This is a genomic window from Thalassoroseus pseudoceratinae (assembly GCF_011634775.1).
Classification (GTDB): Bacteria; Planctomycetota; Planctomycetia; order Planctomycetales; family Planctomycetaceae; genus Thalassoroseus; species Thalassoroseus pseudoceratinae.
Genome location: NZ_JAALXT010000003.1, coordinates 576,716 through 692,058, shown reverse-complemented (window position 1 = coordinate 692,058; position 115,343 = coordinate 576,716). Strand labels below are relative to the sequence as shown.

Here is a 115,343-nt window from a genome sequence, read left to right as displayed (position 1 = left end):
AAGGCTCAATGCAAATGCTCCCATGACGAAGGTCACTGATGGGCAGTTGCTGAGAGGGCGTGCATTGCCAATCGCTTCGGCCAAACTAAAAATCGGGGACACATCAAAAGCGGCATCGCCACAATCCAACGGAGAATCAGTCGAATTCAACGTGGATTTGGAAGCTGGACCGACGACAATGCAAACATGGTTTCTCGATGAGGAAGGCAACGAAATCGTTGGTGCCTATTATGTCTACGTAGAACGAGTCACCCCCGCTGAGAAGCAATAGCCCAACCACCGCAGCCGCGACCCACAAACAAATGAGGAACTCCTGATGAAATACAGCCGACTCGTTATAGCAATTCTCTCATTAATTTCTGGTGTCCATGTTCATGCAGATGACGTTTTTCACGCGCAGGGAGAATTCGCGGGAGAACCAACAGCAACGAGCGTGCTGCTACAATCTCGACTCACAGCAATCCCAGGGCCAAAACTGGATCCATCCGGTGACGTTCCGGGGGCAAACGGTGTGGCATTTTTTGAATGGAGCGACTCGCGGAACTTCAAGAAAACGAATCGGACCGATTGGCTGAAGGCGACACCAGACGATGACTATATTGTCCGCGCAGAATTAACTGATCTCGATCCCGGAACTCGGTATTTCTATCGGCTCCACTTCGGAAGTGACAAGTCAAATACCAAGAGCGGCCCCATCCGTGAGTTCAAAACACTGCCGGCAGAAACGTCGGACCAAAAGGCCTCGTTCATTATGGGTAGCTGCCAGAACTATGCTTTCTTTATGTATGGAAAGAACAGCAAGAGCAAACTGGCGTCTGAGAAAGACCGAAAACTTGGGTATCCCGCCTATTCTGCAATGCTCAAACTTCGGCCAGACTTTTTCATTGGCACGGGTGACATTGTCTACTATGACCACCCGGCGAAGACTGCCGCAAAAACTCGACCAGAGCTTCGGGAAAAGTGGCATGAGCAATTTCGGTTGCCCCGTCTGGTCGAGTTCTACGGTCAGACCGCTGCCTATTGGCTGAAGGACGATCATGACTATCGATTCAACGACTCCGATCTCAAGTCTGATCGCAAGCCATCACCTGACACGGGCATTGCGATGTTTCGCGAACAAATGCCGATTCTGCCAGCGGGAGATCTTGCGTCACCGACCTATCGCACGCATCGCGTCCACAAGCATCTGCAACTCTGGTTCTTAGAGGGGCGTGACTATCGATCACCGAATCGAATGGAAGATGGTCCTCAGAAATCGCTATGGGGTCCCGTACAAAAGCAATGGTTGCAGACAACTCTAAAGAAGAGCGACGCCACTTGGAAAGTCTTGATCTCGCCGACTCCAATGGTCGGACCAGACTCCAAAAACAAGAAAGATAATCACGCCAATCTCGGTGGCTTCCGCCATGAGGCGGATGCGTTCTTTCGATGGTTACAGGACAATGAACTCGAAAATGTGATGGTGTTTTGCGGTGATCGTCATTGGCAGTATCACAGTATCCATCCCCTTGGAATCGAAGAGTTTTCCTGTGGCGCGTTGAATGACGAAAATGCAATCATCGGGTCCTATCCTGGGGCGAAGAATAGTACCGACCCTGAAGGAAAGGTCAGGCAGCCATTTCACTATGCCAAACCTTCTGGTGGTTTTCTCTTTGTCACGGTTGACTCAATGCCCAACCTGACAATTGATTTTCGCAATGACGAAGGCACATCGCTCTACAAAGTCAGCAAGTCAGCCGACGTCGAAAACTAGTTGAAGTCTTTCGAGTGTCTACAACTCTTCAAGATAGTACCGCCGCTGGCGATCTCCGGGGACGAATTTACCTTGTAACGTGCTTGGTTGAGCGACTGTAGCTTCATTCTGCTACAATTGTGGTATGTCAAAAGCACCTTATGGATATCACGGTCGCTATCTGCGTATCGATCTAACCGACCAATCGACAGAATCCGTCGCGATCCCTCCGAGCATCCTTCGACGTTATCTTGGTGGTGTCGGTCTGGGCACCTGGTTGTTGTTACGGGAATCGCGAGTTGGACAGTCGCCGCTCGAACCTGCCGCTCCATTGATCTTTGTGTTCAGCCCGCTTGTTGGCAGTCCTCTGACAACGTCGGCGAAGTTCGCAGTTCTGGCTCAATCCCCCCTGACCCACAGGATCAACGATTCCCTTTCTTCATCGCACTTCGCGATTGCAGCTAAGAAGACCGGTTACGATGCATTCGTTCTTGTCGGACAAGCCGAGTCACTCACAACGGTTTTAATTGAGTCTGATGACATACGGTTTGAACCGGTACCCGAGTTTCTTCAGCAGACTCTGCCCCAGACCCAGAAGTCGCTGATTGACAGATTCGGTTCTAGTTGGCGGTTCGCAGCCATTGGCCCGGCTGGTGAGAATCTTGTGCGATACGCGACCATTTCGAACGAGGGTCGTCATGCGGGACGTGGCGGTCTCGGTGCGGTCATGGGTTCAAAACTGGTGAAGGCAATTGGTGTACGGGGGAATCTGACGACGAACTACGCCGACCCCGACGAGTTGATTCGTTTGAGTCGTGATCTGTCCCGACGATCGTTCGGCCCCGCAACCGCAAAGTATCGGGAATTGGGCACTGTTGCGAATCTGTTGACCTTCAATCGGTTGGGAACCCTGCCAACACGGAATTTTCAAGCGGGTTCGTTTGCAGAATCCGATCGCTTGGCTCCCGAGACCATCAACGAGTCGCGGCGAAAAACTCAGTCGAGTTGTGCCGCCTGCACAATTGGCTGTGAACACATTTATCACAATCCCGGTGAGGATGACGACGCGGCGGGAGTTCGTCTAGAGTACGAAAACTTGTTCGCCCTAGGGCCCCTCTGCGGGATCTCTGATCCGGACACGGTATTGCAAGCATCGCGGCTTTGTGATGACTTCGGTCTCGATACGATCAGCACCGGAGGAACGATCGCCTTTGCGATGGAATGTGCGGAGCGAGGTCTTTGGGACGTTCCTGACCTACGTTTCGGAAATGGAAATGCTCTTCTATCCGCGATCCGCGCAATTGGTCGAGGCGAGGGAATCGGTCCCCAACTGGCGTTGGGAACGCGGGCGTTGGCTGAAATGATCGGACCGGAGTCGGCCGAATTTGCTCCGCATGTCAAAGGATTAGAGATTCCCGGATACGAACCGCGAGCGCTCCAAACCATGGCACTCGGTTTTGCTGTGGGAACCCGGGGGGCTGACCACAACCGATCGGGGGCGTACCAAGTCGATTTCTCAACACAAGTCGATCGACTTGAACTCAGTCCCGATGCTGTGGAACCGGCAATCCGTACGGAGAACGAAGCCGCCGTCTTGGACTCTCTGATCCTCTGCAAATTCCTGCGAGGTGTGTTCGAAAATCAGTTCGAGGAGTTGAGCAAGCTGCTACGCCCCGTCACCGGTTGGGGAATGTCTGCTGACGAACTTAAACAGACCGCGTGTCGGATCGTCACGGCGAAAAAACTCTTCAATATCCGACAGGGGTGGACGCCCGCCGAAGACACGCTCCCGCCCAGATTTCTCAAGGACGAATTGCCAGATGGAGCAAGCGCCGGTGCACGGCTCTCAAGTACGCACCTACAGCATTTGATCACCAATTATAACAAACACCGCGGTTGGACGGACGACGGTTGGCTGCCTCCTTCGTTAGTTGCTTCGATTGAAAACGATCTCTGACTTCAACAGAGACTTTCATAACTGACGTCGCACTTGAGCCAAAAACCGCCTTTCCGGAAAAATTTTCAAAGTTGCCGTTAAACCTTCATTCGCTGGCGTCCGCACCAAACACTCCCGATGAAACGCAAACCACATAACCTATTTTGACAAAACCACTTACACCCAAAACCATACCGACGACCTGCCAGGCTTCGGTGTCGAAACCGGTTCTAAAGATCGGGGATTCGCTGATCACGGCATGATGACGGATCAACTTGGGCTTTTGCAAAACCTGCAAAATCGCATATGCTTATACTAGATCGGTCTTAACTCTCAATACTCGAATGATTCGACTGGGGAGGCGATATGGCAAAACTGAATCGAGGGAGCGTTCATGCCATTCTTGGGATGCTCGGTCTTGTCTGTGCGTTTTTTTCTGTCCAGACACGGTGCATGGGTTGCACGATTGCCGTGGTTTCTGGCCGCGTCACTCCGGATCAACGTCCGCTGTTATGGAAGAATCGTGACACGAGCACCCGTGAGAACGATGTCCGTTATTTCGATGACGGTGAACTGCAATGCGTCGCGGTTGTGGATCAGCATGATTCCGACCGAATTTGGATGGGAATGAACGAGGCCGGTTTTTGCATCGAGAACTCGCTTTCCAAGGACCTGCCTCGTGGTAGTTCACGGGGCTACGGGAACGGCCGGTTTATGAAACAGGCGTTGCAGACCTGTCGCACGGCGGCCGATTTTGAGACGCTTCTTGATCGAACCAACCAATCTGGTCGGCGAACACGAGCCAACTTTGCCGTGATCGATGCCGAAGGCGCGGCAGTTCTCTACGAAGCTGGTCACCGAAGTTTCGCCAAATTTGATGCGAACGATCCCCAGACTGCTCCTGAGGGTTTCATCGTCCGTTCGAATTTTTCCATGACCGCCTCAAAACCGAAGGCGCTCAAGCTGGGTGGTTTTGAAAAGGTCTACTCAGGCAATCGTTACCTGCGAGCTGAGCGATTGCTACGTCAGGAGCTCGAGCAGACCGGAACGATCGATTACCGATTTTTCCTTGAGACTTGCAGCCGTGATCTTTCGGATGGCATTAATGTCGTCACGCCGAATCGAAAGCTGATGCCGGTGGTCGATACCCGTTCGACAATCAACCGGTTCAACACGGTTTCTGCGGCCGTTTTTCAAGGTGTGCGGGATGGTGAGAGCAGCGATCTGACAACAATGTGGACGATGTTGGGAGAACCAGTGTTCTCTGTCGCTGTCCCGTTCTGGGTCAATACGGCACGTTCCAAGCGACTGGCAGAACGAAAAATCAAGATGGACCACCTGTGTGCGGCGGTCTACGAGATCCGCCAGGCCAACTACGCGTCAGACAATGAACAGATTCTGCAGACTCGTCATCTGAATCAGATTTGGAGTCGCACAATTCGGGCGGAAAAGGAAATCGTCGATCGGACAACCGTTCAATTGTCGCAGTGGCGAAAGACAACCCCGCCAGCCCACACGCTGTTAAAGTTCCAGGAAGCGATGGCCGCCATTGCATTGCAGGCCCTGCTGGATGTGCCCGTGGGTGACGCTACGGTTGAGCCTGCGATTGCTGAAAATTAGTCGAGTTGGGGCTCACAATTTGTTCGTGGAATGCCGGTGAGACCGAAGGCGGTCTCACCGGCATTTTCTGTTGTCCTCACTACAGACTGCGAACGTTCACCACACGCCGAAACTGTTCAAAATCCGCGAGATCACGGTTCGATTCAACCGACCAGCGTCTTGCATATGCATTGCATTTTCCGGTTCTACGGAGAATGCGGATTATGCAGGGAAAAAATTTCAAAACGCTGGGAATGCTTCGTTAGGAATCGCGAACATGTAACAATTTCCATGCTAGTGTTCCCTGTGCCTTTCATGCTCAAACCAGTTGAGTTTGATGATTCGGCAATGTGATTGGGGGGAAAATGCTAGTCTGTCATGCGATCGCGGTGAATCTATCCGGCATTCTTGAACGAATGCTCGATGGTGGTTTCGTTGTCGTTTTAGCATTGATTTGTCTGATCCAGTACATACTTCACCTCCACTACGTTGCCCAGACTAACCGCGAATACCGAACCAACAGCGAAGAACTCAAGACCCTGCGAGACGAACAGCGTGACATCCAAGCCGAGCATGAGCTGACGCGAATGGAGAATCGGTTGCTCTGCGAGTTTGTTTCACAATCGACGATCCGATCTGGGCTCGATTTGATTCTCAAGCGGTTTGCGAGCGACGATGTCCGAGACTTTGCAGCGTTGGTTCGAATCGACGAGCCAGAGCGACACGTTTGCCGACATCATCAACTGTCGAGCGAATCTGTGAATCGTCTGGTCTTTGACGAAAGCCTAATCGAACGGCTCTTCCCCGGTTGTGTATTGCACCTGACGGGCGATGAACTGGAAGCCACTCGACTTTTTCAAGGACTTGCAACTCGCGACCAAACGAAGGTCAAGCATCTCTATCTCATCGGGCTCGGCCAGAAATCGGAACTGACCGGGATTCTGCTGACAACGAATCTGTATCCAGCCGATGCCGCCAAAGAACAACAGATTGAACTGGCAAGCCGATTGGCGGCTAACATCGCTGGCAATGTCGAACGTTTCTATGCGTTCGAACAGAAAGAAGATCAGTATCGCTTAACTCGGGAGATGCTCGAACTCCGTAACGTGACAGATCGGCAATATGATTCGCCAATTGAAATGGTCGGAGCATTCCTGGCGAAACTGTGTGGAATGGTGCGTGCCGACGCTGGAACGGTTTATGTTGAACAAGCTAACCGCGAGGCGGGTGGTTCGAGTGAACAAGAACCGATGGTGCGTGTTTGGGGGGATGTCCCGCAAGAACTGCGAACCACGTATCAGCAAGTCGAATGGGAATTGATTACATCGTATCATGGGCGTCGCGAGGTTCTTCTTGTCAACCGAAACGACGCCGGTGAAAACTCCACCATCGGCAATGCCGTGCTTGCCCCGCTGATTCAAAAGAATCGTTGGGTGGGGGCGTTCTGTCTTTCGCACCTTGGGAAATCTTCCAAATCGTTCAATCGACATGACCGGGAACTCATCTCCTGGTCAGCGAACCATCTCGGAGAGACTTTGGTTCGGGTGCAGACCATCGTGGAAATGGCACGTCATGCGAACCGAGACAGCTTGACCGATCTGGCGAATCGCCGATTCTTTGATCAAGCGATTCGGGAGATGATTGAATCGGCACAAGAGGAAGGCAACGAGTTTTCGCTGCTACTCTGCGACTTGGATCATTTCAAGACCGTCAACGACACGTACGGACATCAAGCCGGAGACGAAGTTTTACGGGCTGTCTCTCGGATTCTTTCCGATCAGACCTCGCGGATGAGAGCAGGCGAAAACGCTTTCATCGCTCGCTATGGCGGCGAAGAAATGGCGATCATCTTGGATGGGGTCGGATGTTCCGGAGCGAAGCGGATCGCCGAACAAATTCGCGAAGCGATCTCTCGTGAAACCATTTGGTACCGACGAACCCCCATCCGCATTACCATGAGCATCGGCATCGCTTCGTTCCCAACCGATGCGGTTTGCGAGGAAAGTCTGGTTGCGGCAGCAGACTCAGGACTCTACCAAGCGAAAGAATCTGGACGTAACCTCGTCCGACCACCCGCCGACCAATGGGATCAGCCTCCAAGTGTTTCGCCACCGCGACCAACCGTCCGGAAACTACCAATTCATGACTGACACCGAGTCAGAATCTACGAAGACCAAACATCGTCGCTCCACGTGATCGTCAGACTTCGCCAAATCTCCTTCCGGCGATTACCGAACGGATTCCATCAATCACGCGTGAGATCGATGACGCGAGCCTTGGGACCACGTCCGACGGTTACGGTGTTCCAGTTGACCTGAAAAGCAACGTTTTCTACCGAGAATTCTCGGATGTATCGACTCCGCAAGGTTGCGGGCGTATTCGGGGGTGGCAAACGTGTGGCTCGATCGATCTCTTCCGTCTGGAGAATGGATCGCGTAAGCCCTGTCGTCGTGAGCTGTTGGAAATATCCATCGGTGGAAAGTTCGTGGTAACGAATGTCGATTTTTTTCTGAACGTCAGGATCGGAGTCCGGTTCCGATTGACTGAGTAGGTAACGCTTCGTGACCCAATCTAGTCGGCCGATGAGTTGTTCCTGATCGGATAACAACAGGTCCAAGACTTCTTCCCACCGCTTGAGCACCGCTTTCGCCTCGGGAGGGGGATTCACAGCACTGTCCACATAGTCTTGGCAGACGCGAAGGTATTCCCGTTGAATCTCGATGGCGGTCAGTGGCCGACCGCCGGCAAAGCGATATTTCTTCTGAAACTCTAAGTCACCGCAAATCTGTCGCAACGTGTGAATCGGCCGACTGAGCCGAAAGTTCGCAGGAACAGCGCCGGCCTCCAATGCATCGAGGACAAGCATCGTGGTGGCAATACGGAGGTACTCGGCCTCCTCAGCCATGTTGGAATCACCAATGCAGATTTGCAGCCGTTGCCTGGGCTCAAAGAGCCGAAGATATTCTCGCGGCGACGACCAATTGCTGAACACAACGGGTTTGAAGAGATGGCCGATGCTGAAAATCGGACGATCGAAGATCATTCCGTTGTATCCGAGTTGACAATTCATCGCGTCGGCTTTGTCGGAGAGTCGGAATTCTCCATCGCTCACCAATCCTGCTCCGCCAAATAACGGTCGCGTAATTAGGAATGGAGTCAACCGCTGACGAACCGATCGGCCGGCGGTCCAGTGCACCAAGAGATACAGACCGGTGGCAAACGGAGCTGTCACCACACGAATCACATTGGGAACGACGACTTCAAGCCACGTGGGAACCGGGCAGGCGTAAGCGGAAACATCTTTCTTGGTGAACTCTTCCCCCAACATCACCCGCAACACTGGCTCACGCCAATGCCCAGGAAGAAAGAATTGGAGAAAGAAGTAACCTAACCCAGCCAGGATCACGTAAAGAAAGATCCCGATCCAAATGAGTCCGTAGCCGACCCACCCCAGGAGCAAAAACGGAAAGAGGAGCGTTAAACCAATACGCCAAGCGAGTAGAGTCCGAGGGGACCCAATTGAAATCTCGTAGTTCTCTTGAGCACCGTAGACATTTCCCTGGCTGTCGCGATCATTCTTGATGAGCGTTAAAGCGCCGGGAACGTCTGCATCTCGGCAAGCGGTTGCCAGCAGTTCATCCTGGCCACGTTGGTATTGCAGCAGTTCACGCGGGCCGCGACATTCGGGGGTACTACCTTCGACTAACCCGAAGCCACCGGTAAACCGCACCCGCTCAAACCAAACCGCACCACCCGTGCCTAAGAAAACGCCCTCTTTCAACTCACCGGCACTTACTGTGAGAACTTGGTTCCGCAAAGCGGCGATCACAGCTTCATATAGCCGGTAGTCAACGGGGCGTTGGACGGATGGGACGTCCGGATCAAAACGAATTGCGTACTCCGTTTCCAATCCGGCCAGTCGATCCAGCATAGAATTCTCGGCGGAGATCCCAACAAGGAGAACTCAGTTGATACAACTCATGACCGCCGTAGACGCGGTCGAGTTGATTGGGATTCACTCACCACCATGCGGAACGTGGACTTGGCTCAAGTAGTTGGCCGCCGATTTCTTGCTGTCACGGACGATCGAAGCCAACACAGACGTCAACGGAACCGTTTCAACCGGTACCGCAATCGGTGTTGCGTTTTGCGATTGTTCGGTTTGCGAGTTGTATGTCGGGCTTTGTTGCTCAGCCATGGGGTTTCCTCATGGATCACGAGTTTGAATGAAATTTTCACCCATTGTACCGGCGCCGATGACGACAGGCAACAGGCTGGTTTTTAAAAATCACCGACCGCAATCGAACTCCCGAATCAGCGGACTCAACGCTTGACTTGTGCATCGAGAAGGGCACGAGCGTCTGCAGTCGCATCATCCCATTGACCGGCTTGCGCCAGCTTCACAATCTGTCCGAGAACCTTGCCCTCATTGGCACTCACTTTACCGTCGGCTTGAGCCTGTTCGAATTGCTCGGTAAACGACTGAAGTCGCTGTGCATCGCGGGAATTGCAAACCGAGTACAAGGCCATCGCGTACTCGTAGGTTTCCGGGCCGACCTCCCCGTAGCCACAACCGCTTGCCGACAGGAGAAGCAGAACCCCAACCACCAACGCCCTCAAATTTCGGCATTCTTTCCATACAAACATGGTACAAACCTTTCCGACATACTCACAAGCATCTCGACCACAGAACGGCCCCAAACGTGAAAACAGTAAGGACACTGAGCAGTTAGAATTCGCCGATCACTTCTCCTTCTCCGATGCTTGAAAGTTCCGCGAAGGTCAGCAGGCTGATGTTCTCAGAGATGAACCGCACGGATCCGTCACCGAAGGTTACGTGCCCTCCACCGGGGTGTTCTGAGAACATCTGGCCGACGTGGTAGGTCGGAAAATTGATCGGGTGGATGATCGGAAAACCGGTGATGTCGAGTTCTCCCCCTGATGGACCGGCATGAACGAGAGTCAGGGTGGCAGCAGCGTCTGGCCCGTTCTCGGGAGAGGAGAATTGCGGATGAGTAAACGCCCCCGGCACAACACCGGCCCATGATTTGTCACTCAACCGCGAGGTGTGCTCTCCCAGGAAAATCGAGTTCGAAGTCCCATCGGTCACATCTTGGAAACGCGTTCTTGAATTTCGGTAGAATGGTCCGTCTGCGACACGCGAAACGTCGCCATTGATGGTCACTGTGGTCGTTTGGCTGGTGTAGATGTCGGTGAAGACTTCCCCCGACAAACTTGCACCGCATTCGCCCCAACACGACTCCTGACCGTGACTCGCAACATAGTGGGACCGCCCCAACCGAATCGGATTTCCATTGATGGTCAGTGCTTGACCGCTAGCATCCAGGACGGCAAATGCTTCGTCTCCCCCAGACGACGACGGACACAACAACATCGGCAACTTAGTTTCGATCAACCCCGCGTAAGGACCGTGCCAAATCGGGAATTCGGGTGCGAGTTGATCTGCAAGATTGTTCTGCTCGAAGTACGGCAGCAACATCGCCGTCCATCCCCACCCGGGACCAGCATCCCAAGTGTTCGGATCAAGATTGGCACTCGCTGGTGCTGAGCCATCGGAAGTGGCGTAACTGGCGTAACCCGCCGGAAACGACCGGTGAGCATCGTGATAGTTGTGCAACGCGATTCCCAATTGCTTCAGTTGATTCCGGCATTGGGTGCGTCTTGCGGCTTCGCGAGCCTGTTGCACCGCCGGGAGTAACAACGCGATCAAAATCGCAATGATCGCGATGACCACAAGAAGCTCAATCAGTGTGAAACCCTGCATCCGACGACGAGCCATGACGTTCCCTTCGATTCAAGGAGCAAAAATTTAGCTAACACTAAAACTTTTAGCGGATGCTAAACTATTGACTGCAAAGTGGGAAGTCAAGGGGACAAAAAACAAAAAAACTGGCGAGTCGGAACTCACCAGTTTGGTTTCTTTCGCTTCGACTGGTTTATGATCGGCTATGTCTGCGGTGTACATCGAGCAACGTGTCTTCAGGCGCCCCTGAGACCGCCCCCGCGACAACGGAAGGAACTGCTTCAGCTCCGACGAGAGCTCTGGAAGTGCTCATTTTGCACCGGCACCAAAACCTCTAGAACACTTCGAAGAACTTCCGCGGGCGATCGCATCGCGTCCACTGAGGTCACAATTTCCGGGGGATATTCGCCAATCACCGGCATGCTATCACGGCGATAAACTTCAAAGCGACGCCGGATGACGTCCTCGTTCGCATCGTCCAAGCGGTGCTCGCGAATGGCCCGTCGTTTGATGCGGTGAATCATCTTCTCTTCGTCCGAACAGACCAATTCAACAATACGATGCACATCGCAATAGGCGCTCAACAGGGAGACTTGCGGCACGCTGCGAGGGATCCCGTCGAGAACCAAAAGGTCTTCATACGGTTTGTACAAACTCGTGGCGATTTGGCCATTGAGACCGTTGAGCCAGATTTTCATCGTGAGTTCATCGGGAGCGAGTTCCCCACGTGAGATAAACGGTAACGCTGCTTGGGCTTCGGGTGAGTTGATATCGAGGGAACGAAACACGTCACCACTGGAGAGGTGAAAAAATCCCGGAATCACCCCCAGGATCTTCCCTTGCGTTCCCTTGCCCACACCGGGAGGACCGAAGAGAAGAACCGCGGGATGTTTCTTTTGAGGTTCACTTTCTGCCATAAATCACCTTACACCGCAGACCATCGGCCGTTCGATGGACATCTTATTGAATGAAAAGAGCGTTGCGAAGCATGCCATGCTACCCCCACGCGCGCTCCCACTCAACCAAAACTGCGGATTTGTGATCCGAAATCGCATTCATTCAAGGTGTCTACCCGTCATTTCCCGACCTGTCTGCCTAAAGCCAGCGTGACGCGGCAGTTTCGGACTGCTTGCAGGTAATGCACGTCAGTACGCCTCAACGGAATTCTCTACCCCAAACTGGCGCGGCAACTCATTCTGCAAACTGGATGGAGCTACTTGTCATTGCGTCTCTGACATCGGTCACGGTGAGAATCCAAACCGTTGCATCGGCTGGAATAGACGCCTCGACTCTGTCACCGTCAACCGTTGCCGGTCGGTGCTGCCATTTTCGAGACTTGAGCAATCCGCTGTCACTCGTGAAGACGAGTTCGACTTTCCGGATTTCGGTTTCGGACTTGATCTTCGCAGATACCTTTTGGCCATCGGTCTGCAGATCAGTCAGCTGGGGGAGCGGTTGAGCATTCCGAAGATGCTGATCGATAAACAGTCCAATTTCGGCGGGCGTCCAACCATGAATGTGACTATGCCGCATCCCCGCTTCGATTCGAATCTGTTTTGGGCCGGGAACGACGTCATAACTCCGCTGGTAACTATTCAGAGGATAGTGGATGTCGTTCGTCCCGTTAACGAACAGGATAGGGACTTCACACTTCGATAGCACAGTCGAAGGATCATAGTTTTGAATCCAGAACTTCTTGGTTTCGTCATCTAGCCGATCAATCTGTGGTTTCTGCACGGATTCCCCCTCGAAAAGAAATCCACAGCCATAGACCGGGACCGCGGCTTTGAACCGATCATCGAGTGAGGCCACGAGACACGTCATGTACCCTCCCCAACTAATGCCCGTGACGGCAGTCCGTTCAGCGTCGGTTTCCGGAAAACTCCGAATCAAAGAATGGGCTCGCATGACCGCCGCGACGGCATGCGGTTGCCAATCATCTGTGAGATCGCCACCAGCATTCTGAAACTTGGCAACATGGTTCGCCTCCGGCCCGCCGTTCTCGAGACGCGAACGCGACACACGGTGCCCCGATGTCAATTCACCGGTCGATTCATCAAAAGTAGGAGCCTCAGGACGCCGCCCCGAAAGATCCATGGCGATTGCCGCATAACCTCGGTTCGCCCATAGCCACGCCCACTCCGCGAACGCGGTTCCACCACCTCCGTGGATCAAAACGACCGCCGGCAGATTTTTGTCCTGTGACGGATCACCTGAGATCGTGCCAGGCGTCGCGTAGAATGCGAAGACATCTGTCTGGTTCCCTTGGAACGGTTCATTGCGATAGGTCAGCGACCGAATCGGAGACGTGCGGTCCAACCAGGTCACTTCCGGAACATTCTTCCAAGCGTCAATGTTCCATGGGGTACTTGCCTGAGTATCATTTGGCAAATACTGCGTGATGAAATTCGCAACCTGCGTCCCAGCCAACTCTTTCCCCGGCTCAGTCAAGTGCACACCGTCTGCGACTATCATCGAGTCGACTCCTGTCTGAGCTTCATCAATCGCGGCGTGCAGATCGTTCACGGGAACATCGAGTTTCTTCATTGCCGTTCGCGCGATCTTGTTGTATTGCTCGACACTAGCATTCAACAGCTCGTAATCTCGATCACGACGAGCCTTAGCCGCACGATCGTCAATGATGGGCGTTGTGGTTGCAAACAAGATCGTTGCGTCGGTCTTTTCGCGAATTCGCTTGATGATTTTCGTCAAGTTCGACTGATATTGCTCGGGCGAAACCTGAAAATGTCCATCGTTTTTGAACTTCTTCGTGTCATGGATTCCACAATTGAAATGCACGATGTCTGGCTGTTCTGCAATCACCCATCGATCAAGGTTCCGAAGAACATTGGCACTATCTTGCCCATTTGCCTTCGGACTAACTACGGTTGCTTTGTTATCTAATAGCCGACGAACATTTGCCGTATAACTCAGTCGAATCGAATCGCCAATGAGTACAACTTTCGGTAGCGAATCACTCTTCTTGGTCTCCGCGAGTGTCACCACAGGCAACAACATCAATAGCAATAGGCTCATTAAAAGATTTCGCATGCCGTTTTCCTGAAACAATACTAGTAGAACCGTGAGATTGAAACTGAGAATTCCTCGCGGACTACGATGCAGACTCAGCCTTTGGAATTGCAGTCGCTAGCCTTTGGTTCGTTTTGATCGTTTTTTGTATGGCTAGTTGGAGAGTCTACGTTCGAGAACATCAAACATAGTCGCGACGCTTGCTAGGCTTCGTCAAAATGCTCATCGTGGGGATCGAATTTGGGCACGACAATATTGAGAATTGTCATTCGTCCAATTGCACGATGGCGAACGCCCGGAGGAATCAGAATGGCCATTCGCGGACGGATTGGGATGCAGTCGCCGTCGAGTTCGATCTTGGCATCCGGTTCGCATTCCAAAATGAAATATGTCTCAGTTTGCGATTGATGGTAATGCGTTTTGGCGTCTTCGGAAATTTCTGTGAGATGAATCGTTCCGGGTGAGTGCTCACTTTCGGCGAACGCTCGTTTGGCGGTGCCACACGGGCATGGCGTACCAGTGATATCCGCAAAGTCAACAATTTGCCACTTGGGTGCAGTGCTCATGCTTGATCCTCAACGGACATATTTGGCTGGTCTTGCGGACGCGTTCGGGGTCGGGGAGCGGTCCGTGCACAATATGGGCATTGATCGGTATAGATAATTCGACCGCAGTCGAGACACTCGTGGGCACCAAACAGAATCGGTGGTGTCGAGACGCGTTGCCAAATGATGACCGCGAACACCATCACTACGCAAATCATCATGAACCAAGCTTTGGAACCGTAACCCTCAAAGATGGCATACAGAATCGCAGCACAGCATGCCGAGTAGATGCTGATATCAAGCAAATTCCGCCGACGCGCTTCCGAGCGTTGATAGACAGCGCGGACTTGCTGATCGAACTCCGCACGGAAAACACGCAACTTAATGTCTGCGACGTCCTCAGCCTCTTTTGCCCCGATCGAATTCAGCAAGCGTTCGACACTATCGAGTACTCGGTAGGTATCGTCGAAATCAAAATCGGTCTGATGAGCCCAAAGGTTCCGGAACTCACGGAGTTCGCTGACGAGGCTTCGATCTGTCTGAGCCAAATCATGACGAAATAGACTATTCCACTGATCCCACATCACTGTCAATGTGGCATGTGCATCCCAGTCGATGGTATCTCCATCGTCGCCCGATTTCCCTCGTCCAGAACGAAAACTTTCACGGGCGACCTTGACCCAACGATCCTTATAAATCGTCTTCAATTTGGATTCGATATACGGACCAAGGCCGTCGGATAATTGGTCCAATGCCTGTGTGACTTGCTCGCGATAGACACGCACTACTACTCCAGATTGAAAATCTCGATTCAAATTGAGCTAGCATTACCGAACGCCATACTATGAATCGCCTCACGATATTTCTACGGGGCAGGCCAATTGAGGACAGCCAATGCGAGTACCGACCACAAAAAAACTCTCGCGGCCCATTAAAAATGAGCGACGAGAGCTATTGTATCATGTGGCTAATCAGAATATTCGGTCGCAACCCGGCTCTTTCCGATGAAATGCACGGTTGTCACGACGAGAATTTCTTAGTAGCGGTTACCGCCACCGCCGTATCCACCGCGACGTCCGCCGCCACCACCGCCACCACGACGATCTTCGCGTGGGCGGGCTTCGTTAACGGTCAACGTCCGACCGTCCAATTCAAAGCCATTCATTTCTTCGATGGCTTCATCCCCACCTTCGGCCATTTCGACAAAACCGAAACCACGGCTACGGCCGGTCTCACGGTCCGTAATGATTTGAGCATTGGTCACGGCACCGAATTGTTCAAATGCCTGCCGAAGTCCATCATTGGTGGTGTTGAAGGAGAGGTTGCCAACGTACAAGTTCTTACTCATTAGTCATTCCTAGACCATCTCACGGTCTGCTGTGTCTGCGGTGATCTGAAAACACGGTGTTTTCGCCTCGCCGCGAGACGGCACCCGCCTTCGTGAAACACAGTCCACACGAGCGGGCCAATCCAAGCTTCGCAAAATCAAAAACTGCCGATACGTCTCGGCATCAAACGCTAGTGTTGTGAGTTCATAGTTTCTTTTCCGGCTTGCTCGGAAATGAAACAATTTCACTCAACGAAAATCAGGCGAACCATCTCGGCCGACCAGACAATCATTCTTGGTGTCGATTGCGGGTCTTGACCGGCTTGTCAGTCTTGGGGCCGAGGGCACGAAGCACAGAGCAAATGACCAAGGGAAGAAAAGCTTGCATATAGAGAGGGTGTCGTCGATTCAACGAGTCCACGTAGACCCGACCTTATGAGTCCGATTGTATCCTTCAGTTTTAAAAAAGGTATGCTCGTTATTGCCTTTTCCACGAAATCGAAAAAATTGTGGAATGCCGCAAGCAGAGTTTTGTTGTCCCTGGACGGCGGAATGGCGATCCGTTATTTCATTCGCGGCCGACTTTGGCATTTGATCAATGGTTCTTGCACCGTCTTTGGGGAAACACGCCAATGCCTGTTATGGACGACGCCTGGGACATCGATGACGCGGCCGAATTGTACGAGGTTTCGCGATGGGGACAGGGTTATTTTTCCGTTGGGAAGAACGGTCACCTGCGTGTGCACCCCGAACGAGACCCTGAACGATCAATCGACTTTCCGGAACTGATCGAGCAGTTGCAGCTTCGCGGTTTGGAACTGCCTTTGATCGTGCGTTTCAGCGGTATCCTCAAAGATCGCTTACGGGAAATTTACGATGCGTTTCAGCATGCGATCAAAGAGTATCGGTACGAGGGCGGCTACAACTGCGTCTACCCCATCAAGGTGAACCAACACCGCCAGGTTGTGGAAGAAGTCCTGGAATACGGCGCGGGTCTTGGCTTCGGGCTGGAGGCGGGCAGCAAGCCGGAGTTGTTGGCCGTCATCGCCGTCACCAGCAATGAAACGCCGATTGTCTGCAACGGCTTCAAAGATGTGGAGTTCATCGAAACCGCGTTGTCGGCTCAGAAGATCGGCCGAAACATCACAATCGTGGTCGAGAAACCGAAGGAGTTGGACCTCATTTTGTCGGTGGCCGCACGATTGGGCGTGCGTCCTCAGATCGGAATGCGGGTGAAGCTTTCTTCGCGCGGTTCCGGACGTTGGCAGGGGTCTGGCGGGTATCGATCCAAGTTCGGTCTGACGGCCAGCGAAATCCTGCACGGTTTGGACCGACTCAAATCCGAAGGGATGGAAGATTGCCTCAACTTACTGCACTTCCATTTGGGCAGTCAGATCACGAACATTCGCTTCGTGAAATCGGCGTTGGTGGAGGCGGCTCGCATCTACGCGGATTTGGTGCGAAAGGGCGCCGGTTTGAAGTCGCTGGATGTCGGCGGTGGCTTGGGCGTTGATTACGATGGCTCGCGGACGGACTTCGACTCCAGCATGAATTACACGCTGCAGGAGTACGCGAACGATGTGATTTATCAGATCAAATCCGTCTGCGATGACGCCAAGGTTCCGCATCCGAATATTGTCTCGGAAAGTGGTCGTGCGATCTCCGCTTACCATAGCGTGCTGCTGTTCAGCGTGATGGGTGCCGTCACCCGCGGCGAAGCCAAATTCCCCCGAGAAATTCCCGAAGACACCCCGCAACCGCTTCGAGATTTGTTCTACACGCGGAAAAAAATCACACTGCGAAACGCGCACGAAAGTTATCACGATGCGTTGCAACTTCGCGAAATGGTGATGAGCCGATTTCTCTCGGGCGTGCTGAGCTTGGAAGATTGCAGCTTTGCCGACGATCTGTTCTGGGGGATCTGCCGACGCATTAACAAGCTGACGCAAGAAATGGAATTCGTCCCGGAAGAGCTTCAAAAGTTGGGGGCGATGCTCTCCGACACCTACTTCTGCAATTTCTCCGTGTTCCAATCGATGCCGGATAGTTGGGCGATTCAACAACTATTCCCTGTCATGCCGCTTCACCGGCTTGAACAACCGCCATCACGGCGTGCAGTCTTGGGAGACATCACCTGTGATTCGGATGGCAAGCTAGACCGATTCATCGATCGACGGGATGTCAAACGGGCCCTGCCATTGCACGCCTTTGACGGGCAACCGTACCACCTCGGTGCGTTTTTGGTAGGGGCATATCAGGAAGTGCTTGGCGATCTCCACAATCTGTTCGGCAACCCGCATGTGGTGCACGTTGACATCAACGAGGGTGGGGAAGTCGTGATCAAGACCGTCGTTCGTGGTGAACGAGTTGATGAAGTTCTTGCCTATGTGGAATTCGATAGCGAAGAACTGCTTGATCAATTGCAGCGATCCGTCGAGGAAGCGGTTCTCAAAAAACGCGTGACGCACCAGGAAGCCGGGCAATTCTTGAGGTCGTATGAATCGAGTCTGCGGAACTACACGTACCTCGAACGCTTCACCGATGCGTCCTGAGCCGTGAACCGTTACGGCTCGCTGGGAAGCCGAAGGAAGTGAAATGTCGCATGTGGTAGACGAATCTCTGACGACTCGATGAGTTGCCGATCCATGGCTCCGACGAGATCGGCTCGACTCAGCGTAAGCAGGTTTTCGCGATTTGCTTCCACGAGTCGTTCTTTGAACTCCGCCAACGACCACTCGGAACCGTCTGACTGCTTCCGAAACGCATCCCAAACGTGCTGGATGAAAACTTTGGATTCGCCGTAGCGGGGTTGGTCGACGCTTTGGGCTGCGTGCTGTACTTGAAGGGAAAATTGGTTCAGATCGAATTGAGATTCAGCTGGTGTTTCGGCTTCAACGCCGTTCAACTTCCGAACCCAGTTTTGCAGCACTGCGAGTCGCAACGATTCCGGAGATTCATCGACCGCCCGTACCAGCAACATGGGCAGTACCCGCTCGGGTTTGCCAGGCAGGCCTTTCATCAGACGCGTCGACAACACCTGCTCTCGTGCAAATACCGCGTCGAAATCGGGGACCGTATTTGTTGATTCTGCAAGCTCTTGACGGGCTAACTCGTCGAGACATTCGGACATGCGAACGAACGGGCTGATCGGGAGTTGATACCCCTGTACCATGATCGCAACCCGCAGACCATCTGCGGTTCCGAGCCGCTTGCGTTCCTCGTCATCTGCCGGCGGTAGCCCCAGTGCTTTTGCGATGAGCAAGCGATTACGCAATCCCGTCCACCGTTCACTCGTGGGGATAGAAGGAAGGTCGAAAGATTCGCACAGCGATTCCTGCCCAAGTTTCGTGACCTGGTTGGAAGCAAACGAGATTAATCGTTCATGTTTCATCGTCGCGAGAACGGCGTCCAGGGTGGCATTCCAGTCATCTTCACAGAGATTCAGGGAATCAATAAAAAGCGGACCGAGCGAATCCGCGAGCTGGTCTGGAGTCACGGGCTTCCCGACAGCAAATAGACGCAACAGGACACAGCACTCAAGTCCCTTGGGGATCGTTCGTTGCGAAGATTCTATCATGGAGTAGGCCATCGGTCCCGAGTACGCGAATTCGACGAGTACGTTAGCGATTCCAAGGTGAATTCGGCAACTGCTGTCTCGGAATAAGCTAACGACCGGAACGTACGATACCGGTCACAACGCAAGACAAAATAACAGGTACTCTCGTATTGCCGATCGCCTCGAACGCCCAAGGCAGCCTAAAGCTTCACCCCGAGGTCGGCCGATTCTGTTTCATGTTGCTTTCGTCATAATCGTTCATTTCCACCATGGCTAGGGCATTCGGGCTTTGAAAACCGCAAACGTAACCTGCTTTGTGCGTTCCAGATCCCAAACTTGGCACGGACGGGGCCCGTTCTCCCACTAAGCCGGTTCACAGTTCGCCCACGTTGGTTCTCTCTCGGCAAGATGCAGCACGAGCATTCTTTGCGACCAATGCGTGGCACGGACGACCGTGACCCGATCTGGCCGCGTGTCTCACCGAAGGTTCCTCCGCGCCCCTGGATCGACCCATGACGACAAACGAAACATCAACATTGCGAAAACTTGACAACGTCAACGATGGTTCGCACGTTCCACAGGGACAGGCTTGTCTGGTCCAGATTTATCCTCTGGAGTTGAATGCCGGTCTGCTGAAGATTTCCGAGAACCCATTCATCATTGGCCGTGGCCGTCAATGTGGCCTGACGCTCGAAGGTGATTCGGTTTCACGGAAACACTGTGCGATTCACTTCCGGGATGATGCCTACTTCATTCGCGACCTGCAAAGCACGAATGGAACTTTCGTCAACGACCAAGCCAACGACGAAGTTCGCTTGAGAGCCGGCGACCGCATTCGCATCGGCAATCAGATTTTCAAGTTTCTCTCCGCCGATCACATCGAAGCCGAATACCACGAGACCACCTATGCGATGATGACTCGCGATGGGCTCACCGGGGCGTTCACACGGCGGTATTTCGAAGAAGCTCTGCGACGGGACTTGGCCCGGTCCAAACGCTCTGGTCAACCGCTGTCGTTGATGATGTTCGACGTCGATCAGTTCAAGACCATCAACGACCAATTCGGCCATTTGGCAGCCGACCGCGCGTTGATTGACCTCACCCGCCGTATTCTGACGATTCTCTCCACCGACCACATCATGGCGAGGTTCGGTGGCGATGAGTTCATCGTCCTGCTCAGCGATACTAACTACCGCGAGGCCCAGGAAATTGCGGAAATCTGCCGAGCCGTAGCGGAATTGGATACCTTTGGCGGTGTCTGCCGAGAGTTTTCGGTCACGATCAGCGTGGGCGTTGCAGCCGCGTTTTTATCGGAGGACGGAAATCTAGTCCTCGACTCACCGCATCCATCGCTCGACAATGCCCCAATGTTCAATCAGTCCGACGTGAGTTTCGAAACGTTGCTCGCCTGTGTCGACGCCTGGATGTACGAAGCAAAAAGCGACGGTCGCAACCGAGTTCGCTGAGTCAAACCGGTCAATCTTCTCCAAAGACGTCTTCCAAAGCTTTCCGCATGACGGATGGATCGGGATCCACGCCCGTCCACAAGCGGAAACCGATCACGCCTTGGTTGACCAGCATTCCCAACCCGTCCAAAGTTGTGCAGCCCCGTTCGGCGGCCTCGCTGAGGAACCGAGTTTTCGGTGGGTTGGGGATGACATCGGCGACCACCATATTGCTTTTCAGCGTGTCCGCCTGCACCGCGACTCGTTCCTCGACATTCGGGAACAATCCGATTGACGTGGAGTTGATAACCACATCGGTCCCGTCAGGAATTGCGAATTCGCCGGTCCATGGAACAAACTCCGCTTGGGCTTCCGTTCGTTCGTTGACGAGGTTGGTCAACTGTTGGCCACGCTCCGGGGACCGATTGACGATTGTGAAATGCGTGGCCCCGGCAAGTGCTGTTTCGACTGCGATCGCCCGGGCCGCACCGCCGGCTCCAAATAGCACGATCCGCTTTCCTTTGGGATCGGTCACTTCCGAAAGAGATTCGACAAAGCCTTTGCCGTCCGTATTCTCACCGGTCAAACGGTCGTCGTGCCAAACCATGCAGTTCACGGCGCCAATTCGATCCGCAGCATCGCTGAGCCCGTCGAGATGGTCAATCACGGCGACCTTGTGCGGAATCGTGAGGTTCCCGCCACGAAACCCCATCGCCCGCAACCCTCGCACTGCATCCCCAAGGTTAGCTGGAGGCACTTCGATTGTGAGATACCTCCAAGCCAAATCGTGATGCGCAAAAGCGGCCTCGATCATGGCTTGTGTCGGATTTTCGGCCACTGGTTGACCGAAGACGCAAACAAGTTCTTGCTGAAATGAACGCGGGGTCGACATAGCTTCGCTCGAATTTTCGATGGAATCAATAAGAAAGTGGTGGCGTTAGTTGGTGGAGGTCATCCAGGTTGCCAGCGGCAGAAGTCGCCACAGAAGATAAGCAACGGGACCAGCATACAGCACGCTATCGATGAGATCGAGGATCCCCCCGAAACCGGGTAACAGCGTTGAGGAGTCCTTCTTGTTGCAGTCCCGTTTGAGTAGGGACTCACACAGGTCGCCGATGAGGCCAATGAGCCCCAGAATGACGCCGTATAGCACACACCAATACCAAACTGGCGGTTGCCATTCAGGGTTGAACAACGGAGTCGCCCACGTGAGCCACGCCCATGCACCGAGACCGGAACCAACAAACGCTCCGACAGCTCCCATGCGAGTCTTTCCCGGACTCAACCGAGGGATCAGCTTCCGTTTGCCGAAGAATCGCCCGAGGAAATACGCTCCGATATCCCCACATTTCGTGGCGATCAACAACGATCCCAGGACCAGATACCCAGCTTCCGGCTCGGCCACCCAACGCAACTGGGCCGTCACCGCCAGAAGCATGCCGATGTAAATCGTCGCCAGGAGTTCGGCGCCAAGTGTGTCGATGCTATGGCCCGGTTCATGGAAAATTGCCGCCGACCGCAAGAACAACGCCAGCATGGCCAGCGAGACTGTGACGGCGATCACTTCCAACGGGCGTAAATCGCTCAGCCCCGGAACGTCAAAGAGATGCCCTGCCCAACCGGACGCAATCACACCCGCGGTGCAGCACGCCGTCATGACAAAAGACGGTCGGCTCGCTCGCACATCGAGAAGAGCACATAGCTCCCAAACCGCGCGAACACCAACCGCCAAGCAGAACGCAAGCAAGTACGGAGCTGTAGCTCCCGTGCGATGGTCGAGCAGAAACAAGCCGACCAAAGCCGGTACCAGGACAACTGAAATTCCGACCCGCCAACCCAACATAATATTCGCTTTAGCCTTTCAAACCGCCGAACCGACGATCGCGGGCGGCGAACGACTGCAAGGCTTCGATCAAATCCGGCAATCGAAATTCCGGCCAATATTTTTGCGTGACAAACAACTCCGCGTAACTAATTTGCCACAGCAAGAAGTTGCTGACACGCATTTCACCCGCCGTCCGAATCACCAAATCCGGATCGGTCATGCCGGCCGTATCAAGATGCTCGGAGATGCACTGTTCGTCGATGGTTTCGGGCGTCATCTCACCTGTACGGACCTGCTCGGCAATCCGGCGGACAGCGTCAGCGATCTCACCCCGCGATCCGTAATTGATCGCCAGGCACAAACGCATTCCTGTATTGTCACGAGCGACTTCCAGAGTTCGATCAATCTCCCGAAGAGCTCCTTCACTAAGTCCATCCCGACGACCAATCACCGCAAACTGCAATTCCTGCCGCATGATCTCGCTCCGTTCTTCGACGAGATACTGCTCCAAGAGTTGCATGAGCAAGTCCAACTCTTCTTGTGGCCGTTTCCAGTTTTCACTACTGAGACAATACAGCGTGACCTGTTCGATGCCAATCCGAGCGCATTCTTCGACAATCGTGCGGACACTCTGCACGCCACGCCGATGGCCTTCGATTCGAGGAAGACCACGGGAAATTGCCCATCGACCATTGCCATCCATGATCACCGCAATGTGTCGTGGCAGACGTTGCGAATCCAGGCCCAATTCCTGAAGTTTGTCGGGAGTATATTCCGTTTCGCGGGTCACGAGGCGTCTTCCTCTCCATCGACCGCGTAGACGGACTGAAGGGTAATTTTGGTATGTTCGGTCATTTCATTGAATAGCCTACGGGTTCCGCTTCAACCGTCATTGGATCGACCAATGAACCGGCTTGTTCAGCGGAAAGTCCGATTGTCTCCTCGCGATAGGAACCGGGAACGTCCGGAGAGTGAATGGCGACACGCACCGATGTTTCCAGGATTTCCAAGATTGTTACGTGTATTTTACCGTCAATCACAACGCCCTGGGATTCCGAACGAGTGAATATCTTCATCAACACGCCTCATTCGCGTATGTCATTGTTCAAAGGCGGCTTGAACAATCAAGCCGGTTGAAGTTGCGCGTATTCTGATAACGTGGTTCCTTCGACACAAGCCGTCACCCCGATGTTTTTCCAACCTTGAAGAAACCGACGCAACGCGTTGAAATAGCCTTGACACTCAACTTCCGATTGACCTGACTTTTGTGGGACGAATATCACGATGAAACTGGTGATTTGGCCAGCCGTCGACGCGGATCGACTGATGCACATCCAGCAAGCCGCGGGAAACTGCGAGGTCGTGAATGCGTCCTCAGAAGAAGAAGCGGAAGCCGCCATCACCAATGCCGATGGATTCTTCGGCAAGCTCACACCACAGCTGCTGAGTCATGCGAAGCAGTTGCGATGGGTGCAGTCTCCGACCGCCAGTTTGGAACACTACGTGTTTCCGGAGTTGACCCGTCACCCGTGTCAACTCACGAACATGCGAGGATTGTTCAGCGACGTCATTGCGGATCATGTTTTGGGATACGTGCTATGTTTCGTCCGCAACATGCACACGTACATTCGCAATCAAAACGAGGGACGTTGGCAACCCGTCGGCGGTGAAGAAACTCGAGCCAGTTTTGCAACCGGTCCCGGTCATGTCACCGCGATCGACCGAGAACACTTTTGTCTCGGTGATTGCACCATGGGGATCATCGGTGTTGGGGCGATCGGTGCGGAGATCGCCCGACGTGCCAATGCATTCGGAACACGGATTCTCGGAGTCGATCCCATCCGGACCTCAGTTGACGGGGTGCTACCCGAGATTTTGCCGACAGATCGGTTGGACGAACTTCTCGCAGAAAGCGATTTTGTCGTCATCGCCGCCCCACACACACCGGAGACAGTGAAACTCTTCCGGAAACCGCAATTCGAAAAGATGAAATCGTCGGCGTACCTCATCAACATTGGACGAGGCGTCATTGTCGACCTGGACGATCTGACCACCGCGTTGCAAACCGGCGTGATCAAGGGAGCGGCTCTTGATGTTTGCGAAGTCGAACCGTTGCCGAGCGACCACCCATTATGGGGGATGCCGAATGTGATCATCACGCCCCACATCGCGGCAGCTTCCGTCCACGTCGCGAAACGGCATCTGGAAACGCTCTTGGAGAATGTTCGTCGCTTTGTCGCGAACGAACCGCTCTTAAATGTGGTCAATAAAGAATTGTGGTTCTGAGGGTTTGCGACCGACTATCGCGAGACGTTCAGGAAGAGGTTGGTGTTTGCCCTCGTGCAATCAATCCGGCAACGTAACCGGCTTTGAATCCGGCATCGATGTTGACGACCGTCACATTCGCCGCACAACTGTTGAGCATTCCCAGCAACGCCGCATATCCACCGGCACCAGCTCCATAACCGACGCTTGTTGGAACGGCGACAACGGGACAATCCATATGCCCTCCGACCACGGACGGCAACGCACCTTCCATCCCTGCCGCCACGATAACAGCATCGGCGGTCCGAAGCTGTGGTAGCACGCCGAGCAATCGTTGCGGACCAGCAACACCGACATCGACCAGTAACTCCGTCTCAACGCCCATCCATCGCAAAGTTTCCAACGCCTCTTCGGCAACCGGGCGGTCGGTCGTTCCCGCCGTAATGACCGGCACGCGCCCCATCAAATCGACTTGCGTCTCCCCGACAGATCGAATGGTGCGTGCCGTGCTGTTGTAGACAATGTCGGGAAACTTCTCGTGAACGGCGGCGGCTTGTTCCGTAGTCACTCGCGTACCTAACACTGGTTGATCGTGTTCTCGCAGCACCCGCGTAATTTCGAGAACGGCTTCGACGGTTTTCCCCTCGCAGTAGATAACTTCCGGAAAACCGCAGCGACGACTTCGATCCAAATCGACGCATGCACTCTCTGTCTTTTCCGTCGTCGGCAGCATCGCCGGATTGAGACGAGAAACCAATTCGCTCGCGTTTAACCCACCGACGCGAAAGGACTCCAACAACTCCAGCAAAATCGGATCAGTCACTGTAGAAACCTGTTGAGAACAGTGTGGTGCAAGTTACGTCGTTCCCATGCAGTTTACGAACTTTTGCTCGGAATACCAAAACGCACCAAGGAGAATCCCAGTCACCTGACAAAGTCAAACTGAGGCAAAAACCGAAGTGATCATGCAGCCACAAAATAAACATGTATACTACTTAGGCGTTGAGAAAGGCCGTCCGGGCTGCTATTAACACAAGAGATGCAGTTGCGGCTAATTCACATTGTGCTCAAAAACAAACAATCAGACCGCGTCGACACCTTCATGTGAATTGTACGGTTGCGGTCGATGGGATTTCTTCCGACAATCGGGCGAACCCGAAGCGAAACCGGCGAGCAGAATAACAATGACGATAGCGACCTACATCCGACAAGACCTAGAAGCTCGAATTCGAGCGGGGCGGGACGTGCCCGAGAAGTTCACCTTGGCTGCAATTGCGGACCAATACGAAGTGAGCCTCACGCCCGTCCGCGAGGCCGTGGATGAGCTGCTCGACCAGGGACTTCTGATCAAAGGAACCAACCGCAGATTAATCGTTAATCCACAGCAAGTGGGGAAAAGTGATGGGCGTGTATTGTCAGACCGTCCCGATGCTCCCACCAATTGGGACGACGTGCTGATGCAGCATGTGCTGCTCCAAAGTTTGCAGGGCCAACCGATTTTCCTCCGGGAGGAAGCGTTCGCAAATCAATTTGGCATTGGACGAACATTACTGCGACGCATTTTCAGCCGCCTATCCGGAGCTGGAGTTTTAGAGCACGTTCCTAGACGGGGTTGGCGGATTCGGCCGTTTCAAGAGGAAGAATTGGCGTCCTACATCGAAGTGCGAGAACTTCTAGAGCTGAAGGCGTTCGACTTGGCTTGCTCGAAGTTCGAGGAAGCCGATTTAAAGCGGATGTTGGAAGGAAATCAGCCAGACGAGGACGGTGTCGCTCGTCGTCTCGACAACCACTTCCACCACTACATCATCAAGAAGTCAGGCAACCGATACATTCGAGACTTCTTCGCCCACTATGGCGGATACTTCCGGGCGTTGTTCGATTTCGCGGCGTTGGGTGGTGATGTGATTGCGGAAATGGCCGCTCAACACCGGGAGATTTTGGAAGCCGCCCTCGCCAAACGTTGGTCGACGGCACGAGCAGCGTTGGCGAACCATATTCGCGCTCAAGAGTCCGCCGTACGACGGATTCTCAAGCTGTTGCAGGAGAACCCCGAACAACTGAACCTCTTGGCTGAAGTCAAAATCCCCTCACCGCCCGAGTAGTCAATCCGGCGTGGCTGTTGCAGACGTGTCCTGGGGCTGAGAAATTTTGTCCCAGACGCTGCGGTCGGCGAGAATGGATCGAACGCAGACGTCAGGATGTAACAGTGCCGCATGGCCGACCGGTTTTTCGATGAGCTCCACATTCGGAAGACGGTCTGCGATGAGTTGACCGCAACACGGCGGCACCACGCGGTCGTTCGGCGAGACCACGATGACAGTCGGGACCGAAATGTGCGGCAACCGTTCCCGAAGATCGATCTTGGCAAGCATTCGAATCCGACGTCCCATGGCACGTAATGGAACATCGCCCGTCTGCTCCCACGTTTGATCGCGAATGTCTTTCGGCAATTTGGGGTCAAAGAAAAACCAAGAGCGGACACGCCGAGTTTCCGCTCGGGCCGGTTGATTCGGCAGAAGATGACTCGCCATCGCGAGCGGCTTAATCAGCCAACGTCGCGAGAAGTAAGCAAACGTATTGGAGAGAACCATGCGCTCCACCAAATCAGGATGACGTTCCACAAGTGTGAACGCGACGGCACCACCGAAGGACTCCGCCACGACAATCGCGGGAAGTCCGTTATTTTCGTTCTTTATTCGCTTGGCCGCTTCGTCGGCAAGTTCTTCGTAAGTATGGGGCCGATCTTGCGGATAACTTTCACACGCCACACGATACTCATCGTGAAGACCTGTTTGCCGAAACAGCAAGCGACCGGTTCCATCCAAACCTGGCAAGAAGATCAAGAACGGTTTTGAGCTCATATTCTCCGCTTCTCCATCTCACACCGATTTCGCCTGTAAAACCACACCGGACCTATTGCAACAAAACCGTCAGCAGCGAACAATGAGATTGAGCAAAATTCGTCGATATCTCATTGAGGATGTTCAAAGTGGCCAAATTTCATGTCATTCTGACCGATCGCGCATGGCCCGACGCCGACGTCGAGCGGAAAATCCTTGGGGAGATCGACGCCGAACTGATCGAAACCGATGGCCCCCAGGATGCACTCAAGGAAGCTGCCAATGCCGATGCAATCGGAACCTGCTGGGCACCGATCGGTAAAGATATTGTCGATGCCACTCAGAAGTGTCGCGTGATCAGCCGATTCGGGATCGGTTTGGATAACATCGATGTGGCAACCGCGACGGCACGCAACATTCTTGTGACCAATGTGCCCGATTATTGTGTGGATGAGGTGAGTGATCACGCATTAGCGATGTTGCTCACATGCGTTCGGAAAATCGCGTTCTACGATCAACGAATCCACAACGGTGAATACCGATTGCAAGCCGGACCGCCGTTACGTCGACTACGCGGTCAAACATTGGGACTTGTCGGTTTCGGCAACACTGCTCGGGCGTTGCGAGAGAAGGCGTTGGCATTGGGGCTGCACGTGATCGCCTTCACTCCATCGGGAAATGATCACGGTAGCGGATGTGAGATGGTCGCGTTGGAAGACCTGCTTCAGCGTAGCGACTATGTCTCGCTACACGCTCCTTATAAGTCGGAAACCGAACATCTGATGAACGCCGACACGTTCGCTCAGATGAAGTCGTCAGCGTATTTGATCAATACGTCACGTGGAGGCTTGGTCGATCAGGATGCGTTGGCGACAGCACTCGAAGACGAGAAATTGGCGGGGGCGGCGCTCGATGTCTTCACACCAGAGCCTCCCGATTTACAGCATCCGATTTTTCACGATGAACGCGTCATCGCCACACCGCATGCGGCATTTTTGTCGGAGGAGAGTCTTCAAGAACTCCGCACGCGGGCCGCTCGGCAAATTGTTGCCGTGTTGAGCGGCGAGCGTCCGGAGAACATCATCAACCCGGAAGTCTGGACCGACAAGAACTAACTAACGTCGGATCTTGCCGGCCGGTCTGTACTCACATCGGATTTAATCTTCAAGCAATTCTTCCAGTTTGGCGTCGGCTTCTTTCTCAGCGAGTTTCATGACACTGCTGATACTGACAGCCACACCGCCTTGGCGTTTGCTTTCGTCGGCAGCTTCCATGAACGCGTAGATTGCCAACGTTTCTTTCGGAGTCACAGACGGTTCGCCCGTTCGGAAGAATCGCAGGATGTCTTCCAGCAGCGGCTGATAACCTTTATACGGCCCGAGTTCCGCGGTGCCGTTTTCGCCGATCGCGGTTCCGCCGTAACCTTTCTTGCCAATTCGGTAGCCTTCGAACACACCTTCACGACCATCGGACCACTTGCCTTCGACTACGTCTCGTTTTCGGTTACTCTCGACCCGACGGACGGATTCGACTTCCGGCCCCATCACCGTGAACAACAGTTCGACGCCGTGAATTCCATACCAGAACAGATCGGGATGCGTAGGCTCAAGCGAGCAGGGACTGTATGCGGTGGCTTCTTTGACCTTCCCAATCTTGCCCGCCAACACCTCTTGAGCCCCACCGGAATACCGAAGCGACGACGACGAAAACACGGGCACATCGTAGTGCTCCGCAGCTTTGTAAATCGCAATTGCATCGGCCAACGAACCGGCCACAGGTTTGTCGACGAAAACAGGAATGCCGGCTTTCAGCACCGGGAGGACTTGCTCCAGGTGCGGACGGCCATCGTTGGTTTCGAGGAAAATCACGTCGACCTTTGGAAGCAACGCTTCAATCGAATCGACAATCTCGACTCCCTGCTCCTTCACCGTGCGAGTATACATTGGAACCCGCGAAGTCGAAGATTCAATATCGGGGCTCCCTTTTGGGTATGCAGCCACGACGCGTATGCCCGTGAACGGTGCTTCCTTGTCTTCAGCATTCAGCATTTTGGTGAAAGCAAGCACGTGTGACGTGTCGAGCCCGATGATTCCGGCTTTCAGATTATCACGTCCAGCCAATTTCCAAGGTTTGTCTGCAGCGGCAGCTAACACGGTTTCGTCAATCTCCGGTAGCACGGGGTCCAGGTCCCAGAATGCAATCGTTTGGTCATAACTGCCAGTGACAAGGGTCTTGCCATCCGACGACAAATCACAGCTCGTAATTTTTCCTTTGTGGGCTTCGATTCGCGCCAATTCTTCACCGTCTTCACGGTTCCAAACCATCACCAAATCTCCGCCTTTGGCTCGTCCACCGGCCACACTGACCACAGTTTCCGAGCGGTCAGCAAACACAACCGCATTCACCGGGCGGCCATGTCCCGCGAAAAATCCCAACGCTTTACCGGTCGCGGTGTTGTAGACGTTGCACTTTTCGTCGGCCCCTGTGGAGATCAACCACCGGCCATCCGGCGAGTAAGTCACACTGGTGGCGTATTTTTCATGTGGTGGAAGATTGACTTCCACCTCGGCTCCATCCTCCATATTCCAAACCCGAACCGGGCCAGGTTGCGTGACACGGGTTTCATCACCGGAGGCGGTTGCCAGACGTCTGCCATCGGGAGAAAGGGCCACTCCCATCACCGGGTGATCGAATCCTTCAATGGTGCGGACCGCTTTCCGCGATTCGACGTCCCAAACGCGGACGGTCCCGTCTTCCGCTCCGCTGACCAATTCGGTTCCATCGCTTGAGAAGGTCAACGACATCACATAACCGGCGTGACCGTTGAGCGTGTCGACTCGTTTGCGTTGGGCGACATCCCAGAGTTCAATTCCACGGAAAGCACCGACCGCGAGTGTTTTGCCATCCGGCGAGAACGCCAAAGACTGAGCCTGTCCGGAAACCTCAAGTTTGGCAACCGGAGCTTTGGTCTCGCTGTCGACTAATTTGACTTCATCGTAACTTCCAGCCGCGACAAGTTTGCCGTCGGGTGAGAATTGCACGCTTGTGACCCAATCGGGAAATCCCGAAACCCGTCCTGCGGGCTTTGCCTGGGCTTTCGCGTCTTTTTCCTGGGCTTGGCACGGAGTTTCGAGATAAAGAAGGGCCGCGACACATGCTAGCGGCCAACACAAGGTCTTCTGAATGGACATCAATTGTTTCCCGTCGAGTTCAGTAATTGTTCGAGGCGGTTTCATTATCGCAACATCATTCGTTGATGCAATCGATCGCTCGAAAAAGACGGAAGGCGGACTCGTTTGCCGAACCCGATGGGGATGGGTAGGATCGATTCTGAATAGCAATTACGAATCCGCGCGGAGAAAACATATGCGTTCGTCGGTTGGAATCTGTTTGACGATCCTCGGTCTCGCGACGACATCGACAATCCACGCGGAGAATTGGCCGCAATGGCGAGGACCGCAAGGAAATAGCCACTCCAACGCGAGCAACGTTGCGGTCCGTTGGGATGATTCGTCGAACAACGTCACCAAGGTCAAGTTGCCCGAATGGGGAACCAGCACACCAGCCATTTGGGACGATGCGGTTTTCCTCACGTCCGAAGCGGACGGTCAACTCTTATTGATCCGGATCGATTCCGAAACCGCCGAAGTCGATTGGACGAAACCCGTCGGCAAAGGCATTGCGAAACGGAAAGGTGAGGGCAAACGCTCGACAAAATTTCACAATCTGCACAACTTGGCGAGCCCATCCCCCATTACGGATGGCGAACGTGTTGTCGTCCATTTTGGCAATGGATTGTTGGCCTCATATCGGTTTGACGGTTCGCTGGAGTGGGAGCGAAATCTCGTTGACGATTTCGGCGAATACACAATTTGGTGGGGGCATGCGAATAGCCCGGTGTTCTACGGAGATTTGGTGATTTCCGTGTGCATGCAAGACCCATTGGATGGTGTTGACGGAACGGGCAAATTCGACGTTCCGAATTACGTCGTCGCACACGACAAACGAACCGGGAAGCAGGTTTGGAAGACCGCTCGTTACACGGGAGCCCATGCCGAAGAAGGCGATTCCTACACGACTCCCGTATTCCACCAAACTTCGGATGGCCCGCAGATGATTATCATGGGCGGCAATGTGCTTGATAGCTATGATCCTCGCACCGGCGAGAAGCAGTGGAGCCTTCCAGGGTTGGTCGGCGGTCGCACGATCACCGGTCCCACATTGCACGATGGCATTGTTTACACGACGGTTGGGATGCGAGGTCCGTTGCACGCGATCGAAATTCCCAAGCAACCGGGAACGCTTTCCGAGTCCAATATCCAATGGAAAATCACCCCCAGCACGCCGGATACCTGTTGCCCGGTTGTCGTCAATGGGCTTGTGTTTATCGTTACCGATAACGGAATCGCGAGTTGTCTTGATGCCGAAACAGGCAAGCAACACTGGCGGGAGCGGTTGCCGGGCGGCAATTATAAAGCATCGCCGATCGTGGCGGACGGGAACGTGTACTTCCTTAGTCGCGAAGGCCACGGAACCATCATCAAAGCCGCCAAGGAATTTCAGGTCGTCGCGAAGAACAAACTCGACGACGAATTTGTTGGATCGCCTGCGGTTGCTGACGGCACACTGTATCTTCGTGGCAAACAATTTCTCTACATGATTCGCCCATGAGTAGTCGGCTCCTCGAACGCGAGGAATACATTGAACAACGATATTTCTTTCGCACGTTCGCCGAACGTCTGGCCGATAACACGCCCTCCCAGGAGATTTTGAACGATCTCCAAGAGGAAATCCTCGCCACCACGCGTTTGCCGACGGCAATGGACTTTCTCGCGGGAGAAATCAAATTGCATGGTCGTCTTTCGGATGGCATGGCTTATCTGCATCACTACTTCGCGCCGTTTCAGGGTTACGTGTTGAGTATCGCAGAGGCAGACCGTTCGAAGTTTGATGTGCGAATTGCGTTGAAAATCCTTGAAGAACAAGCCAAATACTTGTCGGAGTCGCCGACGCCGCCAGGGTTGTTCATCTTTCAGTTCGAATGCATCGCACGGAACCGCTTGGGCTATGATCGCGGTTTGCGAGCAATTGCAGACGATCCCATGTACGATGAGCAATGGCAGTCGTGGATACTATGGGTGCGACAGGAACTTGGGAACATGGAGTTTAGCGAGATGCTCTACCGGCAAAGCGAGCATTTCGTTTTTGAACGTCGCCGGAAACTCGGCGATCCCGAATGGACTCCGAACACACCAATTCTATTCGGAGTGCAAGAAGGGCGAATTGCCAAAGCAAACCGGGGACGCGATCCGCTGTACATGTTCGCCGCGTTGCAACGCCAACTCGGCTACCCGACCGTTCCACGTCAGGAACCGCGAACGAAAGAACCACCAATTCACCCGGTTTTGGCGGAGCGTCTCAAACGGATTGAACAACGTCTCCGGATTGTCGAACTCGAGTCGCAAGACAAGTTTGATCTCACCGAGTTTTACAAGAATCCGCCGGATTTCAGCAAATTCGATGACCTCGACGCCACGTCCGACAACACCGTCGATTGAAGATATCTCGATAAATCCATCAAACGACATGTTTGATATTTTGCGAACTCAGCCCTAAGATCGGCGAACATATCAGAATTGCATCACATAACGCGACGATGTGGCTCGCGTAGTGGTCTACCGACTTCACAACAACCGATTGACAACCGCCCGAGGAATCTCACCATGAGCGCTCCCGCTGATGAACGGATCGAAAGTGTCCTTCAAGAAACGCGGATGTTCCCCCCGCCAGCGGATTTCGCCGCCCAGGCGAACATTTCGTCCGAAGAACAATACCAAGCCATGTGCCAGAAGGCCAAAGACGACCCCGCCGGTTTCTGGGGTGAAATGGCCGAAAACTTGGATTGGTTCAAGACGTGGGATACCGTCCTCGAAGGCGATATGCCCGAAACCAAGTGGTTCTCGGGCGGGCAAATCAATGCGTCTTACAATTGTCTCGATCGGCACTTGAAGACGTGGCGAAAAAACAAAGCAGCCATCATCTGGGAAGGCGAACCCGGTGATACGCGGACGTTGACGTATCAAGAATTGCATCGCGAAGTCTGCAAGTTCGCAAATGTTCTGAAGAAGCTGGGTGTCGAGACCGGCGACCGCGTGACACTCTACATGCCAATGATTCCGGAACTGGCGATCGCAATGCTCGCTTGTGCCCGAATTGGAGCGACACACTCGATCATCTTCGGTGGCTTCAGTGCCGACGCCATTGCCGACCGCAACAACGACGCGCAATCGAAAGTTGTCATTACCGCCGATGGTGGTTGGCGACGAGGCAAAGAGATTGCTTTGAAACAGAATGTCGACACGAGCTTGGAGAAATCCTCCTCGGTCGAAAAAGTTGTGGTCGTCAACCGTGTCGGCTGTGATGTCGAGATGGTGCCTGACCGTGATTACTGGTGGCACGAGTTGATGGACGACGTGTCCGCCGATTGCCCCGCCACACCGCTCGACAGCGAACACCCGCTGTTCATTCTTTACACCTCCGGTTCCACAGGCAAACCAAAAGGTGTGATGCACTCCACCGGCGGCTACATGCTCGGTGCAATGCTCACCACGAACTGGGTGTTCGACCTCAAGGAAGAAGACACGTACTGGTGCACCGCCGATATCGGTTGGATCACCGGTCACAGCTACATCGTGTACGGACCGTTGGCCAACGGAACCACCACGCTGATGTACGAAGGCGCTCCCAACTGGCCGGATGAAGGTCGATTCTGGGAAATCGTTGAAAAATACCAAGTCAACATTTTCTACACTGCGCCAACTGCCATTCGCGCGTTCATCAAATGGGGAGACGAGTTCCCGAATCGTTACGATTTGTCGAGCTTGCGGTTGCTCGGAACCGTTGGTGAGCCGATCAACCCGGAAGCATGGATGTGGTATCACAAGGTGATCGGACGGGAAAAGTGCCCGATCGTCGATACGTGGTGGCAAACGGAAACCGGCGGGATCATGCTGTCTCCATTACCGGGCATTACATCGACGACGCCGGGAAGTTGTACCCGTCCGCTACCGGGAGTTGTGCCGGACATCGTCAACGAAACCGGCGAAAGCCAACCGGAAAACTCGGGCGGTTTGCTCGTCATGACGCAACCGTGGCCGCACATGCTCCGCACGCTTTACGGCGATCACGATCGGTTCATCGAAACGTACTTCAGCAAGATTGATGGCTGTTACTTTGCGGGTGACGGTGCCCGTCGCGATGATAACGGCTACTACTGGGTGATGGGTCGCGTGGATGACGTGTTGAACGTCTCCGGGCACCGGTTAAGCACGATGGAAATCGAAAGTGCGTTGGTCAGCCATCCGGAAGTTGCGGAAGCGGCGGTAGTCGGATTCCCGCACGATCTCAAAGGCGAAGGAATCTGCTGTTTCGTCACGCTCAAGAGCGGCAACGGCAGCGATGAGCTGCTAAAAGAACTGACGCAACACGTTCGCGGCCAGATCGGCGCTATCGCGACGCCGGACCAAATCCGATTCGCGGCTGCCGTTCCGAAGACGCGAAGTGGTAAGATCATGCGGCGACTTCTTCGCGACATCGCCGCCGGTCGTGAAAGTGCCGGGGATACGACCACGCTCGAAGATCGCAGTGTCTTGGAGAAACTCATGGCCAAGGAAGATTCCGAGTAAACCTCACGAGAATTTGCTTCGGTCATCGCGTGAAATCCGTAGAATGGTGGAGTGTTGCCCTCTGACACTCCACACGCTCTGGGAGACCACGCGATGACGAATTTCCTCAAACGCCGCGAGTTTTTAGCCAGCAGTTTGGCAGCTGGGGCTTTCTTGGGGAGCGGCGATCTTTCCGTATTTCGATCGCTGCGACCGGTCTCCGCTGCGGAACTCGAACGCACTCGCGACATCGTTTCGCTGCAATCCGACATCGAACCGATCGTGCGGTTGCTGGAAGAAACACCTCGCGAAGACGTGTTAGGCGTATTCGCCAAGCGAATTCAGGGCGGCCTCAGTTACACCGAAGTGCTGGCTGCTCTGCAATTGGCGGGGGTCAGAAATGTGGAACCGCGTCCGTCAGTCGGACACAAGTTTCACACCGTGCTCGCAGTGAATTCGACTCACCTGGCAAGTCTTTCCTCGCCTCCGGAAACACGCTGGCTTCCCGTATTCTGGGGGCTCGATTACTTCAAATCCGCCGCCGCCCGTGATGTCCGCGAACGTGGTGACTGGGTGATGCAGCCGGTTGATGAATCTGCGATACCGCCGGCGCACAAAGCGACTCGCCAATTCCAGACGGCAATGGAGAACTGGGATGTTTCCGCCGCCGACGCCGCTGTGGCCGGGTTGGCTCGAACGTCTGGGGCCAACGAAGTTTACGAGATGATGTTTCGCTACGGTGCCCGTGATTTCCGTTCGATTGGGCATAAAGCGATCTATGTCGCAAACAGTTTTCGCACGCTTCAATGCATCGGTTGGCGACACGCGGAACCTATTCTGCGTTCACTGACCTACGCTCTGCTCATGCACGAGGACGGCAATCCGAAAGATCGCGACGCCGATGCCGATAAACCTTGGCGAAGAAACCAAAAACTCGTGCAAACCATCCGCAACGATTGGCGAAACGGGAATCATGATCGTGACGCAACCGAAGAACTGGTCGCGGACCTGAGGACAGCTTCCCATGAGGAAGCCTGTGATCGAGTTGTGCAGTTACTCAATGCCGGTGTCTCGCCGCAATCGGTTTGGGACGGTCTGTTCGTTTTTGCTGGTGAACTCCTGATGCGACAGCCGGGCATTGTCGCCTTGCACGCGAACACCACGTCGAATGCCCTCGCGTACGCCTACCGAACCAGCGGCAACGACGAAACTCGTCGGCTGATGATGCTTCAAAATGCGGCATTTCTCACGATGTTTCGCGACGCGATGCAATCACGCGGACGGATCAAAGACGTTACGATCGATGACTTGACCGAGACAGATACCGAACTCGGAAAGACAGGCTTAGGAGACATCTTCACCGCGTTGGGACGAGAACCAATGGAAGCCGCCCGCATGACATTGGCACACCTTGAACACAGCCAATCGCCCCATGACTTGATCGATGCTGCCCGTGTGTTGATCTATCGCAAGAGTCGCGACGCTCACGATTACAAATTCAGTTCAGCCGTGCTGGAGGACTTTTACAACGTTTCTCCCGCATGGCGGAACGTATTCCTCTCTTCGAATGTGTTTGAGTTGAAGAGCTCAACATCGCCAGACAGTGACCTCGTCGCCCGGACGCAAGCGGCATTTTCGTAGAACCAACCGTGACTTGAAGAATCATCAATCCCTTCGGTAGTCGGTTTTTGATATTCTCACCGACCTGTGAGTTGTCGCCCCTTAGCATCCAAGCCGACCGTCTGCCGATTAGAATGTGATGAATCAAGAGTCAGAGTCCTCTGAACCATCGACGAAACCGCAGAACTCGCTCCGGGCGGTTTCGTCGGTAACGTTGTTATCGACGGTGCATCTCGGGCTGCAATTTTGCTTGCAGTTATTCGTGGCGTGGTTTTATGGCGCTGGTCAAGACGTCGATGCGTACGTGGCTGCCATGACAATGCCGGCGATCATTAGTGCCGTGCTGTGCGGGCCGCTTCCGTCCGCTTTTGTCCCGGTGTTTGCGGAGCGAGCACATACACATGGCCCAGCGAACGCCAACCGCCTGATCGTGCAAACGCAGTTTCTGGTCTGTGGAGTGATGGGGTTGCTCAGTCTCGTGCTGTTTCTCGCAGCTGAGTGGTGGATCGCAATTCTGTTTCCAGGGTTTGAATCCACGCAAACGGGACTCGCCGCGGAATTACTTCGGATCGTCTGCTGGCTAACACTATTGAATAGTCTGACGAACTTCCTCTATGCCGTTTGCCAAGCTCGGGGTGAGTTCACACGCCCTCCGTTGGCCAGCGTGACCGGATTGATTCTCACGCTGGGACTTCTCGGATTCGGTCGCGAAGACTGGAGCATCCATGCGGTGGCGTGGTCTGTTGTCTCTGGGACCATCCTGACGGTGCTCATTCTTCTCCCGCAACTGTTCGGAAATTGGAGATGTACGCTTAGCACCAGCGATGCCGGCGTGAACCGCGTCCTGCGATTACTCTGGCCGTTGATTCTGGCTGGAGTCTATTTCCGCGTTGAACCATTAGTCGACCGTTATTTGGCATCAAGTATGGACGCGGGAGGCGTGGCTCGTTTGGGTTATGCGTCCCGTGTCGCCAATGCATTGGCGTTGCTCATTCCGAGTGGCATCATCGCGGTCATATTTCCCGCCATCGCAGCTCGAGCTGCCGAGCGTGATTGGGGCAAACTTCAATCGGAGATCTCTCGGTCAATTCGGTTCTTGTTATTCCTCGCGATCCCCGTCGCCGCCGCCATCATCGTTCATGCATCGTCGATTGTCCTCACCCTGTTCGAACACGGGGAATTCCTCCCAGAAGACACGATCGTCGTCGCATCACTGCTCACGGGATATTGCGGACTGATCGTGGGGTTCGGCCTCAGTGAGATTCTCGCGCGATCCCTGCATGCCATGCAAGACGTCCGCACACCAGTTGTGTGCAGTTTTATTGCGTTGGCTATCGGAGTCGGACTGAAGTTTTTGCTCGTCCCCCGTTTCGGTCTTATCGCCATCACTTACGTCACTTCTCTCGCCATCCTCTTGAATGTGGTTTTTCTGGCAATTGCCCTGCTCCGCCGGTTCCACGATTCGAGAATTGGACAGGGCGTGTTCAGAACCCTGATTCACACTGTTATTGCGTCGGCGATGGCGTGTTTCGTTACAAAGACGATCGCCAATCCCACGACACCCAGCCAGACAATCGGACTCGCGGTATTGGGCAGTGCGATTTATCTTGGCATCATGATGATCTTCAAGAACGAATTCTTGATCGCAGCGTGTCACGCAATTCGAATCAGATTGCTACGATGAATTGCGAATTCCACCGGTGGCCGCAGATCGTGAGCAGTTGTTTTCGTTGGGGTGGCACTCTACAATCGGGCCGCGCAAGCGGGATGGAGTTTCAATGAACGGAACCCTCATCGTCTTCGAGAAAAAGCCGTGGTGGCTCCCGGAATTGCAACGGCAATTCTTGGTTGAAGACGTGCGAATTCGATCCTGCAGTCGACTTCAGGACTTACCTCAATTGACGAAGCCCAATTCGTCGATGCCGGTGAGCCCACCAGTTGTCATTTTGAATTTGGACGACCAGCCGGCGAATTGTCTGCAGTTCCTCGGCCAATACGCGAGTCGCCCGACGTGGGATTGTCCGGTCCTGGTGATTGCTTCGACAGCCTTCCGTGAATTGGAACTGCCGATTCGAGAACTTGGTGCCACGGAATTCCTTCTCAAGCCCCTCGCAGGTGACCGACTTGGGCAATGGTGCCGCCGTCAACTGCGGGCGTCGACAAACAGTCCTCCTATCGAGACGAAATTTCCGCGATGACTCACTCATTCACCGAATCAGACTTGTTGCAAACCGCCGGCAAAACGGTCGACCCGGTCTTTCAGCAGCCGCTCTCGACGTTAAGAACGCTGAAAGAGGCGTCGATCGCTGACGGACGGATTACGATCACCGTTGAACTTCCACTCTACGGCTACCCGCAAAAGGACGAGTTGACGACGGCAATTCAAAAGACCATCGCGGACGCCCATTCGGATGCGGGTGAAGTCACCGTCGATTACACAGTCAAAGTGCGGGGCAAGGACAGTGGCGGTTCGATCGGGCTAAAGGTCAAGAACGTCATCGCGGTTGGCAGCGGCAAGGGGGGCGTTGGCAAGAGCACCATGGCGGCATCGATCGCGTATGGCCTCAAAGAATTGGGTGCGTCGGTCGGTTTGATGGATGCCGATGTTTACGGCCCGAGCATTCCACATATGTTGAACGTCGAAGGTCAACCCGCCGCGAGTGAACCGTCACCGGGCGTGATGCGAATCGAGCCAAATGTGGCCGAAGGCGGCGTGAAAGTCATGTCGATCGGCTTCTTCGTCAAGCCGGATCAAGCGGTCGTCTGGCGTGGGCCGATGTTGCACAAAACGCTGACTCAGTTCCTCAAAGACGTGGAATGGGGCGAGCTGGATTATCTCATCATCGACATGCCACCGGGGACCGGTGATGTCTCGTTGACGCTATCGCAACTGCTCGGATTGGCGGGAGCCGTCATCGTCTGCACCCCGCAACAGGTCGCGTTGTTGGATGCCGTCAAAGCCATCAGCATGTTCAACCAAGTTCGTATTCCTGTGTTGGGAATCGTCGAAAACATGAGTGGCGACGTCTTCGGTCGCGGTGGGGCCTGCGAGAAAGCCAAAGAAATGGACGTTCCGTTTCTCGGTGAAATGCCCATCGACGCCCAGGTTCGGATTCAAGGCGATGCCGGGAACATGGCGAAACTGTTCGACGAAGACAGCTCGGCTCGTGAGCCGCTGATGAACATCTCGCAACAGGTCGCGTTAGGAGTCGCCAAGAAACTCCTCGAAGGTGGCAGCATGCCGACCTTGGAAATTCTTTAGTTACATACGGTTGGTCAAAGCTACTTCGTGTCTCTCCGTGACTCGGCGGTCAGATGATCCTGCCAACGAGCACGGGGTTTGCAATGGTTAATTGAGGTCAACATGGTCGATCGCAAAATCAATTTCTCCGCTGGTCCCGCTGCTCTGCCGCTTTCTGTTCTCGAAGAAGCCCAGGAAGCTTTGATTTCACTCGATGGCACCGGAATTGGCGTCCTCGAGCATTCGCATCGTGGCAAAGCCTTTGTCAGCGTCTACGAAAACGCCGTGAAACGTTGCCGCGAGGTTGCAGGAATCTCAGATGATTACGACATCCTCTTCCTGCAAGGTGGAGCGTCGACGCAGTTCTTCATGGTCCCGATGAACTTTCTAGACACCGATCAAACTGCTGACTATCTTGTCACCGGTTCTTGGTCGCAGAAAGCCGTCAAGGAAGCCAAGAAGTTCGGCAACGTGAACATTGTTTGCTCCAGCGAAGACCGCAACTTCTGCTACATTCCGAAGGAACGAAAGACCAGTTCGTCCGCCCGTTATGTGCACTTCACGTCGAACAACACCATTTACGGGACCGAGTTTTCCACGGAACCGGAAGTCCCAAATGGTGCGTTTCTCGCCTGCGATGCGAGCAGCGACATTTTCAGCCGTCCGCTGGATGTCAACAAGTATGGCATGATCTACGCAGGAGCTCAAAAGAACCTGGGGCCCAGCGGCGTGACGCTCGTGATTGTTCGGAAGGACCTCGTCGAGCAAGGCAAATCCGATTTGCCAACGATGTTGCAATATCGCACGCATGCCGACAAAGAGTCGATGTTCAACACGCCTCCAACATTCGGAATCTACATCATCAGCTTGACCCTGAAATGGATCCAAGAGCAAGGCGGGTTGGAGAAAATTGGCGAGCGGAACGCTGCGAAAGCCGCGACTTTGTATTCATACCTCGACCAAAGCCAGCTTTTCAAAGCAACAGCCGACACGGACAGCCGTTCGAAGATGAATGTGTGCTTCGTCACCGGCGACGCGGACAAAGATGCCGCGTTCATCAAAGCTGCAACGGAAGCTGGTTTTGATGGACTCAAAGGACACCGCAGCGTCGGCGGAATGCGGGCTAGCATTTACAACGCCTTCGAGCCCCAAGACGTCGAAAGCCTCGTAGCGTTCATGCGAGACTTTGAACAGAAGAATGGCTAAACGCCAATCCTACATGTTCGTCTTTGCATCTGTGGTTGCCCCAACCACGGAATCGAGCGCCACGTTCAAAGCGGGATCATATTGGTGATCCCGTGAGTAAACACGGAAGATCAGAAAACTCGTCGGCAACGCTCGAAACAATTCATCATCACTCAGCATTCGCGGTCCATCGTAGGCGGGGTCGAGAAGGAAATTGAGCCCAGCCGTCGGCAACCGGGCGTTTGGTCGGTGATAATGCCGAGCGACATCGAACGCCAATGGAATATCGCGAATTTCGGCCGGCAGATTTCGCCGCAATCGCCGTTCGATGATATCGGATTCCCCAAAGATCGAGGTTTGCTCAGACGTCCCCACATGAAAATTGATGGTGCGTTCGCACGCCATCTTCCACGGCACTTGTCGTTCCAAGATTTGATCCCATTGATTCCCAAGTTCACGCGTCGCAGGGTCGTCACTGTCGGAAAAACGATCGACATCGACGAGAAACGAAAACTCCGTGAAAGCTTGATACGCGTCGAGATGTTCCAATGGATTACCGGGGAACAAACGAGCCATCGTCTCTGGAAAGAGTTCTTCCAACGCCAGATCCAACGCCCGCACTGTGCGGTGAAAATAGATGGTGCGGAACAGGTTCGCTCGTGTCTCGATGAAGTTGATTAACGTTGGCAATCCGCGTGAATGAATCGTCAGTCCGGCCGGCGTAAAGAATGTGTAATGTAGCAACCGCGACAGGTCGAACGCCCTTAAGCTGTAGCCGGACATGTACGCATCGCGGAGCACGAAGTCCATATTGTCGACGGTGTAGATTCCGCTGAAGAGCGCTCGCAGCTTGCACAGCCAATCGGGATGGCCTTCGTCATCGGCATGTTTCGGTCGTCGGATTAGCCAGGCGATTTGCGCCGGATCAAGTTCTTCAAGCGGTTGCAACTGAGCCCCGGGACATCTCCGAACACCACGCAACAGATCCCCTAGATGGTGGAGGATAATGTGCGAGCCGATGTCCTCGTGCGTGACGTCCCATTGCGACAGGTAGTGGTCATCAAAGAAGTGCCCGAACGGACCGTGCCCCACATCATGGAGCAAGGCGGACATCCGAACGAGGCATTCCACGTATCCACGGGACGGCACGTTGGCACATGAGTCGGCGAGGGAATCATACCAAGCGTCAATCACCTGCGATGCCAAGTGCATCGCTCCGAGCACGTGTTGAAACCGCATATGTTCGGCGGACGGAAACACCCACCACGCGGTTTGGAGCTGATGAATTTTTCGAAGCCGTTGCACCCATGGGTGATCGATAATCTGCTGCTCAGCGACCTCGTCGCTTGGCAAACCGTTCGGAGAAATGAAGGGGATATAGCCGTGAATGGGGTCGTGCGAGAGGCTTTCGGTGGTGAAGTCGCGAACCATCGATTCGATTTCTCCGAGTTGTCACATGCAAAACCGTATCATACCGATTCGATGCCGCATCTCGGTAGGGTCGCCCGAGCCTCACTCGGCCGCTTTCAACAAACCGATTCCGTCGATTGTCTCGCCTTCATTGTGCAGCGTCGCCGTGCGGTCGCGAGCGATAGTGTATTGTCGAGACGTTGCGGTTTGCGATGGAACCATGAGCTTACAAGCATCAACGTATCGGGACGTTGCATCGTCAAATCATCGTTTGGCAAACGGCGGTGGTAGATGCGGTCGATCTCCTTTCGGGCGGCGGTTGCGGAGTCGGCATCGGTCGGTGGGGCGACGACGCTGGCGACCTGCCCGCCCCGAATGAGATACCAAATCGCATGCTCACCGGCCCCATGCGGATAAATGAATGTAAACTCCTGACGAGCCGTTTGGAGACGATCCAAGATTTCCCGCAGCACCGTGAGGGATTCCAATTCATCACGGAGTCGCGCTGCCAACTCGAACAATCGCCCGGCCGCTGCTGTTTGCATTTGCGAAGCGACCTCATCGAGCAAACTGAGGTCTTCGCCCTCCAAGAATGCTTGAGCCTGCCTGACCTGCTGGGTATAGGAACGTCGCGAGCATGCCCCGACACATGGGCCGAGACACGTCCCCATTTCCAACCGAAGACAGCCGGGCCGATCGGCAGAATCGAACAACCCCCGCTGATCGGTAAACCGCATCGGCACCGAATTCGGGCAGTCACGTAATCGACAATGCCGGTTAAGCGCCTCGACTGCAGCCTTCACACGACGACTGCCTCGCAATGGTCCGAAGGAATGTGTCACGTGGTCCGCCTGCCGATTCGTCACGTACACTCCAGGGGCTTTGGGACGCCCGATGCACACATAGTTGGCCCGCATTCGTTTGGGCATGTCTTTGACATTCCAAGCCGGCCGTCGCGTTTGGATCAGATGCAGTTCTCGCAACAATGCCGCAAACTCAGTCCCCGCCGGTTCCCACATCATAGAGTGTGTTCGCCGAATGATCCGGCCCGACTTTTCCTTCTGCTGACCAGGCGTAAAGTAACTGAGGATGCGTGTCCGAAGTTGTTTGGACTTACCGACGTAAATCAGCACACCATCGGCATCGAGCATGCCGTAAACACCTGGTTCGTTCTTGCATTCACTCCGAATTGCCTCTCGCAAATGCTTTCGATTCCGTCCGTGCACATGGACTAAATCCGCTTTCGAGTTCGGGTCAAATGGATTGTCACCAAAGTCAGTGGTGACTGGTTCGACCGGCAATTCTTTCCAGAGTGCTCCCATGCTGCCCTCCCGGCACCGTCGTCCGTGGTGTCTCGCGATCCCTATTCGCGAGTTTGTTTATCCTATCGAAGTCACCTCGCTTGGAAAAGAACTGCCGGTCGGCAATTTTTCGAATTGCCAGGTCAAGCTGAGCAAAGCCGAGGACTCGAAGAGCGACCGACGGATTGCAAATCGAACCCTCGCGATCGATAATCAGCACGCCCGACCGTCTGGGCAATACAGACCACGATGATTGAAGCAAGGTCAACAACGCGATGCCAGAGACGTTTATCCTGATTCCCGGTCGGACAAGTCGACAAGGGACAAGCCTGAACGAAGGCAAGTACACCGACAACTATCGCGACGAAATTAACACGCTACGGATGAACGCTGAGGATATGGAGCGGCTATCGTTGACCGCTGGCGAACGGGTGCGGATGTGGAATGAATTCGGCAGTGTGGAAGTGCCGGTCGACAAGGACAAAGGGGAATGCCCGCCCGGTTTGCTGTTTATCAGCTACGGCGATATCTCCAGCCAACTCATGGGTGGCGAAACCCACGGCAGCGGCATGCCCGACAGCAAAGCGTTGGATGTGTTTGTCGAACGCATTCAATATACAAAGAAAAAAGCCTTCGAAGTGTTGCCACTCCGAAGGCTTTCTCAATCTAAGCGTGAAACCGATTAGCGGTTCACTGTGCGAGTTCGCTTCAACTGATCGATGTAGTCCTGCGTGATATGCAGCAACTCATCGTTGTAGTATCCCTCGGGGAACACAGGACCGTCGGCGTTGTCGTCGGCGGCTTCATCGAGTTCCTCTTCTTCCTCAGCTTCTTTCTTTTCGTTTTCTTGCTCAGCCTTGAGGGTTGCTTCGTTCAACGAAACCGTCTTGCGGTTCTTGCGTTTCATGTACTTCGTGATTCGCTCGTTGACCTTCTGGAACTCTTCGTCCTGCTTGATCCGCTGTGCGTTGGCTTGTTGCAACGCTGAGATGACTTCGTTTCCACGCATGCCATACCGATCGTGATCCACTTCGTCGACTTGGTCAAACTTCAGAGCGTTGTCCAGAAACGATTCCCCGAGGTCCATATGATCGATCAACGATGGCAATACGATGTCGCTCGTCACACCTCGGTTTTGTGTACTAGCACCGTTCACGCGGTAGAACTGATTGATGGTCAGCTTCAAAGCCCCGCGGCTTTCCGGTGGACTGAGGAATCGGAACGTCGTGCGTGCCACTGGCATCACGTTTTGAACGGTTCCTTTGCCGTGTGTGGTGGTGTCGCCGACGACGATGCCGCGACCGTAGTCCTTGATCGCACCGGCGAAAATTTCCGAAGCGGACGCCGACAAGCGGTTGCAAACCACAACCAGCGGACCGGTGTAGGCAACGCCTTCATCGACATCGTTATGGCTCTTGATATTGCCGTCTTGCTCTTTGACCATGACCACTGGGCCATCGTTGATGAACAACCCGGTCACTTCAATTGCTTCACTTAACGCGCCACCGCCGTTCATCCGCAAATCGATGACGACGGCATCCACTCCGCCCTGCTTCTCAAAGTCTTGCAGAACCTTGTGGACGTCTCGCGAAGTACTTTTGAAGTTGGCCACCCCGGAACGAGCACCATCGAAGTCGCGGTAAAACGACGGGATGTTAATCACGCCGATTTTGCCTTTGCCTTCTCCAAGTCGTTCGGAAAGATCGATGATCTCGCCTTTAACTTCGGAACTCTTGAGTTCAATTTCTTGGCGTACGAGATCGTACGTTTTGATTTCGGTTGGTGCCGTCTTCGGTTTGACTTGCAACCGCACGACAGTGCCTTTGTTGCCACGAATCAAGCGAACCACGCGACTCAGTTTCATTTCGACAATGTCGGTAAATTCGCCGTCTTCTTGCGCGACACCGATAATTTTATCGCCAACTTTGAGTCGGCCATCCTTCTCAGCGGCTCCACCCGGCACGATCTGCGCGACCGTGGTATAACCATCTTCGCTTCGCAACGCAGCACCGATCCCCTCCAAACGCAACCGCATTTGAATTTGGAAATCGTCCAATGTCTCGGGCGACATGTAGCTGGAGTGCGGATCAAAACAGTGGGTCAACGAGGACAAGTACATTTCGAGTTTCTCGAAACCCTCGGTCTGCTCCATCATTGACTGAATGTTGTGGTAGCGTTTGTGGAGTCGCTCGCGAGCCTCGTCCATCTCCGTGCCATCGAGTTTCAGCGTGAGCAAATCGTACTTGATCCGTTTCCGCCACCGTTCGGCGATTTCCTCATCCGATTTGGCCCAATCAAGCTCGTCCGCATCGGTAACCATCTCTTCTTCGATGGTGTAGTCGTAATCACGATCGATCAACTTATTGACGAGTTTCATCCGCTCGGCCAACCGTTGATCGTACACATCGAATGCGGTAAAGGCGAATTGCACATCGCCCGATTTGATTTGGTCATCAAGCTCTGTCTTCAGAGCCATGAACTTGTCGATGTCGCTTTGGATGTAGTAGAGCTTTTGCGGGTCCAGCTGTTCGAGGAACCGATTGAGCAACCGCTGGGAAACCTCATCGTCGATGTTTTTTCGACTGATGTGGTATCGACTGATCATCTCGGAGACGAGCTTCGCGGTTTTCTCATCGCCGGCGGCTGGTTTGGAATTCGCATGGGCGATGAAACCCAACGCGGCGAACAACACCATAGCGAACGTCAATGTAATTCCAACGCGGGCGGGGGCCTTCCACTTCATAGACTTCATCCAATTCCGAATGGCCAACGAATGTGACGGGGTTGACTGTCGCACAGACACTCATCAAGAAATCGTATCGCAATCCGCCAATGACGACAAGATGACGTTTCTTCCAATCTCCCGATAACACCGTCTCAATGAGACTTCACCCATTCTACGCAGAATGAACGTCAAGCGTTGGAATCGGCGAAAATCATTCGGAAACGCCTGGCGGATTTTTCGACAGTCCGAATAACCGACGCGAGAGCCAAGCCGTCGGCAAGTCCGGTTGAACGACGGACATTTTCCCTTCTGCCGCCTTGCCAAGAATATTGCTGGCGGCAAAATATCCGCTGCGAACTGCCCCTTCCATGGTCGCCGGCCAACCGGTGCGAGTCCAATCGCCCGCAAATTGCAAATTCGGAATCGGCGATTGCTGCGGTAGTCGACAGCGTCTCGACTCCGGGCGGACCGAGAACACGGCTCGATGTTCGGTCACAAAACGTGAATGCAGGAGGTTCGCTTCGGCGGCGTTTGGCCAAACGGATTTCAGTTCCTCAACGACCTCCCGAACGATCTCGTCGCTGGACCGGCCCGAAAGATCGCGACTCGCACTGATCACAACTTGATAATAGTGCCCGGAGAACGGCGACGACTCATCGGTTAATCCCCGATTGAATAGCCACTGCGAAGTTTTCTCGATCAACACGGCGTGCGGCAGATCGGTGACCGGGCGATCAAACCAGAGGTGCACGCTCGAAATCGGTGCGGACTCCAAATCGTCCACGGCCTGGACTTCCGGATGCTCCCGCCACGACTCGGGAAGCAATGACTGCACCCGATGATGGGGCACCGCCAGCACGAAATCATCGCCCTCGATCGTCGAACCGTCTCGCAACTCAACGTGTGTGACATGGTCATTCGCGATCTTCAATTCCCGAACCCCCGTCAATAGCTTCACGTCGACGGAATGATTCTCGAGCCACTCACGGAGGGTTTCGCCGTAGAACTCAGATAACGGGACCGTCGGAATCTCGACCGTCCAGCCATCCCGACTGGCCATGAAACCATCCACAAAAACTTTCCGAGCCGATGCAACATCGATCCGATCCAACGTCTCACTCAACGCACTGACCAGCACCACAAACCAAAACCGTTCGATCGCGTTCGGAGTTTGATCATGGCGACTGAGCCAGCTCGCAAAGGTCTCATCCTGACTTTCGGCCGTCTTCAATGGCTTGGCCAGTGATTTCAATCCCCAAGCAATCCCACGGAGATCGTTGCGGGAAAGGTAAGTCAGTCGACGAAACGCCGGCAAGAGGTGCAACGGCGTTGGCAACCAAGACGCCGAAAATGTTGTTTGCTGACCGTCCGGACCAATGAAATACAAGGCCGATTGCCGTTCCAAGCGGTCAGCAATTCCGACGGTCTCGCAAAAGTGGCGAAAATTCGTGCAGCAGCCCATGTTGACGTGCTGACAATTGTCGATCAGCTGACCGGTTGTCTGATCGACAAACGAACTCGCGCGGCCGCCAAGTCGGGGTCGGGATTCCAACAAGGTCACAGGATACCCGCGTGCTGCCAATGCAGTTGTCGCCGCTAGTCCGGCAAGACCGCCACCAATCACGACAACGCGATTCTCTCGGTTTGACATCGACACCTATTTAGTCACTTCTGAATCGGGAAAATTGGTGGACTCACTCGCACACATTGCATTGTTTTTGCATCATAGGCCAGGTCTGCATCGAAGCGAAGTGTCCACACGAGCCGAACTGAAACAATGCTCAATCGGTGGCAACTCCCGAAACGAATCTTCCGGCACGTGCTCGACGGAATCTATCCACCTGCGTGCGTCAATTGTCTGCAGGAAGATTCCGAGTTGGATGAACTCACGAGACTTTGCCACGGATGCCGTGAGAAGCTCAGTCCGCTTCGACTGCACATCTGCCAACGCTGTGACGCGTCTGTCGGCCCACATCTCGATACAAGTTCCGATTGCATCCACTGCCAAAATGACCGCTTCGCATTTGATCGCGTGCTCAGTCTTGGAGTGTACGACGACGAACTTCGTAGCGTCATTCATCGGCTCAAATTCCATCGACAAGCACCGTTGGCATCGGCCATGGCGCAACTCCTCAGCGAACGGATTGCGGCCGAGATGTCTTCTCCATATGATCTCGCAGTTGGCGTGCCGCATCACTGGTCACAACGGCTTGGTCGTCGTGCGGATTCGGCCGAATTGCTAGCCGATGTGATTAGCCGTCAATTACGGATTCCGTGCGACCGGTTTCTGTTGGTCAAATCGCGACGGACCGCGAGACAAGCCACGTTAACACCAGCCCAGAGGCGAAAGAACCTTCGTGCTGCGTTTCGATTGCGAGACCGAAAGCACGTGGCCGGTAAACGCATCTTGTTAATCGATGATGTGCTGACAACGGGCACGACCGCAAACCGAATTGCGAAGCTCTTGCGAGAATCCGGAGCGGAGTCCATCATAGTGGCCGTTCTCGCACGTGGGCTGGGCGATGTTCGCGACCAAACTCCATTTTGATCGAGCCCGGTTCATTCCGAATCCGCCCGAAACGGGAAATAGCAAACCGATATGACTACTGCTCGGACTTTCCGTATTGCCACCCGATCGAGTGATCTCGCATTGTGGCAGGCCAACCATGTCGCCGACCTCCTTCGCTCAGCCTGTCCGCAACACGAAGTTGAACTGATCCACGTTTCTACGATTGGCGACCGAGATCGGCAAGCGGCACTTCATCAAATGGGTGGCCAAGGCGTATTTACACGGGAAGTTCAACGTGTTGTCCTCGACAACGATGCCGATCTGGCAGTTCACAGTCTCAAAGATTTGCCAACCGTACCGGTGCCGGGACTGGTGCTAGCTGGTGTTCCCGATCGGGCCGACGTATTCGATGCCCTGGTACTCCCTGCGAATGCCGAATCGAGCATGAATTGGGAGTCGTTACCGCCCGGATCACGCATCGGCACCGGTAGCCTTCGTCGTCAGGCTCAGTTGTTGCACTCCCGGACCGACATCGAATTTGTGCCAGTTCGCGGGAACGTTCCTACCCGTGTGAATAAAGTGGACGACGGCGAATTCGACGGCATCATCCTGGCAGTTGCCGGTTTGACTCGTCTTGGTCTGGCAGATCGAGTTTCGCAAGTGCTCAGGCCACCGTTGATGTACCCGGCGGTTGGTCAGGGCGCGTTGGGACTCGAATGTCGGGACGACGACGTCGAGTTACGCGAAGTCTTGCAGGAAATTTCCAATCGGAACGTGTATGCCGCCGTGACTGCGGAGCGTGTGGTCCTTTCGGAATTGGAAGCTGGTTGTCACGCGCCGGTCGGCACTTGGACACAGTTCACGGAAGGGGCCATGAAACTCGACGCCGTCGTGCTTTCCGCCGATGGCCAAACGAAAATCGACGCGACTGCAACCGGTTCCTTGGAAGCCCCCACTGAACTCGGTCGTGAAATCGCGGCGATTCTCCGCAAAAAGGGCGCTCAACCGCTGATGAACGAATCCGCAACTGACTGACAAACACAATCGGGACCGGATTATTTCTTACGTTTGTAGAACGGGAGTTCGACGACGGTGGCTTGAAGCCGACTGTTACGAACTTCGATTTCAAGTTCCGTTCCCAAGGCTGATGCGGACGACGCAACGTAGGCCATTGCAATCGGACGCTCAAGCGTGGGTGAAAATGTTCCCGACGTCACTTCGCCCACTTCTTGATCACCTGCGAAAATCCGACACCCTTCCCGAGGCACGCGACGACCGTCGAGACTCAAACCAATTCGACGACTTGTCGGACCGTCATCCGAGAGTTTCTGAAGTGCGGATTCGCCGATGAAATCACAACCGAAGTGAACAGCGAATTCGAGTCCTGCGCTGATGGGGTCGATCGACTCCGATAGTTCATGCCCATACAACGGCATCCCGGCCTCCAAACGCAACGTGTCCCGACATCCCAAACCACACGCGGGCACGCCAAGACTGTGGATATGCTCCCACAGCTTCAGAACGCTTTCCTTCGCGGCGATGATTTCAAAGCCGTCTTCGCCCGTGTAGCCAGTCCGGCTCAACAATACGGAAACGCCATTGATCTCCGTTTTCACATTTCGATAGTACCGCAGATTACTCAAATCGAATTCCACGAGCGGGTTGAGAATCTCAAATGACTTCGGTCCCTGCAACGCGAACATTGGGTCTGCTTGCGTTCGATCCTCAAGGGTGATGTCGAATCCATCGGTATGAGCCTGGAACCAATCGACGATTTTTTCGCGGTTCGAAGCATTCACCACGACCAGAAACCCGTCTTCGACTCGGTACACCAAAACGTCATCCAGCACCCCGCCGGACTCGTTCGTGACCAGAGCGTAACGGACTTGGCCGTCCTTTAGCTTTGAAACATTCATGGTCACGACACGGTTGAGAAATTTCTGCGCGTCGGCCCCGAGAATCCAAAGTCGCCCCATATGAGCGATGTCGAACAAACCAGCGGCGGAGCGGATGATCTGATGTTCTTCAATGATCGTGCCATACCGAATCGGCATTTCCCAACCGGCGAAATCGACCATTCGGCCACCGTTCGCCACATGCCAATCGTAAAACGCGGTTTGCATGGGTTGGCCAGTCATGGAATCAAACTTTCGTGAATCAAAAGAAAAAGCCCGGCGATAACCGGGCACTATTACAATCAACTTGCTGCCGTACCGTCAAATGCATTAGGCGGGTGGCATCTCGCTGGAACAAAGGGATGCCCGCAGATACTCGCGGTTCATCCGATGGATGTTCGTGACCTGAATTCCCGCCGGACAAGCTGCTTGGCACTGGTTGGTATTGGTGCAAGCACCGAAACCTTCCTCGTCCATTTGGGCAACCATGTTCAGAACACGGCGGTCGCGTTCCGGGTGCCCTTGCGGCAAGAGAGCCATTTGCGAGACTTTCGCACTGGTGAACAACATCGCTGATGCGTTCTTGCAAGCCGCAACGCACGCACCGCAGCCGATACACGCAGCAGCCTCCATCGCCAAGTCCGCGTTTTGCTTCGGGACGGGCAGGTTGTTGGCGTCTCGGGCGTTGCCAGTGTTGACCGAGACATAACCACCCGATTCGATGATACGATCCAGTGCAGACCGATCGACGACCAAGTCCCGCAAGACCGGAAACGCCGAGGCACGCCACGGTTCGATGACGATTGTATCTCCGTTGCCGAACTTCCGCATGTGCAGTTGGCACGCGGTGGTTTCTTTGTCCGGCCCATGGGCTTGACCGTTGATCATCATCCCGCACGAACCGCAAATTCCCTCGCGGCAATCGTGATCGAATGCCACGGGTTCTTCGCCTTGGCTGACGAGTTGCTCATTCAGCACATCCAGCATCTCAAGAAACGACATATGCGTCGAGATGCCAGAAAGCTTGTAGGTTTGGAAACGACCACGCTCGTCAGTCGACGATTGACGCCAGATTTTTAGCGTCAGATTCAAAAGGTCGTGAGATTGATTCTCACGAGCATCAGGAATGGAGGTCATTATTTATAACTCCTCTGAGTCGGCTCGATCTCGACGAATTCGAGCGGTTCTTTCCGCAATGTTGGTTCTTTTCCGACGCCATTGTGTTCCCAAGCCGCGACGTATTGGAAGTTTTCATCGTCGCGTTGAGCTTCGCCTTCGGAGGTCTGGTATTCCTCACGGAAGTGACCACCGCAGGATTCAGCTCGATTGAGCGCATCACGAGTGAGTAGTTCTCCAAACTCGATGAAATCGGCAACACGGCCCGCTCGTTCGAGTTCCTGGTTGAGACTTTCCCCCTCACCGGTGACGTGGAGGTTGCTCCAGAACTCATCGCGCAAGTTTCGCACTTGTTCGAGAGCGGTCGTGAGCCCTTCCGCATTTCGAGCCATTCCAGCTTTGTCCCACAGGATCGCACCGAGTTCACGGTGGAAGCTGGTCGCGGACCGTTGTCCTTTGATCGACAGGAGTTGCTCCATCCGGTTACGAACTTCGACCGACGTTTCCTTGAACGCCGGGTGATTCTCACTCACCGGGTTGAACTTGTGACTCGCGAGGTGGTCGTTAATTGTGTACGGCACAACGAAATAACCGTCCGCCAGACCTTGCATCAACGCACTGGCACCGAGTCTGTTGGCACCGTGGTCGGAGAAGTTTGCTTCACCAAGCACGAACAACCCTGGGATGTTGCTCTGCAAGTTGTAATCCACCCAGAGTCCCCCCATGGTGTAGTGGACCGCAGGATAGATCCGCATCGGTACTTTGTACGGGTTCTCGTCCGTAATCTTCTCGTACATATGGAACAAGTTGCCGTACTTGGCTCGGATGGTGTCTTCGCCGTAGTGGGCAATGGCATCTTTGAAATCGAGATACACCGCCATGCCGGTATCGCCGACTCCGTAGCCCGAATCACAGCGTTCTTTGGCCGCTCGGGAGGCCACATCGCGGGGCACCATGTTCCCGAAGGCGGGATAACGACGCTCCAAGTAGTAGTCTCGATCTTCGGTCGGAATTTCCGATGGCGGCCGTTTGTCGGTGCTATCTTTCGGCACCCAAACACGGCCGTCGTTCCGCAGGCTTTCGCTCATCAAGGTGAGCTTGGACTGATAATCGCCCGAAACTGGAATGCAAGTCGGGTGAATCTGTGTGAAGCATGGATTCGCAAACAATGCTCCACGTTTATGACACCGATACGCTGCAGTTACGTTGCAAGCTTTCGCGTTCGTCGAAAGATAGTACGCGTTTCCATAACCACCGGTACACAAGATGACGGCGTGTGCCGCATAGGATTCGAGTTCACCGTTGAGCAGGTTTCGACAAACGATCCCGCGTGCCATCCCGTTAACGGTGACGAGATCCATCATCTCCCGTCGTGGATACAGTTTCACTTTGCCAAGTTTGACCTGACGCATCAACGACCCGTAAGCCCCCAGCAGCAACTGCTGACCGGTTTGGCCACGTGCGTAGAACGTTCGCGAGACCAACGCACCGCCAAACGTGCGGTTCGCCAGTGATCCGCCATATTCACGAGCGAAGGGAACGCCTTGCGCAACGCATTGGTCGATGATGTTCCCCGAAACTTCTGCCAAGCGATGAACGTTGGATTCACGACTGCGGAAGTCGCCACCTTTGACGGTATCGTAGAACAACCGCCAAACGCTATCGCCGTCGTTCGGGTAGTTCTTGGCGGCGTTGATCCCCCCTTGAGCGGCAATACTGTGAGCACGTCGCGGGGAGTCGTGAATGCAAAATGCTTTGACGTTGTAGCCCATTTCAGCGAGCGAAGCCGCCGCCGATGCACCCGCCAAACCAGTGCCGACAACAATGACGTCAAACTTGCGTTTGTTGTTCGGCGAAACGAGTTTCAATTCGCCTTTGTGCTTTGTCCAGCGATCGGCCATCGGCCCGGACGGGACTTTTCCGTCTAGCAACTGAGTGTCGGTCGTTTCAGGCATGAGATTCACTTACTTCTTCAGTTCCCAATGTTCGCGGACATTGGGAACGACGGTGAGAATGAGTTCGAGTCCGGGATGTTCGCCTCACGATTTGCGGAATAAGCCACCTAGCGATACTTCGCCCACCAGGGGAAGATTGCAAAGGCACAACCGAAAAGTATCGCGAACAGATAACCGAGATTTCGCACCAATTTGTTGTATTTTGGGTGACTCAACCCAAGACTGCGAAATGCCGAGGAGAAGCCGTGACTGAGGTGAGCCCCCAACATCAAACAGCCGAGCGTGTAAACAGCGAGCACATGCCATTGCGTCAAAATGGCAATGGCCTTGTCGAAAGGCTCGACGGCCTTTCCGTCTTTGGTCACGTAGAAATCATCCGCCCCTAACTGGAATGTGAAATCCCATAGATGAAGGATGATGAAGCCCAACACGATCACACCGGAGACAAACATCCAACGACTCGCCAACAACGGGGCTTTTTCCGCGTAGTCTTTGTCGTGTTTGATGGCGTAACTTTTGTCGCGAGCATCGCGGTTATTGACCGTCAGCGTGACAGCCAAGTAGAGGTGGAGCAAAAACAGCAGCAACAAGCCCGCTTCGGCAAACTTGACAAACCACTCTTGGCTGTGCAATGCGTGTGCATAAGCGTTGTAGGCGTCCTCACCCACAAACATCAGCAAGTTTCCCGCCATATGCACGACGAGGAACCCGCACAACAAAAGGCCCGTAATCCCCATGACGTACTTCCGCCCAAGCGAAGACGCCATCATTCTGGTGAACCAACTCAACGGTGTTTCTCCCGCAAAAACCCGATCATTCTGACCGCAAACCGTTCCCAGCGTTAGATTATAGGTCGAGTGACGTCAACTTCAATCGTGACGACCGAGCATTCCCGAGAACTCATCGAGGAAAAACAAATCCGGTGAGAAATTCAACGCATATTCGTGGGATCGACATCGATTACGTATTCAAATCCGCTGGACTTCGGAAGCTGATCTTCCGCGATCCGCCAGAGTTTGACGATCTCCTCAGGGTCACTTGCGGAGAGTTGGAAGTGGTATCGGTAGTGGTCCTTCACTTTCGCTACCGGCGCGGGAGCCGGCCCTAACAACCAAACCGCCAATGACTCTTCCTGAATGGTTTGCTTGACGATTTCTGCAAACTCTTCGGCCTTCGCTTCGACGAAGGCTTCATCTTCGGATCGGAGAATGACCCGGGCCAGATGCCGAAACGGTGGCACATGCATGGCCTGTCGTTGTTGCATCTCATGACGAGCAAACCCGTGATAATCGTGATCCGCCGCAAACGCGATCGCCGGTTCGCCCGGTGATGATGTCTGGACGAACACGCGACCGCCTCGGTGACTTCGCCCCGTGCGACCGGCCACTTGCGAAATCAGCTGAAACGTTCGCTCGGCGGCTCGCAAATCGGGTTGATGCAAACTTGTGTCGGCATCGACCACACCGACCAATGTCACGTTTGGAAAGTCGAGTCCTTTGGCGATCATCTGTGTGCCGAGCAGAATTTGCACATCGCCGTTGCGAAATGCAGCCAACGCGGCGGAATAGCTGCCATGCCGTCGCATCGAATCACTGTCCATCCGCAGGATCTTGTGCTCTTTAAATTTCCGACGGACTTCCTCTTCCAACCGTTGCGTGCCACTTCCCAATCGGCGAATGCCCGCGTGTCCGCACTCCGGACAATTTCGGAGAATCGTTTGGTAATTGCACACGTGACACAATGCCACATTTCGGTCTCGATGCCACGTCAATGTGACATCGCAATGCGGACATTTCGCCGAAACACCACACGCTCGGCACCACAAAGTCGGCGAAAACCCTCGAAGGTTGAGAAAGAGAATCACCTGCCCGGAATCCTTCAACGCGGTTCGCATCCCCGATTCCAGCACACGACCGATGGCATCACCGCGTTCAATTTGCGGATCGTTTCGCGTATCCACAACAACGACCGGCGGCATTGCACGCTCTTCGACTCGCTTCGGCAACGATAATACAACGTCCTTTCTCGTCTGCCCGCGATGCCACGATTCCAACGTCGGCGTGGCGGACCCCAGAACCAGCGGAATCTTTTCGATGCGGGCCCGTTCGCGCGCGACTTCCCGTGTGTGGTAGCGAGGCGTGGAGTCCTGTTTGAACGATGTTTCGTGTTCTTCGTCGATTACGATCAAACCCAAATGGGGAGCCGGCGCAAAGACCGCACTTCTCGCACCGACAATCACGTTGACCGCCCCACGACGAATTTGCTGCCAATGCCAATGACGTTCCGCCGCACTTAAATGACTGTGCAGCACCGCGACCGAGTCGAATCGGCTTTGAAACCGCTGAACGGTTTGTGGGGTGAGGCTGATCTCTGGAACGAGCACAATCGCTTGGCGTCCATACCCGACGACTTCACGAATCGCTTGGATGTAAACTTCCGTTTTTCCACTGCCGGTCACACCGTGCAGTAGAAAAGTCTGATGCTGTTTCGCTTGCAAGGAGTCCACGATTGACCGCAATGCGACTTCTTGTTGATCGTTCAATTTCAAGTCGTCATTGCGTTCGATGGCGGTTGGTTCGGGAACGAAATCATGCGTCCGTTCTCGCAATGCAATCACCAGATTCTTTTTAACCAATGCCTGGACCGGTCCCGCACTGCAATGAGCGGACGCCGAGATTTCCTCCAAAGTCAATGGCTCGTCGCGGTCCTGAAGGACTTGCAATACGGCCTGTTGCTTGGCCGACAAACGTACGCCTTCGAGTCGAGCTTGCGTATCGGGATGGATTCGAAAACGCCGAATCAACCGAGTTCCCGCACGTTGTTTCACCCCTGTCGGTACCACACCGTCGAGCACTTGCCCCCAACTACACAGATAGCGATCCGCAATCCAGCGGGTGAGATCCATCATCGATGGGGTGATCAATGGCAACTCGTCGACGACCGACTGCACCCACTTTAAATCCCGCCCGGTCTTGGAGACCGGTCCCAAACTCACGCAGAATCCGGTGAGGAGGCGGTCGCCCTTTCCGAAGGGCACTCGCACCCGTTGTCCAGTTTGGATGTCCGCCCGAAGATGGTCCGGAACTAAATAGGTGAAAGCTTTGTCGATCGGCCGATTCACAACCACTTGAGCGGCCAGCAAATCCTCCGATGCGGCCGTCTCCCAGGGAAGTGGATTCCCAACTACTGCCTCCGACTCACGTTTTGTCTCCGGAAACAACTCAGGTTGAATGAGTGTTGCCGTTGCGGAGTTCTCCATGACGTCCCTCCCGATTGGTCCCTTAGACTCCGATCAACACATCGTACACAACGAAACCCAAAAAGTGAACAGAAAAACCCTATAATCGCATGTGCACAAAACGTCAACGTAACTGGCTTGTTGAAAGATCCTCGAAATCCGTATGAAATCCAGAGAATCCGTCCTCTTGCCTCTGTGGGACGCGTCCTGCAGAATAGGGCTTGTTGCACGATGGACAGTTCACGATGCCACGAGTGTTGGTAGACTCCATCCGTGAATCGCGACTGTCATTCCCTCGACGCGGAGACTCAACCGATGATGAATTCCGACTTCCCTCATGAATCGTCGGAGTCGGCGCGGGCGACATTATCCACGTGGATTGCCGTCTTCTTCTTCATGATCGCCAGTGGTTTGGCTGTCTGGAAGTTCATGGACCTTTCCCCTTCCGCACTTCACGACCCAAATGCTCGACCACGAATCGTAACCGCCCGCGGAAAACTAGCGGAAACGGAAACCTCACAGATTGAACTGTATCGTGCTGCGTCTCCATCAGTCGTTCACGTCACAAGCTTTGCACTCGCCGGTCGCGATCTCCAACGGGAGCCACTGGGAACCGGGAGCGGCTTCATCTGGGATGAAGATGGCCACGTCGTGACGAACTTTCACGTCATCCAAAAAGCCCAAGCCGCCCGCGTCACCCTGTTTGATGGTTCCGTTCACGATGCGCGACTCGTCGGCAGTGATCCCGATAAGGATGTCGCGGTTCTCAAAATTGACTCACCGGCTTCCTTGTTGTCTCCCATCCCGGTGGGTACTTCGCAGGACCTGCTCGTCGGACAGAACGTCTACGCGATTGGCAACCCGTTTGGACTCGATCAAACACTGACCACAGGGGTCATCAGTGGGTTGGGACGAGAAATCGAATCCGTCACCGAACGCACGATTTTCAATGTCATCCAAACAGACGCCGCGATCAATCCCGGCAACTCCGGCGGTCCGCTGCTTGATAGTGCTGGTCGATTGATTGGGATCAACACGGCGATTTACAGCCCATCGGGAGCGTATGCAGGGATCGGGTTCGCGGTCCCGGTCGATGCCGTCAATCGAGCGGTGCCGGAAATCATCCGCACGGGAACGGTCGATCGCCCTGGTTTGTCGGTCATTGTGTGGAGCGATTCCGATGTGGCTCAGCTTCGACAGCTCGGGATTCTTGACCGAAAAGGTGTGCTGTTCCGGAAGATTATTAGAGGTGGGGCGGCAGACAAAGCGGGATTACTGCCGACGATCGAATTGCCGAACGGGCTACGTTTGGGCGATTTACTTGTCGGTTTCGATGGCGAGGCTATAACGGGTACAAAAGATTTATTCCGTGTCCTCGAACGTTTCCACGTTGGCGACACGGTTACGATCCAGGTCATTCGGAATGGCCAAGAACGAGAGGTGTCACTGACACTGCAAGCGTTGCCCACCTTCACCCAGTGAGATCCGTCGAAACTCAGGCGACTGAGAACTTCCGAATTGAATGGAGATCGGAAATCGCATATACTAGACGAAAAACCAGAGAACAACGTGGTTTCGGGCAACTCCGACTAAAGACAATCAGTTCTCGTGCGGGCCAAGACCATGCCAAACAATGATTCCATCCACGTATCCCGTCAGGACGACATCACGATCATCACACTTGGCCCCGAGTATCAAAAACTCGAGGAAGGCCATCTTCAGGAAGTGCGGACCGAAATTCTAACAGCAGTCGAAAGTGCCGAACCACCACTGGTGGTGTTGGACATGTCGAACGTCAATTTCTTCGGCTCCGCATTCATTGAGATCCTATTCCGAGCTTGGAATCGGTTGGAGAAAGCCGAGAACGGTAAATTCGTGATTTGCGGGCTCATGCCCTACTGTAAGGAAGTCCTCCAGGTCACTAATTTAGACCGAATCTGGGAACTCGTCGAGACACGTGACGACGCGATTGCTCAACTCCAGACGGCTTAACCGAAAGTCGCGTCACTTCGCTCGGCGTGGTGTCATGCTTTGAGCCGACGGTTGCTGTCCCGTTTCCTTCATCATTGCCAATTCTGTTGGCGGTGCTGTATCCAGTCGAAAACTGACTTCATCCCCGTCAATATCGACCACTGTCAGTACTTGATTGCCTACGACGACCATATCGCCGACAGCTAAATCCATTGTCTGCTCAAGCACGGATGCCTCCTGCATTGGCTTCAGACCATTGGCCCGGATCCCACCCCGACGGATGAGTACGCGCGCGGACTATACCAAGTCATCCGAAACACCGCAAACCGGATTCGAGCCCCACGAAAGTCCAATTGACCGATCGGGGCAAACGACTACCATCCACGGTATGACCCAACAGGCCCCAAGACTATGTCATGCCAGGAGTTTGTAATGCCGCCATTGTTTTTTGAGCCGATTCTCAAACGAATTCGCTGGGGTGGCCGACGATTGGGCACGGAACTCGGAAAACCCATCGGTCCGGAGACCGACTACGCCGAGAGTTGGGAAATTTCCGACCACGGGGAGGATCAATCTCTCGTTACGGACGGTGAGTTCGCCGGTTGGTCGCTCAAGAAACTGGTGACGGAACGGAACGCGGACATTTTCGGACGTCATGCCGGTCGAAAACAGTTTCCGCTGCTAGTGAAATTTCTGGACGCCAACGATCGGCTTTCAGTGCAGGTTCATCCGAATGATGAACAGGCGAAGCAATACGATCCTCTCGAAAACGGCAAAACGGAAGCATGGGTGATCGTCCACGCCGAACCGGGCAGCCAACTCTACGTGGGACTTCAGGATGGCATCGGTCCAGAGCAATTGGACGAACACCTGCGAGCCGGAACCGTGGAAGAAATTCTGCACACGGTAACGGTCCATCCAGGCGATTGTGTGTTTATTCCCGCGGGAACGATTCATGCCATCGGTGAAGGTATTGTGCTGGCGGAAATTCAGCAATCGAGCGACCTAACCTTTCGGCTCTACGATTGGGGTCGGCTCGGGGCCGATGGCAAACCCCGCGAAATCCACATCGAATCCGCACTCGAGTGCACCAACTTCGACATGGGCCCAGTCGATCCGGTGGAGCCTCAAGTGAAGACAGCGTCCCCGATCCGCACTGAAGAACTCGTGCAGAATGACCATTTCGTGATGCAACGCCACATCGTCCCCGCTGGTCAAACTGCGAAATTATCGACGGATAACCGATTCCATGTCTATAGCGTGCTCGGAGGTTCCGGCAAACTAACGTCTGGGCAACCGCTCAACCTCGGTACAACGTTCCTCGTTCCGGCAGCTTGTGACGACGTGGAAGTTCAGGCTGCCGAGGAACTCACCCTCTTGGAAGCCTTTCTTCCATAGCGAGAATGACGATTCTTCATTGCGTTCGCGTTCAGCGGAAAGATAACGACGGTCGCATTGTCGAAATGAAACACGCCTCGTCATCAGCAAAACGATTGGTGCCCTTCGGCTTCGAAGTGCTCGAGTCGTTCTTCCAGTTCCTCTCGAATCTTGCCGAGTCGATCGCCGTCGGTGATTTTGTTGCCATCGCGGTCGGTGAGATAGAAAACGTCGACGACCTGATCAAAGTGCGTCGAAATCTTGGCGAGCACGACCGATGTATCGAGTTCGTACAAAGTCCGCGAGATCAAATACAGCAAACCCGGTTGATCCTGGGCGAAGACGTCGAGGATGGTGCATTTCGGTGATGTGTTGTTGTCGATCACAACCCGTGTCGGCAGCCCCGAAACCAACTCCTGTGGACCACTCGAATATCGACTCGCCTTTTGAAACATCTTCTCCACAGGTTGTTCTGTGAGCAATCCCGTCCGAAGTGCCTCGCTAATTTCTTCAACCCGCTGCAGTGGAACCTCGCCTTCATAGTCTCCGTCACTTGTGCAAAAGCTGTCCACGACGTAACCATCTGCGGTTGTGCTGATCTGCGCGGAATGCACTGTCAGCCGTTTCGCCCGCAGAATTCCGACGACACGATGAAAAACGCCACTGACCGTCGTCTCGTGAGTAATGAGTCGATAGTCGACAATTTCATTCTCGTCGTTCCAAAGTCCGGTAACCGAGATGTTACCCGGGTCGATAGTTTGCAGAACTTTGAGGTCATGGGCGATTTGCTGCTTCGATGTTTCTGCCAGATAGTGCGGAGGCAAACTCGTGAGCTGCTGAAACAGCCATTTGCGGACGTCTTCTTGATCGTCATCGTGACTCGTAATCGACGATAACACGTATTCGAAGATTTCACGAAAACGCTTTTGCTCTTGATACTCGAATTTCCGCCCACTGAGCACGTACATGCCTCGGCAATAGAATTCGGACAGCAACCCGGCTTTCCAATCCGTCCAGACGCCGGGACCGACAGCGGAGATATCCGAAGCCGTCAGGACGAACAACATCCGCAGTTTGTCCAGACTCCCGATGGCTTTGGCGAATGGTACGACGACAGCCGGGTCACTGATATCGCGGCGGAACGCGAGATCGGCCATTTGTAAGTGCATTTCCACCAACAAAGCGAGTGTTCGACCACGATGAGCCGGAATGCCTAAACGCTTGGCGATCCGTTCCGCAATGCGTTTGCCGACGATGCAGTGGTCTTCCTCGAATCCCTTGCCAACGTCGTGCAGCAGCAAAGCCAGATGCAAAATCTCCTTGTGTTGAATCGCTCGGTAGGCTCGACCGAGGTGATCGTCATCGTTCTCGAATTGAATACAACATTCGATCGCCTTGAGCGTGTGCTCGTCGACGGTGTAACTGTGGTACTGGTTGAATTGCAGCAAACACCGAGTGTGCTTGAAATCGGGAATCAGAATTTCCAGAACGCCGATGTCGAATAGTCCCCGGATGACGACCCCCAGATAAGTCGTGCATCCAAGGATCTGCATAAACATCGCGGCATCACGGGGCGTGATTTCCTCGCTCAAGTTGGGAACGGCGTTTTTCAACTCGGCGGCGAGCCGGGGTTTCGGCGTAAGCCCATACAAGGCAGCCGCATAGTAGAGTTTGAGGATTTCCAGCAAACTTGATTGCACCGTTTCGCGATAGCGAGGCAACACGTCGATCCACCCAGGGCCAGCGTGGAACATCGTATTCACTCGGTGAGTCACCGCGAATTCGATCAGCCGCTCCTGAAGTGTTCGTGGGCAATGACGGTTAACAAACCGCATGACGATTTCCGACAAAGCCGAACTGTGGCGGAAATAATTCTGCATGAACACTTCCACCGGACGCTGCGCCGGTGTGGGCTGGATGTTCCGTTCCCGTGTGATCCGCAATTGCTCATCCCGCGTGAGCCGATCTTGCTCACGATTGTTGTGGAAGTGCATATCAATTCGGATCTTCAACAGAAACTCATAGGCTCCCCGGAGATCGTAGGCTTCTTCACGAGTCAGCGAACCGTTCCGCCGAAGCGAATCGATATCTTTTTCTTTGAACAATGCATAGCCAAGCCATCGGAGCAAGTGGAAGTCACGCAACCCTCCTTGTGAGGATTTCAGGTCCGGCTCCAATTGTTGCACGGTATTCCCATGCGTGAGCCGCTCGGAGCCACGGGCTTCCACACAGCTATCAATAAAGGCACGAAGCCGTCGATGGATGACTTTCCGCTCAAATTGTTTTCGCAGCGAGCCGACAAGCCGTTCGCTTCCCCAAAGCAGACGCATTTCCGTGAGTGCGGTTGCAATCTGCGGTTCAGCTTTGGCCAGCGTGACACACTCTTTGATCGTGCGTACGGAGTGCCCAAGCTGCAAACCGGCATCCCAAAGTGCCCGGACAACAGTCGACGAGAACTCGGCGAACGGTGTGTCTGCCGCGGGATCATACAGGAATAGCAGATCGATATCCGAATAGGGACAAAGATCCCCACGCCCAGTTCCACCAACCGCGACAACAGCGGCATTCTCACGAATGACGTCCCGTTCGCTTTCGCTGCGTAACTCAAACTCTTCTTCGATCAAACGTATGAGGAAGGCGTCCATACCATCGGAGAGTGCAGACGCCACCTGCGTGCCTGTCGCACCACGTTCGAACAATTGCCGCCCACGTTCGCGGACATCGACGATCCCTTGTCGACGCTTCTTGAGCGTAGCGAGCGTGTCGTTGACGGATGGCGTCGTTGCCAAGTTCATCTATCGCCTTTCCAATTCGAGCAACTCGACTGACAGTTTAGGATTTTAGAACCCACCCCGTGGTCTGAGCAAAAAAAAACCGGCCCGAAAGGGACCGGAAGGTTGGAGAACTTCTTGCAATCTCAGCCCATTCACCACACGAGCATCTGACGAATTCGACACGAAGTCGGTCTCGGCAGTCGATTCTTGCTCGTCGTTTCCGGTGGGAAATCAAATGGCTTCCGCACCGGATTCACCTGTGCGAATCCGAATGACGTCTTCCAAATCGGTCACGAAGATCTTGCCGTCGCCGATTTGTCCCGTGCGAGCAGTCGTCATGATCGTTTCAACCGCCTTGCTCAGGATATCGTCAGCGACCACAACTTCCAGTTTCAACTTCGGCAGAAAGTCCACGGTGTACTCAGTGCCACGGTACTGCTCTTTGTGACCGCGTTGCCGACCAAAACCACGAATCTCCGACACAGTCATCCCTTGAATGCCAGCCTTGGTTAAGGCGTCTTTGACATCTTCGAGTTTGTAGTGACGGATGACAGCTTCAACCTTTTTCATCGATGTAACTCCTCGTGAACTCACGGGGAAGCGCCACCCGCTCGTTGCTAAAAATGACAGACCAGTTTGTGTATCAAAAATCCAACATCAAAGCCGAAAAGCTCGGCAGAACCTACAGGGCCTCTTGACCGGTTTCGCCGGTACGAATGCGAATCATTTCATCCAAGCTGGTGACGAAGATTTTCCCATCGCCAATCTGCCCAGTCCGCGCGGATCGCAAGATGGTTTCGATGACTTCACCGGCTTGATCGTCCGAAACAACGACTTCCATCTTGGCCTTTGGCAAGAAATCGACGGTGTACTCCGCACCGCGATACTGCTCTTTATGGCCCTTCTGACGGCCGAACCCACGAACTTCCGAGACCGTCATGCCTTGAATGCCCATGCTGGTCAGTGCGTCTTTAACTTCTTCCAACTTGAAGTGCCGAATCACGGCTTCGATTTTCTTCATGACTTCTTCTCCACGGATGACACTCTCGTCACAACACTTTTGGTAGCGTTTCAGATCGCTCTGAAACTGACTCTTAGAAACTTCATTTTATCCGTAATCATGCCAGGCCGACGAACTCTGATCAATCGATCCTCTCGAGCAATCGACCTGCCATGACTGTTCCCAAATCGGATGGTCTTCATCAACTGTCGATTAAAGAAAGATGTAACCTTCCTCCCCATGTTGACTAAGATCCAAGCCCTGCATTTCGTCTTGCTGCGTGACTCGCAGACCAATTGTGGCATCAATGACCTTGAGAAGGATGAACGTGCCGATCAACGCGATTCCCGCAGCCGCGACAATGCTAATCAACTGTGGTCCCATCTGTCCCGCATTGCCTTCCAGCAGACCAATCGGATGATTGTCTCCGGTGACGGCTCGCGTCGCAAAAACGCCGGTCAAGATGGCACCGACCGTTCCACCAACTCCATGCACGCCAAAGGCGTCCAATGAGTCATCATAGCCAAATTTTGTCTTAAGCGAAGTGCATGCCCAAAAACAGGCCAGGCCAGCAATTAAGCCCAGAGCAATGGCTGCCAATGGCGTGACAGTGCCGCTGGCGGGTGTAATACAGACCAACCCTGCGACAGCTCCTGAGCAGGCTCCGAGAATACTCGGCTTGCCTCGGAAGTACCATTCGGCCCCGGCCCAGGCGATCACCCCGGCTGCCGCTGCCATGTGAGTCGCCACGAATGCATTCGCTGCGAGCACGTTGGCCTCCACTGCACTACCGGCATTGAAGCCAAACCATCCAATCCACAGCATCGTAGCCCCAATACAGGTGTACGTCAGATTGTGCGGTGGCATCGGTTCCTGATTGAACCCCAACCGCTTGCCGATAATGACCGCACACAGCAATGCCGATACCCCGGAGCTAATGTGCACAACTGTGCCGCCTGCGAAATCAAACGCGTGCATCGGTTCACCAGCACTGAAATAGCCACCGCCCCATACCCAATGGGCAATCGGGCAATAAACGAACGTGCCCCAGAGAATCGAAAACACAACCATTGCACTGAACTTCATGCGTTCGGCGAATGCCCCGCAAATCAGGCATGGCGTAATGATGAAAAACATCATCTGGAACACCATGTTGACCATGGTCGGGATGGACCCCGTCATCGGATACACCGCTTCACCCGCGACGGAGTCGTAGTAAGGCAAGACGTTGTTCATCAGCAGATAAGTGCCGTCACCGACGAAACCACCCAACAAATGACCACCAAATGCGAGGCTGTATCCCCAGAGTGCCCACACAATTGACATCGTTCCCATCAGGAAGATGCATTGCATCATCACTCCCAAGATATTTTTCTTGCGAACCAGTCCGCCATAAAACAATGCCAGGCCAGGTGCTGTCATCATAAGCACCAGTGCCGAACAAATAAGCATCCACGCGGTGTCCGCACCATCGAATCCGTCCGCACGTTGCTTCGGACTTTCGGACTCCGATGATGTTTCAGGCTCGGCTGTTATTTCCGATTTTGCTTGTGTTGACTCGGCATCGACATTACCGTTCGACTCTTGAGCAAACATAGTTGACGCGGAAACACCGCAAATGATGAGGGATAACGACAGCCAACGAATGGTTCGATTCACAGCTTCTCCTTGAGCGCGTTCAGTGGAAGCAAGTTAGAGATGGTTGTTTGAGATGGTTCTGGACGATACCCGACACTCGATCCTTCTGCAAACGGACCGTTGCGGGAATCATCTGATGCCTGACTAAGCAACGAGCGTGCCGCCCGACACCTGATTTCTCCCAGCCGACCATTCCTACAAGCCGAGACCGAGCTAATGACGGATTTCACGCTACCAATCGCGATTGCCACCGCCAGCGGCATTCCTGCCGGATCGGCCGCTCTTTGGTGGGGACGGCGGTTAACGCCCGAGGAATCCGAGTCACGTTCGTCATCGCTCGTAATGACGATCCTTGTCCCATTGATCACCGCCGGATTCTTTGCCGGACTCACCTGGGCAACGCTCGCTGCTCGCTGCCAAGAAATTGAGTCGGTGAGTCTGAGTCAAACAGGAGAATATGTTCGACTCGGGTTTCACTTGGTCCTGATCACGCTCTTGATGACGGCGGTGGTCACAGACCTCCGTGATTACGTGATTCCCGATGCGATCACGATACCGGGCATGATCATCGGTGTCGCAGCATCGACCGTGAGCGGGGCACTCGAATTGGTTCCGCTATGGATCGATTGGAATATGGCGATTCTTGGTTATCGTGGTGCGTATGTGCCGGAGTGGATTACCCTCCATCCACATTGGCATGGGCTGGCATGGAGCCTCACTGGCCTGCTTGCCGGCGGCATGATCGTCGCCGTGACCCGATGGATCGCACGCGTCATTCTTGGTCGCGAAGCACTCGGCTTCGGGGACGTGACACTTATGGCAATGATCGGCAGCTTCATCGGTTGGCAAGCCGTGCTGTTCACGTTCGCGATTGCACCACTCGCCGGCTTGGCCGTCGCCGTAGTCTTGGGAATTGTGTCCGGCCGAAGTTTCGTCGGTTTCGGCCCCTATTTGGCCGCCGCAGCGATCGCCGTGCTATTTTCCTGGCGATGGATGTGGACGCCGCTCCGCAACACCTTCGGCGACTGGATTAGCCTCGCCATTTTGACAAGCGTAGCCATGGGGGCGTTCTGCGTGTTATTGGCCGTCGTCAGAGCGTTTCGCGCAATGCCATTCGAGCAGACGAAACGGCGTTAGATCACGCCAATTACAAGAGATCGAGTTTCGGATTGCGTTTGCGAGGCCGCGAGCACTCTTCGCAAATACCGTAGACTTCGAGTCGATGACCGGTCATCCGAAAATTCGTTTCTTGAGCCAACTCCTCAATCAATTTGGCCACGCGGTCGTTCTCGAACTCGATCAGCGTGTCGCAGCGATCGCAGATGAAATGATCGTGTCGAGGATAGCCGTAATCGTGCTCGTAGACGTCGCGTTCATTGTTCCGCGCGACCTTCCGAATGAGACCGGCCTCCTCAAGCAGACCGACCGTCCGATAGACACTCGCACGACTCACACGCCGTCCCGTGTTTCCAGGTGTCAGTCGCTCGACGATCTGGTCGGTATCGAAGTGTTCGTGCTGCGAGAACACATCTTCCACGATCACGGAGCGTTCGTGCGTGAGTCGCATGCCCTGGGTGGCCAAATACTCACGGAATTTGTCGATTGGAGAAACCGCCACAGGGACGGTTGGCAATTCACTCACTCATCCAGCCTTTTTCGTCGGAACGTCTTTTACAAAAACTGTGTGGGAAATGTCGATCAGACATTCAGATTTCCGAGAAGCGACCATCGAGAGCGAATCGCCGAGGTCAACTCCAGCAACTTTGAATCGTTACAAGTTATTATGGCGCCCCGGGCAAAAAACTCAAATTTGAAAGCGAGTTTTTCTGTTTCTCAATCGTCATCAAGACCGAGTTCACCGAACATCATGCCGAGAGCGGCCTCTAACTTGTCTGGCGTTTCATAGGTTCCATCGTCAATCGCTGCCTTGATGGCATCAAGACGCTGTTGACGCAAACTCTTCTCAGAGGACGACTTACCAGCAGCTTCGGATGAAATCTCAATGCGATCCCCATCTGCAGGCGGAGTCTCCTTCGCTGAGGAGGCATCTGCAGACGTGGCGTCAGTGGGGGTTGGTTTGGGCATATTCACGGGGCGTACAATGGGGGAGGACCCAGTGCCTCGGACATCCATATCAGCACTCCCAGAATTGCGAGGATTCAACCGACCGGCGTCGCTCTCCGAGTGATGTCGGGACATCGACGCTTGGGAATTGTACCGCAATTGGGGGATCCGGTTCAACCGGGGGTTTCGTTGGGACATGAGAGACTCCGCTTCGGCGGGTAACCGGGTCTGCAACGATCATGTCGCGGAGAAAACCGGTCGAGCAGCGTCCCAACGGTTCCTTGGACGTGCAATAGTGGTATCGGCGTTTCGACCACAGGTGCGCCAGTCGGATTTTGAAAACCATCGGGTTTCAATACTGAACAGCTGGTGTAATGTCCGCCGAAAGTCCTTCTCGGACTGCGGTTTGGACAATCTCGGCGGCCTGCGACATATCCTCGCGAGTGACGTCCAAGTGGGTGACCGCACGGAGACGGTATGCCCCCAACGCACCGATTCGCAATCCACGTCGATGCAGTTCTGCCGACATCTGCGCGGCCGTTCCGATTTCCGGATCGATCTCGAAAAAGACGAGATTGGTCTCGATCGCATCGACATCAACTTGGATACCATCGATCTTCGCAAGCCGCTCGGCTAAGAACCGTGCGTTGGAATGGTCATCCGCGAGACGTTCGACGTGAGATTGCAACGCATAACGCGCCGCGGCCGCCACCACACCGGATTGCCGAAGGGCTCCGCCAAACAGTTTTCGGTAGCGTCTCGCTTCCCGAATTTCCGCTTCGGTCCCGGCTAAGATCGCCCCCATCGGGCAACCGAGCCCCTTGGAGAAACAAACGGTGACTGTGTCAACATACTGAGCAACCTCAGCGGGATCGCAACCGAGCGCGACGACTGCATTGAAGAATCGTGCACCGTCCATGTGCGTTTTGAATGCTTGCCCTCTGGCCCATTCGGTCACGGCCTGCAGCCGATCCAACGGCCAAACACGTCCGCCCCCGAGATTTGTGGTGTTCTCGACGCACAGCAAACGCGTCGGCGTGAAATGCTGGTCGATTGGCCGCACACAGGCTTTCAGTTCGTCCAAGTCAGGCATGCCATGCGGACCAGGAATAGACCGACAACTCACACCGGACAACGCCGCCGGCCCCCCTGCCTCATAGTTGGAGATATGGCCGGTCGGATGGATCAGTAACTCGTCGCCTGATCGGCAATGCACGCGAATCGCCATTTGATTCGCCTGGGTCGCGGTGCAGGCAAAAACGGCCGCCTCTTTCCCGAGAAGTTTCGCCATCTCCGCTTCGAGGGCGTTAGTCGTCGGGTCATCCCCCGACATATCATCACCCACGGGAGCCGATACAATCGCCTGATACATCTCCGGCGTGGGGCGGGTTACGGTATCACTGAACAGATTAATCTCGGAATCCGACATGCCACCATCATCGTTGGGAGGAATGGTTAGAGCGTGGTACCGTTTTATCCATCCCGGGTGATTCCTTCAACTCGCAGCGGAATCAGTTGATGGAACCGTGGTCTCAACGGTTTGAAGTTGACGGTCGATCCATTCGGGGTTCGCGAACCGGCGACCGAGCCAACGGACCGTTGCCTCCATTTTCTGAGCAGTCTCTTCGCGTTCTTCTGCTGTCGCCTCCTGCCAGACAATGCGATCCAATTCCCAGCGGGCGACCCACTGTTCTTTTTCCGCCATCGCATTCACTCGCTCCATAAATCGAACGGCCCAGACCACACCAAAGGCGTTTCGGTATGACTCCCAAAATCGATCAAGTCCGGATTTCGGCACATTCGGTTGACGGCTGATTCCCCAAATCAGTAGACCGGCAATACATAAGAGGCAGACCGGAACTGTGCGAATTGGCGATACGTTATCGATTCCCGCCTCGAAAGCACGGCCGTCAAAGGTCCACATCACCCAACCACAGGCAATTCCAATCACGATTGCCGGAATCGTCCAGCGGGTTCCCACGTAATTTCCGAATCCCATCACCAAGACCAACGCGTACCCGAGTCGCATTGGCAGTTCCAACTGAAACGAACGCAATGTGGAGTCGCGAACCCAGTCCGCCAGGATTGGCCAGGTAAAGACGAGTAAGAACGGAACTACGACGAACACCGTCCAGACCCGCGATCCCGGCCGCTTCGCCCCCAAGATGAACAGAGCAGGGCACACGGATAATAGCGTCGCAGCGTACCAGCCAAGTTCCGTGAGCATGGTTGCGGACGGTCGCGTGAATTCGATGATCCAGGTTGAGGTCCACGCCAACCAAGCGGCCCAGGCCCAGCCGACCGCACCGGTCAATGTTGTGCCGCGAGCCGCCGTTGTCGCTTTCAGCAGCGGTACAGACAGCAAACTCAACGCGAGTGTTATCAACAAAGGGGACAAATGCAAAGTCATACGGATAACATGTTTGTTGGCAACGAGATAAAACCAGCCAAAAGTCAGAACTCCACCCCGAAAGGGGGGTGGTTGTGCAACGGTGGAACGCATAACCGGTACAACCGGCGCCTGTGTCACCGGAGCGGGAATTCGCGGAATTCTTGAAGCAATTGGCTGTGCAGATCACCTCGGTTTGGACGAAATAATGTGTGTGTTGCTCACCATGACAAATCGAACAGTGAAGCGAAAAACTCACCACAGGAAACACCGCCAACGCGACGTTTCCTTTCAAAGTTTCGACTGTTCAACTCAGAACCCCTCGAGGAGTTGCGACAATATGAAGTGGATGACCCTTACTGCTGCGATGATCCTGTGTAGCGCTAGCTCGGCTGACGCTGGCCTGTTTGACTGTTTCTGTAAAAAAGAAGCAAGCTGCTGTGCTCCGGCTCCAATGTGCTGCGAAGAGCCTAGCTGCTGTGCTCCAGCACCCAAATGCTGCCACGTTGAACCGACCTGCTGTGCTCCTGCTGCGACCTGTGCTCCTGCTTGCACCGCCGATCCTAGCTGCTGTGCTCCTGCTCCAAAATGCTGCCACGTTGAACCAAGCTGCTGTGCACCGACTCCTTCTTGCGTCAGCGTCTGCGAGCCGACCTGTGCCGCTCCTGAGAAGAAGTGCTGCTTGTTCGGTCTGCTTGACTAAGTGCTGCTGAAGACATGAAGACTCCAGACTCGCTCCGGTTTCTCTAACCGGCCGCTGGTGTCTGACTCTCTCTCGCCCGGTTGGAACTTCGGTTCCAACCGGGCTTTCTTGCGTTGAGTCTTCGGGAACTTAACTGTCATCACGCAAGAATTGTTTCCAGCTCCGAAATCAAGCGATCGATTTCTGCATCGGTCCCGACTGTGATTCGCAGCCCATCGAACGTGCCAGCGGTCTCATCAGCCGATTCCCCAAAGGCATTCGGAAATTTCATGAATCTCAGCAAGATTTTGCGGGCTTTCAGACTTTCGAAGATTTCCGCGTGACTTCGCGAAGGATGGGTGGCCCACACGAAATTCGTTTCGCTGGGAACGACATCAAAACCAAATTTCACTAATGCCTCGGACAGCCGTTTCCGAGTGGCCTGCACTTTTTTGACGTTGGCCTGCATCCACTCTTGATCCTCCAACGCAGCCGTCGCGGCCGCCAGGCCCAACGTGTTGCAGTTGTAGCTATCTTTGACCTTCCGCATACCGGCGATCAACTCGGGACGGGCAATCGCGAAACCAAACCGCAGACCGGCCAAACTGTACGATTTGCTCAGCGTCCGCGTGATGACGATTCGACCGGCGGATTCGCGCGTCGAGTTTGTGTTGCGAATCAATTCTGCATGATGCGGCGATTCACAGAAATCTCCGTAGGCTTCGTCGAGAACGAAAATGCCGTTTTCTGGAATCAGTTTCAGAATCGTCTCATCTGACCAACGATTCCCGGACGGAGAATTCGGGTTTGGCACAAAGACCAGACGACTTTCGGCGGCCTGCGAAAATGCAGACTCCGAAAAGCTCCAATCCGGTTCCAGACTCAAGCGTTCGTGGCGAGCGTCCTGGATGCCAGCTAGCGTTTCGTAGAGAATGTAACTTGGGTATGGAGATCGAATCGTTTGACCGGGGTCGGCAAACGATCGCACAAGAATCGTTAGGTTCTCGTCGCTACCATTCGCGGGAAGAATCCAATCGGGATCGACTCCGAACAATGGGGCCGCGACTTCCCGGAACCGCTTGGAAAGTGGATCGGGATAAAGGTTCAGTCGCCCTTCGGCCGCCCGTTTGATGGCATCGACAACCCGCGGCGACGGTGGATAAGGGTTTTCGTTGGTGTTGAGCTTAACCCATCCGCTGTCTTGCGGTTGCTCGCCTGGTACATAACCCTCGATCCGATCGATCGCTTCACGAAATAGACTCATCGGTCGCCGTTCACTGTGATTGGTTGTCCAAGAAACAAGCCCCGGCAGCCGCCCACCGAGGCTTTTGTTATTCAGTATGTCACAGGCCGACCAAAGTCAATCAGACCGCAATCTTCGACGACCGAAAATTCGTTCGGCCGCCGCAACTCCACGTGGATCGGATTTGCGAATTTCCTCAATGTATTGCTTGGCTTGCTCCACATGCTGCGGTTGATCCTTCGCATCATCGTCGAGGGAACTTGCCAACAAATATCGAATGATCGCCCGACGAGTCGCAATTTGCCCAAGAGGATTTTCCGTATCCTTCTTGTGGTAGAGCGTCATCAGCTCTTCTTGGACACTCCAATCCTTCCAACGCGCAAGATCAGCAATAGCCAGGTCAGCGGCTTCTGGTCGATCAAGGGCACCATGCACGGTTTCTTTGATGATGTCCCGTGAGATATCCGGCGGCCCCGAACGCCACAAAAAACGCATCGCCGTCAGTCCGGCGTGGACATCGGTGATCGGTGTTTTGGGATCTTCGAAAATTTTTAGCCTCAAATACCGCAGACCATCGTTCCCCCGCAACAACACGAAACCAGCCATAACGCCGTCAATGCCAAGTCGCACGGAGTCGGATTGATCGTCGATCAACTGCTTCAAAAGTTGGGCATCTTCATCGTTCCCCACCAGTCCTAGCAACAATCCGTAAAGTCCTCGTCGCGGAGCTAGCACGTCTTCAGACGTCAGCCATTTTCGCAATTTCTCTCTTGAGTAGCTCTCGCGAGCCGCGAACACCGCTTCATAGGGTGCCTTTGCAAATTCCGCGTAGGCATCGTCGCCAATTAACGGATCAGAAAACTCTAGAAAGCGGTGAAAATACGGTAGCCGCTTTGCTGGTGCCGTTTCCGGTGCCGGGGCTTGGTTCACGTACTGAAATGCCGTCTCGGTAATCGCTTCCGGCCGTTCCCACAGAATGATGGACTCGGAATCCGGGTCGAGTTGGCCAAGCAACAAGAACAAGTCGCCCGTTTGACCTCGCACAAATTCCGGTACATGGATCGTGGCGGGTTTCACTTTTTCCGGAAACTTAAGATGCGAAAGCACGGCGAACTTCGTTTCCGCGCCCTTCGATCCGTCCATTTCCTGAGCTTCGACCCACTGCCCCAACGAGGCTGCATCAGATTGTGAGACCCGTTCGCTCAATGTCGGATCGGTCGGAGCGCAAAACGGACAAGCCATCACAGTGGATGTCGCTGCGACGAAGCCGAAAAACAAAACCAGCGAGCGAACAATCACAAAGCCCAACTTTCACAAATGCGTTAAGGTTCCTGGGGCGATGCCGACTCGATTCCTCACTTAACGATCAGGAATCGCTCCGCCTGTTTGACGATGCCAGGATCACGTTCGCGGAGTTGGTCAAGATACCGTTTCCCTTTCACGACGTGTTCCGGTTGGGAGTCGTCTTCCTCGCTCGTCTTCTGGCTGACCAGCATGTAACGAACGATCGCCCGTTTGACGGCAGGAATTTCGTAACCTTCGGTGCCATAGAGTTCCATCAACCGATCTTGCACGGACCAGTCTTTCCAACGGGCCAAATCGGTAATGACGAGATCCGCCAACTCGGGTCGATCGAGCAGGACTCGCATGGATTCCTTCAGCCGATCTTTGGAAATCACACCATCGCCATAAGTCCACATGAAACGGACGGCTTGCATAGCGGCGTAAGTTTCGCTGAATGGACATTTGACGCCGGCTTTTAATTTGGTGTCTTCCAGAACTTTCAGTCCGTCGTCAGTGGTGAGCAGCAGATAACCGCTCATCACGCCATCGATTCCCAAGCGAAAATCTTTCGTTTCCTCGGTGATCTTATCTTTCATGAGTTTCGCGTCGGATTCGTCGCCACAAAGCCCGAGCATCAATCCATAGAGCCCCAATCGCGTGACATTCGTTTCCGGGTTCGAAACCCAGTTGCGGATGCGTTCTTTCGGAAACGATTCCTGAATAGCGGCGATGTCTTCGTACGGAGCATTCGCGAATTCAGCGTAGGCATCGTTCGCAACGAGTTCATCGGGGAATTCCAGATATTTCACATAGTACTTGAGCCGTTGCTGCGTTGGAGCTTTGGCATCGGGAGCGTACTTGAGGTACCCGAACGATGCTTCGTCCACCTCCAACGGCGTTCCCCATTCCACAGTTTTCCCGACTGGAGTCTCTGTTCCGAGCAGCACGAACAGGTCGCCCTGTTCCGCTTCCCGATACTGGGGAAGTTCGACTTTCTGACCGACTTTCAGACCGGACTTGGAACGAATCGTTTCAGCGACTTCGAACACCGTTTTGGCCGGTGTGGTTTTGCCTTTCGCACGTCCGGGAATTCCGATCTCTGCGTTTTGATCGGAGTCTGACGAACTATTGGCTTCCGCCTTGCGAGCCGACAACCACTTCACCAAAACGACTTCGTCTGACGCATCAACCTGTTCGCTGAGGGTCAGCGAAGGCGCGCTACAAAACGGACAAGCCAACGTCAGCGACGTGCCGCCAACAATCGCGGCAATGGTCAGAAACAAAGCAAAACGACGCATGTTCAAGAACTCCTGGCAACATGGCATTGGAGTGGAGGCGAGGGTCACAATTATGGTTCGATGACGACGGCATCATCAATCAGGTACAGTTGGTACAACTGACCTTGAGAGGTTTCCGGAGCGATGTGAAAGACACCGACGACATCAAACGGACGGTTTGCGATGTAGTCCGTTGTTTCTCCGTCACGCATCGTGACATCGATCACATCGTAGCGTTTCGGGTCTCGACCGAAACAACAGATGGCGTTGTCACGAGCCAACACGAAGAACGGTAAATCCGTCTCCTGAAACGGCGGGTACATAAACCCACGGAGCCGAATCCGTTGACCGTCCAGATTCTTCAGCCATTCCGGAAAATACTTCACACAGTCCGCCGGGACCGGGTCCATATTCAAGACTTTCAGCAAGTCGATATCATCATAGCTAACGCGAATCGCGTTCTCAGGACCAACTTCCTGAAACTCCTTGTTCGGAATGAGAACCTTAATTTCACGCGGTTTGGCTGCCGTTTCGGTCGGCGAATCGGATGGATCACCGGCGGATAACGGTTTGTCATCGCCTTTTTGTTTCTCCGCGACCGCGGGTGCGGTTGGTGGGAGCGTCTTCGGATCAATTGGCTGAGGCGTCGGAGACGTATCCGCATTCGGCTCGACAGCGGTCGGTTCGCCGGTTTGGTTCGCTCCATCTGTTGAACCCAACGACTGACCGTCATCCGTCGACTCGGTCACTGTCTTTCGGGCTTCTTCGCCGGGGTAATCGTGGAATTCGCCGTCCTGCGACTTGCCGCAGCCCCATAGACAAAGGCCAAGCAGGGTGACGCCACATGCTCTCCATTCCATCATCGTTCCTCCGAGGCCGCCTGGGTTTGGTTCGACGACGGAACCATAGGTTTCCGAACTTAGAACACCGTCTTGGCACGACCGGCGTTGTCGGCTTCGAGTGTGTAGATGGCTTCGCCCGGAGCCGGTCGCATGTTGGCTCGCAGGACACCACTGATCGCCACCAATCCGTCGGTGTAATCGAAGGTCTTGCCATCTTTCATGTGCACTTCAATCATGTCGAACGGTTTCGGATCGCCGCCCATGCAGCATTTGCCGTTGTCTTTGAGCAGCACGAATTCCGACATCCGCTCCGAAACGCGAGACTGCCAAAGATAACCTTTGATGAAGATTTTCTCGTCGACGAGCGGCTCGACCTCGGGATGCAAACTCCAGTACGCCTGCTCACCGTCTCGTCGAAGCACAAATTCTTTCGCAGAGATATCCTTCGGAAAATTGACCCGTTTGTAACCCGGGGGAAGTTCATTCACATAGTCTTGATACTGAAAAGTTGCCCCGACGGAAGTAAAACCCACCGCCAAAACCATTCCAGCCACGGTCAGGGGAATGCCGCTCAACTCGCCTTTGGCACGGCGAATTCGATAGACTGCGAAACATCCGACCAACACAGTCGCGACACCGATCATGAGACCGGTGAGGGAAACTAACCCCGCCAACGAGCAAACCCCGAGAAACAGAGTCACCGAAGCCCACAACGACATGGGACGGTATTCAAACTCGTCCCGATGATCGAACGACGTTGTTTGGACCGGTTCCACCGTGTCGTCCGCAACATCCGCGACCGATTGCGTTTCGGGTTCCGGGGGCAAAACTGATTGTGACATGGTCCATGGTTCCTCAACGGATGGCCAAACGATTGCCAATCGAGATCTCGATTGATCGACGAAAAAGATAAAGACGATCAGAGTATTGCAGTCACCGCACCAAATTCAAAGTCCCCCGGGACCATATCCGAAGGTCCGCAATATGGTCGGCGAACATCTTGATGCAGTGTCGATGCATTACCATCTTACCAGCAGAATGTCAGGCTTCCACGGTCTTTCACTCTGTTTTTGCAGTCAGCACACGACGAAAACACTCGTTCCGTGCCACTTCGTCTCATTTCTTACGTCAATATCCTCCGATTTGTTGGATGTCACCAAATTCCGAGAACTTACTCAACCAACGCACGCGACACATCCGTCCGATACGCCGTCAACGCCGGGACAAACCCCACCAGCGAAGCCAAAACTAACAGAGCCGGCAGGAGATAAAGTTCCGCCGAGTGGAATGTCAACGGATCGACAGCCAACCCGGTCTTTGCTTCTACAATGGGCGCTCCGAGGAACACCAAACCATGTCCGAGCAGCACACCGAGCAGTCCACCACCGAAACACAGTAGGATCGACTCGGCCATGATGATCGAAAATACGGTCTGGCGTTGGGCTCCGAGTGCCCGCATGATGCCGATTTCCCGGCGTCGATCGGACATGGAATTGTAAATACTCACGAAAATACCAATGCCGGACACGATGATGACCAACACCGTCATCACAACGATCGCCAACGCGACATTGCCGACAATCAGGTTCATCAGTTGCCGCATGACCGCATTCGGATTCACTGCTTGAGCCCGGTGCCCTTTCTTCATGATTCCCGAAAGTGTCGATGGCACCGTCAGCATCTTGCGCGGATACTTGACCAAAATCGCCGTCACCGCTTTGCGTGCCGTCGGAATGGATGCCCCGCTCACGTCGGTATCGGGGAACTTTTCGGACTCTGCAACGATACGGTCATAGTCGGTTCCGAAGAATTCTTGCTCTCGGCGTTTGGCTTCGACAAGGCTGGTATCGTTGTGATCCGCGATCGAATAGAACCCGCTGAGCTGCACGAATGCCGTGCGATCGTTGGCCGTTCCCGTTCGCTGGAGAATCCCGACAATCGTAAATTTTTCCTCGTGGATATGGGCATTCACACCGCCGTGAAGAATTTGGAAGGTCGAGCCAATGTCCCAACCGTTCTGCTCGGCGACGTGCGATCCGATGATCGCATCAAACGAATCCGTGAAGCCAGTGCCTTTGATTTTAAATGAACGGTCCGGAGCGTAATTGTTGGTGAAATACTCGTGCGTTGTGCCGACAATCGGAAAATTGCCCTCTTGAGTTGTATCACCCATCACAATCGGAACGGCGGCTTCCGGTGCGGGTACTCCCTCGTAAAACAGGGAAGGCCGATTTTTCAGCACTTGGTAGTAGCGAAACGGAATCGGTGCTGGCGGAGTTTCCAGGCGATAAATCGTGCTGAGAACCAATTGATACTCGCCGCCCTGCTTCCCGACGACTAAGTCATAGTCGATCGACCGCTGCTGAAACGCATTGTTGACCACGGAGTAGGTCACCAAGACAGCGACCATTAACATCACCCCCAGGGCAACGCTCAAACCGGTGAGTGTCGAGGGAACGAATCGTTGACGGATGCTGCGAAACGCGATTTGAAATACGTTCATTGAACCGCCTCCGCCGCCACGCGGTTGACGTCTTCCAAACGAACCACTCGGTCGAACTGCTCCGCAACTTCCGGGGCGTGTGTGACCATCAACAGCGACACGTTCCGCTCCGTGCACGCCTCGCGAATTAATTTGAGAATATTGTCTTGGTTTTTCACGTCGACATTCGCCGTGGGCTCATCCGCCAACAACAACGACGGTTGGTTCGCCAACGAGCGTGCAATTGCGACCCGTTGTTGCTCACCCACCGAAAGTTGACCGGGGCGATTCCCCAACCGGTGGCCCAAACCCACGGAATTCAGCAATTCGACCGCTCGCTTTCGATCCGCCCCGCCACCCGCGAAACTCATCCCGAGCAACACGTTCTCCAACGCCGTAAACGCTGGCAACAAGTTGAATGTCTGGAAGACGAAGCCGATTCGCTGGGCACGAAACCGATCACGTTTGACCTCGGGCATGGTGGTGAGGTCGTAATCATCAATTTTGACCGCACCAGAATCCGGCGACGTAATCCCAGAAATGACATTAAGTAACGTTGTTTTGCCCCCGCCACTCGAACCGACCAAGACGACATGTTCGCCGCGCGACACTTCAAAATGTGGCACATCGAGCACATCAATCCGGGTCCCGTCCGGTTGCGGATAGCTCTTGCGAATTTGATCCAATACTAAGGACATCGAATCTCCGAAGATTATGTTTTTCTAGATCATGTCTCGTATGCGGATGTTTCCTTCGCATATGGATGACAGACTTGCCAAGTTTCCTGCATTCCGGGCAGCATTGCAACTTGATCGAACATGACACTCGACCAGATGGACAAACACTCCGATTTGTCAATATCATATGAAAACACAAATCGCGCTCAGGAGAACAAACCAATGGGCATCGAAGGGTTCTGTCCGCACTGTGGCGAAGCATTTGAACTGCCTGCTAATCTCGCGGGAACATCGCGATTCTGCATTTCTTGCGGCATCGAGTTCGAAGTGCCTTCGCCCCGCCGAGTGTTTCAATCGAAACCACGGTCGACCAAACCGCCTCGGATGCGTCCTAAAACTCCCCAGAAATCAGCGCGAAAACCCAAGCGGAGTCGTCCGAAGAAACAACGACGGCCGGAAAAACCGAGGCGAGACGGACCGTCACCGCTCGTCTACTGGTTCGTCATGGCTATGGCAGGAATGTGGATCGCTTCTTTTACTCTGAAATTCTTCATCGATGACGAGGAATCACCCAAAGTTTCCAAGTCGCTCCTTGACTATCCAGGCTCCGATAAATTCCAAAAAAACATCGATGATTTTGAGAGCCAAGTCTATCAACGACCGAACCCAAGTCGGCATTCGTCACATTCGAGTCATAGTGAGTCCAATTCCGGACACGGGGAGTCGGTCGCCTCGTATGCTGGTTCGCACACGGAGGGTTCCGCTTCGCAGTCGAGTCATAGCGAGACAGGCACGGCCAATAGTCCGCCGATCAAGCGGACAATTCAGCGAACGATTTCCTCGCAACCAAGTTTTGGACCGTCTCGGAACTACAAGGGGCCGGGGTCTGTTCCCGCGTCCGGTCGGCCGGTTCAATCTCAGGACGCAATCACAACCGGGATGGTTCTCTTGGCTCAAGATGGCTTGGCCTGGTATGCGGTCGACGTTTTGAACGCACTGCCCAACGGGGGTGTCGAGATACATTTTCGCGGATGGAGCGACAGATGGGACAAGGTGGTTTCCCGCAACCAATTGCAATACTTGCCGGCCGATGTCACGATGCCGACCAACCCTCAAACCGATTAAACCAATGGCATAGCTAGAGTTGTGACGCCCCCACACTTCGCCGTCTGGTGCCTCACGATCCAGCAGATTTCATTCGAAAACGGACGAATCTCTCGCCGAGTTTGCAATCCGTACGCCTCCGCGGTTGCCTGCGCAAGCCGGATCTCGCTACAAATACATCAACAATGAGTAACGCAACTGTTGACTCGCGCATCTGCAATTCAGGGGAGAACAACGACATTATGATATTTGCCAAGATTGCCCTACCGAAGTTTGCCAGAGTTGGCCGAACGATGCTGATCGTGGGCGCAATGCTGATCGGGACGGCATACGGACAGGAGTCACTGTTTGAAATCCACGTACCCGCTGGGCTCGATGCAATCGCCCACCCGGAAGACAACCCCATTACCGAAGCCAAGGTAAAATTGGGGAAGGCGTTGTACTTCGATAAGCGATTGAGTGAAGATCGCACCATTTCCTGCGCAACCTGCCATGACCCGAAGAAGGGGTGGAGTGATGGGCGAAGCACGTCGGCAGGTGTTGGCGGCAAATTGGGCGGTCGCAACGCACCAACGATTATCAACTCCGTCTACAACAAATTGCAGTTCTGGGACGGTCGCGCGGGAAGTCTCGAAGAACAAGCTCTTGGCCCGATTCAAAATCCGATCGAAATGAATATGTCGATGGACTTGGCCTTGGAGCGACTAGAGGCCGTCGAAGGCTATCGCGACATGTTCAAGGAAGCATTCGGGGATGAGAAAATCACCGACAAACGCATTGGTCAGGCCATCGCGGCTTACGAACGCACGATCGTTTCCGGTGACGCACCGTATGACCGGTTCAAAGCCGGTGACGAAAACGCCCTCTCCGAATCGGCTCAACGGGGCATGAAGTTGTTCTTCGGTGCGGCCGTGTGTGCGAGTTGCCATTCCGGGCCAAACTTCACCGACAACGCCTTCCACAACATTGGCATCGGTATGGACAAAGAGGAGCCGGATGTCGGTCGTTATGCTGTCAGCAAATTGAAGGGCGACACGGGTTCGTTCAAAACACCGACACTGCGTGAAATTGCACGGTCCGCCCCGTACATGCACGATGGCAGCCTGAAAACGCTGGAAGAAGTTGTCGAGCACTACAACAAGGGTGGCATCGACAACCCGTATCTCGATGAGGAAATCTTCCCGCTGGAACTTTCGGAACAGGACAAGAAAGACCTTGTCACCTTCATGAAAGAAGGACTTTCCAGCGAAAGCTACCCTGACCATGAAGCCCCGGAACTGCCGAAATAATCCATACTTTGTTCGAGCTGGAACAAGATGCCCCGGCGAATATCGCTGGGGTTTTTCCATGCTTGAACAGCGATATGTCACAAGCGTTGAATCCGTATGTGCTGAGTCTCTTGTGAATTTTTGTCGGAAGCTGGAAACAGCTTTTTCGAATCTTCAGGTTTCTTCCGAAGATATTGCTCGATTTCATCGGCTTTGACGTGGATCGTCTTGTTGCTTTTGTCGCTCAACTCAATCTCACCGGCAATCAGCTTTTGTTGCTGCAATTCAACGAATGCTTCGAAATCTGCCGGATAGAGCTCGATCGTCGATTGATCAATCCACTTCACCCGAACTGATTGAAAGTCACGCCGGGCGGTTCCGTCTTCCGCGTCCCAGAACCATGTCAGAAACTCATCTTCACCCACTCGCGTCGCGACGACCGGATAACTGATTTTGACGAATTTGCCTCGGCGTTCAATCCATCTGAGTTGGGCCACGCGTAATTCACCATTCTTACGCATGCGAACAGTCAAACAGCGATCCCCATCATTCGCTGCGTCATCGGGTGGAACGATCCGCCATTCCCCCACGAATCGCTGCGTCTTCTTTTTCGATTGCAGCTCACCGATCGGTTGATCGAACTCGACGTACCGACAGCCGGTGAGCGCCGCAAACACGAAGAACAAAGTGAAGAATTTCCAAAGAGCTTGGCGTTTATTGGCGGCATTACTCATCGTTGGCGTCCGTTCGTCAAGCGTTGTCGTTTCGTAAGGACGCCGGCGAATCAGCAGTCGATCAGATTCCGCTCAACGCAGCCTGTCTCGGCCCCAGCAGTGTCATAGACATTGCCTAACCTACATCGACTACCGCAAGCGTCGAATGCGCGGGTGTTTCTTGTCTTTCGAAGACGTGTTGGCAGAAGGAAAAAGATCCCTCACAGCATCGGGGTTCGTCTGAAGATATCGCTCAAGATCATCCGCTTCGATATGCAGAGTCCTGCTCTTATCGTGTGATTCAAGTTTCCCCGGAATCGAATTCCGTTTGTGTAGTCTCTCGAAGGCATCGAAGTCTGCCATATAGTACTCGAACTGCGATTGGTCGATCCATTTGATTCGAACCGAATGGATGAGCTTTGCTGATTCTTCCTCGTGTGGGTCTTCGAACCAAGTGAGGAACTCTTCTTCGCCGACTTTGGTCGCAACAGCCGAAGAGATCTCTGTCTCAAATTTCTCTTCGCTTTCCAACCACTTGATGTGGGCCACTCGCAATCGTCCATCCTTTCGAATGCGGACAAACATACATAGAGGCTCATCATTGGTTTTCTCGTCGGGAGAAACTAGCCGCCATTCTCCAACGAATCGCAGCGTCTGAATTCGCGTCTGCCGTTCTCCGATTGGTTCGTCAAACACCACCAGTCTGCAACCGGCGAGCATCACTGTTGCAATGAATAAAACGAGAAAGTTCCAATGAGCGGGAAGTCTATTTGTTGCATTACTCATCTTCGGCTTCCCTTCGACTAGTGAAATCGTTTCCAAAGAACGCAAGCTCAGATGCTTTCTACGAAACGTGAACCGACATCAGCTAAACAACTCCATCACGGCTTTGCCGTGTCCATCTTTGGTCGCGTAAAACGGGCGTTTTTCGACGTCGAAGGCGGTTTTCGGAGAGATGCCCATCGCGGTGTAGATGGTGGCGTGCATGTCTTCGAGGGAGATGGGATTCTTGGTCACCAAGCACGGGCGTTCCGGAGCCGTCTCGCCGTAGACCGCTCCGCGTTTGATGCCGCCGCCGAACATCAACACGCTACTCGATCCGGTGAAGTGGCGATGCAACCCGTATTGTTTCAGCTCTTGAAGTTTGTCGGTGCGTGCTCGGGATTGATCGCGGGCGGTGCTGCCGGGGACGCCTTCAATCATCATGTCTCGACTGAATTCGCTAGCGAGCACGACCAATGTGCGATCAAGCATTCCGCGTTCATCGAGATCGCGAACGAGTTGGGCAATCGGACGATCAATTTCCTTCTTCATTCGCTCGACCGTGGTATGACCGTTCTCGTGCGTGTCCCAGTGTAAGAACGGCACGTATTCGGTGGTGACTTCGATGAATCGTGCTCCAGACTCCGCCAACCGTCGGGCAAGCAAACACCCCAGGCCGAACCGACCGGTGTTGTATTGGTCGTAACTTTCCTTCGGCTCCAACGTGATGTCGAACGCCTTACGATCCGGCGAATTCAACAGCCGATGGGCATTCTCGATCGACCGCATCATGGATTCTTGTTGGTAGCTGCTGCCGAACTCGCCGAGCGGACTGGCCTGCACCAGCTTCTGAAACTGTTGGTAGCGATTGCGGAAGCGTTCGCTCGTCATCCCTTCCGGCGGACGGACGGCGTCGATGGCTTGATCCGGGTATGGCAACAGAAACGGTCCGTACTCGGTGCCAAAGAAGCCGGCTTGGTGAAACGCTTTGAGTTCTTCCTTCTCCCCGACGCCTTCAAGCCGCTGACCGACATCGATAAACGCCGGAATGGCCGGATTGTTCGGTCCGCGAACTTTGCTGATCCATGCCCCCAAATGGGGAGCCGCCACGGTTTGTGGTGGAACGTAACCGGTGTGCCAATGGTATTGATGACGAGAGTGCAGGATGTGTCCCAAGTCAGGCAACACGTGTGAGCGAATCAACGTACCGCGATCGAGAACGGATGCGATGTTCTCCAACCCCTCGCTGATTTCCACGCCATCGATCGCCGTCGGAATCGATGGGAAAGTGCTCATCACTCGCTCGACGGGTAGTCCCTTCTCGAACGGCAAGTAACGTTTCGGATCGAACGTTTCCGGCGCGGCCATCCCACCGGCCATCCACAGGAGGATCAAACAATCCGCCTTCGGTTCCGGGTGGGAAACCGGTTCGTCCGCTGCCCACAATCGGGGGGCACCGGAAGCCATCGCCGCCATGGATGCGGCTGACATCGATTGAAGAAATTGGCGTCTTTGCATGGTCGTCTTCCTTACCGAATCGCTTGGAACTCCGGGAGCATGAACAGGGTCCACAGGAAATCACTTAAGCCGAGATTGGTCGTAGGGTCTCCAATCAATTGCTCCGCGACACGTAATTCCGATGAAGTAGGAGATCGGGACAATGCCGACTGGAACAGCGAATTCGCGAAATCAGCGTCGGACCATTCGGGATGAGCTTTCCGCAGGGAATCGGCGCCGCGATTGACCAATCGAGTGAGATCCTCACCATTACTCAAATCCAACGCTTGCAGAGTCGTGAGACTATCCGGCCGAGTGGTCACGACTTGCTCCCGATTGGGGCGACCGAGTGAACGCATCAACGAATCCGAAACGACCAATGCTGCCCGCACGGGTTCCTTTTTGTGAGCATCGACCGCAGCAACGGGTTTGGTCGGTCTCGCTGGCGTCGTCTGGGTGATCCGCCAAACTGCATCGGTGTATTGTTCTGCGGTCATGCGTTTGACACGTGGGCCACGAAAGACGTATTCCTCATTCGTTACGGACTCGCCCTCCGTCGCGGCCGACACACTTTGATAGCCCCGCGAATTGGCCATCAATGCAAGTAGATGCTTGAGATCGTAACCGGAATCGACAAATTCGATCGCCAGCAAATCGAGCATTTCTTCCGACCACGCTGGATTCGCCATGATATCCACGGGGTGAACCAATCCACGTCCGAACAATCGCTGCCAAAGCCGATTGACGATTGTTCTCGACAGGCGACCGTTTTTCTCGCTAGTCATCAACTTTGCGACGGTTGCGAGACGTTGTTTTCGGGGAAGTTTCGGATCCAGATCCCCCAACTCTGGGAACAAAAATTTGGCGGTGGCGGTGTGTCCCGTCGGTTGGTCGCAACGATGAATTTCCAAAGGTTTCTCGCTGATCACCGCCGCCAAGCCGTAGGCGTCCTCGAGTTTCCAATGGTCGATAAAACTATCGTGACAGGACGCACATTTCAGGTTGATGCCCAGAAAGACTTGCGTGATGTTCTGGGCATATTGAATCTCTCTAACCTGGCTCGCATTCACGCGGCCCCGCCATTTGATGCCTCGAATGAAGCCCTCCGATTCCGGCGATGGGTCCAGCAACTCTCGCACGAACTTGTCATAGGGTTTGTTCTCGCGGAGTGCACGATACAACCACCCCGTGATCTGTTTCCGTCCGCCGTCGATGTAACCGGTGCCGGCGTAGTCATTGCGGAGTAAATCGTTCCAGAACGACATCCAATGATCGGCGTATTGCACGTCCCGCCCCAGAATTTCCAGCACCTTCCGGCGGCGTTTGTCGGGAGACTGATCCGCGACGAACTGCGAAAGTTCTTCCGGTGACGGCAGTAAACCAACCAAGTCGAGCGAAACCCGGCGAAGGAACGTGGCGTCACCGACAATGGCAGGTGGTTCAACGCCCTTTTCTTGCCAATAGTTTTTCAGAAGGCGATCCAAGGCGATGTTCGTCGGTTCTTCCGTCGTTAACTTCTGCCGTCGCAGACCAAGCGGACGAACGGCTACGGCTTCCTTGAATGAAAACCCCTCCTGCCAAGACAGACCCGTGCCGATCCATTTCCTCAGCTGATCGACTTCCTTCGCCGTCAGTGGTTCCCCTTCCGGAGGCATCCGCAATTCCGGATCGACTTCGATCACTCGGGAGATCAACTCACTCACGGCAGGTTTGCCGACCGTCAGAACTTTCGACTTTAGTAAGTCTTCTCGGGTATCCAGATTGAGACCGCCCTTGTACGTGCCGTTGGTGTGACACTCCGCACACCGAGCCTTCAAAATCGGCAGCACATCATGGGCAAAGTCCACAGGTTCCGCTGCCTGTGCTTGGCTCGCGATGAGGCCAACGAGGAATACCGTCATCCTACAAATCTGTGTCGAACGCATACCGTGTCACCAGTGAGGAAAGAAACGTCAACGATCCAACAGAATCAGCGCGCCTGCCGCGATCATCAACGCTGGTCCGAGTTCGTTCGGCAGGAACCGCAATCCGAGAAAGTGGTCGAGACCGGCGATCAGAAGATAAACCGCAAGCACAGTTAATCCCCAATTCCGGTTTCGTCTGAAAAGGCTCATGCCGACGGTCCTTGGGTTCTGAAATTGGTTTCATTCATGCTAACGCACCAAAACGCGACACGCCACACCGCCCGAATCCTCATGGAATCAAAACGGCTTGCCGCGGCAGTTGCAACGTGGTGACGTGATCGGCACAATCGGTTCCGTTCATGAACTCCAAGGAGACGCTCGATGTCAGGTTGTATTCTCGCTCTCGATCAGGGAACCACGTCCAGCCGGGCGATTTTGTTTGGTCGCGATGGGCACCCGCTTGGTGTCGCCCAGCAAGAGTACGAGCAAATCTATCCACGGCCGAGTTGGGTCGAGCATGATCCCGAGGCGATTTGGTCGTCGCAATTGAAGGTCGCGCAGGACGTCATCAAACAGACCGACATCGATCCGGCCGACATCGCCGCCTTGGGGCTGACCAACCAACGGGAAACCACAATCCTCTGGGAACGCGACACCGGTAAGCCCGTCGCGAATGCGATCGTGTGGCAGAGTCGGGTCACTTCGAAGATTTGCAGCCAACTCAAAGCGGACGGTCACGAAGACTTATTCCGTGACAAGACGGGACTCGTCATCGATGCGTACTTCTCCGGCACGAAGATCAAACATCTGCTCGACACGATCGACGGACTCCGCGAACGAGCGGAACGCGGTGAAATCCTGTTTGGCACTGTCGATAGTTTCCTCATTTGGCGGCTGACCGGTGGTCGGAAGCACGTCACGGATTATTCGAACGCCAGCCGCACGCTGATCTACAACATTCACACGCTGGATTGGGACGACGAACTACTTGAGTTACTCGATATCCCACGAGCCATGTTGCCGGAGGTGATTGACAGTAGCGGAGTCGTTGCGGAAACCGAGCCAGAATTATTCGGTCGACCAATCCCAATTGCCGGAATCGCGGGGGATCAACAGGCCGCGACGTTTGGCCAAGGTTGTTTCGAAGTTGGTGATGCGAAGAACACCTACGGAACCGGGTGTTTCATGCTACTCAACACCGGTTCCGAGGCGGTGAAATCTGAACACGGACTGCTCACAACGATCGGCTGGGGAATTGACGGCCAAGTCACCTATTGTCTCGAGGGGGCTATCTTCGTCGCCGGTGCGGTCGTTCAATGGTTGCGAGACGGTCTGAAGATGATCGAATCCGCACCGGATATCGAACCGCTCGCCGGTGAAGTGCCAGATACCGGCGGTGTGATGTTCGTCCCTGCATTCACGGGTGTTGGCGCACCGCATTGGAATCAGGGTGGCCGCGGCATGATCCTCGGCATCACCCGTGGGACCACACAAGCTCACATTGCCCGTGCGGCGTTGGAATCCATGGCGTTTCAAACACGGGACGTTCTGGACGCCATGACAATTGATTCCGGCGTGACTCTCCAGACTCTCAAAGTCGACGGCGGTGCATCGGCGAACAATCTGATGCTGCAATTCCAAGCGGACCTACTCGGCGTGCCGGTTCACCGACCAGTTGTGCAAGAAACGACCGCCCTCGGAGCCGCGTATCTGGCGGGATTGGCTGTCGGTTTCTGGAATGACCGCAAGGACCTGCTCACCAACTGGGCGTTGGATCAAGAGTTTCAACCCAAACTCGGTCGTGAGGATGCCGACCGCATGTATGCCCAGTGGAAGAACGCGGTCACACGCTGTTTCGATTGGGAAGAGTGAGGAATATCGTGCGACGACGTGTGAAGGTCCGGTCGCACAACAAGTGGATCACACGCCAATTGCTTGCATGGAATGGACTCGCCGTGCCCTTCGAAATCAGGCGTATGGATGCAAGGACGGTCCCAGGCGGTTATTCTAGGAATTCCCATACAATTTGCATCCGGTACAGGGTAGAAGTTCGATGAACGAAAAACCGTTGAATGTCGCGATGATTGGTCTCGGTTTCGGAGCGGAGTTCATCCCGATCTATCAGGCGGATCCTCGAGCGAACGTCCACACCATTTGCCGACGGAATGAAACCGGTGTGAACGAAATCGGTGATCGATTCGGAATTGCGAACCGCCGGACGCAATTCGAAGACGTGCTTGCTGATCCGGAAATTGATTTCGTGCACATTAACAGCCCGATTCCCGATCACGCATGGATGAGCATCGAAGCCCTGAAAGCCGGTAAGCATGTCATGTGCACGGTGCCAATGGCGACGACCATCGAGGACTGCGACAAAGTCTGCCAAACTGTCGCGGACACCGGCAAAAAATATATGATGGCCGAGACGGTCGTCTACAGCCGCGAATTCCTGTTCATCAAGGAGTTGTACGAAAAGGGCGAACTGGGCCAAATTCAATACATGCAGGCCTCGCACCCGCAAGACATGGATGGTTGGCCAGACTATTGGGAACGTATGATTCCCATGCACTACGCGACGCACGTCGTCAGCCCGGTTTTGGGATTGGTGGATGGTCGCGCGGAGACCGTGAGTTGTTTCGGGTCAGGGGCTGTTCGCGAAGATATCGCACAGAAATCCGGCAACCGGTTTGCGGTGGAAAGCTGCCATATCAAGATTAAAGATAGTGATATCGCCGCTCACATTTGGCGATTCCTCTACGACACCGCTCGCCAGTACCGGGAGAGTTTCGACGTTTACGGATCGAAGAAAAGTTTCGAGTGGACCTTGATCGAAAACGAACCACACGTCCTTCACACCGCGAAGAAACCCGAACCGGAGATTCCGGAAAAGGTCGAGGTTCCCGATTACGCTCACCTGCTGCCAGAGCCCATACAGAAATTCACGCAGTCAATCGAAGATGCAGATCACCTTTCGTTCGTACAAGGCGGCGGACATGGTGGTTCACATCCGCACATGGTCAATGAAATGCTGTCGGCATTGACGGAAGACCGGGATCCGTGGCCAAACGCGATCACAAGTGCTAATTGGACGTGCGTCGGACTGTGTGCTCACGAATCCGCCCTCGCCGGCGGCGACCTGGTGAAATTGCCCGAATTCACATTGCAATAGACTCAAACCTTTCCGTAAGTCACTCTGATTGCCTAAAATGGAACGGTCAATCGAAACGCCATCCAAACACCTGGGACCCTGCCGGTGAACGAGTCGCGAGCTAATTCGACAGCCGATGCCGATGAACGCTCCGGCTCGCCAGAGTCTTCTTCAGTGCCGCCCAAACGATCGACCTCGATTTCGATGGAGATTCTACCGCCGGGTTCCATGTTGGGAGAATTCCGCCTGCTGCGACTTCTCGGTCGCGGCGGAATGGCGGAAGTTTATCTTGCTGAGCAAACCTCGTTGCATCGGCAGGTTGCCGTCAAGATTCTGCGGGAAGATGTCAGCGAGAACGACCTTTCACTGAAGCGGTTTGAACGCGAAGCCCATGCGGCAGCGACTTTGTCCCACCCGAACATCGTCCAGGTATACGTCGTTGGCGAAGAGAACGGAATTCACTTCATTGCACAGGAGTACGTTCAGGGACTCAACCTCAAACAGTACATCAAACGCAAAGGCCCGCCGTCGGCGTCAATTGCCCTCCACTTGATGAAACAAATGGCGTCTGCTCTGGAGAAATCCGGCAGTGCGGGAATTGTTCATCGGGATATCAAACCCGAAAACATGCTGGTCACGCGGAAGGGAGTCGTCAAAGTGGCTGACTTCGGTCTGGCCCAACTCGCAGCTCCGCAGGACGGATCAGTCGTGGAATTGACGCAGATCGGCACGACAATGGGCACGCCGCTCTATATGAGTCCGGAACAAGTCCAGGGACACAAAGTCAGTCACAAGAGTGATCTGTATTCCCTCGGTGTAACTTGTTACCACATGCTCGCAGGTCGCCCACCGTTTCAGGGGGAAACCCCGATGAGTGTGGCCATTCAGCACCTCAACGAACAGCCGGACAGCCTCGTCGAGCGGCGTCCGGATTTGCCTCCTGCGTTGTGTCACGTGGTACATCGATTGATGGCCAAGAAACCCGCCGATCGTTATTCCGATGCCGGTGAGTTGCTGCGGGATTTGAAAGAGATCTCGTCCGCGCTAAGCAAAAATATCGAACCGTCAACGCTAACTCTTTCCGGTTTCGATTCGCGGCCGGTGGTCCCCAAAACATCCGTCCTCGAGCAGCTACGCAAACTTCCAACCAGTTGGCAAGTTGCCGGCTGTGTTGGCGTGTTCTTGCTGTTTTGTGCACTCGGAATTGGTGTGGGATTGCTCACACGTCCCGCCCCGCCACTTTCGACACCGCCAACAAATTCCAGCAATGCCCCGTCGTTACCGTCAGCGATTGCCCAAATCGAGCTCGCCCGGCTTTCGGACTTTCGAGATAATGAAGACTACTGGATGGCGGTCATCACGGGTTTCGAGTCCGATTCGGATGCGGAATACCGATTGGCAGCTTACGAGCAACTTGGATTGCTGTATCTGCGAACCCTTCAACTCGAGAAGGCTCGGCAGGTCTTTCAACTGTTGCTCGAACGCGGTGTGCCACCGCTCGTCGAAGAGTCGGAAGTTCGTGGCCAAGCGGGCATGATCGTTTTGGCCAGTCTCGAAAACCAACCGGCACGAGTGGAAGAACTGCTTCGGTTGTTTCCGTCTGAAGGTTACGAAGCAATCGACGAACAACTTGCAGCGTACGTCCGGGAGGCTGAACGACGACTCGACGATGAGGATATTGAAACCACTGCGACTCCCGATGATCGCGGCCAATTATGGAATCAAACGCGGATACCATCCAATGTCGTTAGCAGTCCCCGCGGGTGAATCTCCACATCCGCCCGACGCCAAATGAATTCGGCGAGGCCATCGGGCGTGATTTCCGTTCCTGCCAAATGTACCTGCTGAAGCCGTTGCAACGCTGCCAAACGTTTGAGCCCAACATCTCCCACACGCGTATGGCTGAGATCGATGTCCCTCAACCACCGAAGCGAAACCAGTAACTCAACGCCCTCACCATCAATATCCGTGTGAGCCAGGTTCAGTCGTTCCAGACCGGAAAAACCGTTGAGATAGTCGAGATCGGAATTTTGAATCCGCGTATTCGAGAGATCGATTCCCAAGATTTGCGATGGGTCGGCGGCAAGACGGGTCACGATTCGCCCGCCGATTCGCTCCACAAACTCCAGGGCACGGCGTCGCCGACGCCGTCCGAGATACTGTCCCATCAACCACACCGGGATCGCTTGCAGCATCAACGCCAATCCGACACACAGCAACAGTATCCGCAGTTCCTCACCAAGAAACGACGACAGTGACAGCACCAGACCAAGAATGGTCAGGGACCATGCCCACAGTGTGCTGCTATCGGTGTTGGAATTCATAACGCCCCTCCTTCTGTGATACGCACAGAAAGTCGGGGCGCCAAGCTTGGACAGAAAAATCACACCGTGACTACCAACCTCGTGTCGAGTAGCCGGAACCGCTCACGCTGACATTCGGACTCAGGCCAATCGAACTTCCTGGGAAAATTCGTGAGGGGTGAACGTCCTCGTTGATCGAAACACGGAGCAAGGCCGGGAACATCAAAGTCACGTTGATCGAATCGCCCGGCGAAAGACGGTAGACAGTCTCGCCATCGTAAACTGTCTCGATCGAAAATCGGACTCTCTCAGATGAGTGGTTGTGCAAGGTCGTGGGTGGAAGAGTTGTCGCGTGTTGATTCAGGAGACTTTCGGCTTCCATCGCTGCTGAAGTCTGAGGGAAATCACGAATCAACTCTTTGAGCCGTCGCCAGCGTTGATCGTAATTCAACGGAGCCATCATCGCACGGCGAAGACGATCCTGGCCGCGACGTTCTGTTTCCGCGTTCCGCAACGCAATCAACTGTTCCGCTACCGCAGCCGCTTTGGTCTCGGGGAAGTCGTTGATAAACTCCCGCAGTTTGCAAACTTGCTGACTGGGAACCAAACGCCGAATCGATTCGAAACGTTCATTCGCAATTCGTTCCATTGCCGGAAGAAGCTCTTTCGCAAGGGCGGGGTCCGCAAGTTTCTCAAGTTCCGCGGTCGCCTTCTGTTCGGCCTTCTCTTGGTCGGCTTTGTCCTGGGCGTCGATTTTATCTTGGGCGGCTTCAGCTGCGGCAATGTCAGGATAAAGTTTCCCGTCAACATTGCGTTTTTGCAGCAAATTCCCGGCTTCCTCAGCAGCCGGAGTTCCCGCGTAAAATCGGTTGGCAATCAGATCTTTGAGTTGACGATCCCGCACGACCGGGTCAGATTGCTCCAAAGCGATCGCCAACCGATCCGACGCTTCCTCTTGAATCAAGCTGGTCAACGCCTCGATTTGCAAATCGATTCGGTCTACCGTTCGCGGTGCGGCAATCAGGCTCTCTTTGAGTCGACGCAACTTAATAATCTGGTTCGTGTATTGCTCGGCTCGTGCAGGCAGCGTCTGTTCTGGGGCCGGAGCTGGTTCCGAATCGGGCTCTGCCGCCTTGGCCGGTGGTTTCTCAACCGATTTTGTGTCGTCTGCATCGGCGTCTTCCACCATGGGTGCTGGCGGTTGCAACAAGACGGTGTCGAGACTCGGCGGTTGCTGCGCGAAGCCCGAGTTTCCACAGAGAATCAATCCAACCCCCACTTTCCATCCCCATTGCCGAGCCCAACTCGTCATGGAAGGTTGATTCTGCCCATACTTCGATAGGAGACTCATTTTCATTACGCCATCCGTTTCATTCGCAAGCGATTCTGATCCCGGTCAATCGACGAGCCGGCTTCCGCTTCAAACCTAACCCACACCAGCGACAACGTCCTCGAAAACCACATTCCGGCCTGCGGAAAATCCATTCCAATCCCATCGAATGAAGTGTCGTTCGGAACAGAAAAACCCCTCCAATTCCAGCCGATCCAACGATTAGAGAACTTAGGCAACATCACCAGCATTTTCCACACGACTTTTCGACGGAAGTCATTGTTTCAGCAACGGTTTGTGTTGAATCTCAAAGGTTGATTCCGTATAATTATCAGATCAATTTTTGCGGCATCGAATTTGACTAGGTGCTAGCGTCACCTAGTGAGAAGGAGCCAAAAACTTGGCCGACGGCAACGAACCTCCCACAAACGACGATCCTAACAATCTTCCAACCCCAAGTGGCGGTCGGATTCAACAATTGGACATCCAAGATGAGATGCGTGACAGCTATCTCACGTATGCGATGTCCGTCATCATCAGTCGTGCGCTCCCCGACGCGCGTGACGGCTTGAAACCTTCGCAGCGGCGGATTCTCGTCGCTATGAACGACCTGAATTTGGGGCCGAATTCCGGGCGAATCAAATGTGCGAAGATCACCGGTGACACCAGCGGGAACTATCACCCGCACGGGAGTGAAGGCCTCTACCCAACCCTCGTGCGGTTGGCTCAAGACTGGGTGATGCGGTCGCCGCTGGTCGACAAACAAGGCAACTTTGGTTCGCTCGCCGGTCTGCCGCCCGCTGCTCAGCGTTACACGGAAGCCCGATTGTCGGCGGTGGCATCGGAGATGCTTCACGACCTCAAACGGCAAACGGTCGACTTCGTTCCGACCTATGACCAACGCATGACCGAACCGGTCGTGCTGCCGTCCCGATTCCCGAACTTGCTGGTCAACGGGTCGAATGGGATCGCCGTCGGGATGGCGACGAGCATCCCTCCACACAACGCGTCCGAAGTGTGTGACGGCGTGATCATGCTCATCGACGATCCCGAGGTGACGGTCGATGAATTGATGCAAGCCATTCCCGCGCCAGACTTTCCGACGGGTGGCATCATCATGGGCCGCTTCGGAACGCGGCAGGCCTACCAAACGGGACGTTCGACGATCACACTCCGCGCTCGCACGCACTTTGAAGTTGACGGTCGAAGTGACGTCATTGTCGTCACCGAAATTCCGTACCTCGAAACACGCGACCGCATCCGTGAAAAACTGGAAGCGCTCGCCAAAGAAGATCGGGTCAAAGGCATCGCCCGTGTCATCGACCTGACGGACCGGAAGATCCCGTCTTGGCAGGTCCGACTGCATATCGTCCTTAAAAAAGACGCCGACAAGGAAGTTGTGCTGGCGCAACTGTTCCAGTACTCACCGCTGCAAGTGACGGTGAGCATGATTTTGCTCGCACTTGTCGGCAACCGACCGAAGACGTTAACTCTCAAAGAGTTAATTCAAGAGTTCCTGCGGCACCGTATCGACGTCATCCGTCGTCGAACCGAATATCTTCTTGGGGAAGCGCGAAAGCGGAAGCACGTGGTCGAGGGGCTGTTGATTGCCCAGCTCGATATCGACCACGTCATCCAGACGATTCGGGATTCGTCGAGTCGCGCGCAAGCACGCGAACGTTTAACGGAAATTGATGTTCCGCGTGAGATGGTTGAACGGGCGTTGGGAACCGAGGGCTTCCGCTTGTTCTCGATGGAGAATGACGAGGCCGCCAACTACAACCTGACCACACGGCAAGCCGAGGCGATTGTCTCGATGCAACTTGGTTCACTCGCTAACCTCGAACGGGAGGAACTTGGCGGTGAACACCAGAAGTTGCTGGAGGATATCAAAGGTTACCTCGAACTGCTCTCCGATGAAGCCAACATCCGAGCCGTGATTCGTGGCGAGATGGAAGATCTCAAATCGAAGTATGGCGAGAAGCGACGGACAACCATCTCCGACGAAGAACTCGGCGATGTTGATCGTGATGCTCTTATCACCGAAGAGCCGATGGTCGTTACGCTGTCGCAACGCGGCTACGTGAAGCGAACGCAACTTTCCGTCTACCAAGCGCAAAACCGTGGCGGACGTGGTATCGCCGGTGCGAAGAGTGACGGCGACGACCCCATCGAACACCTCTTCGTCGCCAGCACGCACGACTATTTGCTGTTCTTCACCGATCGCGGAAAGGTTTACTGGTCCAAGGTTTACGATCTCCCGCTTCAAGGTCGGACCGCCAAAGGGCGAGCGTTGATCAACTTGTTGCAACTCGACAAAGATGAACGGGTCGAACAGTGTCTCGCTGTCCGGGAATTCGCCGAAGACCGCTACTTGATTAAGGTTACGGCAGGTGGAATCGTGAAGAAGACGGTTCTCTCTGCGTACAGTCGGCCGTTGAAAGGCGGTTTGATCGCCATCAATTTGGATGATGATGATCGCCTAATCGACGTGCGAATTGTCGGTGAAGATGACGACGTTTTGCTAGCAACCTCCAGCGGCATGGCGATTCGATTTTCGCAGTCCGATGCCCGTGCGATGGGTCGCGCAACACGCGGTGTGAAAGGAATCAAACTCGGCAAGTCGGATGTTGTTATTGGGATGGCAATCCCTGCCGATGATCACACATTGCTGACCGTCTGCGAAAACGGGTACGGAAAACGGACACCGTTCGGGCCGGGAGATGTCTCCGGCGACGAAGTCGACGATGACGCGGTCGAGTCTGATGACGAGGGAACCGAAGAAGCAAATGCCTACAGTGGCAATGCTCAATATCGTCGACAAAATCGCGGGGGCAAGGGACTCCGCGACATCAAGACGACAAAGCGGAATGGTCCTGTGATTGATGTCCTTTCCGTTTCCGAGCAAGATGAAGTCTTGATGGTGACTGCCAAAGGCAAAATTCAACGGATTCGCGCCGGTGACATCAGTCAGGTCGGTCGCAACACGCAAGGCGTGCGAGTCATTCGTCTCGAAGAGGGCGATAAACTTGTTTCGACCGCCCGGATTCCTTACGAAGTCGCCGCAAGCCTAGCCGACGACGAAGCGGAAACTCCGGTGGACGATGCCACTGATTCCGTCCCAGAGACGTCGGAACCAACCACCGAATTGGACGCAGGAGACGATTCACGATCGGATGACGATCAAGAGGCCTGATCGGTATTCAGTCCACGGTTGGTCAGAAGATAAACGGCGAAGCTTCCGAGCCAATGGCCACCGGCATAATGGTGGCCGGTCAGGCTCTGCAAACCGGCATCGGCGTGAGTTTTCGCAGCGTCTGCAAGCGGTTGCCGTCTCGCATCCTTTTGCGGAAGAGCATGGACGATTCCCTGTAACATCCAAGCACGGCTTAGGTTCAATCCGTCGAGGTGCGACAGTTTGCCATCGGCGGCATCGGTTACTGTTTGCACGGAATACGGAACCGTTCCGTCCGTCAAGCATGGCAGGAAATCCGTGAGCCAATCCGCAAACTCCGATTGCGGTAGAACGCGTCGCATGAAATCCGCTTCCGCGAGCGTGGGCGAGAGAAAGTCATGCCCTGACGGTTCATACGCGACCGGAGCGTTACGATCCTGTAAATAGAAATCCCGAATTCGTTGGTGGAGCAATTCCAGAACTTCGCGCCGGTCCAATGTAGTCGCCCAATCCCACACCAAGCCAAGGGCAAACGCCGTCTGACTATGTTCGCCGGATCGAATCGGGGCCATCAACTTTGGCAGCCACGAAGTTAACCGCTCAACGACCAGTTCTGCCAATGGCTCTAATGAGCTCGTCCAACGGATCGTCTCCGCAATCTTCCACTCTTGTAATTCGGCACATAATTGCAGCAGCCACGCCAATCCGTAAGGGCGTTCGAAACCTGTCCGATCAGGATGTGAGAGGTAAGCAATTTCGCCGTGGACTTTGTCTTCCGTGAAGTGTCGCCCCAGAACGTTCATCGCCGAACGAGAGACTTCCAACCCTGGGAACGTGCGTGCGATTCGAAGCAATGACCAGTGGCTGTGAACCGCAGAATGCCAATCGAAACAGCCATAGAAGATCGGCGTCAGTTGGGCGGGAGTTCCCACGTCGTCCGGTTTCGATAGGACGTGCTGAATGTGGTTGGGATACTCCCGGTCGACGCAATCGAGCGCCAACCGGCAGCATTTCTCCGCAAGTTCTTCAGTCAGTTCAAACGGTTTCAAGCGACCATCCTCGTGAAAGAGAAGTGATCGCGGAATTCTACCATACCGGGCGACTCAGACCGTAGTTCAAACGGGCCTTGATTGGTCCTGGCAAGCTACCGGTAATCGGCGGATTAGGAATCGGGTAGTCGGCAACAGGCCGCAGTGGAACTGATCGAGACTCACAATCCACACAGCGTTCCGGGAGTATCAAGGTTGGGACTGGTTGCAAGTTCGATTCCGGTTCCGATGGAGCGGCGGCTTGATCATCGACCACTTCTGCCTGGGTTTTCTCTTTGACAGCGGGGGCTTTCTTTTTCGAACCACCCTCACTGACCCAAATTCGCTTCGGAGAACCGAAACTATATCGACCGGGTGTGTATGCCTTGATTCGGCGTTCAATCTCCCAGTGCCCGCGATTGGACTTCGCCTCGGATTGATCGGGAATCGGTGACTCTTCGACGTCGGGTGATTGTTGAAGATTCTCCTCGATGCTGAGTGGTTCCGCGGCGGGAGCGATCGAGAAATCCGGAGTTGGCGGAAGTTCCGGATATGACAAGGATGGAAGCTCGGGAACACGAACGCGGGGAGATTCCACCGCCTCCTCGGAAAGTCGATAGCGAATCAACAATGGGAACGATGTTCCCTCCGGTTCACTCTGCCACGACATTGGCCCAGCGATGGCAGTCACCACCCCGCCCAACGTGACAACCAAAACAAGCCCTAAGTGTATACGCATTTCAACTATTCCTCGAAAATTCGGTATAACCGTAAGAGTTGGTAAAACCACTCTTTCCGTTATAACTATTTCAACCGGGGTGCTGAAAAGATGAAATATAGGGGTTTTACGTATTTTGCGGAATTTTCTAATTCCGGCCACGGGAGTTTTTTTCCAATTCCCGCAAATAAAATGGACGGCTCGTCCATCATTTCTCAGTGAGTGGCTGATGCGATCAGCCCAACAAGATTTCGGAGTCCAGTTTGAATCATCCACCTGAGTCGGAGGGATTGGATGCTGCAGCGATTGAGTCGCTGTATTCTGAGCATGCCCACGATTTGCGGGCATTTCTCATCGGAGTTCTCAAAGACGGCGATCTTGCGGTCGAAGCTTTGCAAAACACCTTTTCCAAAGCCGTCGAACGTGGTGACACCGTTCGTCAGGAGACCGTCAAAGGTTGGCTGTATCGGGTGGCTCTCAATGAGGCTTTGGAACTCCGAAGACGGAACAAAACTCACACAAGAACGCTCTTGAAGTTACAGGACTGGCAAAACCATCGGGGGGCCGAATCTCCCCATGACCAAGCCAGTCGTGAAGAAACCTCCCTCGCGGTTCGAGAGGCAATCAAGTCTCTGTCACCAGAGCAACGAAGTGTGGTTCAACTGCGAATCTACGAAGATAAAACGTTTGCGGCGATTGCCGAAGAACTTGATCTCCCTTTGGGAACTGTGCTGACCCGAATGCGAACTGCCCTGAAACGATTGGCCGTCCGCATCTCCCCCGAGCATCGACCATGAATACATCCGAACAAAACGCGGAATCCGGGACGCCATCTGATGAAACGCAATGGCTCGCGTTCCGTTATGTCCTCGGTGAATTGTCTCCGGAGGAAGCCGAGGCGTTCGAGCACTCGCTCCAGGACGACCCGTATCGCTGCGAGTCGGTTGCGATTGCGGTCCAATCCATCCAGGCGATCGCCGATTCCGAAGTCATCGACCAACCAATGATCTCCAGTTCCGAAGCGGACAACCTTCGCGTTCGGTGGGGTTTTGCAGCGGCAAGTTTATTGGCTTGCGTGGTGGTCATTTGCCTGTGGTTGATGCCACAACCACAGCGGATCGCCGAATTGCAACCGAAAATTCGTCCGCCACGAATGACGGATGACGTCACTTCACCAACTGAAGAAACCTCTTCAACAGAGACTTCGGTGAATGACTCCATGGCGGGCCAATTGGTATCCCTGTGGACTCGCTCGAGTGCGGAGATTGATGTCGTGACGGCAAAGTTGAGCGAGGATTGGACGGATGCCGAAGAGTCCGCAAGCGACTCCGTTGCAGCCGACAATGAATTTGATTGGATGCTCGCAGCAGTTGCGAATCAACCGGCGACCACCACTCCCGGCAACGCCACTATGGAGAATTGAGAATGACGATGTCTCTACGAATCCGCACTGGATTGTTGCTGCTGATTTTCGCGGCCTGTGTGTGCCCTTCTGGGTTCGCTCAATCGAAAGACGAGAAGCCGAAGTTGACCCCGCAGGACGAGAAGAACGCCCTGCAATTTGCCCGTCAACACCACCCGGAACTCGCGGAACTTGTCAAGCAGTTGCAAAAAGGCAATCGAGACGAATACCGCAGTGCCATCGTCCAACTCCATCAAACCCATGTGCGTTTGGAACGTTTTCGCGAACGATCTCCCGAACGGTTCGCATTGCTGCTCAGTCAATGGAAACTCGATTCGCGGTTGCGGTTGCTGGTCGCTCAGATGGAAATGGCGGACGACCCGGCACTGATGAGCCAAATTGACAAGTTGTTAGCGGAAAAGATTCGTAATCGCACAGAAATTTTGGAGTTGGACCGAAACCGGACTCGCGAACGGCTCAATCGAATCTTGGAGCAAATTGCCGAACTGAACGGCAACGCCGAACTCGCGAAGAAAAAGGAACTCAACATGATTCGTCGGAGCTTGGGTCTACAGACTGATCAACGCTCTAAGAACGAACAACGCACAAAGAAACCGATGCCGAAACGGATTCAAATCAAAGCAGAAAGTCCGAACGCACAGGGACCGAAGAATTCCCGAAAAGAACCGAAGTAACGCTCATCAGATGGTTCGCTGAATCTGCCGCTAATACCCAACACTCAAATTTACTCACTTCGAAACCATGTTCGCCTGAGTCGCCCTTGCATGAGGAGAGGCCTGTCCATGAAAGTTCTTGTCTCATTTACGTTCTGTCTGGCGATACTCGCCGAGGCAGGCGTTGGATTCGCGGCGGATGATGTCGTCCGGCCAATTAGCCAACGCTTCGCAACCAAGAGCGATGAAACTCCTGACTTCCGAAAGCACATTGTCCCGTTGATGAGTCGGCTGGGTTGCAATGGACGGGCCTGCCACGGATCGTTCCAGGGACAAGGCGGATTCCGTCTCTCGCTGTTCGGCTATGACTTCAAAATGGATCACGAGAACCTTACCGCCGGCGATGAACCGCGAGTGAACCTCAAGAATCCTGCGGAAAGCCTGTTCATCCAGAAGCCAACCATGGTGGAGATCCACGAAGGTGGCGAACGGTACGAAACCGGCAGTTGGGAACACAAAGTCTTCTTGGCCTGGGCAAGCAATGGGGCCAAGAGCGTCACAAAAGAAACGCCAGATTTTGTGCGACTTGATGTCAGTCCAAGTGAAATCATCTTTGATTCCAACGATCAAACTCAGCAGCTGAATGTGGTTGCTGTGTGGTCGGATGGTAGCCGTGAAGACGTAACTGACCTGTCCCGCTTCCAAACCAACAACGACACAGTCGCGGACATTTCCGAATCCGGTTTGGTCTCCGTCGGCGAACCAGGAGACACGCATGTTGTTGTGTTCTACGACAACGGCGTTGTTCCGATTCCAGTGATGCGTCCTGTGAGTGAACTCGCCGGATCGGAATATCCGAAGGTGGAAACTCCCACGGAAATCGATCGTCTCGTCGTCCAAAAGTTACGCAAGATGGGAGTCGTCGCGTCTGACGTGGCCGGTGATACCGAGTTTCTGCGACGAGTGCGACTGGATATGACAGGCACACTACCGAGTGCTGCCGAGGTTCGGGCGTTTCTGGCTGATCCATCGCCGGACAAACGGGCTCGCAAGATCGACGAACTCCTCGAGAGTCCTGCCTATGCAGCGTGGTGGACGACGCGGCTTTGTGACATCACCGGCAACAGCGACGATCAACTTAACAACGTCACTCCTATTCGATCGGCCGCCAGCCAAAACTGGTACGACTGGATCTACAAACGCGTCGCTAACAACACACCATACGACGAGTTGGCCGCCGGGTTGGTGTTGGCAAACGGACGCGATCCCGGAGAGTCTTACAAAGACTACTGCCGTGAGATGAGCGAAATCTATTACTCGAAATCCGATAAAAGTTTCGCCGACCGTGAAAGCATGCCGCACTACTGGGCGAGACGGAATTTCCGCTCCGCCGAGGATCGCGCGATTGGCTTTGCTTACACGTTCATGGGACTTCGCATCCAATGTGCCCAATGCCACAAACACCCGTTTGATCAATGGACGCAGGACGACTTCAAAGCCTTCACGGGATTCTTCACTCACACTCGCTTCGGCCAGGATCCGAAATCGCGTGACACCTACAATGCGATGATCAAGGAGCTTGGTCTCGAAAACTTGCGAGGAAATGAGCAACGACGGAAGGTTCAAGAACTCGTCAAAGAGGGCAAAGTCGCTCCCATGAACGAGTTGTTTACGATCGCGGTTAGACCGCAGCCGAAAAACAACCGGAACTCGAAACGAAAACGCCCAGCGAATCGGAACGCTGCTGCTCGAACCGCCGCTGTGTTAGGTGGTGACGAGATTGCTCTCGAGAACTTTGATGACCCCCGGCAACCGTTGATGGATTGGCTCCGTCAGAGTGACAATCCGTATTTCGCTCGGGCATTCGTGAACCGCGTCTGGGCCGGATATTTCAACGTGGGAATCGTCGAGCCGCCGGATGATATGTCGTTGGCCAATCCGCCGAGTAATCAACCGTTGCTCGATTACCTTACCGAAGGTTTTATTGCCAGCGGCTACGACATGAAGTGGGTGCATCGCACTATCGCGAACAGCCACACTTATCAACGTTCGTGGAAACCTAACGAGACGAACCAATTCGACGAGAAAAACTTCAGCCACGCGATTCCCCGTCGAATCCCCGCTGAAGTCGCTGTCGATGCAATCACCTTGGCGACCGCATCGGATGACACCGTCTCCGAATGGCATGAAAGCCTTGATGGTCGAGCAATCGCAATTCCAGGTGCTGGGCGTCGAAGTCGCGGTGGAAACAGCTATGCGTTGACAATTTTCGGTCGCTCGATCCGAGAAAGCAATTGTGATTGTGACCGTTCGATGGACGCGAGTCTGCTTCAGACCGTCTTCCTGCAAAACGACGCCGAATTGCTAAATATGATCGAAAACCGTCGTGGATGGCTCGGCCAGGTGGCGAAAGATTTGAAAATCGCGATGCCAGGAGGTGGTTCCGCGAAAGACAAGGCTGACAAGGCCAAAGCCGATCGCATACGCAAGAATCTCGCTCGAATGCGAGACCGAGTGGCGGAATTGAAGAAGGCTGGAAATCAGAACGGTGTTCGCAAGTTGTCAGGCCAGATGGCAGGACTGCGGAAGCAACTCGCCAAACTGGGGGCCGCCGATAAAACGCCAGATAACAAGAAAGCCGGTAGCAAAGTCGCGGACGCGAATTGGGATGACATCGTCAATGAAGCGTTTCTCCGAACGCTGAGTCGCTTGCCGACGGAGGAAGAACAGAATCGTTCCCGTGAGTTTGTCGCCAACGCGGAGAACTCGCTCGATGGTATCCGAGACTTGTTGTGGGCACTGCTCAATACCAAGGAGTTCATCGTCAATCACTAGTGCCCGAGTCCCCGGTCCCCGCTGAATTCACGGCGGGGACATGATGCTGACAACTTTCAAACACTCCTATCAATCACCAAGGAATCTCTCATGGCGAAACATCTCAACTGCGACGGTCTCCGACGTCGTGACTTTCTCAAAGCTGGTGTCCTCGGAACCACGGGTCTGAGTTTGGCAAGCTACTTGCGAATGGCGGAAGCCGGCGGCGTGCGTGGGAATGCGCCAGCGAAGTCCGCGATCTTCATCAACTTGAATGGTGGCCCATCTCACATGGACACCTTCGATCTAAAGCCTAACGCACCTGACGAATACCGGGGCTTGTTCAATCCGATCGCCACGAACGCGTCTGGCGTCGAGTTCTGCGAACACCTACCGAAACTCGCCAAGTGTGCAGACAAGTTCGCCGTGCTGCGAGGTGTCTCTCACACACTTGGTGCCCATCAACTCGGAACGGAATACGTCAACACCGGAAACCGTCCGTTACCGTCGTTGGAGTTTCCCGGCTATGGATCAGTGGTCACGAAGCAATCCAAGAATCTCCCGGGTGACCTGCCGTCATTCGTTGCCGTTGGCAACAATACGCAGCAAAAAGCTGGCTACATGGGTGTACGTTATGCACCGCTCGTAACGGGTTCCACGCCGCGTCCCGGTCAGCCTTATAGTGTTCGGGGCGTGTCCCTGGGCAACGGCCTGACCGTGAATGAAGTCGAAAAACGAACCAGCTTGCTACGCGAGTTGGACACAACCTTCGCGGGTTATGAAAAGAACAATCAACTGCTTGACGGATTGGATCGATTCAGCGAGCAAGCCCACAACATGATTACTTCGAAGCGGGCTCGCGAAGCATTCGATATCAGCAAGGAGAGCCCGGCCTTCGCGGCACCGTTCGGTGACGAAGCGTTTGGTATGAGCTGCTTGCTCGCGTCTCGATTGGTTGAAGCCGGCGTGAAGTTTGTTTCAATGAGTCTTGGTGGATGGGACACGCACCAAAACAACTTCGACCGCTTGGAGAACAACCTGCTCCCCACGCTCGACACTGGCTTGGCCGCTTTGTTCAACGGGTTGGCTCAGAAAGGGTTGCTCGACTCGACCGTGGTTTACATCACTGGAGAGTTCGGCCGCACGCCAAAATTGAACAACCGCAGCACACCGGGCGGTCGCGATCACTATCCACGTTGCATGTTCATGCTGATGGCAGGTGGTGGTGTGAAAGGCGGCCAGGTAATAGGTGAGAGCGATGAGAAGGCCACGCAACCGCTCAATGATGTCATCACTCCCGATGACGTGGCCGCGTCGTTCTATCACGCACTTGGAATCGATCACACGCACGAATACGACACAACCACCGGTCGCCCAGTGATGATCGTCCGCGAAGGAACTGTGATCGACCAACTGTTCGCGTAAACTCGTTTTCCGTTCAATACCATGACAAGAAGAAAGCCTCGGAATTGACTTCCGAGGCTTTCTTTCTTTGGGAGTCATTCAACTAAGGACTACACATTTTCCGGCACCACAAACGGTTCACGGTAGGCCCGCGAGAGCATCTCGTTAGCAGCGGGATCGTCGAACTTCTCGGTTTTCGGATCGAAGGCGAGTTCACGTCCGAGAAGATAATTGGTGTCCTCGAGCGGTACACCGACCGCCGTCAAGTTCTCCCGAACTTTCTCCAAACTGTCGCGGACTTGTTTGTTCTCACCAAGTCCTTTGGTTCGTCCATTGAAAGGAACCGACTTGCCGAGTCGGTATGAGATGTTGGCCAAATGACACAACGCACTGGAGTAGTGACCGACTTCAGCATCACAATTTACATCGGACGCCTTCCGACTACGAACCGCTGTGATGAAGCTTCCGAACGGCCCCCCCGATGTCACTTCTTGACGTTCATCTTCGTCGACCTTGACCTTCTCACTCTTGCCACCGCCGTACGGCGTGAAGGTTCCGTCTTTCGTAATCTTGCCTTCGGTCGTGAAGAATTCGTTGGTCACCTTGCGGTCTTGGTCGTACTTCCCGACCAATCCGCGTGTTTCGAAGAGCAATTTCACATCGCCGTACTCGAATACGGTGACTTGCGTGTTCGGGGTTTCGCCCTGGTCTTCGTAGGCAAATCGACCACCGAGACTCCAGACTTTCGTGGGTAGCGTGGCGTCGGGAATTGCCCAGCGAGCGACATCGATTTCATGAACACCTTGGTTGCCGGTGTCACCATTCCCGAAGTCCCAGAACCAATGCCAATTATAGTGGACGAGGTTTCCGTGGTAATCATGCTTTTGAGCCGGGCCAAGCCACAAGTCGAAATCTAACCCTTCCGGCGGCTTCTGAGTCGATTTCGTTCCGATGCTCCAACGCGGTTTGCAACAGTAGCCTTTGGAGACGGTGAGCTTGCCATATCGACCGGATTGCACAGCGGCGATCACATTAGCGAGCCCTTGGCTGGACCGATTTTGTGTTCCGTGTTGCACGATGCGGTCGTACTTCTTGGCAGCTTTGACGAGTTGCCGACCTTCGAACACATTGTGACTAAGCGGTTTTTCGACGTAAACATCTTTCCCCGCCTGACAGCCCCAAATGCTGATCAGTGAATGCGAGTGATTCGGCGTGGCAATCGAGATGGTGTCGATATCCGGATCTTCCAAGGCGACTCGCACATCCTGCACGCACTTCGGCCGTTTCCCATCGTGCTTTTCGACGGACTTCGATCGAGAGTCGAACAGCCGGGAGTCTGGATCGACGAGGCAAACAACCTGCACATCGTCCATTTTGCCGAAGCCATCAATGTGGCTACGTCCGCGACCGTTGATACCCACAACGGCATGGCGGATGCGGTCGTTGGCTCCAATCACGTTGCCGGACGATTTCGTGCCGGAAATCACAAACGGTGCGACAGCGGCACTGGCAGCGGTCGTTTGCAGGAAGTGACGGCGATTCATTCGTGACATAGACAGGCTCCTTGCGAAAAAGTGACGCGGGACCAAATGTGCGTGAGGTCGAATGGGTGGTGAGCTTTGAGACATTCACCGGACCAGAACTGCTGACCATTCTATGAACACCCGATCTTAAGCCGGTTGCTCCGCCCTCGCAACGCATCAAAGATGATTATTGCAACTTGATCACTAACCGAGTGCCGCCGATAGAACATCGACCAACGCGGTTTCGAAGTCCGAATTCATCTTGGCAAGATTGACGTTGCACGACGAGCGTGACATTTGCGTCAGGTGTTCGTCGGTGGTAGAGAGAACCAACGAAGGTTCGACGTCGGCAGGATCGACAATACACACCTTGGAAAATCGCGAAGCGAGCGTTCGCTCGATATCGTGAATATTCTCCAGCACAGTCGGCTCGACCGCAATTAGTAGGGGTCGTTTCAGGAGTCCGTCCCGTAGTTCAGAGAGTCGACGAGCGTAAACGGGATGACGAACGGATGGAGCAATGTCGCAAAGCGGATCGAGCACGAATCGTCGATAAACGATCCCCGGATGCGGAATTTCCAAGGTCGGCGTCTGAACGACCTCATCGCCGTAGAGCAAGATGTCCAAGTCGAGCGTTCTCGGCCCCCAGCGAATATCGCGTTGCCGTCCAAAACGGGTTTCGAGACATTGCAACTCCACCAAAAGGTCTTGCGGAGACAAATCGCAACGCACTTCAACCGCGGCATTGCAATAATTCGTCCCAGCTGATTGGCCCATGGGTCGGGACTCATAGATCGGACTCGTTTGCACCAGCTCGAAGCCGTCCGATTCCCGCATCACCTGCCAGCACTCTTGGAAACGTTCGGATACGTTTCCAAGATTTCCCCCAAACGCAATGAAGCAATTCGTCCTCACAAATGATCCATCATCGATAAAGGAGAGATAACCAGCGTAACGACGAAAAAGTCGCGTGGGGAAAAACTAAATTGACCGCAGCGTTTAGAAACCGGCGTTCTTAAGCTGGGTGCTGTTGTTGTCCCACATCGACCCCGACGCACCACCGACCTGGCTGATGGCCGCGATGATCGAAAGCAAGATCATCGCCAACATAACAGCGTATTCAACAGCCGTAGCGGCGTTGTCCTCGGTGAAGAATGCCTGGATTGGTTTCATGAGGCCGCCCCTAAAACAGCGTGTTGAATCGATCGCTGGGAGATCAAGATAACACTAAACCTAGCTCGTATTTTCTCAGCGTCAAAATATTTCTCCACAGTTCAGTCATGTTTCCGACTTTATCCTCAAAGAATGTGCAGATATACTGAGGACAGCCAATGTGGCCAACATTTATGGAATTTTTCCGTACCCACACAGAAGGAGAGAGCATTCATGGCCAAAGAAGAGGCCATCGAGGTCCAAGGCAAAGTGACCGAGGCACTTGCCAACACGCAGTTTCGCGTGGAACTTGACAACGGGCATGAAGTCATGGCCCACGTCGCAGGCAAAATGCGGAAACACTTCATCCGGATCGTCCCCGGCGATCGCGTGATTGTGGAAGTGTCCCCCTATGATTTGAGTCGCGGACGAATCACCTATCGAGAACGGTAGTCGGTAACGTCCTGTTGGAACTCGCTGGAGTCTTTGTCTGCAATGGGAAATCAAGAGTTTCCTAAGAAATCGCCACCCGAAGTGCAGTTGTTCACGGACGGAGCGTGTCGCGGCAATCCGGGTCCCGGAGGGTGGGCGTATATCCTCCGTCACCCAGCCAGCGGACGAGAAAAAGAAGGTTCGGGCGGTGCTGCGCTCACAACCAATAACCAAATGGAATTGACTGCGGTGATCGAGGGGCTCAAGGCCTTGAAAGCCTTTTCGGCAGTCGAAGTCATCACCGACAGCACGTACGTGGCTAAGGGCAGTCAAGAGTGGTTGCCCGGTTGGAAGGCGCGTGGGTGGAAGCGAAAAGAAGGCAAGCAACTCAAGCCAGTCAAGAATGTCGAGTACTGGCAGGAGTTGGACAAACTACTTGCAGATCACCAAGTGCACTTTACCGTGGTGAAAGGTCATAGCGGCCACGCGGAAAACGAACGCTGTGACGAGTTGGCCGTTGCCGCTGCATTGGAGTATCAGTTGGAAAGCTGAGTCTTCCAGGACTCGCTTCCAGGTGATCAATCAATAATCGAACCGTCGCCGATACCAATCGAACAGCACCAGGAATGGCGGCGAAAACTTGTGCGGATCCCGCAGGATCCAAGCCGCGATCTCCGCGACGGGGTAAAAGTCGCCACCAGCGATCTCTTCGGTGTCGAGCGTGAGTTCGTCCTCAGTTGTCATCCGGTAGAGAGCCGAGTGTTCGTTGGCTAACTCTTTCCGAGCGGGCAACTTCGTCAGGAATTCTAACTCGCCGGTGATCCCCAATTCCTCACGCAACTCACGGACCGCGGCGATCTCGTAGGTTTCGCCCGCGTCAACATGACCAGACGCCGACGAAGTGAAGCGTGACGGGTATTCGTCTTTGGTTTTTGACCGCAATTGTAGGAACAGTTCGCCCGAGGCGTTGAACACGAAAATGTGCACCGCCCGATGCAGCAATTTTTCGCGATGCACCACGGACCGGAGTTCCTGGCGAATCACCTGATCCTTCGCATCGACCACGTCGAAGATGTCTTCGGTTCCGTCCGTCATCCGTTTTCCTCGCGGGCATGCCGCATGGCGTTGACATACTGCCCTGCCAAATCCCGAATACGGTTCATGTCTCCATTCGCCAAGGCAGTCTTTTCCACCAACGACCCACCCAGACCAACCGCACACGCACCCGCAGCCACGAATTTCGGCAGTGTCTCCAAGTTGACGCCCCCAGTTGGCATCATGCGAACCTGCGGCAACGGCCCTTTAAGTGCTTTCAAATGAGCGGGGCCACCGGTCTCTGCGGGGAAGATCTTGACGACATCGGCACCGGCATCCCAAGCGGAAAGCACTTCAGTCGGCGTGAAAGCACCTGGCATCACCAGCTTGTCGTAACGATGGCACATTGAAATGACATCGTGACTCACAACGGGAGCGACAACGAAATTCGCCCCTGCGAGGATCGCAATGCGAGCCGTCTCCGCATCCAGAATCGAGCCGGCACCTAGTAGAATTCGATCCCCCATCCGACGGGAAACTTCAGAGATGATCTCTGCAGCACCTGGAACCGTGAAGGTGACTTCGATGACATCAATGCCCCCCTCGTACAACGCCTCGGCCACTTCGACAAGGCGTTCACCGGACGGTGCCCGGAGAATCGCGACCAAACCGCGATCGAGGACGTGGTGTAAATCTTCAGATCGCGACATCTACGAAGCCTTTGAAGCGTAAGTTTCGGCGAATTCCAAAACGCGTTGGTCGATCATGGCTTGGAAGGTGTCCATGTCGAAGTCGGCAAGAAACTGATACTGCGACTGTTTCATCACTTCTTTGTTGTGCACCGTCCCCTTTGCCACCAACTCCACAATGTGAGCCTGACTAAAAGGACGGATAAACAACTCGAAGCGGCTGAAGAGGTTTTCCTTTCGACCGTCTCGGAAGCGAAGATCATCACGAACCACACGTGCTCCCCAGCCCTCTTCACTCACAAGCGTCGAGAATGTGAAGCCAAGAAAGTGATCCGCCAACTTACGCAGGCAGTTTTCGATGTGTTCGGAAAGTTCCAAGCGATAGCCGGAATGCATGGTCCGAAGTTCGTCCTCGGACAACTCCCGTGCGGCTTTTTCCTTCGCTTGCATCCGTCGCGTGGTTTCGCCTCGATTGATGGCTTTTTGCAGCCGTTTCTCAAAATCCATATTTTCGGTTTCTCATCAGGTCGGTTCGATTTCGGTATTCTACGCCCCTCCGTGCAGACACGCAACGGGCGAACTTTGCCCGGTCGGGATTCTCGTATCAAGCCGAATTGTTGGGGCTTCTTGAAATCGACAAGCGAATCCCGGAGAATCTTTTCAGCAGGATTTTGTCCTTGGAACCCCGTTTGAACTGGAAAGTTTGTGTCGATATGAAATTCAATTTCGCACGCCTCGGATTGATCACCTTGGGGGCAACCCTGCTGATCGGACAATCCGCTTCTGCCCAAGAAAACACCGAAACCGCCGAGAAGAAACAGGACACCGAGGTTGTCGTCATCAAGCGTCAAGCAGATGATGAAAACGGTTTGGAATTATCCGTTCCGTCGACCTGGAAGCAAACCAAGCCCAATAGCCGGCTGCGACTGGCTCAGTTCGAGATCCCTGCAGCCGATGCCGACGGCGAGCCCGTAGAACTCACCATCTTTTCCTTTGCGGGTGGTGGTGGCCAGATTCGTGCAAACATCGAACGTTGGATTGGTCAATTCGAAGCGGAAGGACGCAAGGCGAAGGTCATCATCGGTAAAGCGGAGCAAGGTCAGTATGTGTTCGTCGATGTGACGGGAACATACAACCGCTCGGTCGGTCCACCGATCCTCGGCAAAACGGAGAGCCTTCCCGGAGCCCGTATGTTAGCCGTGATTTTGGCGAAACCATTGGAAGCCCCGAAAGCCGTTTACTACCTTAAGATGGCTGGCAAAGAAGACACCATCACGGCGAATTACGATAAGTTCCGTGAGGCATTCGGTGCCAACAAGGAAACTGAAGAAGAACCAAAACCGCCGACTGCGAAAGAAGAGTCCAGCAACGAGTAATGCAAAAACAACGAAGCCGGTTCTGCAATTCACAGAGCCGGCATTCGGTCTACTTTACAGCTGCAAATTCTTTGGAGTCTGCGTCTTTCTTATCGGTTTTCTCCGTGGCTCGCGGCGGGGATGCGATTCGGTATAGGGAAGTCGAGCCGAATTTCTTTTCGCACTTAGGGCACTTCGCTTTCGCGATTCCCTTCCCGTTCAACCCACCAATCTTTTCTTTTCGACGGGCATCCTCGGAAACAACTAACCCGCAGTTTTCGCACTTGCGGCCTACAAGTTCGAGATTCATCTTTGGATCGGTTTCGTAAAACGGGATCGTTTCCCCGTCGAGAACTTCAAACTCGTCTTCGCTGTAATGGCATTGGACTTTCTCGGTCTTGTCGCTGAGCGGAACGCCCTCGACCAATCCCAGGTCTTTCACGCCATAGAGTTTCCGGAGCCCTCCGGAGAATCGTCGAAATTCCGTCAACACAAACGACAGGAATTGTGACTTCGCATCTTCACCGGGTAACACAACGCCAATTCGACCTTCCCCGAAGACCGGTGCCCCCGCGAACGTCGATTCATGAATATACGGAGCCGGATAGACGACTTTCAGCTTCTGCACATCCTCGGGAGTGACCGAAACACGAAACCCGATCGGGAACTCACTTTCGTCCTTTTTGTCTGGTTTCCCTTTGGCTTTTTTCTTCTCGTCCTTGGACTTTGCGGCCGCTTCTGTGTCTTCGGCTGGCTTTTCCTCGGCGGCTTTCTCTTCCGCCGGTGGCTCCGGAGGTTTTGTCGGTGCGGTTTCCAGGAACTTTCGGAAATCCTGGCGGACCTTTTCTTTGTCACCCCCGCCACGCGAAAACAGACCACCGGTCTTCAGCAAACCAGCGAGAATCATTTGCTCCGACGACAGCCCAACATCGACTTCCTTGAACTGAGTTGCCAAGCTACCGACCTTCGGTTTGATCTTCTTGACATCCGCTTCGTGCAAATGCACATCATTGAGCCACATGGGAAACTTGCGAGGAGCGACCTTCGCACGTTTCGCTGGTTTTTTCGTGGCAATTGGGCGTTTCTGCTGAGGTCCGGGCTTACCGGCTTGCTGCCCGGGGCGGCGACCGCGTTTTTTCCGTTGCTCACGGGCCAATCGACGCTGTTTGACCGATTCCTGCTCCTCCTCCAATGCGATCTCAAAGAGAACGTCACCGCCAGTTGCTTCGGAATGGGAAACGTCGGAAGTGGGTTGCGTGTCCTTGGATTCAGACTCCGTTTCCGATTTCGCTTCAGCCATCGAGTCCGATGATTCGCCTGCATCCTCGGTCTTTGCCTCATCCGTTGATTCGGCGGCCGATTCGTCCGTTTTGTATTCTTCTTCCGCACCCGCTGACAACGAGTACGTGGCCTCTTCCTCCGATTCAGATGTTTCCGTAGCGGACGTCTCGACCTCATCATGGATTGGCAGGCCGACTTCGTCTTCCGGATCGCTCTCGACAAACTCGGCAAATTCCGGATCGAGATCGAAGTCCTTCTCGTTGTCTAGCTCACCGTGCTTCGTATCACCTTCGATCGGTAACACGAGAGCATTCGACTCTTCCGATGTAACGACGTCTTCGGAGGCCGGTACGATTTGCCCGGCATCGTCGATCTCGGGTAACGGTTGGTACTCGACCTTCTCCCGGTCGGCCAACATCCGGTTGTAGAGAGCTTCGATTTCCGGACGCAGAAATCCGCCGCAACTCCAGCAACGCACCAGACCGAAACCGTTAAACTCCGAGCACTTAGGGCACTCGATGATCGCGCCGGTGCTGAAGACGTTGTCATCTGGGAGGACATCAACGCTCTCGAGTTTACTTTCGTCCAAAACATGACGACACGCCGGACACTGACCGGTATCGGCCATGAGCAAGGTGTTGCACTTCGGACAATTGATGAACGATTCCGACATATGTCTTTGCTGTGCCAAAGAGTTGGGAATGTCGATTAGCAAATCTCACGATCATGTGAAATCTGTTAATTTTAGGTCAATAAAGGCACGCCGATCAAACGGTTAAACGAGAATTTGCCATTCCGTGAGTGACAACCCGTCGGACAGTCTTTGCCCATTGCCATGTTCATCGCTCGCCCCATTTGGGACGCACCGAATTCCGATCCTACAGACGCCTTAATACAGACTCTATCACGGACTGAAAGGAATTGCAGCATTCAATTTCCCAATCCCTTCGAAATTCCGTGCTTGCCCTGCTTGTCAAAGGCGTCGTATCGGCAGGTTTGACCTTACGCCATTCAATCGCTACGATTCGGGCCTGCTTTGTCGCGGAATTGGGGTTTGTTCCGTAACGTTCAAATTGCAGCCTGGCCCAAAACCTGACCAAACGACCAGGCAACGACACCGTCGACCCGCGATCGGCTGCCGAAAGCCAATCACCATGCGGCTCGTCGTTGAGTTCCCCAACGGGAACAGAAAGAGACTTCTCATGCCGGATATTAACGTCCAAGACATCCTCGAATCAGGCGTCCACTACGGTCACCGCACAAGCCGTTGGAACCCCAAGATGCGACCTTATATCTATGGTCGCCGAAACCTGATTCACATCATCGACATCAAAGAAACCGTCCGAGGCTTGTTGCGAGCCCAGAAGTATCTTTCGCAAGTATCCGCCCAAGGCAGTTTGGTTCTGTTCGTCGGAACGAAACGTCAAGCAGCCGACCCAGTCCGTGAAGCAGCGGAAGCCTGCGGCATGCCCTACGTGACCGAACGCTGGCTCGGTGGCACACTGACGAACTTCCGTACGATTCGTGGACGATTGCAACGCTTGGAAGAGTTGGAGCAACTCGAGCAAAGCGGTGAATTGGCTTCGTACTCGAAAAAGATGCAATCGACGCTGATGCGTGAGTACAAGAAGATCTATCGGAACCTGAACGGCATTCGGCATATGAATCGTATGCCGGAAGCCTTGGTTGTGATCGATCCGAATAAGGAAAAGAACGCAGTCCGCGAAGCCCACATCATCGGCGCGAAGATTGTCGGTCTCATCGATACCGATAGCGATCCTGATACCGTCGACTTGCCGATCCCCGGCAACGACGACAGCATTCGATCCATCCGTCTGATGCTGGATTACCTGACCGATTCGATCAAACGGGGCAAAGGACCACAGGCTGAAAAGCCAAAATCAGAGGCAGACGAACCTCGTCCGGTTCCTTCCCTCTAATCCTGTGTTGAGCAAGCGAATCAGGTAGACGAACTTGAATTCACCGGCATCAGCCGGATTGAGAAATACTGAAATACAAAATCGAAGACCAAGGAGACCGGGGACTATGCCTCAAGTGACCGCCGCCGCCGTGAAAGCGCTGCGGGAAAAGACCGACTTGCCGATGATGGACTGCAAAAAAGCGTTGGTCGAAGCCGATGGCGATGAGGAAAAAGCCATCCAAATTTTGCGTGACAGTTACGAGAAGGTCAAAGTCAAACGCGCTGACAACGAGACGTCCGAAGGCCGAATCTTCACCGTTATCAAAGATGACGGAAGTGCCGGGGCGTTGGTCGAAATTCAGTGCGAGAGTGCTCCTGTCGCTGGTGGCGAAGACCTCAAAAACTTCGGAACTCAGTGTGTCGAGCAACTCTTGAATGGTCCGGGAGCAACATCCGCCGAGGAATTGCTCTCGCAACCGGCCCCCGGAGCTGACGGCAAGACGCTCAACGAAGTCTACGAGGAAATGGTCAACAAGATCCGCGAGAAAATCGTGGTTTCCGGAGTCGCCCGAGTGGAGGGTCCGGTTGGCGCATACGTCCATCACGACGGTAAAACTGGCGTGTTGTTCCAAGCAACAGGCGAAAAGGCCAACGCTGAGGTCCTTCGCGATGTCGCGATGCACATCGCTGCGATGCGGCCGCAATACACCACCGTCGAAGACGTTGATGCTTCCGTGGTCGAGGCTGAAAAGAATCGGTTGTCCGAAGAAGCCAAAGCCACTGGCAAGCCAGAGAACATCATCGAGAAAATCGTTGATGGTCAAATGAAAAAGTTCTACGCTGAGCAAGGCGTGCTGGAATGGCAACCATTTGCTAAGGAAGACACCAAAACGGTCAGTCAAGCCTTGGCAGAACATGGTCTCAAAGCCAAAACATTCCATGCCAGCCGAGTCAGTGGATAACCAAACGACAAATCCCAACCGCAAGCCATTCCACTTGCGGTTGTTTTTACGCGCGGACAGCAAAGGAAGCCAACAATGCCCGAGGAAGCCCAGTCATCAAGTCCGTATCAGCGGGTGCTGCTGAAACTCAGCGGCGAAAGTTTTTGTCGCTCGAACGGCAGCGGCATCAGTATGAGCGAAATTGAGTCGATCTGCACTCAAATCAAGGGTGTTGTCGAGAAGGGCATCCAACTGGCAATCGTTTGCGGTGGAGGAAACATTCTTCGTGGCGGCGAATTCTCGCAGACGAATTCGATCGTCGCCGAATCCACCGCACACTACATGGG

101 protein-coding genes (2 of these 101 running past the window's edge) are annotated in these 115,343 nt (G+C 54.2%); 42 read left to right on the top strand and 59 right to left on the bottom strand.

Annotated elements, in window-relative coordinates; genetic code table 11:
• The 5 genes from G6R38_RS12790 to G6R38_RS12770 all read left to right on the top strand — a co-directional run.
• Positions 1 to 271, top strand: the 3' portion of a protein-coding gene (locus G6R38_RS12790; RefSeq protein WP_166825644.1) for an arylsulfatase. Its footprint begins 1,604 nt before the window's first position; the window shows 271 of its 1,875 coding nt (coding positions 1,605-1,875); its start codon lies beyond the left edge, outside the window; it ends in the stop codon at positions 269 to 271.
• A gap of 45 nt (positions 272 to 316) precedes the next feature.
• The gene (locus tag G6R38_RS12785) at positions 317 to 1,753 is read left to right on the top strand and encodes an alkaline phosphatase D family protein (RefSeq protein WP_166825641.1); all 1,437 of its coding nucleotides are present in this window, start codon (positions 317 to 319) and stop codon (positions 1,751 to 1,753) included.
• 124 nt (positions 1,754 to 1,877) lie between these two features.
• On the top strand, positions 1,878 to 3,689 hold the full coding sequence (locus tag G6R38_RS12780; RefSeq protein ID WP_166825637.1) for an aldehyde ferredoxin oxidoreductase family protein: 1,812 nt from the start codon (positions 1,878 to 1,880) through the stop codon (positions 3,687 to 3,689).
• Positions 3,690 to 4,034: 345 nt separating this feature from the next.
• Positions 4,035 to 5,288, top strand: a complete 1,254-nt coding sequence (locus G6R38_RS12775; RefSeq protein WP_166825631.1) for a C45 family peptidase — start codon at positions 4,035 to 4,037, stop codon at positions 5,286 to 5,288.
• A gap of 344 nt (positions 5,289 to 5,632) precedes the next feature.
• Entirely contained in the window at positions 5,633 to 7,417 is a 1,785-nt protein-coding gene (locus G6R38_RS12770; protein WP_166825626.1) for a GGDEF domain-containing protein, read from the top strand.
• Positions 7,418 to 7,512: 95 nt separating this feature from the next.
• Here G6R38_RS12770 and G6R38_RS12765 read toward each other — a convergent pair whose 3' ends face one another.
• The 9 genes from G6R38_RS12765 to G6R38_RS12725 form a co-directional block, all read right to left on the bottom strand.
• On the bottom strand, positions 7,513 to 9,198 hold the full coding sequence (locus tag G6R38_RS12765) for a proteasome accessory factor PafA2 family protein (RefSeq protein WP_166825620.1): 1,686 nt from the start codon (positions 9,196 to 9,198) through the stop codon (positions 7,513 to 7,515).
• Between the two features lie 84 nt (positions 9,199 to 9,282).
• Positions 9,283 to 9,465, bottom strand: coding sequence for a hypothetical protein (locus tag G6R38_RS12760; RefSeq protein ID WP_166825613.1), 183 nt, complete (start codon positions 9,463 to 9,465; stop codon positions 9,283 to 9,285).
• 125 nt (positions 9,466 to 9,590) lie between these two features.
• Positions 9,591 to 9,914, bottom strand: coding sequence for a hypothetical protein (locus tag G6R38_RS12755; protein WP_166825608.1), 324 nt, complete (start codon positions 9,912 to 9,914; stop codon positions 9,591 to 9,593).
• A gap of 82 nt (positions 9,915 to 9,996) precedes the next feature.
• Positions 9,997 to 11,067, bottom strand: a complete 1,071-nt coding sequence (locus G6R38_RS12750) for a DUF1559 domain-containing protein (protein ID WP_206028563.1) — start codon at positions 11,065 to 11,067, stop codon at positions 9,997 to 9,999.
• Between the two features lie 245 nt (positions 11,068 to 11,312).
• Positions 11,313 to 11,948: an adenylate kinase family protein gene (locus G6R38_RS12745; protein ID WP_166825603.1), complete on the bottom strand. Its 636-nt coding sequence runs from the start codon at positions 11,946 to 11,948 to the stop codon at positions 11,313 to 11,315.
• A gap of 274 nt (positions 11,949 to 12,222) precedes the next feature.
• The gene (locus G6R38_RS12740) at positions 12,223 to 14,082 is read right to left on the bottom strand and encodes an alpha/beta fold hydrolase (RefSeq protein WP_166825597.1); all 1,860 of its coding nucleotides are present in this window, start codon (positions 14,080 to 14,082) and stop codon (positions 12,223 to 12,225) included.
• Positions 14,083 to 14,264: 182 nt separating this feature from the next.
• Positions 14,265 to 14,627 carry a cupin domain-containing protein gene (locus tag G6R38_RS12735; protein ID WP_166825591.1) on the bottom strand — a complete coding sequence of 121 codons (363 nt, stop codon included), beginning with the start codon at positions 14,625 to 14,627 and terminating at the stop codon, positions 14,265 to 14,267.
• Positions 14,624 to 15,391: a Swt1 family HEPN domain-containing protein gene (locus G6R38_RS12730; protein WP_166825586.1), complete on the bottom strand. Its 768-nt coding sequence runs from the start codon at positions 15,389 to 15,391 to the stop codon at positions 14,624 to 14,626. Before G6R38_RS12730 ends, G6R38_RS12735 begins: the two co-directional genes overlap by 4 nt.
• Positions 15,392 to 15,642: 251 nt before the next feature.
• Complete coding sequence (locus G6R38_RS12725) at positions 15,643 to 15,954, bottom strand: RNA recognition motif domain-containing protein (protein WP_166825581.1); 312 nt, start codon at positions 15,952 to 15,954, stop codon at positions 15,643 to 15,645.
• Between the two features lie 611 nt (positions 15,955 to 16,565).
• On the opposite strand from G6R38_RS12725, the gene speA reads away from it, so the two are divergent.
• Positions 16,566 to 18,485, top strand: a complete 1,920-nt coding sequence (gene speA, locus G6R38_RS12720) for a biosynthetic arginine decarboxylase (RefSeq protein WP_166825574.1) — start codon at positions 16,566 to 16,568, stop codon at positions 18,483 to 18,485.
• Between the two features lie 11 nt (positions 18,486 to 18,496).
• Here speA and G6R38_RS12715 read toward each other — a convergent pair whose 3' ends face one another.
• On the bottom strand, positions 18,497 to 19,510 hold the full coding sequence (locus tag G6R38_RS12715; RefSeq protein WP_166825570.1) for a hypothetical protein: 1,014 nt from the start codon (positions 19,508 to 19,510) through the stop codon (positions 18,497 to 18,499).
• Between the two features lie 491 nt (positions 19,511 to 20,001).
• Between G6R38_RS12715 and G6R38_RS12710 the strand changes: the two genes are divergently transcribed.
• Positions 20,002 to 20,955 (top strand): diguanylate cyclase domain-containing protein, encoded by a 954-nt coding sequence (locus G6R38_RS12710; RefSeq protein WP_166825567.1) that lies wholly within the window; start codon positions 20,002 to 20,004, stop codon positions 20,953 to 20,955.
• A gap of 10 nt (positions 20,956 to 20,965) precedes the next feature.
• On the opposite strand, the gene aroE is transcribed toward G6R38_RS12710, so the two are convergent.
• The 4 genes from aroE to G6R38_RS12690 form a co-directional block, all read right to left on the bottom strand.
• Entirely contained in the window at positions 20,966 to 21,826 is an 861-nt protein-coding gene (aroE, locus tag G6R38_RS12705) for a shikimate dehydrogenase (protein WP_166825564.1), read from the bottom strand.
• A gap of 45 nt (positions 21,827 to 21,871) precedes the next feature.
• Complete coding sequence (locus G6R38_RS12700) at positions 21,872 to 22,777, bottom strand: phosphatidate cytidylyltransferase (protein ID WP_166825561.1); 906 nt, start codon at positions 22,775 to 22,777, stop codon at positions 21,872 to 21,874.
• A 10-nt stretch (positions 22,778 to 22,787) separates the two neighbouring features.
• Entirely contained in the window at positions 22,788 to 23,549 is a 762-nt protein-coding gene (locus G6R38_RS12695; protein ID WP_166825558.1) for an isoprenyl transferase, read from the bottom strand.
• Positions 23,550 to 23,610: 61 nt separating this feature from the next.
• Positions 23,611 to 23,835: a carbon storage regulator gene (locus G6R38_RS12690; protein ID WP_166825555.1), complete on the bottom strand. Its 225-nt coding sequence runs from the start codon at positions 23,833 to 23,835 to the stop codon at positions 23,611 to 23,613.
• Between the two features lie 208 nt (positions 23,836 to 24,043).
• Here G6R38_RS12690 and G6R38_RS12685 point away from each other — a divergent pair, with 208 nt between their 5' ends.
• Positions 24,044 to 25,045, top strand: a complete 1,002-nt coding sequence (locus G6R38_RS12685) for a D-2-hydroxyacid dehydrogenase (protein WP_166825552.1) — start codon at positions 24,044 to 24,046, stop codon at positions 25,043 to 25,045.
• 28 nt (positions 25,046 to 25,073) lie between these two features.
• Here the strand turns inward: G6R38_RS12685 and larB are convergent, their stop codons facing one another.
• A complete protein-coding gene (gene larB, locus G6R38_RS12680; protein WP_240928183.1) occupies positions 25,074 to 25,847 on the bottom strand; it encodes a nickel pincer cofactor biosynthesis protein LarB in 774 nt (257 codons plus the stop codon).
• A gap of 361 nt (positions 25,848 to 26,208) precedes the next feature.
• On the opposite strand from larB, the gene G6R38_RS12675 reads away from it, so the two are divergent.
• Positions 26,209 to 27,126: a GntR family transcriptional regulator gene (locus G6R38_RS12675; RefSeq protein WP_166825549.1), complete on the top strand. Its 918-nt coding sequence runs from the start codon at positions 26,209 to 26,211 to the stop codon at positions 27,124 to 27,126.
• On the opposite strand, the gene G6R38_RS12670 is transcribed toward G6R38_RS12675, so the two are convergent.
• Positions 27,127 to 27,885, bottom strand: coding sequence for an alpha/beta fold hydrolase (locus tag G6R38_RS12670; protein WP_166825545.1), 759 nt, complete (start codon positions 27,883 to 27,885; stop codon positions 27,127 to 27,129).
• 119 nt (positions 27,886 to 28,004) lie between these two features.
• On the opposite strand from G6R38_RS12670, the gene G6R38_RS12665 reads away from it, so the two are divergent.
• Positions 28,005 to 28,979, top strand: coding sequence for a C-terminal binding protein (locus G6R38_RS12665; RefSeq protein ID WP_166825542.1), 975 nt, complete (start codon positions 28,005 to 28,007; stop codon positions 28,977 to 28,979).
• A gap of 42 nt (positions 28,980 to 29,021) precedes the next feature.
• Here the strand turns inward: G6R38_RS12665 and G6R38_RS12660 are convergent, their stop codons facing one another.
• The gene (locus tag G6R38_RS12660) at positions 29,022 to 31,055 is read right to left on the bottom strand and encodes a Gfo/Idh/MocA family oxidoreductase (protein ID WP_166825538.1); all 2,034 of its coding nucleotides are present in this window, start codon (positions 31,053 to 31,055) and stop codon (positions 29,022 to 29,024) included.
• Between the two features lie 175 nt (positions 31,056 to 31,230).
• Here G6R38_RS12660 and G6R38_RS12655 point away from each other — a divergent pair, with 175 nt between their 5' ends.
• The 8 genes from G6R38_RS12655 (at position 31,231) to serC (ending at position 41,595) form a co-directional block, all read left to right on the top strand.
• On the top strand, positions 31,231 to 32,535 hold the full coding sequence (locus G6R38_RS12655) for an outer membrane protein assembly factor BamB family protein (protein ID WP_166825535.1): 1,305 nt from the start codon (positions 31,231 to 31,233) through the stop codon (positions 32,533 to 32,535).
• Complete coding sequence (locus G6R38_RS12650; RefSeq protein ID WP_166825532.1) at positions 32,532 to 33,422, top strand: hypothetical protein; 891 nt, start codon at positions 32,532 to 32,534, stop codon at positions 33,420 to 33,422. Before G6R38_RS12655 ends, G6R38_RS12650 begins: the two co-directional genes overlap by 4 nt.
• 165 nt (positions 33,423 to 33,587) lie before the next feature.
• A complete protein-coding gene (gene acs, locus G6R38_RS12645) occupies positions 33,588 to 35,549 on the top strand; it encodes an acetate--CoA ligase (protein ID WP_166825529.1) in 1,962 nt (653 codons plus the stop codon).
• 93 nt (positions 35,550 to 35,642) lie between these two features.
• Positions 35,643 to 37,169 (top strand): hypothetical protein, encoded by a 1,527-nt coding sequence (locus G6R38_RS12640; RefSeq protein ID WP_166825526.1) that lies wholly within the window; start codon positions 35,643 to 35,645, stop codon positions 37,167 to 37,169.
• A 118-nt stretch (positions 37,170 to 37,287) separates the two neighbouring features.
• Entirely contained in the window at positions 37,288 to 38,832 is a 1,545-nt protein-coding gene (murJ, locus tag G6R38_RS12635) for a murein biosynthesis integral membrane protein MurJ (RefSeq protein ID WP_166825523.1), read from the top strand.
• A gap of 94 nt (positions 38,833 to 38,926) precedes the next feature.
• Entirely contained in the window at positions 38,927 to 39,346 is a 420-nt protein-coding gene (locus tag G6R38_RS12630) for a response regulator (RefSeq protein WP_166825519.1), read from the top strand.
• Positions 39,343 to 40,410 carry an Mrp/NBP35 family ATP-binding protein gene (locus tag G6R38_RS12625; RefSeq protein ID WP_166825517.1) on the top strand — a complete coding sequence of 356 codons (1,068 nt, stop codon included), beginning with the start codon at positions 39,343 to 39,345 and terminating at the stop codon, positions 40,408 to 40,410. The genes G6R38_RS12630 and G6R38_RS12625 overlap by 4 nt, the downstream gene beginning before the upstream one ends.
• 102 nt (positions 40,411 to 40,512) lie before the next feature.
• Positions 40,513 to 41,595, top strand: coding sequence for a 3-phosphoserine/phosphohydroxythreonine transaminase (serC, locus tag G6R38_RS12620; RefSeq protein ID WP_166825512.1), 1,083 nt, complete (start codon positions 40,513 to 40,515; stop codon positions 41,593 to 41,595).
• A gap of 9 nt (positions 41,596 to 41,604) precedes the next feature.
• Here the strand turns inward: serC and G6R38_RS12615 are convergent, their stop codons facing one another.
• Positions 41,605 to 43,005 carry an HD domain-containing protein gene (locus G6R38_RS12615; RefSeq protein ID WP_166825509.1) on the bottom strand — a complete coding sequence of 467 codons (1,401 nt, stop codon included), beginning with the start codon at positions 43,003 to 43,005 and terminating at the stop codon, positions 41,605 to 41,607.
• A 95-nt stretch (positions 43,006 to 43,100) separates the two neighbouring features.
• Entirely contained in the window at positions 43,101 to 44,306 is a 1,206-nt protein-coding gene (locus G6R38_RS12610; RefSeq protein WP_166825506.1) for a GIY-YIG nuclease family protein, read from the bottom strand.
• 254 nt (positions 44,307 to 44,560) lie between these two features.
• Between G6R38_RS12610 and G6R38_RS12605 the strand changes: the two genes are divergently transcribed.
• Entirely contained in the window at positions 44,561 to 44,971 is a 411-nt protein-coding gene (locus G6R38_RS12605) for a molybdopterin dinucleotide binding domain-containing protein (protein ID WP_166825503.1), read from the top strand.
• On the opposite strand, the gene G6R38_RS12600 is transcribed toward G6R38_RS12605, so the two are convergent.
• Entirely contained in the window at positions 44,968 to 47,028 is a 2,061-nt protein-coding gene (locus G6R38_RS12600; protein ID WP_240928181.1) for a carboxy terminal-processing peptidase, read from the bottom strand. The genes G6R38_RS12605 and G6R38_RS12600 overlap by 4 nt on opposite strands.
• 193 nt (positions 47,029 to 47,221) lie before the next feature.
• Positions 47,222 to 48,661 (bottom strand): hydroxysqualene dehydroxylase HpnE, encoded by a 1,440-nt coding sequence (gene hpnE / locus G6R38_RS12595; protein WP_166825500.1) that lies wholly within the window; start codon positions 48,659 to 48,661, stop codon positions 47,222 to 47,224.
• Between the two features lie 126 nt (positions 48,662 to 48,787).
• On the opposite strand from hpnE, the gene G6R38_RS12590 reads away from it, so the two are divergent.
• Positions 48,788 to 49,558, top strand: coding sequence for a ComF family protein (locus G6R38_RS12590; protein ID WP_166825497.1), 771 nt, complete (start codon positions 48,788 to 48,790; stop codon positions 49,556 to 49,558).
• A gap of 51 nt (positions 49,559 to 49,609) precedes the next feature.
• Positions 49,610 to 50,554 carry a hydroxymethylbilane synthase gene (gene hemC, locus G6R38_RS12585; protein WP_166825494.1) on the top strand — a complete coding sequence of 315 codons (945 nt, stop codon included), beginning with the start codon at positions 49,610 to 49,612 and terminating at the stop codon, positions 50,552 to 50,554.
• Between the two features lie 20 nt (positions 50,555 to 50,574).
• Here hemC and gcvT read toward each other — a convergent pair whose 3' ends face one another.
• The 5 genes from gcvT to priA form a co-directional block, all read right to left on the bottom strand.
• The gene (gene gcvT / locus G6R38_RS12580; protein WP_166825490.1) at positions 50,575 to 51,657 is read right to left on the bottom strand and encodes a glycine cleavage system aminomethyltransferase GcvT; all 1,083 of its coding nucleotides are present in this window, start codon (positions 51,655 to 51,657) and stop codon (positions 50,575 to 50,577) included.
• Between the two features lie 87 nt (positions 51,658 to 51,744).
• Entirely contained in the window at positions 51,745 to 52,551 is an 807-nt protein-coding gene (locus tag G6R38_RS12575; RefSeq protein ID WP_166825486.1) for a succinate dehydrogenase/fumarate reductase iron-sulfur subunit, read from the bottom strand.
• Positions 52,551 to 54,485 carry a fumarate reductase/succinate dehydrogenase flavoprotein subunit gene (locus G6R38_RS12570; protein ID WP_166825483.1) on the bottom strand — a complete coding sequence of 645 codons (1,935 nt, stop codon included), beginning with the start codon at positions 54,483 to 54,485 and terminating at the stop codon, positions 52,551 to 52,553. Before G6R38_RS12570 ends, G6R38_RS12575 begins: the two co-directional genes overlap by 1 nt.
• Before the next feature lie 107 nt (positions 54,486 to 54,592).
• A complete protein-coding gene (locus tag G6R38_RS12565; RefSeq protein ID WP_166825479.1) occupies positions 54,593 to 55,255 on the bottom strand; it encodes a succinate dehydrogenase cytochrome b subunit in 663 nt (220 codons plus the stop codon).
• Between the two features lie 161 nt (positions 55,256 to 55,416).
• The gene (priA, locus tag G6R38_RS12560) at positions 55,417 to 57,744 is read right to left on the bottom strand and encodes a replication restart helicase PriA (protein ID WP_166825476.1); all 2,328 of its coding nucleotides are present in this window, start codon (positions 57,742 to 57,744) and stop codon (positions 55,417 to 55,419) included.
• A gap of 294 nt (positions 57,745 to 58,038) precedes the next feature.
• Between priA and G6R38_RS12555 the strand changes: the two genes are divergently transcribed.
• Both G6R38_RS12555 and G6R38_RS12550 read left to right on the top strand, forming a co-directional pair.
• A complete protein-coding gene (locus G6R38_RS12555; protein ID WP_166825473.1) occupies positions 58,039 to 59,205 on the top strand; it encodes a S1C family serine protease in 1,167 nt (388 codons plus the stop codon).
• 141 nt (positions 59,206 to 59,346) lie between these two features.
• The gene (locus G6R38_RS12550) at positions 59,347 to 59,715 is read left to right on the top strand and encodes an STAS domain-containing protein (RefSeq protein ID WP_166825469.1); all 369 of its coding nucleotides are present in this window, start codon (positions 59,347 to 59,349) and stop codon (positions 59,713 to 59,715) included.
• Positions 59,716 to 59,727: 12 nt separating this feature from the next.
• On the opposite strand, the gene G6R38_RS12545 is transcribed toward G6R38_RS12550, so the two are convergent.
• Entirely contained in the window at positions 59,728 to 59,922 is a 195-nt protein-coding gene (locus G6R38_RS12545) for a hypothetical protein (RefSeq protein ID WP_166825466.1), read from the bottom strand.
• Positions 59,923 to 60,126: 204 nt separating this feature from the next.
• Here G6R38_RS12545 and G6R38_RS12540 point away from each other — a divergent pair, with 204 nt between their 5' ends.
• The gene (locus tag G6R38_RS12540; protein WP_166825463.1) at positions 60,127 to 61,092 is read left to right on the top strand and encodes a type I phosphomannose isomerase catalytic subunit; all 966 of its coding nucleotides are present in this window, start codon (positions 60,127 to 60,129) and stop codon (positions 61,090 to 61,092) included.
• A gap of 83 nt (positions 61,093 to 61,175) precedes the next feature.
• Here the strand turns inward: G6R38_RS12540 and glnD are convergent, their stop codons facing one another.
• The 4 genes from glnD to G6R38_RS12520 form a co-directional block, all read right to left on the bottom strand.
• Positions 61,176 to 63,866 (bottom strand): [protein-PII] uridylyltransferase, encoded by a 2,691-nt coding sequence (gene glnD / locus G6R38_RS12535; RefSeq protein WP_166825460.1) that lies wholly within the window; start codon positions 63,864 to 63,866, stop codon positions 61,176 to 61,178.
• Positions 63,867 to 64,076: 210 nt separating this feature from the next.
• On the bottom strand, positions 64,077 to 64,415 hold the full coding sequence (locus G6R38_RS12530; RefSeq protein WP_166825457.1) for a P-II family nitrogen regulator: 339 nt from the start codon (positions 64,413 to 64,415) through the stop codon (positions 64,077 to 64,079).
• Positions 64,416 to 64,527: 112 nt separating this feature from the next.
• Positions 64,528 to 64,866 (bottom strand): P-II family nitrogen regulator, encoded by a 339-nt coding sequence (locus G6R38_RS12525; RefSeq protein WP_166825454.1) that lies wholly within the window; start codon positions 64,864 to 64,866, stop codon positions 64,528 to 64,530.
• Between the two features lie 192 nt (positions 64,867 to 65,058).
• Complete coding sequence (locus G6R38_RS12520) at positions 65,059 to 66,441, bottom strand: ammonium transporter (protein ID WP_166826674.1); 1,383 nt, start codon at positions 66,439 to 66,441, stop codon at positions 65,059 to 65,061.
• A gap of 258 nt (positions 66,442 to 66,699) precedes the next feature.
• Here G6R38_RS12520 and G6R38_RS12515 point away from each other — a divergent pair, with 258 nt between their 5' ends.
• Complete coding sequence (locus tag G6R38_RS12515) at positions 66,700 to 67,620, top strand: prepilin peptidase (protein ID WP_166825451.1); 921 nt, start codon at positions 66,700 to 66,702, stop codon at positions 67,618 to 67,620.
• A gap of 10 nt (positions 67,621 to 67,630) precedes the next feature.
• Here the strand turns inward: G6R38_RS12515 and G6R38_RS12510 are convergent, their stop codons facing one another.
• From G6R38_RS12510 to G6R38_RS12455, 12 genes are all read right to left on the bottom strand, one after another.
• Entirely contained in the window at positions 67,631 to 68,125 is a 495-nt protein-coding gene (locus G6R38_RS12510) for a Fur family transcriptional regulator (protein WP_240928179.1), read from the bottom strand.
• Positions 68,126 to 68,316: 191 nt separating this feature from the next.
• Positions 68,317 to 68,745, bottom strand: a complete 429-nt coding sequence (locus G6R38_RS12505) for a flagellar biosynthesis anti-sigma factor FlgM (RefSeq protein ID WP_166825448.1) — start codon at positions 68,743 to 68,745, stop codon at positions 68,317 to 68,319.
• A 154-nt stretch (positions 68,746 to 68,899) separates the two neighbouring features.
• A complete protein-coding gene (locus G6R38_RS12500; RefSeq protein WP_166825445.1) occupies positions 68,900 to 69,976 on the bottom strand; it encodes a threonine aldolase family protein in 1,077 nt (358 codons plus the stop codon).
• A 66-nt stretch (positions 69,977 to 70,042) separates the two neighbouring features.
• Positions 70,043 to 70,957 (bottom strand): hypothetical protein, encoded by a 915-nt coding sequence (locus G6R38_RS12495; RefSeq protein ID WP_166825442.1) that lies wholly within the window; start codon positions 70,955 to 70,957, stop codon positions 70,043 to 70,045.
• Between the two features lie 678 nt (positions 70,958 to 71,635).
• A complete protein-coding gene (locus G6R38_RS12490; protein WP_166825437.1) occupies positions 71,636 to 71,779 on the bottom strand; it encodes a hypothetical protein in 144 nt (47 codons plus the stop codon).
• Positions 71,779 to 72,882 (bottom strand): histidinol-phosphate transaminase, encoded by a 1,104-nt coding sequence (gene hisC, locus G6R38_RS12485; RefSeq protein WP_166825432.1) that lies wholly within the window; start codon positions 72,880 to 72,882, stop codon positions 71,779 to 71,781. The genes G6R38_RS12490 and hisC overlap by 1 nt, the downstream gene beginning before the upstream one ends.
• A 96-nt stretch (positions 72,883 to 72,978) precedes the next feature.
• Positions 72,979 to 74,103, bottom strand: coding sequence for a hypothetical protein (locus G6R38_RS12480; protein WP_166825429.1), 1,125 nt, complete (start codon positions 74,101 to 74,103; stop codon positions 72,979 to 72,981).
• Between the two features lie 113 nt (positions 74,104 to 74,216).
• The gene (locus tag G6R38_RS12475; RefSeq protein ID WP_166825426.1) at positions 74,217 to 75,443 is read right to left on the bottom strand and encodes a hypothetical protein; all 1,227 of its coding nucleotides are present in this window, start codon (positions 75,441 to 75,443) and stop codon (positions 74,217 to 74,219) included.
• Between the two features lie 50 nt (positions 75,444 to 75,493).
• Positions 75,494 to 76,285 carry a hypothetical protein gene (locus G6R38_RS12470; protein ID WP_166825423.1) on the bottom strand — a complete coding sequence of 264 codons (792 nt, stop codon included), beginning with the start codon at positions 76,283 to 76,285 and terminating at the stop codon, positions 75,494 to 75,496.
• A gap of 56 nt (positions 76,286 to 76,341) precedes the next feature.
• Positions 76,342 to 77,106 carry a hypothetical protein gene (locus G6R38_RS12465; protein ID WP_166825420.1) on the bottom strand — a complete coding sequence of 255 codons (765 nt, stop codon included), beginning with the start codon at positions 77,104 to 77,106 and terminating at the stop codon, positions 76,342 to 76,344.
• A 329-nt stretch (positions 77,107 to 77,435) separates the two neighbouring features.
• Positions 77,436 to 78,767, bottom strand: coding sequence for an ABC transporter permease (locus G6R38_RS12460; protein WP_166825417.1), 1,332 nt, complete (start codon positions 78,765 to 78,767; stop codon positions 77,436 to 77,438).
• On the bottom strand, positions 78,764 to 79,444 hold the full coding sequence (locus G6R38_RS12455) for an ABC transporter ATP-binding protein (protein WP_166825414.1): 681 nt from the start codon (positions 79,442 to 79,444) through the stop codon (positions 78,764 to 78,766). Before G6R38_RS12455 ends, G6R38_RS12460 begins: the two co-directional genes overlap by 4 nt.
• Before the next feature lie 201 nt (positions 79,445 to 79,645).
• Between G6R38_RS12455 and G6R38_RS12450 the strand changes: the two genes are divergently transcribed.
• Together G6R38_RS12450 and G6R38_RS12445 are read left to right on the top strand one after the other, a co-directional pair.
• Positions 79,646 to 80,548, top strand: coding sequence for a hypothetical protein (locus G6R38_RS12450; RefSeq protein WP_166825411.1), 903 nt, complete (start codon positions 79,646 to 79,648; stop codon positions 80,546 to 80,548).
• Between the two features lie 221 nt (positions 80,549 to 80,769).
• Positions 80,770 to 81,816 (top strand): cytochrome-c peroxidase, encoded by a 1,047-nt coding sequence (locus G6R38_RS12445; RefSeq protein WP_240928178.1) that lies wholly within the window; start codon positions 80,770 to 80,772, stop codon positions 81,814 to 81,816.
• Positions 81,817 to 81,893: 77 nt separating this feature from the next.
• On the opposite strand, the gene G6R38_RS12440 is transcribed toward G6R38_RS12445, so the two are convergent.
• The 5 genes from G6R38_RS12440 to G6R38_RS12420 all read right to left on the bottom strand — a co-directional run bounded on the left by G6R38_RS12440 (position 81,894) and on the right by G6R38_RS12420 (position 86,881).
• Positions 81,894 to 82,529 carry a hypothetical protein gene (locus tag G6R38_RS12440; protein ID WP_166825408.1) on the bottom strand — a complete coding sequence of 212 codons (636 nt, stop codon included), beginning with the start codon at positions 82,527 to 82,529 and terminating at the stop codon, positions 81,894 to 81,896.
• Between the two features lie 129 nt (positions 82,530 to 82,658).
• On the bottom strand, positions 82,659 to 83,294 hold the full coding sequence (locus G6R38_RS12435) for a hypothetical protein (protein WP_166825405.1): 636 nt from the start codon (positions 83,292 to 83,294) through the stop codon (positions 82,659 to 82,661).
• Between the two features lie 78 nt (positions 83,295 to 83,372).
• On the bottom strand, positions 83,373 to 84,788 hold the full coding sequence (locus G6R38_RS12430) for a DUF1501 domain-containing protein (protein WP_166825400.1): 1,416 nt from the start codon (positions 84,786 to 84,788) through the stop codon (positions 83,373 to 83,375).
• An 11-nt stretch (positions 84,789 to 84,799) separates the two neighbouring features.
• Positions 84,800 to 86,668, bottom strand: a complete 1,869-nt coding sequence (locus G6R38_RS12425; protein ID WP_240928177.1) for a PSD1 and planctomycete cytochrome C domain-containing protein — start codon at positions 86,666 to 86,668, stop codon at positions 84,800 to 84,802.
• Between the two features lie 51 nt (positions 86,669 to 86,719).
• Complete coding sequence (locus G6R38_RS12420) at positions 86,720 to 86,881, bottom strand: hypothetical protein (RefSeq protein WP_166825388.1); 162 nt, start codon at positions 86,879 to 86,881, stop codon at positions 86,720 to 86,722.
• 171 nt (positions 86,882 to 87,052) lie between these two features.
• On the opposite strand from G6R38_RS12420, the gene glpK reads away from it, so the two are divergent.
• The 3 genes from glpK to G6R38_RS12405 all read left to right on the top strand — a co-directional run bounded on the left by glpK (position 87,053) and on the right by G6R38_RS12405 (position 91,586).
• The gene (glpK, locus tag G6R38_RS12415; RefSeq protein ID WP_166825383.1) at positions 87,053 to 88,543 is read left to right on the top strand and encodes a glycerol kinase GlpK; all 1,491 of its coding nucleotides are present in this window, start codon (positions 87,053 to 87,055) and stop codon (positions 88,541 to 88,543) included.
• 181 nt (positions 88,544 to 88,724) lie between these two features.
• Positions 88,725 to 89,840: a Gfo/Idh/MocA family protein gene (locus G6R38_RS12410; RefSeq protein WP_166825379.1), complete on the top strand. Its 1,116-nt coding sequence runs from the start codon at positions 88,725 to 88,727 to the stop codon at positions 89,838 to 89,840.
• A gap of 183 nt (positions 89,841 to 90,023) precedes the next feature.
• The gene (locus G6R38_RS12405) at positions 90,024 to 91,586 is read left to right on the top strand and encodes a protein kinase domain-containing protein (RefSeq protein ID WP_166825375.1); all 1,563 of its coding nucleotides are present in this window, start codon (positions 90,024 to 90,026) and stop codon (positions 91,584 to 91,586) included.
• Here the strand turns inward: G6R38_RS12405 and G6R38_RS12400 are convergent.
• The gene (locus G6R38_RS12400) at positions 91,541 to 92,143 is read right to left on the bottom strand and encodes a leucine-rich repeat domain-containing protein (RefSeq protein ID WP_166825372.1); all 603 of its coding nucleotides are present in this window, start codon (positions 92,141 to 92,143) and stop codon (positions 91,541 to 91,543) included. The two genes, G6R38_RS12405 and G6R38_RS12400, sit on opposite strands and share 46 nt — an antisense overlap.
• Positions 92,144 to 92,213: 70 nt before the next feature.
• Positions 92,214 to 93,479 (bottom strand): hypothetical protein, encoded by a 1,266-nt coding sequence (locus tag G6R38_RS12395; protein WP_166825368.1) that lies wholly within the window; start codon positions 93,477 to 93,479, stop codon positions 92,214 to 92,216.
• Positions 93,480 to 93,852: 373 nt separating this feature from the next.
• Here G6R38_RS12395 and gyrA point away from each other — a divergent pair, with 373 nt between their 5' ends.
• A complete protein-coding gene (gene gyrA / locus G6R38_RS12390) occupies positions 93,853 to 96,648 on the top strand; it encodes a DNA gyrase subunit A (protein ID WP_166825365.1) in 2,796 nt (931 codons plus the stop codon).
• Here the strand turns inward: gyrA and G6R38_RS12385 are convergent.
• Together G6R38_RS12385 and G6R38_RS12380 are read right to left on the bottom strand one after the other, a co-directional pair.
• Positions 96,636 to 97,676 carry a DUF2891 domain-containing protein gene (locus G6R38_RS12385; protein ID WP_206028562.1) on the bottom strand — a complete coding sequence of 347 codons (1,041 nt, stop codon included), beginning with the start codon at positions 97,674 to 97,676 and terminating at the stop codon, positions 96,636 to 96,638. The two genes, gyrA and G6R38_RS12385, sit on opposite strands and share 13 nt — an antisense overlap.
• A gap of 37 nt (positions 97,677 to 97,713) precedes the next feature.
• Entirely contained in the window at positions 97,714 to 98,394 is a 681-nt protein-coding gene (locus G6R38_RS12380) for a hypothetical protein (protein WP_166825360.1), read from the bottom strand.
• A gap of 242 nt (positions 98,395 to 98,636) precedes the next feature.
• On the opposite strand from G6R38_RS12380, the gene G6R38_RS12375 reads away from it, so the two are divergent.
• The 5 genes from G6R38_RS12375 to G6R38_RS12355 all read left to right on the top strand — a co-directional run bounded on the left by G6R38_RS12375 (position 98,637) and on the right by G6R38_RS12355 (position 104,688).
• Positions 98,637 to 99,170 carry an RNA polymerase sigma factor gene (locus G6R38_RS12375; RefSeq protein WP_166825355.1) on the top strand — a complete coding sequence of 178 codons (534 nt, stop codon included), beginning with the start codon at positions 98,637 to 98,639 and terminating at the stop codon, positions 99,168 to 99,170.
• Positions 99,167 to 99,796 carry a hypothetical protein gene (locus G6R38_RS12370; RefSeq protein ID WP_166825350.1) on the top strand — a complete coding sequence of 210 codons (630 nt, stop codon included), beginning with the start codon at positions 99,167 to 99,169 and terminating at the stop codon, positions 99,794 to 99,796. The genes G6R38_RS12375 and G6R38_RS12370 overlap by 4 nt, the downstream gene beginning before the upstream one ends.
• A gap of 2 nt (positions 99,797 to 99,798) precedes the next feature.
• Complete coding sequence (locus G6R38_RS12365; protein ID WP_166825346.1) at positions 99,799 to 100,470, top strand: hypothetical protein; 672 nt, start codon at positions 99,799 to 99,801, stop codon at positions 100,468 to 100,470.
• Positions 100,471 to 100,578: 108 nt separating this feature from the next.
• Positions 100,579 to 103,284, top strand: a complete 2,706-nt coding sequence (locus G6R38_RS12360) for a DUF1549 and DUF1553 domain-containing protein (protein WP_166825340.1) — start codon at positions 100,579 to 100,581, stop codon at positions 103,282 to 103,284.
• 90 nt (positions 103,285 to 103,374) lie between these two features.
• Positions 103,375 to 104,688, top strand: a complete 1,314-nt coding sequence (locus G6R38_RS12355) for a DUF1501 domain-containing protein (RefSeq protein WP_166825336.1) — start codon at positions 103,375 to 103,377, stop codon at positions 104,686 to 104,688.
• 89 nt (positions 104,689 to 104,777) lie between these two features.
• Here G6R38_RS12355 and G6R38_RS12350 read toward each other — a convergent pair whose 3' ends face one another.
• From G6R38_RS12350 to G6R38_RS12340, 3 genes are all read right to left on the bottom strand, one after another.
• Entirely contained in the window at positions 104,778 to 106,220 is a 1,443-nt protein-coding gene (locus G6R38_RS12350; protein ID WP_166825333.1) for a Gfo/Idh/MocA family protein, read from the bottom strand.
• Between the two features lie 174 nt (positions 106,221 to 106,394).
• Positions 106,395 to 107,105 carry a 2-amino-4-hydroxy-6-hydroxymethyldihydropteridine diphosphokinase gene (gene folK, locus G6R38_RS12345; RefSeq protein WP_166825330.1) on the bottom strand — a complete coding sequence of 237 codons (711 nt, stop codon included), beginning with the start codon at positions 107,103 to 107,105 and terminating at the stop codon, positions 106,395 to 106,397.
• Between the two features lie 84 nt (positions 107,106 to 107,189).
• Positions 107,190 to 107,363 (bottom strand): Flp family type IVb pilin, encoded by a 174-nt coding sequence (locus tag G6R38_RS12340; RefSeq protein WP_166825327.1) that lies wholly within the window; start codon positions 107,361 to 107,363, stop codon positions 107,190 to 107,192.
• Positions 107,364 to 107,576: 213 nt separating this feature from the next.
• Here G6R38_RS12340 and infA point away from each other — a divergent pair, with 213 nt between their 5' ends.
• Both infA and rnhA read left to right on the top strand, forming a co-directional pair.
• Positions 107,577 to 107,795, top strand: a complete 219-nt coding sequence (gene infA, locus G6R38_RS12335) for a translation initiation factor IF-1 (RefSeq protein WP_166825324.1) — start codon at positions 107,577 to 107,579, stop codon at positions 107,793 to 107,795.
• Positions 107,796 to 107,837: 42 nt separating this feature from the next.
• Complete coding sequence (gene rnhA, locus G6R38_RS12330; protein WP_166825319.1) at positions 107,838 to 108,326, top strand: ribonuclease HI; 489 nt, start codon at positions 107,838 to 107,840, stop codon at positions 108,324 to 108,326.
• Between the two features lie 30 nt (positions 108,327 to 108,356).
• Here the strand turns inward: rnhA and G6R38_RS12325 are convergent, their stop codons facing one another.
• The 3 genes from G6R38_RS12325 to G6R38_RS12315 are packed head-to-tail and all read right to left on the bottom strand — an operon-like array spanning position 108,357 to position 110,005.
• The gene (locus G6R38_RS12325; RefSeq protein ID WP_166825316.1) at positions 108,357 to 108,869 is read right to left on the bottom strand and encodes an NUDIX hydrolase; all 513 of its coding nucleotides are present in this window, start codon (positions 108,867 to 108,869) and stop codon (positions 108,357 to 108,359) included.
• The gene (locus G6R38_RS12320; RefSeq protein ID WP_166825313.1) at positions 108,866 to 109,519 is read right to left on the bottom strand and encodes a bifunctional 4-hydroxy-2-oxoglutarate aldolase/2-dehydro-3-deoxy-phosphogluconate aldolase; all 654 of its coding nucleotides are present in this window, start codon (positions 109,517 to 109,519) and stop codon (positions 108,866 to 108,868) included. Before G6R38_RS12320 ends, G6R38_RS12325 begins: the two co-directional genes overlap by 4 nt.
• Positions 109,520 to 110,005 (bottom strand): hypothetical protein, encoded by a 486-nt coding sequence (locus tag G6R38_RS12315; RefSeq protein WP_166825310.1) that lies wholly within the window; start codon positions 110,003 to 110,005, stop codon positions 109,520 to 109,522.
• A gap of 206 nt (positions 110,006 to 110,211) precedes the next feature.
• Here G6R38_RS12315 and G6R38_RS12310 point away from each other — a divergent pair, with 206 nt between their 5' ends.
• Positions 110,212 to 110,874, top strand: coding sequence for a hypothetical protein (locus G6R38_RS12310; protein WP_166825306.1), 663 nt, complete (start codon positions 110,212 to 110,214; stop codon positions 110,872 to 110,874).
• Positions 110,875 to 110,923: 49 nt separating this feature from the next.
• Here the strand turns inward: G6R38_RS12310 and G6R38_RS12305 are convergent, their stop codons facing one another.
• Positions 110,924 to 112,807, bottom strand: a complete 1,884-nt coding sequence (locus G6R38_RS12305; protein ID WP_166825302.1) for a hypothetical protein — start codon at positions 112,805 to 112,807, stop codon at positions 110,924 to 110,926.
• A 529-nt stretch (positions 112,808 to 113,336) separates the two neighbouring features.
• On the opposite strand from G6R38_RS12305, the gene rpsB reads away from it, so the two are divergent.
• The 3 genes from rpsB to pyrH form a co-directional block, all read left to right on the top strand.
• Positions 113,337 to 114,074: a 30S ribosomal protein S2 gene (gene rpsB / locus G6R38_RS12300; RefSeq protein ID WP_166825299.1), complete on the top strand. Its 738-nt coding sequence runs from the start codon at positions 113,337 to 113,339 to the stop codon at positions 114,072 to 114,074.
• 106 nt (positions 114,075 to 114,180) lie between these two features.
• The gene (tsf, locus tag G6R38_RS12295; RefSeq protein WP_166825296.1) at positions 114,181 to 115,017 is read left to right on the top strand and encodes a translation elongation factor Ts; all 837 of its coding nucleotides are present in this window, start codon (positions 114,181 to 114,183) and stop codon (positions 115,015 to 115,017) included.
• A gap of 75 nt (positions 115,018 to 115,092) precedes the next feature.
• Positions 115,093 to 115,343, top strand: the start of a protein-coding gene (pyrH, locus tag G6R38_RS12290) for a UMP kinase (RefSeq protein WP_166825293.1). 508 nt of this gene lie beyond the right edge of the window; the window shows 251 of its 759 coding nt (coding positions 1-251); the start codon lies at positions 115,093 to 115,095; the stop codon falls past the right edge of the window.

Excerpts from the sequence above, each read along its gene's own strand:
- G6R38_RS12360 (WP_166825340.1), top strand. The coding sequence starts at position 100,579 with ATGAAAGTTCTTGTCTCATTTACGTTCTGTCTGGCGATACTCGCCGAG.
- G6R38_RS12430 (WP_166825400.1), bottom strand. The coding sequence starts at position 84,788 with ATGCAAAGACGCCAATTTCTTCAATCGATGTCAGCCGCATCCATGGCG.
- G6R38_RS12410 (WP_166825379.1), top strand. The coding sequence starts at position 88,725 with ATGAACGAAAAACCGTTGAATGTCGCGATGATTGGTCTCGGTTTCGGA.
- murJ (WP_166825523.1), top strand. The coding sequence starts at position 37,288 with ATGAATCAAGAGTCAGAGTCCTCTGAACCATCGACGAAACCGCAGAAC.
- G6R38_RS12340 (WP_166825327.1), bottom strand. The coding sequence starts at position 107,363 with ATGAAACCAATCCAGGCATTCTTCACCGAGGACAACGCCGCTACGGCT.
- hemC (WP_166825494.1), top strand. The coding sequence starts at position 49,610 with ATGACTACTGCTCGGACTTTCCGTATTGCCACCCGATCGAGTGATCTC.
- G6R38_RS12755 (WP_166825608.1), bottom strand. The coding sequence starts at position 9,914 with ATGTTTGTATGGAAAGAATGCCGAAATTTGAGGGCGTTGGTGGTTGGG.
- aroE (WP_166825564.1), bottom strand. The coding sequence starts at position 21,826 with ATGTCGACCCCGCGTTCATTTCAGCAAGAACTTGTTTGCGTCTTCGGT.
- G6R38_RS12315 (WP_166825310.1), bottom strand. The coding sequence starts at position 110,005 with ATGGATTTTGAGAAACGGCTGCAAAAAGCCATCAATCGAGGCGAAACC.
- G6R38_RS12570 (WP_166825483.1), bottom strand. The coding sequence starts at position 54,485 with ATGCCTGAAACGACCGACACTCAGTTGCTAGACGGAAAAGTCCCGTCC.
- G6R38_RS12400 (WP_166825372.1), bottom strand. The coding sequence starts at position 92,143 with ATGAATTCCAACACCGATAGCAGCACACTGTGGGCATGGTCCCTGACC.
- G6R38_RS12785 (WP_166825641.1), top strand. The coding sequence starts at position 317 with ATGAAATACAGCCGACTCGTTATAGCAATTCTCTCATTAATTTCTGGT.
- G6R38_RS12395 (WP_166825368.1), bottom strand. The coding sequence starts at position 93,479 with ATGAAAATGAGTCTCCTATCGAAGTATGGGCAGAATCAACCTTCCATG.
- rpsB (WP_166825299.1), top strand. The coding sequence starts at position 113,337 with ATGCCGGATATTAACGTCCAAGACATCCTCGAATCAGGCGTCCACTAC.
- G6R38_RS12775 (WP_166825631.1), top strand. The coding sequence starts at position 4,035 with ATGGCAAAACTGAATCGAGGGAGCGTTCATGCCATTCTTGGGATGCTC.
- G6R38_RS12520 (WP_166826674.1), bottom strand. The coding sequence starts at position 66,441 with ATGTTTGCTCAAGAGTCGAACGGTAATGTCGATGCCGAGTCAACACAA.
- G6R38_RS12565 (WP_166825479.1), bottom strand. The coding sequence starts at position 55,255 with ATGATGGCGTCTTCGCTTGGGCGGAAGTACGTCATGGGGATTACGGGC.
- G6R38_RS12405 (WP_166825375.1), top strand. The coding sequence starts at position 90,024 with ATGGAGATTCTACCGCCGGGTTCCATGTTGGGAGAATTCCGCCTGCTG.
- G6R38_RS12770 (WP_166825626.1), top strand. The coding sequence starts at position 5,633 with ATGCTAGTCTGTCATGCGATCGCGGTGAATCTATCCGGCATTCTTGAA.
- G6R38_RS12655 (WP_166825535.1), top strand. The coding sequence starts at position 31,231 with ATGCGTTCGTCGGTTGGAATCTGTTTGACGATCCTCGGTCTCGCGACG.
- G6R38_RS12640 (WP_166825526.1), top strand. The coding sequence starts at position 35,643 with ATGACGAATTTCCTCAAACGCCGCGAGTTTTTAGCCAGCAGTTTGGCA.
- acs (WP_166825529.1), top strand. The coding sequence starts at position 33,588 with ATGAGCGCTCCCGCTGATGAACGGATCGAAAGTGTCCTTCAAGAAACG.
- infA (WP_166825324.1), top strand. The coding sequence starts at position 107,577 with ATGGCCAAAGAAGAGGCCATCGAGGTCCAAGGCAAAGTGACCGAGGCA.
- G6R38_RS12605 (WP_166825503.1), top strand. The coding sequence starts at position 44,561 with ATGCCAGAGACGTTTATCCTGATTCCCGGTCGGACAAGTCGACAAGGG.
- G6R38_RS12660 (WP_166825538.1), bottom strand. The coding sequence starts at position 31,055 with ATGTCCATTCAGAAGACCTTGTGTTGGCCGCTAGCATGTGTCGCGGCC.
- gcvT (WP_166825490.1), bottom strand. The coding sequence starts at position 51,657 with ATGACTGGCCAACCCATGCAAACCGCGTTTTACGATTGGCATGTGGCG.
- priA (WP_166825476.1), bottom strand. The coding sequence starts at position 57,744 with ATGGAGAACTCCGCAACGGCAACACTCATTCAACCTGAGTTGTTTCCG.
- G6R38_RS12425 (WP_240928177.1), bottom strand. The coding sequence starts at position 86,668 with ATGACGGTATTCCTCGTTGGCCTCATCGCGAGCCAAGCACAGGCAGCG.
- G6R38_RS12500 (WP_166825445.1), bottom strand. The coding sequence starts at position 69,976 with ATGTCGGATTCCGAGATTAATCTGTTCAGTGATACCGTAACCCGCCCC.
- G6R38_RS12760 (WP_166825613.1), bottom strand. The coding sequence starts at position 9,465 with ATGGCTGAGCAACAAAGCCCGACATACAACTCGCAAACCGAACAATCG.
- G6R38_RS12440 (WP_166825408.1), bottom strand. The coding sequence starts at position 82,529 with ATGAGTAATGCCGCCAATAAACGCCAAGCTCTTTGGAAATTCTTCACT.
- G6R38_RS12600 (WP_240928181.1), bottom strand. The coding sequence starts at position 47,028 with ATGAAGTGGAAGGCCCCCGCCCGCGTTGGAATTACATTGACGTTCGCT.
- hisC (WP_166825432.1), bottom strand. The coding sequence starts at position 72,882 with ATGAGTCTATTTCGTGAAGCGATCGATCGGATCGAGGGTTATGTACCA.
- G6R38_RS12530 (WP_166825457.1), bottom strand. The coding sequence starts at position 64,415 with ATGAAAAAGGTTGAAGCTGTCATCCGTCACTACAAACTCGAAGATGTC.
- G6R38_RS12575 (WP_166825486.1), bottom strand. The coding sequence starts at position 52,551 with ATGACCTCCATTCCTGATGCTCGTGAGAATCAATCTCACGACCTTTTG.
- G6R38_RS12355 (WP_166825336.1), top strand. The coding sequence starts at position 103,375 with ATGGCGAAACATCTCAACTGCGACGGTCTCCGACGTCGTGACTTTCTC.
- G6R38_RS12665 (WP_166825542.1), top strand. The coding sequence starts at position 28,005 with ATGTTCAAAGTGGCCAAATTTCATGTCATTCTGACCGATCGCGCATGG.
- G6R38_RS12740 (WP_166825597.1), bottom strand. The coding sequence starts at position 14,082 with ATGCGAAATCTTTTAATGAGCCTATTGCTATTGATGTTGTTGCCTGTG.
- G6R38_RS12515 (WP_166825451.1), top strand. The coding sequence starts at position 66,700 with ATGACGGATTTCACGCTACCAATCGCGATTGCCACCGCCAGCGGCATT.
- hpnE (WP_166825500.1), bottom strand. The coding sequence starts at position 48,661 with ATGTCAAACCGAGAGAATCGCGTTGTCGTGATTGGTGGCGGTCTTGCC.
- G6R38_RS12700 (WP_166825561.1), bottom strand. The coding sequence starts at position 22,777 with ATGTTGGGTTGGCGGGTCGGAATTTCAGTTGTCCTGGTACCGGCTTTG.
- G6R38_RS12550 (WP_166825469.1), top strand. The coding sequence starts at position 59,347 with ATGCCAAACAATGATTCCATCCACGTATCCCGTCAGGACGACATCACG.
- G6R38_RS12420 (WP_166825388.1), bottom strand. The coding sequence starts at position 86,881 with ATGAGCCTTTTCAGACGAAACCGGAATTGGGGATTAACTGTGCTTGCG.
- G6R38_RS12750 (WP_206028563.1), bottom strand. The coding sequence starts at position 11,067 with ATGGCTCGTCGTCGGATGCAGGGTTTCACACTGATTGAGCTTCTTGTG.
- G6R38_RS12325 (WP_166825316.1), bottom strand. The coding sequence starts at position 108,869 with ATGACGGACGGAACCGAAGACATCTTCGACGTGGTCGATGCGAAGGAT.
- G6R38_RS12435 (WP_166825405.1), bottom strand. The coding sequence starts at position 83,294 with ATGAGTAATGCAACAAATAGACTTCCCGCTCATTGGAACTTTCTCGTT.
- G6R38_RS12465 (WP_166825420.1), bottom strand. The coding sequence starts at position 77,106 with ATGTCACAATCAGTTTTGCCCCCGGAACCCGAAACGCAATCGGTCGCG.
- G6R38_RS12320 (WP_166825313.1), bottom strand. The coding sequence starts at position 109,519 with ATGTCGCGATCTGAAGATTTACACCACGTCCTCGATCGCGGTTTGGTC.
- speA (WP_166825574.1), top strand. The coding sequence starts at position 16,566 with ATGCCTGTTATGGACGACGCCTGGGACATCGATGACGCGGCCGAATTG.
- G6R38_RS12540 (WP_166825463.1), top strand. The coding sequence starts at position 60,127 with ATGCCGCCATTGTTTTTTGAGCCGATTCTCAAACGAATTCGCTGGGGT.
- G6R38_RS12370 (WP_166825350.1), top strand. The coding sequence starts at position 99,167 with ATGAATACATCCGAACAAAACGCGGAATCCGGGACGCCATCTGATGAA.
- serC (WP_166825512.1), top strand. The coding sequence starts at position 40,513 with ATGGTCGATCGCAAAATCAATTTCTCCGCTGGTCCCGCTGCTCTGCCG.
- G6R38_RS12780 (WP_166825637.1), top strand. The coding sequence starts at position 1,878 with ATGTCAAAAGCACCTTATGGATATCACGGTCGCTATCTGCGTATCGAT.
- G6R38_RS12495 (WP_166825442.1), bottom strand. The coding sequence starts at position 70,957 with ATGACTTTGCATTTGTCCCCTTTGTTGATAACACTCGCGTTGAGTTTG.
- G6R38_RS12650 (WP_166825532.1), top strand. The coding sequence starts at position 32,532 with ATGAGTAGTCGGCTCCTCGAACGCGAGGAATACATTGAACAACGATAT.
- G6R38_RS12590 (WP_166825497.1), top strand. The coding sequence starts at position 48,788 with ATGCTCAATCGGTGGCAACTCCCGAAACGAATCTTCCGGCACGTGCTC.
- G6R38_RS12310 (WP_166825306.1), top strand. The coding sequence starts at position 110,212 with ATGAAATTCAATTTCGCACGCCTCGGATTGATCACCTTGGGGGCAACC.
- glnD (WP_166825460.1), bottom strand. The coding sequence starts at position 63,866 with ATGAACTTGGCAACGACGCCATCCGTCAACGACACGCTCGCTACGCTC.
- G6R38_RS12455 (WP_166825414.1), bottom strand. The coding sequence starts at position 79,444 with ATGTCCTTAGTATTGGATCAAATTCGCAAGAGCTATCCGCAACCGGAC.
- G6R38_RS12450 (WP_166825411.1), top strand. The coding sequence starts at position 79,646 with ATGGGCATCGAAGGGTTCTGTCCGCACTGTGGCGAAGCATTTGAACTG.
- G6R38_RS12625 (WP_166825517.1), top strand. The coding sequence starts at position 39,343 with ATGACTCACTCATTCACCGAATCAGACTTGTTGCAAACCGCCGGCAAA.
- glpK (WP_166825383.1), top strand. The coding sequence starts at position 87,053 with ATGTCAGGTTGTATTCTCGCTCTCGATCAGGGAACCACGTCCAGCCGG.
- G6R38_RS12555 (WP_166825473.1), top strand. The coding sequence starts at position 58,039 with ATGATGAATTCCGACTTCCCTCATGAATCGTCGGAGTCGGCGCGGGCG.
- G6R38_RS12710 (WP_166825567.1), top strand. The coding sequence starts at position 20,002 with ATGACGACAAACGAAACATCAACATTGCGAAAACTTGACAACGTCAAC.
- G6R38_RS12480 (WP_166825429.1), bottom strand. The coding sequence starts at position 74,103 with ATGGCTTGTCCGTTTTGCGCTCCGACCGATCCGACATTGAGCGAACGG.
- G6R38_RS12615 (WP_166825509.1), bottom strand. The coding sequence starts at position 43,005 with ATGGTTCGCGACTTCACCACCGAAAGCCTCTCGCACGACCCCATTCAC.
- G6R38_RS12305 (WP_166825302.1), bottom strand. The coding sequence starts at position 112,807 with ATGTCGGAATCGTTCATCAATTGTCCGAAGTGCAACACCTTGCTCATG.
- rnhA (WP_166825319.1), top strand. The coding sequence starts at position 107,838 with ATGGGAAATCAAGAGTTTCCTAAGAAATCGCCACCCGAAGTGCAGTTG.
- G6R38_RS12475 (WP_166825426.1), bottom strand. The coding sequence starts at position 75,443 with ATGCGTCGTTTTGCTTTGTTTCTGACCATTGCCGCGATTGTTGGCGGC.
- G6R38_RS12490 (WP_166825437.1), bottom strand. The coding sequence starts at position 71,779 with ATGACAGTTAAGTTCCCGAAGACTCAACGCAAGAAAGCCCGGTTGGAA.
- G6R38_RS12445 (WP_240928178.1), top strand. The coding sequence starts at position 80,770 with ATGATATTTGCCAAGATTGCCCTACCGAAGTTTGCCAGAGTTGGCCGA.
- G6R38_RS12690 (WP_166825555.1), bottom strand. The coding sequence starts at position 23,835 with ATGAAGATATTCACTCGTTCGGAATCCCAGGGCGTTGTGATTGACGGT.
- G6R38_RS12365 (WP_166825346.1), top strand. The coding sequence starts at position 99,799 with ATGACGATGTCTCTACGAATCCGCACTGGATTGTTGCTGCTGATTTTC.
- G6R38_RS12630 (WP_166825519.1), top strand. The coding sequence starts at position 38,927 with ATGAACGGAACCCTCATCGTCTTCGAGAAAAAGCCGTGGTGGCTCCCG.
- G6R38_RS12670 (WP_166825545.1), bottom strand. The coding sequence starts at position 27,885 with ATGAGCTCAAAACCGTTCTTGATCTTCTTGCCAGGTTTGGATGGAACC.
- G6R38_RS12685 (WP_166825552.1), top strand. The coding sequence starts at position 24,044 with ATGAAACTGGTGATTTGGCCAGCCGTCGACGCGGATCGACTGATGCAC.
- G6R38_RS12460 (WP_166825417.1), bottom strand. The coding sequence starts at position 78,767 with ATGAACGTATTTCAAATCGCGTTTCGCAGCATCCGTCAACGATTCGTT.
- G6R38_RS12725 (WP_166825581.1), bottom strand. The coding sequence starts at position 15,954 with ATGAGTAAGAACTTGTACGTTGGCAACCTCTCCTTCAACACCACCAAT.
- G6R38_RS12735 (WP_166825591.1), bottom strand. The coding sequence starts at position 14,627 with ATGAGCACTGCACCCAAGTGGCAAATTGTTGACTTTGCGGATATCACT.
- G6R38_RS12715 (WP_166825570.1), bottom strand. The coding sequence starts at position 19,510 with ATGATAGAATCTTCGCAACGAACGATCCCCAAGGGACTTGAGTGCTGT.
- G6R38_RS12675 (WP_166825549.1), top strand. The coding sequence starts at position 26,209 with ATGACGATAGCGACCTACATCCGACAAGACCTAGAAGCTCGAATTCGA.
- G6R38_RS12505 (WP_166825448.1), bottom strand. The coding sequence starts at position 68,745 with ATGTCCCAACGAAACCCCCGGTTGAACCGGATCCCCCAATTGCGGTAC.
- G6R38_RS12380 (WP_166825360.1), bottom strand. The coding sequence starts at position 98,394 with ATGCGTATACACTTAGGGCTTGTTTTGGTTGTCACGTTGGGCGGGGTG.
- G6R38_RS12470 (WP_166825423.1), bottom strand. The coding sequence starts at position 76,285 with ATGATGGAATGGAGAGCATGTGGCGTCACCCTGCTTGGCCTTTGTCTA.
- G6R38_RS12745 (WP_166825603.1), bottom strand. The coding sequence starts at position 11,948 with ATGGCAGAAAGTGAACCTCAAAAGAAACATCCCGCGGTTCTTCTCTTC.
- G6R38_RS12765 (WP_166825620.1), bottom strand. The coding sequence starts at position 9,198 with ATGCTGGATCGACTGGCCGGATTGGAAACGGAGTACGCAATTCGTTTT.
- tsf (WP_166825296.1), top strand. The coding sequence starts at position 114,181 with ATGCCTCAAGTGACCGCCGCCGCCGTGAAAGCGCTGCGGGAAAAGACC.
- G6R38_RS12350 (WP_166825333.1), bottom strand. The coding sequence starts at position 106,220 with ATGTCACGAATGAATCGCCGTCACTTCCTGCAAACGACCGCTGCCAGT.
- G6R38_RS12610 (WP_166825506.1), bottom strand. The coding sequence starts at position 44,306 with ATGGGAGCACTCTGGAAAGAATTGCCGGTCGAACCAGTCACCACTGAC.
- G6R38_RS12525 (WP_166825454.1), bottom strand. The coding sequence starts at position 64,866 with ATGAAGAAAATCGAAGCCGTGATTCGGCACTTCAAGTTGGAAGAAGTT.